The sequence below is a fragment of the Bradyrhizobium sp. Tv2a-2 genome (assembly GCF_000472425.1).
Taxonomy (GTDB): Bacteria; Pseudomonadota; Alphaproteobacteria; order Rhizobiales; family Xanthobacteraceae; genus Bradyrhizobium.
Genome location: NZ_AXAI01000018.1, coordinates 1 through 111,768, shown reverse-complemented (window position 1 = coordinate 111,768; position 111,768 = coordinate 1). Strand labels below are relative to the sequence as shown.

112 protein-coding genes, 1 tRNA gene and 2 pseudogenes (1 of these 115 only partly in view) are annotated in these 111,768 nt (G+C 63.6%); 53 read left to right on the top strand and 62 right to left on the bottom strand.

Annotated elements, in window-relative coordinates:
• On the top strand, positions 1–1,033 hold the 3' portion of the coding sequence (locus A3AI_RS0131090) for an FAD-dependent monooxygenase (RefSeq protein ID WP_024519328.1). The gene continues 170 nt to the left of window position 1, outside the view; only the last 1,033 of its 1,203 coding nucleotides appear in the window; its start codon lies off the left edge, out of view; the stop codon is at positions 1,031–1,033.
• 13 nt (positions 1,034–1,046) lie between these two features.
• Here the strand turns inward: A3AI_RS0131090 and A3AI_RS0131085 are convergent, their stop codons facing one another.
• Complete coding sequence (locus tag A3AI_RS0131085; RefSeq protein WP_024519327.1) at positions 1,047–1,481, bottom strand: hypothetical protein; 435 nt, start codon at positions 1,479–1,481, stop codon at positions 1,047–1,049.
• A 302-nt stretch (positions 1,482–1,783) separates the two neighbouring features.
• On the opposite strand from A3AI_RS0131085, the gene A3AI_RS0131080 reads away from it, so the two are divergent.
• A tRNA-Leu gene (locus A3AI_RS0131080) sits at positions 1,784–1,870 on the top strand.
• Positions 1,871–2,011: 141 nt separating this feature from the next.
• Here the strand turns inward: A3AI_RS0131080 and A3AI_RS0131075 are convergent.
• On the bottom strand, positions 2,012–3,991 hold the full coding sequence (locus A3AI_RS0131075; RefSeq protein ID WP_024519326.1) for a phospholipase D-like domain-containing protein: 1,980 nt from the start codon (positions 3,989–3,991) through the stop codon (positions 2,012–2,014).
• A gap of 206 nt (positions 3,992–4,197) precedes the next feature.
• On the opposite strand from A3AI_RS0131075, the pseudogene A3AI_RS0131070 reads away from it, so the two are divergent.
• The 3 genes and pseudogenes from A3AI_RS0131070 to A3AI_RS0131060 all read left to right on the top strand — a co-directional run.
• Positions 4,198–4,728 (top strand): annotated as a pseudogene (locus A3AI_RS0131070) (tetratricopeptide repeat protein); the annotation flags it as partial.
• A gap of 50 nt (positions 4,729–4,778) precedes the next feature.
• Positions 4,779–5,192: pseudogene (locus A3AI_RS50330) on the top strand (glycosyltransferase family 9 protein); the annotation flags it as partial.
• A 59-nt stretch (positions 5,193–5,251) separates the two neighbouring features.
• Positions 5,252–6,112 carry an alpha/beta fold hydrolase gene (locus A3AI_RS0131060; RefSeq protein ID WP_024519323.1) on the top strand — a complete coding sequence of 287 codons (861 nt, stop codon included), beginning with the start codon at positions 5,252–5,254 and terminating at the stop codon, positions 6,110–6,112.
• 13 nt (positions 6,113–6,125) lie between these two features.
• Here A3AI_RS0131060 and A3AI_RS0131055 read toward each other — a convergent pair whose 3' ends face one another.
• The 5 genes from A3AI_RS0131055 to A3AI_RS0131035 all read right to left on the bottom strand — a co-directional run bounded on the left by A3AI_RS0131055 (position 6,126) and on the right by A3AI_RS0131035 (position 11,152).
• Entirely contained in the window at positions 6,126–6,776 is a 651-nt protein-coding gene (locus A3AI_RS0131055) for a glutathione S-transferase family protein (RefSeq protein ID WP_024519322.1), read from the bottom strand.
• A gap of 31 nt (positions 6,777–6,807) precedes the next feature.
• Positions 6,808–7,284, bottom strand: coding sequence for an SRPBCC family protein (locus tag A3AI_RS0131050; RefSeq protein WP_024519321.1), 477 nt, complete (start codon positions 7,282–7,284; stop codon positions 6,808–6,810).
• Entirely contained in the window at positions 7,281–7,604 is a 324-nt protein-coding gene (locus tag A3AI_RS0131045) for an ArsR/SmtB family transcription factor (protein WP_024519320.1), read from the bottom strand. The genes A3AI_RS0131050 and A3AI_RS0131045 overlap by 4 nt, the downstream gene beginning before the upstream one ends.
• 80 nt (positions 7,605–7,684) lie before the next feature.
• On the bottom strand, positions 7,685–9,292 hold the full coding sequence (locus A3AI_RS0131040) for an ABC transporter substrate-binding protein (protein WP_024519319.1): 1,608 nt from the start codon (positions 9,290–9,292) through the stop codon (positions 7,685–7,687).
• A 246-nt stretch (positions 9,293–9,538) separates the two neighbouring features.
• Complete coding sequence (locus A3AI_RS0131035) at positions 9,539–11,152, bottom strand: ABC transporter substrate-binding protein (RefSeq protein WP_024519318.1); 1,614 nt, start codon at positions 11,150–11,152, stop codon at positions 9,539–9,541.
• Between the two features lie 254 nt (positions 11,153–11,406).
• Between A3AI_RS0131035 and A3AI_RS0131030 the strand changes: the two genes are divergently transcribed.
• The 8 genes from A3AI_RS0131030 (at position 11,407) to A3AI_RS0130995 (ending at position 20,818) form a co-directional block, all read left to right on the top strand.
• Positions 11,407–12,537: a M20/M25/M40 family metallo-hydrolase gene (locus tag A3AI_RS0131030; protein WP_024519317.1), complete on the top strand. Its 1,131-nt coding sequence runs from the start codon at positions 11,407–11,409 to the stop codon at positions 12,535–12,537.
• A gap of 44 nt (positions 12,538–12,581) precedes the next feature.
• Positions 12,582–13,280: a DNA-3-methyladenine glycosylase I gene (locus tag A3AI_RS0131025; RefSeq protein WP_024519316.1), complete on the top strand. Its 699-nt coding sequence runs from the start codon at positions 12,582–12,584 to the stop codon at positions 13,278–13,280.
• Between the two features lie 197 nt (positions 13,281–13,477).
• Entirely contained in the window at positions 13,478–14,419 is a 942-nt protein-coding gene (locus A3AI_RS0131020) for an ABC transporter permease (RefSeq protein WP_024519315.1), read from the top strand.
• A gap of 24 nt (positions 14,420–14,443) precedes the next feature.
• On the top strand, positions 14,444–15,334 hold the full coding sequence (locus tag A3AI_RS0131015; protein WP_024519314.1) for an ABC transporter permease: 891 nt from the start codon (positions 14,444–14,446) through the stop codon (positions 15,332–15,334).
• Positions 15,335–15,336: 2 nt separating this feature from the next.
• Complete coding sequence (locus A3AI_RS0131010) at positions 15,337–16,980, top strand: ABC transporter ATP-binding protein (protein WP_024519313.1); 1,644 nt, start codon at positions 15,337–15,339, stop codon at positions 16,978–16,980.
• A gap of 192 nt (positions 16,981–17,172) precedes the next feature.
• Positions 17,173–18,345: a M20 aminoacylase family protein gene (locus A3AI_RS0131005; RefSeq protein ID WP_024519312.1), complete on the top strand. Its 1,173-nt coding sequence runs from the start codon at positions 17,173–17,175 to the stop codon at positions 18,343–18,345.
• Complete coding sequence (locus A3AI_RS0131000; protein WP_024519311.1) at positions 18,338–19,759, top strand: amidase; 1,422 nt, start codon at positions 18,338–18,340, stop codon at positions 19,757–19,759. The genes A3AI_RS0131005 and A3AI_RS0131000 overlap by 8 nt, the downstream gene beginning before the upstream one ends.
• Before the next feature lie 168 nt (positions 19,760–19,927).
• Positions 19,928–20,818 (top strand): crotonase/enoyl-CoA hydratase family protein, encoded by an 891-nt coding sequence (locus A3AI_RS0130995; RefSeq protein ID WP_024519310.1) that lies wholly within the window; start codon positions 19,928–19,930, stop codon positions 20,816–20,818.
• 229 nt (positions 20,819–21,047) lie between these two features.
• Here A3AI_RS0130995 and A3AI_RS0130990 read toward each other — a convergent pair whose 3' ends face one another.
• The 3 genes from A3AI_RS0130990 to A3AI_RS0130980 form a co-directional block, all read right to left on the bottom strand.
• Entirely contained in the window at positions 21,048–22,022 is a 975-nt protein-coding gene (locus tag A3AI_RS0130990) for an NADPH:quinone oxidoreductase family protein (protein ID WP_024519309.1), read from the bottom strand.
• The gene (locus tag A3AI_RS0130985) at positions 22,022–22,630 is read right to left on the bottom strand and encodes a 2-hydroxychromene-2-carboxylate isomerase (protein WP_024519308.1); all 609 of its coding nucleotides are present in this window, start codon (positions 22,628–22,630) and stop codon (positions 22,022–22,024) included. The genes A3AI_RS0130990 and A3AI_RS0130985 overlap by 1 nt, the downstream gene beginning before the upstream one ends.
• Before the next feature lie 131 nt (positions 22,631–22,761).
• Positions 22,762–23,466: a glutathione S-transferase N-terminal domain-containing protein gene (locus A3AI_RS0130980; protein WP_024519307.1), complete on the bottom strand. Its 705-nt coding sequence runs from the start codon at positions 23,464–23,466 to the stop codon at positions 22,762–22,764.
• Between the two features lie 107 nt (positions 23,467–23,573).
• On the opposite strand from A3AI_RS0130980, the gene A3AI_RS0130975 reads away from it, so the two are divergent.
• Together A3AI_RS0130975 and A3AI_RS0130970 are read left to right on the top strand one after the other, a co-directional pair.
• Positions 23,574–24,596, top strand: coding sequence for a methionine synthase (locus tag A3AI_RS0130975; RefSeq protein ID WP_024519306.1), 1,023 nt, complete (start codon positions 23,574–23,576; stop codon positions 24,594–24,596).
• A complete protein-coding gene (locus A3AI_RS0130970; protein ID WP_036050124.1) occupies positions 24,596–24,811 on the top strand; it encodes a hypothetical protein in 216 nt (71 codons plus the stop codon). The genes A3AI_RS0130975 and A3AI_RS0130970 overlap by 1 nt, the downstream gene beginning before the upstream one ends.
• 2 nt (positions 24,812–24,813) lie before the next feature.
• Here the strand turns inward: A3AI_RS0130970 and A3AI_RS0130965 are convergent, their stop codons facing one another.
• The 3 genes from A3AI_RS0130965 to A3AI_RS0130955 form a co-directional block, all read right to left on the bottom strand.
• Positions 24,814–25,431, bottom strand: a complete 618-nt coding sequence (locus A3AI_RS0130965) for a hypothetical protein (protein WP_024519304.1) — start codon at positions 25,429–25,431, stop codon at positions 24,814–24,816.
• A 113-nt stretch (positions 25,432–25,544) separates the two neighbouring features.
• On the bottom strand, positions 25,545–26,069 hold the full coding sequence (gene gpt, locus A3AI_RS0130960) for a xanthine phosphoribosyltransferase (RefSeq protein WP_024519303.1): 525 nt from the start codon (positions 26,067–26,069) through the stop codon (positions 25,545–25,547).
• Positions 26,070–26,123: 54 nt separating this feature from the next.
• Positions 26,124–26,861, bottom strand: a complete 738-nt coding sequence (locus A3AI_RS0130955; RefSeq protein WP_024519302.1) for a competence/damage-inducible protein A — start codon at positions 26,859–26,861, stop codon at positions 26,124–26,126.
• A gap of 244 nt (positions 26,862–27,105) precedes the next feature.
• Here A3AI_RS0130955 and A3AI_RS0130950 point away from each other — a divergent pair, with 244 nt between their 5' ends.
• The 3 genes from A3AI_RS0130950 (at position 27,106) to A3AI_RS0130940 (ending at position 30,519) form a co-directional block, all read left to right on the top strand.
• Positions 27,106–28,524: a circularly permuted type 2 ATP-grasp protein gene (locus A3AI_RS0130950; RefSeq protein ID WP_024519301.1), complete on the top strand. Its 1,419-nt coding sequence runs from the start codon at positions 27,106–27,108 to the stop codon at positions 28,522–28,524.
• A 3-nt stretch (positions 28,525–28,527) separates the two neighbouring features.
• A complete protein-coding gene (locus tag A3AI_RS0130945; protein WP_024519300.1) occupies positions 28,528–29,472 on the top strand; it encodes an alpha-E domain-containing protein in 945 nt (314 codons plus the stop codon).
• Between the two features lie 204 nt (positions 29,473–29,676).
• Complete coding sequence (locus A3AI_RS0130940; RefSeq protein ID WP_024519299.1) at positions 29,677–30,519, top strand: transglutaminase family protein; 843 nt, start codon at positions 29,677–29,679, stop codon at positions 30,517–30,519.
• A 67-nt stretch (positions 30,520–30,586) separates the two neighbouring features.
• On the opposite strand, the gene A3AI_RS0130935 is transcribed toward A3AI_RS0130940, so the two are convergent.
• From A3AI_RS0130935 to A3AI_RS0130925, 3 genes are all read right to left on the bottom strand, one after another.
• On the bottom strand, positions 30,587–32,467 hold the full coding sequence (locus tag A3AI_RS0130935; RefSeq protein ID WP_024519298.1) for an AI-2E family transporter: 1,881 nt from the start codon (positions 32,465–32,467) through the stop codon (positions 30,587–30,589).
• Between the two features lie 350 nt (positions 32,468–32,817).
• Positions 32,818–33,264: a hypothetical protein gene (locus A3AI_RS0130930; protein WP_024519297.1), complete on the bottom strand. Its 447-nt coding sequence runs from the start codon at positions 33,262–33,264 to the stop codon at positions 32,818–32,820.
• An 8-nt stretch (positions 33,265–33,272) separates the two neighbouring features.
• Positions 33,273–33,677: an ElaB/YgaM/YqjD family protein gene (locus A3AI_RS0130925; protein WP_036050121.1), complete on the bottom strand. Its 405-nt coding sequence runs from the start codon at positions 33,675–33,677 to the stop codon at positions 33,273–33,275.
• Between the two features lie 326 nt (positions 33,678–34,003).
• Here A3AI_RS0130925 and A3AI_RS46545 point away from each other — a divergent pair, with 326 nt between their 5' ends.
• Positions 34,004–35,683: a TAXI family TRAP transporter solute-binding subunit gene (locus tag A3AI_RS46545; protein ID WP_024519295.1), complete on the top strand. Its 1,680-nt coding sequence runs from the start codon at positions 34,004–34,006 to the stop codon at positions 35,681–35,683.
• A gap of 161 nt (positions 35,684–35,844) precedes the next feature.
• Here A3AI_RS46545 and A3AI_RS0130915 read toward each other — a convergent pair whose 3' ends face one another.
• The 3 genes from A3AI_RS0130915 to A3AI_RS0130905 form a co-directional block, all read right to left on the bottom strand.
• The gene (locus tag A3AI_RS0130915) at positions 35,845–37,431 is read right to left on the bottom strand and encodes a class I adenylate-forming enzyme family protein (protein ID WP_024519294.1); all 1,587 of its coding nucleotides are present in this window, start codon (positions 37,429–37,431) and stop codon (positions 35,845–35,847) included.
• Between the two features lie 119 nt (positions 37,432–37,550).
• A complete protein-coding gene (locus tag A3AI_RS0130910; protein ID WP_024519293.1) occupies positions 37,551–38,117 on the bottom strand; it encodes a cytochrome b in 567 nt (188 codons plus the stop codon).
• Between the two features lie 86 nt (positions 38,118–38,203).
• Positions 38,204–39,268, bottom strand: coding sequence for an SDR family oxidoreductase (locus A3AI_RS0130905; RefSeq protein WP_024519292.1), 1,065 nt, complete (start codon positions 39,266–39,268; stop codon positions 38,204–38,206).
• A gap of 264 nt (positions 39,269–39,532) precedes the next feature.
• Between A3AI_RS0130905 and A3AI_RS0130900 the strand changes: the two genes are divergently transcribed.
• The gene (locus A3AI_RS0130900; protein WP_036050140.1) at positions 39,533–39,940 is read left to right on the top strand and encodes a cupin domain-containing protein; all 408 of its coding nucleotides are present in this window, start codon (positions 39,533–39,535) and stop codon (positions 39,938–39,940) included.
• A 62-nt stretch (positions 39,941–40,002) separates the two neighbouring features.
• A complete protein-coding gene (locus A3AI_RS0130895) occupies positions 40,003–41,574 on the top strand; it encodes a 4-hydroxyphenylacetate 3-hydroxylase N-terminal domain-containing protein (RefSeq protein WP_051382543.1) in 1,572 nt (523 codons plus the stop codon).
• A gap of 97 nt (positions 41,575–41,671) precedes the next feature.
• On the opposite strand, the gene A3AI_RS43705 is transcribed toward A3AI_RS0130895, so the two are convergent.
• Complete coding sequence (locus tag A3AI_RS43705; protein ID WP_024519289.1) at positions 41,672–42,961, bottom strand: complex I NDUFA9 subunit family protein; 1,290 nt, start codon at positions 42,959–42,961, stop codon at positions 41,672–41,674.
• A 218-nt stretch (positions 42,962–43,179) separates the two neighbouring features.
• Here A3AI_RS43705 and A3AI_RS0130885 point away from each other — a divergent pair, with 218 nt between their 5' ends.
• A complete protein-coding gene (locus tag A3AI_RS0130885; RefSeq protein ID WP_024519288.1) occupies positions 43,180–43,413 on the top strand; it encodes a hypothetical protein in 234 nt (77 codons plus the stop codon).
• Positions 43,414–43,433: 20 nt separating this feature from the next.
• Here A3AI_RS0130885 and A3AI_RS0130880 read toward each other — a convergent pair whose 3' ends face one another.
• Entirely contained in the window at positions 43,434–44,243 is an 810-nt protein-coding gene (locus A3AI_RS0130880; RefSeq protein ID WP_024519287.1) for an alpha/beta fold hydrolase, read from the bottom strand.
• A gap of 292 nt (positions 44,244–44,535) precedes the next feature.
• Positions 44,536–45,495 (bottom strand): alpha/beta fold hydrolase, encoded by a 960-nt coding sequence (locus A3AI_RS0130875; RefSeq protein ID WP_198030247.1) that lies wholly within the window; start codon positions 45,493–45,495, stop codon positions 44,536–44,538.
• A 492-nt stretch (positions 45,496–45,987) separates the two neighbouring features.
• Between A3AI_RS0130875 and A3AI_RS0130865 the strand changes: the two genes are divergently transcribed.
• Positions 45,988–46,746, top strand: coding sequence for a proteasome-type protease (locus A3AI_RS0130865; RefSeq protein WP_024519284.1), 759 nt, complete (start codon positions 45,988–45,990; stop codon positions 46,744–46,746).
• A 32-nt stretch (positions 46,747–46,778) separates the two neighbouring features.
• A complete protein-coding gene (locus A3AI_RS0130860; RefSeq protein ID WP_024519283.1) occupies positions 46,779–47,537 on the top strand; it encodes an SDR family oxidoreductase in 759 nt (252 codons plus the stop codon).
• 231 nt (positions 47,538–47,768) lie between these two features.
• Here the strand turns inward: A3AI_RS0130860 and A3AI_RS0130855 are convergent, their stop codons facing one another.
• Positions 47,769–48,995, bottom strand: coding sequence for an MFS transporter (locus A3AI_RS0130855; protein ID WP_024519282.1), 1,227 nt, complete (start codon positions 48,993–48,995; stop codon positions 47,769–47,771).
• A 118-nt stretch (positions 48,996–49,113) separates the two neighbouring features.
• Here A3AI_RS0130855 and A3AI_RS0130850 point away from each other — a divergent pair, with 118 nt between their 5' ends.
• The gene (locus tag A3AI_RS0130850; RefSeq protein WP_024519281.1) at positions 49,114–50,367 is read left to right on the top strand and encodes a NupC/NupG family nucleoside CNT transporter; all 1,254 of its coding nucleotides are present in this window, start codon (positions 49,114–49,116) and stop codon (positions 50,365–50,367) included.
• A gap of 10 nt (positions 50,368–50,377) precedes the next feature.
• Here the strand turns inward: A3AI_RS0130850 and A3AI_RS0130845 are convergent, their stop codons facing one another.
• The 3 genes from A3AI_RS0130845 to A3AI_RS0130835 all read right to left on the bottom strand — a co-directional run bounded on the left by A3AI_RS0130845 (position 50,378) and on the right by A3AI_RS0130835 (position 52,057).
• The gene (locus A3AI_RS0130845) at positions 50,378–50,980 is read right to left on the bottom strand and encodes a hypothetical protein (RefSeq protein WP_156928012.1); all 603 of its coding nucleotides are present in this window, start codon (positions 50,978–50,980) and stop codon (positions 50,378–50,380) included.
• 164 nt (positions 50,981–51,144) lie between these two features.
• A complete protein-coding gene (locus A3AI_RS0130840; RefSeq protein ID WP_024519279.1) occupies positions 51,145–51,702 on the bottom strand; it encodes a cupin domain-containing protein in 558 nt (185 codons plus the stop codon).
• Positions 51,703–51,769: 67 nt separating this feature from the next.
• Entirely contained in the window at positions 51,770–52,057 is a 288-nt protein-coding gene (locus A3AI_RS0130835) for an usg protein (protein WP_024519278.1), read from the bottom strand.
• 384 nt (positions 52,058–52,441) lie between these two features.
• Here A3AI_RS0130835 and groES point away from each other — a divergent pair, with 384 nt between their 5' ends.
• Positions 52,442–52,759, top strand: coding sequence for a co-chaperone GroES (gene groES, locus A3AI_RS0130830; protein WP_024519277.1), 318 nt, complete (start codon positions 52,442–52,444; stop codon positions 52,757–52,759).
• Between the two features lie 85 nt (positions 52,760–52,844).
• Positions 52,845–54,485, top strand: a complete 1,641-nt coding sequence (groL, locus tag A3AI_RS0130825) for a chaperonin GroEL (RefSeq protein ID WP_024519276.1) — start codon at positions 52,845–52,847, stop codon at positions 54,483–54,485.
• A 113-nt stretch (positions 54,486–54,598) separates the two neighbouring features.
• Here the strand turns inward: groL and A3AI_RS0130820 are convergent, their stop codons facing one another.
• A complete protein-coding gene (locus A3AI_RS0130820) occupies positions 54,599–55,441 on the bottom strand; it encodes a LysR family transcriptional regulator (RefSeq protein ID WP_024519275.1) in 843 nt (280 codons plus the stop codon).
• 128 nt (positions 55,442–55,569) lie between these two features.
• Between A3AI_RS0130820 and A3AI_RS0130815 the strand changes: the two genes are divergently transcribed.
• Both A3AI_RS0130815 and A3AI_RS0130810 read left to right on the top strand, forming a co-directional pair.
• A complete protein-coding gene (locus tag A3AI_RS0130815; protein ID WP_024519274.1) occupies positions 55,570–56,163 on the top strand; it encodes a cysteine hydrolase family protein in 594 nt (197 codons plus the stop codon).
• Between the two features lie 18 nt (positions 56,164–56,181).
• Positions 56,182–56,811: a glutathione binding-like protein gene (locus tag A3AI_RS0130810; RefSeq protein ID WP_024519273.1), complete on the top strand. Its 630-nt coding sequence runs from the start codon at positions 56,182–56,184 to the stop codon at positions 56,809–56,811.
• Positions 56,812–56,828: 17 nt separating this feature from the next.
• Here the strand turns inward: A3AI_RS0130810 and A3AI_RS0130805 are convergent, their stop codons facing one another.
• Positions 56,829–57,896 carry a DUF2778 domain-containing protein gene (locus tag A3AI_RS0130805; RefSeq protein ID WP_024519272.1) on the bottom strand — a complete coding sequence of 356 codons (1,068 nt, stop codon included), beginning with the start codon at positions 57,894–57,896 and terminating at the stop codon, positions 56,829–56,831.
• A 512-nt stretch (positions 57,897–58,408) separates the two neighbouring features.
• Between A3AI_RS0130805 and A3AI_RS0130800 the strand changes: the two genes are divergently transcribed.
• A complete protein-coding gene (locus A3AI_RS0130800) occupies positions 58,409–59,221 on the top strand; it encodes an FkbM family methyltransferase (protein WP_024519271.1) in 813 nt (270 codons plus the stop codon).
• Between the two features lie 18 nt (positions 59,222–59,239).
• Here the strand turns inward: A3AI_RS0130800 and A3AI_RS0130795 are convergent, their stop codons facing one another.
• From A3AI_RS0130795 to A3AI_RS0130780, 4 genes are all read right to left on the bottom strand, one after another.
• Entirely contained in the window at positions 59,240–60,760 is a 1,521-nt protein-coding gene (locus A3AI_RS0130795) for a glycosyltransferase family 39 protein (RefSeq protein ID WP_245286990.1), read from the bottom strand.
• Entirely contained in the window at positions 60,757–61,890 is a 1,134-nt protein-coding gene (locus tag A3AI_RS0130790; RefSeq protein WP_024519269.1) for a glycosyltransferase, read from the bottom strand. The genes A3AI_RS0130795 and A3AI_RS0130790 overlap by 4 nt, the downstream gene beginning before the upstream one ends.
• A 256-nt stretch (positions 61,891–62,146) precedes the next feature.
• Entirely contained in the window at positions 62,147–62,344 is a 198-nt protein-coding gene (locus A3AI_RS0130785) for a hypothetical protein (RefSeq protein ID WP_024519268.1), read from the bottom strand.
• A gap of 59 nt (positions 62,345–62,403) precedes the next feature.
• Positions 62,404–62,760, bottom strand: coding sequence for a hypothetical protein (locus A3AI_RS0130780; protein ID WP_024519267.1), 357 nt, complete (start codon positions 62,758–62,760; stop codon positions 62,404–62,406).
• A 135-nt stretch (positions 62,761–62,895) separates the two neighbouring features.
• Between A3AI_RS0130780 and A3AI_RS43700 the strand changes: the two genes are divergently transcribed.
• The 3 genes from A3AI_RS43700 (at position 62,896) to A3AI_RS0130770 (ending at position 64,773) form a co-directional block, all read left to right on the top strand.
• Positions 62,896–63,153: a hypothetical protein gene (locus tag A3AI_RS43700; protein ID WP_156928011.1), complete on the top strand. Its 258-nt coding sequence runs from the start codon at positions 62,896–62,898 to the stop codon at positions 63,151–63,153.
• Positions 63,154–63,452: 299 nt separating this feature from the next.
• Positions 63,453–64,244, top strand: coding sequence for a DUF72 domain-containing protein (locus A3AI_RS43695; protein WP_036050115.1), 792 nt, complete (start codon positions 63,453–63,455; stop codon positions 64,242–64,244).
• Positions 64,245–64,311: 67 nt separating this feature from the next.
• Positions 64,312–64,773, top strand: a complete 462-nt coding sequence (locus tag A3AI_RS0130770) for a DUF488 domain-containing protein (RefSeq protein ID WP_024519265.1) — start codon at positions 64,312–64,314, stop codon at positions 64,771–64,773.
• A gap of 127 nt (positions 64,774–64,900) precedes the next feature.
• On the opposite strand, the gene A3AI_RS0130765 is transcribed toward A3AI_RS0130770, so the two are convergent.
• The 19 genes from A3AI_RS0130765 to A3AI_RS0130675 all read right to left on the bottom strand — a co-directional run bounded on the left by A3AI_RS0130765 (position 64,901) and on the right by A3AI_RS0130675 (position 81,964).
• Entirely contained in the window at positions 64,901–65,818 is a 918-nt protein-coding gene (locus A3AI_RS0130765) for a PhzF family phenazine biosynthesis protein (protein ID WP_024519264.1), read from the bottom strand.
• Between the two features lie 57 nt (positions 65,819–65,875).
• Positions 65,876–66,685 (bottom strand): amidohydrolase family protein, encoded by an 810-nt coding sequence (locus tag A3AI_RS0130760; protein ID WP_024519263.1) that lies wholly within the window; start codon positions 66,683–66,685, stop codon positions 65,876–65,878.
• Positions 66,686–66,709: 24 nt separating this feature from the next.
• Complete coding sequence (locus A3AI_RS0130755; protein WP_024519262.1) at positions 66,710–67,957, bottom strand: MFS transporter; 1,248 nt, start codon at positions 67,955–67,957, stop codon at positions 66,710–66,712.
• 51 nt (positions 67,958–68,008) lie between these two features.
• Positions 68,009–68,734: a GntR family transcriptional regulator gene (locus tag A3AI_RS0130750; RefSeq protein WP_024519261.1), complete on the bottom strand. Its 726-nt coding sequence runs from the start codon at positions 68,732–68,734 to the stop codon at positions 68,009–68,011.
• 70 nt (positions 68,735–68,804) lie between these two features.
• Positions 68,805–70,121 (bottom strand): adenylate/guanylate cyclase domain-containing protein, encoded by a 1,317-nt coding sequence (locus A3AI_RS0130745; protein WP_024519260.1) that lies wholly within the window; start codon positions 70,119–70,121, stop codon positions 68,805–68,807.
• Between the two features lie 44 nt (positions 70,122–70,165).
• Positions 70,166–71,332: an ABC transporter permease gene (locus A3AI_RS0130740; protein ID WP_024519259.1), complete on the bottom strand. Its 1,167-nt coding sequence runs from the start codon at positions 71,330–71,332 to the stop codon at positions 70,166–70,168.
• Positions 71,329–72,267, bottom strand: a complete 939-nt coding sequence (locus A3AI_RS0130735; protein WP_024519258.1) for an ABC transporter ATP-binding protein — start codon at positions 72,265–72,267, stop codon at positions 71,329–71,331. The genes A3AI_RS0130740 and A3AI_RS0130735 overlap by 4 nt, the downstream gene beginning before the upstream one ends.
• A complete protein-coding gene (locus A3AI_RS0130730; RefSeq protein WP_024519257.1) occupies positions 72,264–73,049 on the bottom strand; it encodes an HlyD family secretion protein in 786 nt (261 codons plus the stop codon). The genes A3AI_RS0130735 and A3AI_RS0130730 overlap by 4 nt, the downstream gene beginning before the upstream one ends.
• On the bottom strand, positions 73,046–73,747 hold the full coding sequence (locus A3AI_RS0130725; protein WP_024519256.1) for a TetR/AcrR family transcriptional regulator: 702 nt from the start codon (positions 73,745–73,747) through the stop codon (positions 73,046–73,048). Before A3AI_RS0130725 ends, A3AI_RS0130730 begins: the two co-directional genes overlap by 4 nt.
• Before the next feature lie 215 nt (positions 73,748–73,962).
• A complete protein-coding gene (locus A3AI_RS0130720) occupies positions 73,963–74,373 on the bottom strand; it encodes a DUF2000 domain-containing protein (RefSeq protein ID WP_024519255.1) in 411 nt (136 codons plus the stop codon).
• 134 nt (positions 74,374–74,507) lie between these two features.
• Positions 74,508–74,852 (bottom strand): DUF4189 domain-containing protein, encoded by a 345-nt coding sequence (locus A3AI_RS0130715; RefSeq protein ID WP_024519254.1) that lies wholly within the window; start codon positions 74,850–74,852, stop codon positions 74,508–74,510.
• A gap of 269 nt (positions 74,853–75,121) precedes the next feature.
• The gene (locus A3AI_RS0130710; RefSeq protein WP_024519253.1) at positions 75,122–76,726 is read right to left on the bottom strand and encodes an NTP transferase domain-containing protein; all 1,605 of its coding nucleotides are present in this window, start codon (positions 76,724–76,726) and stop codon (positions 75,122–75,124) included.
• Positions 76,723–77,424 carry an XdhC family protein gene (locus A3AI_RS0130705; protein ID WP_024519252.1) on the bottom strand — a complete coding sequence of 234 codons (702 nt, stop codon included), beginning with the start codon at positions 77,422–77,424 and terminating at the stop codon, positions 76,723–76,725. Before A3AI_RS0130705 ends, A3AI_RS0130710 begins: the two co-directional genes overlap by 4 nt.
• A gap of 4 nt (positions 77,425–77,428) precedes the next feature.
• Positions 77,429–77,752 carry an XdhC family protein gene (locus A3AI_RS0130700; protein ID WP_024519251.1) on the bottom strand — a complete coding sequence of 108 codons (324 nt, stop codon included), beginning with the start codon at positions 77,750–77,752 and terminating at the stop codon, positions 77,429–77,431.
• Between the two features lie 13 nt (positions 77,753–77,765).
• Positions 77,766–78,929 carry a vWA domain-containing protein gene (locus A3AI_RS0130695; RefSeq protein ID WP_156928017.1) on the bottom strand — a complete coding sequence of 388 codons (1,164 nt, stop codon included), beginning with the start codon at positions 78,927–78,929 and terminating at the stop codon, positions 77,766–77,768.
• Between the two features lie 177 nt (positions 78,930–79,106).
• The gene (locus A3AI_RS0130690) at positions 79,107–80,015 is read right to left on the bottom strand and encodes an AAA family ATPase (RefSeq protein WP_024519249.1); all 909 of its coding nucleotides are present in this window, start codon (positions 80,013–80,015) and stop codon (positions 79,107–79,109) included.
• 31 nt (positions 80,016–80,046) lie between these two features.
• Positions 80,047–80,853, bottom strand: coding sequence for an FAD binding domain-containing protein (locus A3AI_RS0130685; RefSeq protein ID WP_024519248.1), 807 nt, complete (start codon positions 80,851–80,853; stop codon positions 80,047–80,049).
• A 34-nt stretch (positions 80,854–80,887) separates the two neighbouring features.
• The gene (locus tag A3AI_RS0130680; RefSeq protein ID WP_024519247.1) at positions 80,888–81,373 is read right to left on the bottom strand and encodes a (2Fe-2S)-binding protein; all 486 of its coding nucleotides are present in this window, start codon (positions 81,371–81,373) and stop codon (positions 80,888–80,890) included.
• Between the two features lie 144 nt (positions 81,374–81,517).
• On the bottom strand, positions 81,518–81,964 hold the full coding sequence (locus A3AI_RS0130675; RefSeq protein WP_024519246.1) for an SRPBCC family protein: 447 nt from the start codon (positions 81,962–81,964) through the stop codon (positions 81,518–81,520).
• A 171-nt stretch (positions 81,965–82,135) separates the two neighbouring features.
• Between A3AI_RS0130675 and A3AI_RS0130670 the strand changes: the two genes are divergently transcribed.
• From A3AI_RS0130670 to A3AI_RS0130660, 3 genes are all read left to right on the top strand, one after another.
• Positions 82,136–83,488, top strand: coding sequence for a 3-carboxy-cis,cis-muconate cycloisomerase (locus tag A3AI_RS0130670; RefSeq protein WP_024519245.1), 1,353 nt, complete (start codon positions 82,136–82,138; stop codon positions 83,486–83,488).
• A gap of 11 nt (positions 83,489–83,499) precedes the next feature.
• Entirely contained in the window at positions 83,500–84,282 is a 783-nt protein-coding gene (pcaD, locus tag A3AI_RS0130665; RefSeq protein WP_024519244.1) for a 3-oxoadipate enol-lactonase, read from the top strand.
• Positions 84,283–84,402: 120 nt separating this feature from the next.
• On the top strand, positions 84,403–84,795 hold the full coding sequence (locus tag A3AI_RS0130660; protein ID WP_024519243.1) for a carboxymuconolactone decarboxylase family protein: 393 nt from the start codon (positions 84,403–84,405) through the stop codon (positions 84,793–84,795).
• Here A3AI_RS0130660 and A3AI_RS0130655 read toward each other — a convergent pair.
• Positions 84,757–85,284, bottom strand: a complete 528-nt coding sequence (locus tag A3AI_RS0130655) for a hypothetical protein (RefSeq protein ID WP_024519242.1) — start codon at positions 85,282–85,284, stop codon at positions 84,757–84,759. The genes A3AI_RS0130660 and A3AI_RS0130655 overlap by 39 nt on opposite strands.
• A 230-nt stretch (positions 85,285–85,514) precedes the next feature.
• Entirely contained in the window at positions 85,515–85,649 is a 135-nt protein-coding gene (locus A3AI_RS50030) for a hypothetical protein (protein WP_283807285.1), read from the bottom strand.
• A 324-nt stretch (positions 85,650–85,973) separates the two neighbouring features.
• Here A3AI_RS50030 and A3AI_RS0130645 point away from each other — a divergent pair, with 324 nt between their 5' ends.
• The 5 genes from A3AI_RS0130645 to A3AI_RS0130625 all read left to right on the top strand — a co-directional run bounded on the left by A3AI_RS0130645 (position 85,974) and on the right by A3AI_RS0130625 (position 91,065).
• The gene (locus tag A3AI_RS0130645; protein WP_024519241.1) at positions 85,974–86,891 is read left to right on the top strand and encodes an ABC transporter permease subunit; all 918 of its coding nucleotides are present in this window, start codon (positions 85,974–85,976) and stop codon (positions 86,889–86,891) included.
• Entirely contained in the window at positions 86,891–88,219 is a 1,329-nt protein-coding gene (gene livM, locus A3AI_RS0130640; protein WP_036050110.1) for a high-affinity branched-chain amino acid ABC transporter permease LivM, read from the top strand. The genes A3AI_RS0130645 and livM overlap by 1 nt, the downstream gene beginning before the upstream one ends.
• Entirely contained in the window at positions 88,216–89,049 is an 834-nt protein-coding gene (locus tag A3AI_RS0130635) for an ABC transporter ATP-binding protein (protein ID WP_024519239.1), read from the top strand. Before livM ends, A3AI_RS0130635 begins: the two co-directional genes overlap by 4 nt.
• The gene (locus A3AI_RS0130630; protein WP_024519238.1) at positions 89,046–89,780 is read left to right on the top strand and encodes an ABC transporter ATP-binding protein; all 735 of its coding nucleotides are present in this window, start codon (positions 89,046–89,048) and stop codon (positions 89,778–89,780) included. Before A3AI_RS0130635 ends, A3AI_RS0130630 begins: the two co-directional genes overlap by 4 nt.
• A gap of 166 nt (positions 89,781–89,946) precedes the next feature.
• Positions 89,947–91,065 carry a branched-chain amino acid ABC transporter substrate-binding protein gene (locus A3AI_RS0130625; protein WP_024519237.1) on the top strand — a complete coding sequence of 373 codons (1,119 nt, stop codon included), beginning with the start codon at positions 89,947–89,949 and terminating at the stop codon, positions 91,063–91,065.
• 65 nt (positions 91,066–91,130) lie between these two features.
• Here A3AI_RS0130625 and A3AI_RS0130620 read toward each other — a convergent pair whose 3' ends face one another.
• A complete protein-coding gene (locus A3AI_RS0130620; RefSeq protein ID WP_024519236.1) occupies positions 91,131–91,325 on the bottom strand; it encodes a hypothetical protein in 195 nt (64 codons plus the stop codon).
• An 11-nt stretch (positions 91,326–91,336) separates the two neighbouring features.
• Here A3AI_RS0130620 and A3AI_RS0130615 point away from each other — a divergent pair, with 11 nt between their 5' ends.
• From A3AI_RS0130615 to A3AI_RS0130600, 4 genes are all read left to right on the top strand, one after another.
• A complete protein-coding gene (locus A3AI_RS0130615) occupies positions 91,337–92,455 on the top strand; it encodes a branched-chain amino acid ABC transporter substrate-binding protein (RefSeq protein WP_024519235.1) in 1,119 nt (372 codons plus the stop codon).
• A 308-nt stretch (positions 92,456–92,763) separates the two neighbouring features.
• The gene (locus A3AI_RS0130610; protein ID WP_024519234.1) at positions 92,764–95,541 is read left to right on the top strand and encodes a PAS domain S-box protein; all 2,778 of its coding nucleotides are present in this window, start codon (positions 92,764–92,766) and stop codon (positions 95,539–95,541) included.
• Between the two features lie 58 nt (positions 95,542–95,599).
• A complete protein-coding gene (locus A3AI_RS0130605; RefSeq protein ID WP_502685778.1) occupies positions 95,600–96,154 on the top strand; it encodes a response regulator in 555 nt (184 codons plus the stop codon).
• A gap of 75 nt (positions 96,155–96,229) precedes the next feature.
• Complete coding sequence (locus A3AI_RS0130600; RefSeq protein ID WP_024519232.1) at positions 96,230–97,225, top strand: P1 family peptidase; 996 nt, start codon at positions 96,230–96,232, stop codon at positions 97,223–97,225.
• 16 nt (positions 97,226–97,241) lie between these two features.
• Here A3AI_RS0130600 and A3AI_RS45505 read toward each other — a convergent pair whose 3' ends face one another.
• Positions 97,242–97,775, bottom strand: a complete 534-nt coding sequence (locus A3AI_RS45505) for a hypothetical protein (protein ID WP_024519231.1) — start codon at positions 97,773–97,775, stop codon at positions 97,242–97,244.
• A gap of 239 nt (positions 97,776–98,014) precedes the next feature.
• Between A3AI_RS45505 and rpe the strand changes: the two genes are divergently transcribed.
• The gene (gene rpe / locus A3AI_RS0130590) at positions 98,015–98,716 is read left to right on the top strand and encodes a ribulose-phosphate 3-epimerase (protein WP_024519230.1); all 702 of its coding nucleotides are present in this window, start codon (positions 98,015–98,017) and stop codon (positions 98,714–98,716) included.
• Between the two features lie 15 nt (positions 98,717–98,731).
• Here the strand turns inward: rpe and A3AI_RS0130585 are convergent, their stop codons facing one another.
• Genes A3AI_RS0130585 through A3AI_RS0130575 form a run of 3 tightly spaced genes read right to left on the bottom strand, consistent with a single transcriptional unit; the run spans position 98,732 to position 101,246 of the window.
• Positions 98,732–98,995 (bottom strand): hypothetical protein, encoded by a 264-nt coding sequence (locus A3AI_RS0130585; protein WP_024519229.1) that lies wholly within the window; start codon positions 98,993–98,995, stop codon positions 98,732–98,734.
• A 55-nt stretch (positions 98,996–99,050) separates the two neighbouring features.
• On the bottom strand, positions 99,051–100,502 hold the full coding sequence (locus A3AI_RS0130580; RefSeq protein WP_024519228.1) for a serine/threonine protein kinase: 1,452 nt from the start codon (positions 100,500–100,502) through the stop codon (positions 99,051–99,053).
• A gap of 3 nt (positions 100,503–100,505) precedes the next feature.
• A complete protein-coding gene (locus tag A3AI_RS0130575) occupies positions 100,506–101,246 on the bottom strand; it encodes a metallophosphoesterase family protein (protein WP_024519227.1) in 741 nt (246 codons plus the stop codon).
• 597 nt (positions 101,247–101,843) lie between these two features.
• Between A3AI_RS0130575 and A3AI_RS0130565 the strand changes: the two genes are divergently transcribed.
• A complete protein-coding gene (locus tag A3AI_RS0130565) occupies positions 101,844–102,077 on the top strand; it encodes a hypothetical protein (protein ID WP_024519225.1) in 234 nt (77 codons plus the stop codon).
• A 425-nt stretch (positions 102,078–102,502) separates the two neighbouring features.
• On the top strand, positions 102,503–103,333 hold the full coding sequence (locus A3AI_RS0130560; protein ID WP_024519224.1) for an LssY C-terminal domain-containing protein: 831 nt from the start codon (positions 102,503–102,505) through the stop codon (positions 103,331–103,333).
• A gap of 54 nt (positions 103,334–103,387) precedes the next feature.
• Here A3AI_RS0130560 and A3AI_RS0130555 read toward each other — a convergent pair whose 3' ends face one another.
• Entirely contained in the window at positions 103,388–104,242 is an 855-nt protein-coding gene (locus A3AI_RS0130555) for a transglutaminase family protein (protein ID WP_024519223.1), read from the bottom strand.
• A gap of 217 nt (positions 104,243–104,459) precedes the next feature.
• Between A3AI_RS0130555 and gltS the strand changes: the two genes are divergently transcribed.
• Positions 104,460–105,671, top strand: a complete 1,212-nt coding sequence (gene gltS, locus A3AI_RS0130550; protein WP_024519222.1) for a sodium/glutamate symporter — start codon at positions 104,460–104,462, stop codon at positions 105,669–105,671.
• Between the two features lie 80 nt (positions 105,672–105,751).
• Here the strand turns inward: gltS and A3AI_RS0130545 are convergent, their stop codons facing one another.
• From A3AI_RS0130545 to A3AI_RS0130535, 3 genes are read right to left on the bottom strand one after another with little or no spacing between them, the layout of a single operon-like run.
• Positions 105,752–106,381, bottom strand: coding sequence for a hypothetical protein (locus A3AI_RS0130545; RefSeq protein ID WP_024519221.1), 630 nt, complete (start codon positions 106,379–106,381; stop codon positions 105,752–105,754).
• Complete coding sequence (locus tag A3AI_RS0130540; protein ID WP_024519220.1) at positions 106,378–107,049, bottom strand: DUF2135 domain-containing protein; 672 nt, start codon at positions 107,047–107,049, stop codon at positions 106,378–106,380. The genes A3AI_RS0130545 and A3AI_RS0130540 overlap by 4 nt, the downstream gene beginning before the upstream one ends.
• Positions 107,039–107,800 (bottom strand): MotA/TolQ/ExbB proton channel family protein, encoded by a 762-nt coding sequence (locus tag A3AI_RS0130535; RefSeq protein ID WP_024519219.1) that lies wholly within the window; start codon positions 107,798–107,800, stop codon positions 107,039–107,041. Before A3AI_RS0130535 ends, A3AI_RS0130540 begins: the two co-directional genes overlap by 11 nt.
• A gap of 191 nt (positions 107,801–107,991) precedes the next feature.
• On the opposite strand from A3AI_RS0130535, the gene A3AI_RS0130530 reads away from it, so the two are divergent.
• The 4 genes from A3AI_RS0130530 to A3AI_RS46535 all read left to right on the top strand — a co-directional run.
• Complete coding sequence (locus A3AI_RS0130530) at positions 107,992–109,359, top strand: histidine kinase (RefSeq protein ID WP_024519218.1); 1,368 nt, start codon at positions 107,992–107,994, stop codon at positions 109,357–109,359.
• A 3-nt stretch (positions 109,360–109,362) separates the two neighbouring features.
• Positions 109,363–110,016: a response regulator gene (locus A3AI_RS0130525; RefSeq protein ID WP_024519217.1), complete on the top strand. Its 654-nt coding sequence runs from the start codon at positions 109,363–109,365 to the stop codon at positions 110,014–110,016.
• A gap of 152 nt (positions 110,017–110,168) precedes the next feature.
• A complete protein-coding gene (purB, locus tag A3AI_RS0130520; RefSeq protein ID WP_024519216.1) occupies positions 110,169–111,476 on the top strand; it encodes an adenylosuccinate lyase in 1,308 nt (435 codons plus the stop codon).
• Positions 111,477–111,602: 126 nt separating this feature from the next.
• Positions 111,603–111,768 (top strand): helix-turn-helix domain-containing protein (locus A3AI_RS46535; protein WP_156927678.1); only part of this gene is annotated, 166 nt, incomplete at its 3' end.

Below are 111,768 nucleotides of genomic sequence, written 5' to 3'. Positions count from 1 at the left end.
CGACCTCGGGTTGAAGGAACGCTTGGGGCGCCGTGCAGTCACACCTGAAGCGGTCACGATCGTGAGCGCGCGCGCCGGTGGCGAGCTGGTCCGCCTGCCGCTCGGCGAAGCCGCGAGCGCCCGTGCTGGTGCCCCCTATTGGGTGATGCATCGCGCCGACTTGCAGGCCGCACTTGCGGACGCCGTCCGTGAGCATCCCGATATCGAGCTGAAGCTCGGCTGCCAGTTCGAGGATCTCGCGCCCCATGCCAAGGGCCTGACGATTGTCTACCGCTCCGGCAATGAGCGGCGCCAGGACATTGCCCTTGCCCTGATCGGCGCCGACGGCATTTGGTCGACGGTACGTAACCACCTGTTTCCGGAAACGCAGCCGCAATTTTCCGGTCGGATCGCCTGGCGGGGCACGCTCGATGCAAGACAGCTGCCGCGCGAATATACCGCGCCGCGGGTACAGCTCTGGATGGGACCGAAGGCCCATCTGGTTGTCTACCCCATCTCGGCGGGCAAGCAGATCAACCTGGTAGCGGTGGTGCCGGGCACCTGGAACCGTCCGGGGTGGAGCGCGCCGGGCAACCCCAATGAACTCAAGGAGGCATTCGGCGGCGCGCGCTGGGCGGGCGCGGCACGAATGCTGATCGGCGCGGTCGATGACTGGCGCAAATGGGCCCTGTTCAGCCTGGCCGAGGGTTGCAAGTGGCATGAGGGCTCGGTCGCGCTGCTCGGCGATGCCGTGCATGGCATGCTGCCCTTCGCAGGCCAGGGCGCGGGCATGGCGATCGAGGACGCCGCGGTGCTGGCGAAGGTGCTCGGTGAAACGCCACTCGAGCCGGGCGCGCAGGTCGCCGCCGCATTACAGCGCTACGGGCGGGCGCGGCGCGCGCGCGTCACACATGTGCAGCAGCTCGCGCGAAGGCAGGGCCGCATCTATCACATGAGCGGTGCGATGGCGCTTGCGCGCGATCTCACCATCCGTGCATTGGGACCGGAGCGCGTGCTGGCCCGGCAGGCGTGGATCTACGACTGGCGGCTGTGAGGAACGCGCTCGTTCACCGCGCCGCCTGTGGCGGTGCGGGCTTTGCCGGCGCGCCGGGCACGGAGGCTGTGGCGGCGCCAGGCGGCGACGGATGGCACTTGTTCTTGCGCCAGGCCTCATCGGCAAAGTGAGCCTGGCCGCGGGTCGTCAGATAGTCGTTGCGGTAGGCCATTTCGGCGACCACCGGTCCCGCGGTGCCGGTCTGTGCTTTCGCCATCAATCCCTGCAGCTCGGCCTCGCGACTGGCGAGAGTTTTCCGCTCGGTCTCGAGTTGCCGGCAATCATACAGATCGTATTTGGCGGGATCACCGAAGGCAGCCATCATGTCCTCGCCCACCCCGCCGCTGCTGACGCCGGCGCAGCCGGACAGCGCGAGGCCGAGCGCAAGCAGCGCCGAGGCGGTGACGGCGAAGGCGGAAATTCGCGGAGCTGGTGCGCTGGCAGTCATAAGCCGTTCGTAAGTCGAATAAGGTTAGGATTGGCTAAAGCAGCCGCTCTTGTCCGGATTGAGGCTGACAGGGCGTATTCCGGTCGACCCCGTTTTCATCGGACGAAGACGGCGGTTTGTAACCTCGCGAGCATCATCGACATTCGCCGAAAGTCAGGCTAAGCGGTTGATCTATCAGGCATGAAGCGCCGCAAGGCCTCCGGGCCTCTCGGTCAACGCAGAGATCGGGCGCGCAAAATCGCCGAGAATGAGGGTAGAGCGAGCCGACGATTCAGCTTAAGAGCTATCGCGCCTGATGAGAAGCGGACGTGGCGGAACTGGTAGACGCAAGGGACTTAAAATCCCTCGATGGCAACGTCGTGTGGGTTCGACTCCCACCGCCCGCACCAGGGCTTCGCCTCCGACAAAGCGATCTGGCCGTTGCGATCTTCCCTCTCATGGCAACCGAAATGATGTCTCGGCCGGGGTCGCCCCATCAGGCGGACGATCCGTCCGGGAGACATGGCGATAGGACGGATCGCCGATAGGCGTTACCGTTTCGACTTCTTCGCCTTCGACGCCTTTGCCTTGGTTTTCTTTGCTCTGGCCGCCTTCGCCTCGGCTTTCTTCGGTTTGGCTTTCTTCGCTTTGGCGTTCACGGTCTTCTTGGTCGCCTTAGACTTGGCCTTCGACTTGGCGACCTTCGCGGTCTTGCGGCCGGTCGAATCGCTCTTGGTCGCTGTCTTGGCTGCTGTCTTGGCGGCTGTCTTGGCCGATTTGCCGCCCGGGCTCGCGGTGACGGCCTTGCCCTTGCCGCCGCCTGATGATGATCCGGATGACGGCCCCGGCCGGTCCTTCTGCGGCCGCACCGGTTCCTGCATCCAGAAATCCAGCTCCTGTTCGCGCCCCCCGCCGGGCTTCCAGCCGTCCAGCGGCTTGTAGATCTGGTCGGGGTCGCCGCCGCTGCCGAGATAAGCGCGCCAGGAATAGTGGTCGTAGACGCCGTTGATGTGCAGCGCGTAGGCCTGGGCAAGCTGCCTGTTGCCCTTGATGATCACAAGGTTCTCGTCGTTCTTCGCGGACGCCGCGTCAGAGAAATTGTGCGATCCGGTGATGACGGCGCAATTGTCGGAGAATGGATCGATCACGATGCACTTGGAATGCACGATGGCCATGAGATGTGCGGCGTGCATTTCGCCGACGTTGAACTCCTGCTCGGCCCAGGATGGCTTGTCCTTCTCGCTGATGCCGGCAGGCAGCGGCACATCGTCGTGGAACGCCTGCGCAGGCGCGCCCGACTTCACGACCTCGCCGCCAACCGAATAGATTGTGTTGCTCTTGGAGCTTACGCTGGAGACGACGCCGCGGACATAGATGTCGTTGTCCTTGGCGCGATCGAGCAACGCGCCGAGAAGCGGAGACTGCCCCGGCATGAACATCAGGAACAGCGCGCCATCCTTGGCGCCGCTGATGAGGTCGAGCACGGGCTTGAACTCGGCCTCGTGATTGGTGGCGGCGAAATAGAGCGTCATGTTCTTGTCGATCGTCGGCGTGGTGTTCGAACCCTTCAGGTCGGCTGTCATGTTGTCGCCGGCCGCCACCAGCTTGCCCCATTGATCGAGATAGCGCTGGGCGATCACCGCATCATCGATGATGAGGACGTTGTTCAACTGGGTGCAGAGACCAGTGGTGGTCCAGTTGGTGCTGCCGGTCAGAACCCTTGCTGCGTTGCCGTGGACATCGCTTTCGACCACGAATTTGTTGTGGACGCTGGGCGAGGATGCGCCACGATGCGAGAGATCGCGGTGTTTCACCGTGAGGCCGGCGGTGGTCAACTCGCTCGCAACGTTCGGCGTGGTGGCACCGCCATTGCCCAACAACAGGCTACCGCGACTGCCGAAGGGTTTCAGGGCGTCCACCAGCTCCTGGTCATTGAATTCGTAGATTGCCGCATGGATGGAGCTGCCGCGGCGATCCGCATCGTGCAGGAACAGCAGGATCTGATGCAGCACATCGCCGGAGAGATAAAGCCGCGGCTGGTAGCCCGGCGTCTGCAGATGCTTGAGGAAGTTCTTCAGCGAGGTCTCGCTGACATCGCCGCCGACGAAGCGGCTGACGATCTGCGACATCAGCGTGCCGCGGTTGAAATAGGCCTGCAGCCCGCCGCCGACGTCGCCCGAGGCGACCACGGGAGCTGTCCAGTCCGATACCGCGGCCGTATCCAGCGCAAAGCCGCCATCCGCGGTCGCTGTCATCGCGGTGACGCGATACGACACGTTGTCGGTCTCGACCACATTATGGTCGGTCCAGATGCAGCGCCTGATCGGCGATTGCGTCGACGACACACCGGTCGGCTGCACCGGCCCCTGCCCCGGCTTGGGCGGAATGCGGTTGACCAGCACCGTCACCTGCTGGGTCGAATCGTTGCGACGTTCCAGCTGAAAGCCCACCCAGCCGTCCGACCATTTGTCCGGTTGCCACGCAATCAACACGTCGTCGGCGTTGGCGTAAGCCCTGATGCTGATCGTCATCGACGAATCCTCCGCAAATTGATCCGACTGAAAATGACTCGCATAAATGACGTCAGATTGTAACAACCAAAGCGTGCTTTTTAGCACAAATTCCCTTGACCCTGATCTTGACAACCATTCTGCGCTTCGCCGTTGCGGCGCGCAGGCAGGATCACGACGCGGCAGAATCATCTATCCTACGTCCGTCCCCGTTGAAGATATCTGCCATGAACCATAGTGATCGCCAGGCTGCGGCCGGAACATCTCCCTCGGCATCCGGCGACGGCAGGGGTGCTGCGGCGCTCTGCGTGGCCGGTTTCCGCCATTTCGAGGCCGGGCGCGCGCTGGATGCACAGCTTTGCTGCCAGCAGGCGCTCGCGATCGATCCCGATCATGCCGACACGATGCATCTGCTGGGGCTTTTGTCGGCTCAAGCCACGCACGATGACCTCGCGCTGGAATGGCTGTCCCGCGCCATCCGGCAACGGCCGAAACCGCAATATCTGGCGAGCCTCGGCAACCTGCTGCGCCGTCAGGGCCGGCACGACGAGGCGCTGAAGGCGTTCGACAAGGCGGTGCAGCTCGATCCTACGGCGCCGCAGTCATGGCGGGATCTCGCCTCCCTTCTGATCGAGCTGAAGCGGCTCGATGAAGCGCTGCTGGTGCTGGGCGAGCTCAAGCGGCTCGCGCCCGAGGACTGGGACGCCGCCATGAAGCGAGCCTCGGCGCTGCTGCAGCTTGGCCGCACCGAGGACGGAATTGCCTGCCTCGATCAATGCGAGCGGCTTCGCCCGAACCATGCGCCAACTCGCTGTCCCTGCGCGCGCTCGCGCCGCTATTCGACTGCGATGCCACCTTTGTCAGCGTGCAGAAGGACCCGCGGCCCGACGACAAGGCCTTTTTGCGCGAACGCCCCGGCATTGGCGATCTCTCGGAACATCTCACCGACTTCGGCGCAACGGCGGCGCTGATGGCCTGTCTCGATCTGGTGATCACCGTCGATACCAGCGTGGCGCACCTTGCGGGCGGCCTCGCGCGTCCAACCTGGATCCTGCTGCCCTACACGCCGGACTACCGCTGGCTGCTCGACCGCGACGACAGCCCGTGGTATCCGACGATGCGGCTGTTCAGGCAAGACGCGAGTCGCAGCTATGCAGGCGTGATCGAGCGCATCCGCGGCGAATTGCAGACGAAGATCGCAGCGAGATCGCGCGGGAAATAGCAGCCTGCTCCGCTCGCGGGCCGTAATATTCAGGTGGCACAGACTGACGAGGTCGGCGCGTGACGAAGCTTGAACAGATCACCATCTCCGCCGATCTCACCTTCGATGCGCTGGTCGCGGGCGAAGCTGGCGCGCCGCTGGTTTTCCTGCTGCACGGCTTTGCCGAATCCATGCATTGCTGGCGCGCGCAGCTCGCTACGCTTGCCGACATGGGCTATCGCGCCATCGCGCCGAGCCAGCGCGGCTATTCAAAAGGCGCGCGGCCCGATCCGCGCGATCCTTCGCGCTATCACATGGACCGGTTGATGGACGACGCGATGGCGATCGTCGCGGCGTGCGGGTATGGGGCGCAGCGCTTTCATCTCGCCGGCCATGACTGGGGCGGCAGCATCGCCTGGGCGTTCGCCGACCGCCATTCCGAGCGGCTTGCCTCGCTCACCGTGCTGTCGCGGCCGCATCCGAACGCCTTCAACCGCGCGCTACAGCTGCCCGACGGCGACCAGCTCCGCCGCTCGCGCCATCACAGCGCCTTTCTCGAGCTCGATGCCGCCGATATCGTGCTGGCCGATGACGCGAAATGGCTGCGCGAGCGGCTCGCCGCAGCCGGCGTCCCCGGCTTTGCCATTGAGGAGCATCTCTCCGTGCTCGGCAACAAGGACGCCATGGAAGCCGCCCTTGCCTGGTATCGCGCACGCGGCGCGATCCGCTCGCCCCTGGGGCCGACGCGGGTGCCGACGCTTTATATCTGGGGTAATGCCGACGACACCGTCGGCCGCGCCGCGGCAGAAGGCACCGTCGATTTCATCGCCGCCCCCTATCGCTTTATCGAACTGCCCGACGTCGGCCACTTCGCCGCCGAGCAGGTGCCGGAGCGCGTCAGCGAGCTGATGCTCAACCATCTGCGCGCGCATCCGGCATGAGCCAGCGGCGCGCTTACGCCGCCTGGGCCATCTCCGCGAGACGCTCCCAGGTCGTGGCCTGCATGCTGGGCCGCCCCTGCATGCGCGCGAGCCACGTGACAAGGTTGGCATGGGGCGCGCCGAGCTCCGACCACTCGGGCGTCTGGGTGAAGATCGCCATCGCAGGTGCGATCATGAGATCGGCCAGCGAGATCACATCGCCCGCGAAATAAGGCTGCGCCTCGAGCAGCCGCGCCAGCTCATCGAACACCGTGTGCGCCCTCGGCATCGCCGCCTTGATCGCGTCTTCGTCCGGCGTCGTGCCCATCACGCGCGGACCGACCACGCGATGGAACAGGATGACATTGCCGACGCCCTGGAAAAGATACCAGTCATTGATGTTCATCACCTGGTCCATCCGCGCAGCTCGCTTTGTATCGGCAGGTGTCAGCGCCGGATTCGGCAGCACGCGATCGAGATAGCGCAGGATGGCCTGCGTTTCGTACAGGCGAAAACCGTCATGCTCGAAGATCGGAATGCGCCCGAACGGATGCAGCGCCAGATGCTCGGGCGATTTGGGCGCGAGCCGCGCGAGGCGGAAGGGCGCGCCCTTCTCTTCCAGCGTCGCCATGACCGACCGTCCGAACGGACTGCCGGGATGCGAATGAACGATGAATTCCGACATCGCGATGTCCTCCATCTCGACTTGATCGTTGTTAGTCCTGTTTCTCCGCTTCGCGCACGAACCGCTCCATCAGGCCCGGCCAGCCGCGGTCGACATCGTTGCGCATGGAGGTGCCCGCCTCCGCGCCCATGGTCTCGAACTTTTGGTGGGTGAGCTCGACGGTTGTCGCCTCCGGCCCGTCGGCCAGAAAGCGCACGTCGACCTCGGATTTCATGCTCGCGTCGGGCTTCCACTGCGCGTTGATCTGCCAGACCAGCACCAGGCGATGCGGCGGCTCCCAAATCGTGATGGTGGCGACCGTGGTCGCGGTGCCGTCGGCGGAAATCTCGAGCCAGCGGCCGCCGAGCCGCGGCTCCATCATCACTTTCGCGATCGGCTGCTTGCCGACGCCGTGATCATGCGGCCACCAGCGTGTCAGTCCGCTGGTGAACACCTCGAAAGCATGTGCGATCGGCGCGTTGATATGGACGGTCTTGCGCACCGGCGCAATCGCAACGCGCTCGCTCATTTGGACCTCTTCTTCGCCCGGTAGGAGCGCTCCGCTTCCAGCTTGAGGGCGTCTAGCGCATCGCCCCAGAAACTGTCGAGCCAGTCGCGCAATTCGGCCAGGCCCTCCCGCCGCACCGAATAGATGCGCCGCACGCCCTCGCTACGCTCTTCGACAAGCCCCGCATCCTTCAGAACCTTCAGATGCTGTGACACTGCCGGCCGCGACACCGGCATGCCCGCCGCAATCGCATTCACCGGACGGGCGCCCGCCCGAAGCCGCTCGAACACCTCCCTCCGCGTCGGGTCTGCCAGGACGGAGAGTGCAGTTGCGTAAGCCATGACTAACGGTAAGTCATAACTTACGCATTTGTCAAGGCGAGTCTGTGAGAGCGAAGCAATGACGGAACAAAGCGTACCCGCTACTCGCTCTTGTCGACGTTCCACCAGACCGGCGTCGCCGGGCCTTCGAGCACGCCGGTCAGCGATTTCCGCCAGGCGCTCGGCGTCAGGAACTGGCCGAGCGGAAGATAGATCACCTGGTCGTAGGCTTCCCTCTGGATCTCTTCGGCGATGGTCTTCTGCTCGTCGAGCGAGGCAGCACGCACGAACCTGTCCCGCAATGCCTCCAGCTTGGCGTCCTCGGGCCAGCCGAACCAACTGGTTTTGCCCTTGGCCCCCATCATGGAGCTTGCGATCGGGTTCATCACGTCGGGGGCGGTCGAGAACGTGAAGAACATGTTCCAGCCACCCTCGCCCACCGGCTTCTGGTTGGCGCGCCGGCTGACCACGGTCTGCCAATCCATGGTCTGCAGGTCGACCTTGAAGCCGGCCTGCCGCAAGGCCTGCGCCACCACGATCGGCTGCGCCTTCAGCATCAGGACGTCGCTCGCTGCCATCACCACGATCGGTGTGCCATCATAACCGGACTCGGCCAGCGCCTTTTTCGCCGCCTCGATGTTGCCGCCCTTGGTGAGATCGCCGGCGCCGGCCTCGGTCGCAAGCGGCGTGTTGCAGACGAACATCGCGCCGCAGACCTCGTAATATTTGGGATTGCCGACCAGCGCGTCGAGCACGTCCTTCTGGTTGATCGCGAGCAGCGCGGCGCGACGAACCTTGACGTTGTCGAAGGGCGGCAACAGGAAGTTCATGCGTCCATAGGTCTGACCGCCGAACTTGTTCAGCGTCTCGACCTTCAGGTCGGCATCGGCTTCCAGCGATGACAGCAATTCGTAAGGAGGAACTTCCAGGAAATCGATGTCGCCCGCCTGCAGCGCGTTCACCGCAGTCTGCGCATCCGGCATCGTGATCCACTCGACACGATCGACCTTCACCACCTTTCCACCGGCGGCCCAGCTCGGCAGCTCCTTGCGCGGCACGTAATCCGTGAACTTCTCATAGACCGCCTTCACGCCGGGCTGGAATTCGCTAGCGACGAACTTGAACGGGCCGGAGCCGATCTGCTCCGCGATCTGCTTGCCGGGCGGTGTCTCGGCCAGCCGCCTGGGCATCATGAACGCCACCAGCGACGACGGCTTGCCAATCGTCTCCAGGACGAGGCCGTAGGGCTCCTTCAGTTTCAGCACGATGGTCTTGGCATCGGGAGCTTCGATGCCGGCGACGAACTCCATCAGCTTCTGCGCCATGACATCGTTGCGGCCCCAGCGCTTCAGCGACGCCGCACAATCTTCCGCTGTGACAGGCGCGCCGTCGTGCCATGTCAGCCCATCACGCAAGGTGAAGGTATACGTCAGCTTGTCGTCGGAGACCTTCCAGTCCGCCATCTGCGGCTGGACCTTGAAGTTGGCATCGGTCGCGACCAGCGTGTCGTAAACCATGTAGCCATGGTCGCGGGTAATGTAGGCGGTGGTGAAGCCGGGATCGATGGTACGCAAATCCGAATGCATCACCGCGGTGATCGTCTTCTTGCCGGCTGCCTTCGCCCGCGAGAGCCATGCGGCCGAGAAGGTCGCGACAAGCGGTGCGACGCCCGCGAGCTTGAGAAGTTTCCGGCGCGAGATCTGCGACATTCGTTACCTCCTGACGCGGCGTGAAAGCATTCGGCACGCGGGCAACGCCCGCGCAAGTCATCTTTACGGCTTGGGAAACAGATCGAAAGGCATCGGAAGTCGCTGGGAGAATGCTGCGAGCGAGTACGTAGAACAACAGGAGGATGGGTAGCGCGCAGCGAAACCCATCCTCTTTTTTGGCACCCGTGTCAGTGGGTTCGCTTCGCTTGACCCACCCTACGGGACATAACGGCGCGGCGCCTCGCCCTACGCCTCGCTCTTGTCGACGTTCCACCAGATCGGCGTTGCCGGTCCGTCGAGAATTCCCGTCAGCGATTTGCGCCAGGCGCTCGGAGCGAGATACTGCCCGAGCGGAACGTAGATCACCTGGTCATAGGCTTCCTTCTGGATTTCCTCGGCGATCTTCTTCTGCTCTTCGGGCGAGGAGGCCCGCACGAACTTGTCCTTGAGCTGCTCGATCTTGGGATCATCGGCCCAGCCGAACCAGCCGCCATTCTTGCCGCGGCCACCGATCGAGAAGTTGACCACCGGGTTCATCACGTCGGCCGCGACCCAGTTGGTGAAGAACATGTTCCAGCCGCCCTCGCTGGTCGGCTTCTGGCTGGCGCGGCGGCTGACCACCGTCTGCCAGTCGGTTGCCTGCAGGTCGACCTTGAAGCCGGCCTTGCGCAACGCTTCCGCGACCACGATCGGCTGCGCCTTCAGCGACACCACATCGCCCGGCGCCATGATCACTATCGGCGTGCCGTCATAGCCGGATTCCGCCAGCGCCTTCTTGGCCGCCTCGACGTTGCCGCCCTTGATCAGGTCGCCGGCGCCGGCATCGCTTGCCAGAGGCGTGTTGCAGACGAAGAACGCGCCGCAGACCTGCTGATATTTGGGATTGCCGACCAGCGCGTCGAGCACGTCCTTCTGGTTGATCGCAAGCAGCGCCGCCTTGCGGACCTTGATGTTGTCGAACGGCGGCAGCAGAAAGTTCATGCGCCCGAGCGTCTGGAAGCCGAACTTGTTCAGCACCTCGGTCTTGATATCCGGATTGCCTTCCAGCACGGGCAACAGGTCGAACGGCGGCGCTTCCAGGAAATCGATGTCGCCCGACTGCAGCGCGTTCACCGCGGTCTGCGCATCAGCCATGGTGATCCACTCGACGCGGTCGACCTTCACAACCTTGCCACCGGAAGTCCAGCTCGGCGGCTCCTTGCGCGGCACGTAGTCGGTGTTCTTCTCATACACCGACTTCACGCCGGGCTGGAATTCGCTAGCGACGAATTTGAACGGGCCGGAGCCGATCTGCTCCGCCATCTGCTTGCCGACCGGCGTTTCCGCCAGCCGCTTCGGCATCATGAACGGCACGTAGGACGAGGGCTTGGCGATCGAGTCCAGCACGAGGCCGTACGGCTCTTTGAGCTTCAGCACGATGGTCTTGGCATCGGCCGCCTCGATGGAGGCCGTGAAGTCCATCAGCTTCTGGCCCATATTGTCGTTCTTGCCCCAGCGCTTCAGCGAGGCAGCACAGTCTTCCGCCGTGACCGGCGCGCCGTCGTGCCATTTCAGACCGTCGCGCAGCGTGAAGGTATAGGTCAGCTTGTCGTCGGAGACCTTCCAGTCCGCCATCTGCGGCTGGACCTTGAAGTTCGAGTCAGTCGCAAGCAGCGTGTCGAACACCATGTAGCCGTGATCGCGCGTGATATAGGCCGTGGTGAAGAGCGGGTCGATGATGCGCAGATCCGAATGCATCACTGCGGTGATGGTCTTCTTGCCGGCGGCAGATGCTTTCGACACCCATGCGCCTGAGAACGCAGAGACGATCGGCGCAACGCCCGCGAGCTTGAGAAGTTTGCGGCGCGAGATGTTAGACATTCGTAGTCTCTCCTGAAGTGACGTGAAAGCGGTCAAAGTACGGTCATTGGCTGTGCATGCAGTCTGTTATTTAGGCGAACTAACACGCTGTTAATCCATTCGGATTCGAGACTTGCACCAAGCGTTGGACGCGTCAATCGAGATTTGGTCGGGTGCAGGCCTGCAGACGTTTTGCTTTACAAACCGGTCACGGCGCAGTCTCAGTACTGCCAGCCATCCACCCCTCCCCTCGCCAAAGCTTTCAAGAGAGTGCCATGAATCCCGCCAACCTCCCGTTTGATTCCGAAGCCATGCTGCAGGGCCTGCGCGCGTGGGTGGAGTGTGAAAGCCCGACCTGGGACGCAAGCGCGGTTGAGCGCATGCTCGACCTCGCGGCGCGCGACATGGCGATCATGGGCGCGACGATCGAGCGCATCGCCGGGCGGCAGGGATTTGGCGGCTGCGTCCGCGCGCGCTTCCCGCATCCCAGGCAAGGCGAGCCCGGCATCCTGATTGCCGGGCATCTCGATACCGTGCATCCCGTCGGCACGCTTGCGAAGCTGCCGTTCCGCCGCGACGGCAACAAATGCTACGGCCCCGGCATCTTTGACATGAAGGGCGGCAACTATTTGTCGCTGGAAGCCATCCGGCAGCTTGCGCGCGCAGGCGTCACCACGCCCCTGCCGATCACCGTCCTGTTCACGCCGGATGAGGAAGTCGGAACGCCCTCGACGCGCGATATCATCGAGGCGGAGGCCGCGCGCAACAAATATGTGCTGGTCCCCGAACCGGGCCGCGCCAACAACGGCGTCGTCACCGGCCGCTATGCGATCGCGCGCTTCAATCTCGAAGCGGTCGGCCGGCCGAGCCACGCCGGCGCGACGTTGTCCTCGGGCCGTTCCGCGATCCGGGAAATGGCGCGGCAAATTCTCGTCATCGACGGCATGACCACCGACGACTGCACCTTCTCCGTCGGCATCGTGCATGGTGGGCAATGGGTCAATTGCGTCGCCACCACCTGCGCCGGCGAAGCGCTCAGCATGGCCAAGCGCCAGGCCGATCTCGACCGCGGCGTGGAAAGCATACTGGCACTGTCCGGCACCTCCGACGGTGTGACGTTCACGGTGACCCGCGGCGTCACGCGCCCGGTCTGGGAGCCAAATCCAGGCACCATGGCGCTCTACGAGAAGGCGCGCGCCATCGCAAACGAGCTCGGCATGGAACTGCCGCATAGCAGCGCCGGCGGCGGATCGGACGGCAACTTCACCGGTGCGATGGGAATCCCAACGCTCGACGGCCTGGGCGTGCGTGGCGCCGATGCACACACGCTCAACGAGCATATTGAGGTCGAAAGCCTCGCCGAGCGCGGCCGGCTGATGGCAGGCCTGTTGGCGACGCTGACCTGAAGCATTAGGCTGCGTGCATGCCAAAGGCACAAGCAGCGCCACGCATCGTCCCGTTCAAGACCATTCGCGCCCGCGCGGAGAAGCGCAAGGGCGGGCCGAGCGCCTTGCAAAAGCTATTGCCACGCAAGCCGGATCCCAAGGCGCTTGCGAAGCTCACCGATGATCGCGCGCTGGCCGAAATGACCAGGCGCGTATTCTGCGCGGGCTTTGCCTGGAGCGTGATCGAGGCGAAATGGGACGCGTTTGAAGACGCATTCCTCGGCTTTGTGCCGGGGAAGTTGACGTTCCAGCCCGATGACTACTGGGACGAACTGCTCGCCGACGCACGCATCGTGCGCAATGGTGCGAAGATACAGTCTGTGCGTGAAAACGCGGCCTTCGTGCAGGCCATCGCCGCGGAGCACGGCTCGTTCGGAAAGTTCCTGGCAGCGTCGCCGCCCGCAAACGAAGTCGAACTGCTCGATCTTCTCGCCAAGCGCGGCAGCAGGCTCGGCGGCAATACCGGACAGATGTTCCTGCGCTTTGTCGGCTTCGATGGCTTTGTCACCTCGCAGGACGTGATCGCCTGCCTGCGGGATGCGGGGCTCGATATCGGGCCCGAGGCCAAGTCGAAAAGCGACCTTGCGAAAGTGCAAGCGCAGTTCAATGCCTGGGCCGAGGAAACGGGATTGTCCTATGTGCAGCTGTCTCGCATCTGCGCTCTTTCGATCGGCGAGAACCGCAGCGAAAATCACGCTGCTTGACCACGGGGCCGCAAGCCAGGATATCGCATTTCGCAGGTGCGATGGCATGACGCTTGCACGCGATGGGGGCGAACAAAATCGGCGGCAGTTCGGAAAGATGCGGGTTTACAAGGAAATGCAGATGCATTCACAGTCGCGTGTTGACAGCGTCGTCGATCGTCGAAATCTAGCATTGGCTTAAGACCTGAGACCTCATCATGCTCGGATATCTCGTTCGCCGCGTGCTCGCTGCCGTTCCCGTCATGGGCGTCGTGGCGCTGTTCGTGTTCCTCTTGTTGCGGATCACACCGGGCGACCCTGCCGCGATCCTCGCCGGCGACAATGCAACGCCGCAACAACTCGAGCGCATCCGCGCCTCGCTCGGTCTCAACGAGCCGCTCTACGTGCAGTTCTTCACCTGGGTCAACAAGCTCCTGCACGGCGATCTCGGCGTGTCGCTGATCTCCAACGTGCCGGTGCTCAAGATGATCGGCCAGCGCGTCGAGCCCTCGATCTCGATCGCGCTCGCAACCATCATTCTGGCGGTGCTGATCGCCGTCCCGCTCGGCGTCATCGCGGCCTGGAAGCACGGCACCTGGATCGACCGCTTCGTGATGGGGCTGTCGGTGCTCGGCTTCTCCGTGCCGGTCTTCGTCATCGGCTATGTGCTGATCCAGATCTTTGCGATCGACCTGCGCTGGCTGCCGGTGCAGGGCTTCAAGAGCATCACCGCCGGCTTCGGCCCGTTCCTCGAGCGCATCATCCTGCCGACGCTGACGCTGTCCTTCATCTACATCGCGCTGATCGCGCGCATGACGCGCGCGGCGATGCTGGACGTGATGGGCGAGGATTTCATCCGCACCGCGCGCGCCAAGGGGATCGGCGAGGCAGCGGTTCTCTTGCGCCACGGTCTGCGCAACGCTGCGGTACCCGTGATCACGGTGATCGGCACCGGCTTTGCGCTCCTGATATCGGGCGTGGTCGTCACCGAGAGCGTCTTCAACCTGCCCGGCATCGGCCGCCTCACCGTCGATGCGGTGCTGGCGCGCGACTATCCGGTCATCCAGGCGATGATCCTTCTGACGTCGCTGATCTATGTCACGGTCAACCTCTTGATCGACGTCGCCTACACGTTGCTCGATCCAAGAATCCGATACTGAGCATCAGGCGCTAAAGGATCAGAAATGGCGATCGACACCCTCCCCGAACCGTCGCTTCCGATCACGACGCCGCTGCGGCCGAAGCTCGGTTTCCTCACAGCGACTCCCATCATCGCGGCCGCGACCATCCTGCTCGTCCTCATCGTCGCGATATCGGTGCTGGCGCCCTGGCTCGCCCCGCACGATCCGCTGCAGCTTGCGCCCGCGCTGCGGCTGAAGCCGTCCAGCGCCCAATTCCTGCTCGGCACCGACGGCTATGGCCGCGACCTGCTCTCGCGCGTCATCTATGGCGGCCGCATCTCGCTTCTGATCGGCATCGGCTCCGCGGTCTTCTCCGTCGCGGTCGGGCTCGCGATCGGCCTCGTCTCCGGCTTCTTCAAATGGGTCGACGCCGTGATGATGCGCGTCATGGACGGCTTGATGGCGATCCCGAGCATCCTGCTTGCGATCGCCGTGGTCTCGCTGTCGGGCGCGAGTGTCATGACCGTGCTGATCGCGATCACCATTCCGGAAGTGCCGCGCGTGGCACGGCTGGTGCGCTCGGTCGTGCTCGCCGCGCGCGAGGAGCCCTATGTCGAAGCTGCCATCTCGCTCGGCTCGAGCCTGCCCAAGATCATGTGGCGGCATTTGATGCCCAACACGGTTGCGCCTTTGATCGTGCAAGGCACTTACGTCTGCGCCTCCGCCATTCTCACCGAGGCGATCCTGTCGTTCCTCGGCGCCGGCATCAGCCCGGAGACACCGACCTGGGGCAACATCATGGCCGAGGGCCGCGCCTACTTCCAGATCAAGCCGTCGCTGATCTTCTGGCCAGGCCTTCTGTTGTCGATCGCGATCCTCAGCATCAACCTGGTCGGCGACGCCGCGCGCGATGCGCTCGATCCCCGCATGAAGCAGCGCGAAGGCGGCAAGTAATTATGACCGATACCATCCTCGACATCCGCGACCTCGTCGTCAGCCTCGGCAAGAAGCCCGACGGCTCCCGCATCATCGACCGCATCTCGCTTCAGGTCGCAGGCCGCGAGACACTCTGCGTCGTCGGCGAGAGCGGCTCGGGCAAATCGGTCACCTCGCTCACCGTGATGGGCCTGTTGCAGAAGGGCGTGCTGGTGCCGACCGCGGGCAGCGTCAAGCTGGTCGGCGAGGAGCTGCTGACCGCCAGCGAAAGCCGGCTGCGGCAGCTGCGCGCCACCACCATGGCGATGATCTTCCAGGAACCGATGACGGCGCTCAACCCGGTCGTGCCGGTCGGCCGGCAGATCGACGAGGTGCTCCGCGCTCACACCGGGCTCGATGCGCGCGCACGGCGCAAGCGCATCCTCGACATGATGGAGCAGGTCCGCTTGCCCGAGGTCGAGCGCATCTTCGCTTCCTATCCGCACAGGCTGTCCGGCGGCCAGCGCCAGCGCATCATGATCGCGATGGCCCTCGTGCTCGAGCCGAAGCTCCTGATCGCGGACGAGCCGACCACCGCGCTCGACGTCACCACGCAAAAGCAGATCCTGACCCTGATCCGCGACCTGCAGCGCGATCACGGCACTGCCGTGCTGTTCATCACCCACGACATGGGCGTGGTCGCCGAGATCGCCGACCGCGTCGCGGTGATGCGCCAGGGTCGCCTGGTCGAGACCGGCCCGCTCGACACCATCCTGCGCAAGCCCGCGATGGACTATACCCGCAACCTGCTCTCGGCGGTGCCGAGCCTCGTGCCCCGCAGCCCCCGCCCTGAGACGGAAGAGCCCGTGGTGCTGGAGGCCAACGAGCTCGGCAAGGTCTATCGCGAGCGCTCGTTCCTTGGAAAAGCCCGCGAGGTGAAGGCCGCCGACGACGTCACGCTGACACTGCGCAAGGGCCGCACCCTCGGCATCGTCGGCGAAAGCGGCTCGGGCAAGTCGACCGTGGCGCGCTGCATCGTTCGCCTGATCGATCCGACCTCCGGCGGCATCCGGCTCGTTGGCCGCGAGATCTCCGAGCTGTCGCGACGGCTGCTGCGGCCGCACCGCCAGCGCATCCAGATGATCTTCCAGGATCCCTATCGCTCCCTCAATCCGCGCATCACGACCGGCGAAAGCATCGCGGAAGGCCCGATCAATTACGGCGTGCAGCGGGAGAAGGCGCTCGCCCGCGCCCGCGAGCTGCTCGAGCTCGTCGGGCTGCCGGGCGATGCGGTCTCACGCTATCCGCACCAGTTCTCCGGCGGCCAGCGCCAGCGTATCGCCATTGCGCGCGCGCTCGCCCTCGACCCCGCGGTGCTGGTGGCGGACGAAGCGGTCTCCGCGCTCGACGTCTCGGTGCAGGCGCAGGTGCTGGAACTGCTCGACGAGATCCAAAAGCGGCTCGGCATTGCGCTCCTCTTCATCACCCATGACCTGCGGGTCGCAGCCCAAATCTGCGACGACGTCGTGGTGATGCAGAACGGCCGCGTGGTCGAACAGGGCGCGGCGGCCGAAGTCCTGACCAACCCGCAACAACCCTACACCCGCTCCCTGCTGGAGGCCGCCCCCGGCCGCGGCTGGGATTTTGCGAATTTCCGTCCCGTGGACGAAGCGGCCGTGGCGTAAGCCATTCGCACGGTCATTCCGGGTTCGGCGCTGCGCACCGCCCCGGACGGAGTCAAATTCTTCCCGCTCATACGTCATGCAAAAGTGGAATTGCTCCGCGCCTTGCGCTTGTTGCAATGACAGGTCTAACGTCGCGTTCCGGCCCGACTTTCAAACCTCAAGCTACATCTCGTTCAACCGGATAAGAGAGACATGCCGACCATCGACCGCATCCAAGGCTATGCCGACGAACTGACCGCCATCCGGCGCGACCTCCACGCCCATCCCGAGATCGGCTTCGAGGAGGTGCGCACCTCAGGCATCGTCGCGGAGAAGCTCGCGCAATGGGGCATCGAGGTGCATCGCGGTCTCGGCGGCACCGGCGTCATCGGCGTGCTCAAGGGCAAGGGCAATGGGGCCAAGCGCATCGGCCTGCGCGCCGACATGGACGCGCTGCCGATGGAGGAAAACACCAACCTGAAATGGCGCTCCACCATTCCAGGCCGCTTCCACGGCTGCGGCCATGATGGCCACACCACCATTCTGCTCGGCACCGCGCGCTACCTCGCCGAGACCAGGAATTTCGACGGCACCGTGCACTTCATCTTCCAGCCGGCGGAAGAAGGCCTTGGCGGCGCCCGCGCCATGATCAAGGACGGGCTGTTTGCGAAATTCCCCTGTGACGAGGTTTACGGCCTGCACAACGCGCCCGACCTCAATCACGGCGAGATCGCGATCCTGCCGGGGCCGGCGATGGCCGGCGCCGATTTCTTCGACATCATCATCCAGGGCTATGGCGCGCATGGCGCGATGCCCGAGCGGTCCAAGGACGCGGTGATCATCGCGATGACGGTGGCCCAGGCGCTGCAGAGCATTGTCAGCCGCAACGTCGATCCGATGCATCCGGCGGTGCTGTCGATCACCCAGATCCACGCCGGCTCCGCCTACAACGTGATCCCCGGCGAAGCCAGGCTCTGCGGCACCGTGCGTGCCTTTTCGGACGAAGCACGCGCCTTGATCCGCGAGCGCATGCGCGCGATCTGCACCGGCATGGCGACCGCCTTCAGTTGCGAGATCACGGCCGATATTCGTGACACTTTCAGTGTTCTCGTCAATCAGGAGGAGCAGTCACGCGTGGTCGAGGAGGTTGCGCGCACCGTCGTCGATCCCGCCAAGGTGTTCACCCGCTCCAAACCCAAGATGGGCAGCGAGGATTTCGCCGACATGATGCAGACGGTCCCCGGCGCCTATTTCTGGATCGGCCACGACGGATCGGTGCCGGTGCACAATCCCGGCTATGTGCTCGACGACAAGATTCTGCCGATCGGCGCCAGCATGTTCGCCCGCATCATCGAAACCCGGCTTCCGGCAGGTTCCCATGCATAGCGAGGGAAACGACGAGACTGTCACCTCGCTGCACGACCTGTCCGCCGTCGATCTGATGGCCGGCTATCGTGCCAAGCAGTTCTCGCCCTCCGAGGTGATGGAGGAGGTGCTGGCGCATATCGAAACCTGGGAGCCGCATCTGAAGGCGCTCTACGCGTTCGATCCCGACGGCGCGCGCGCCGCCGCGAAGGCCTCGACGGACCGCTGGCAGAAAGATGAGAAGACCGGCTCCCTCGATGGCGTGCCGGTCACCATCAAGGACAATGTCGCCACGAAAGGCCAACCGATTCCGCTGGGCGCGGCGAGCATCAAACTTGTCCCCGCGGCGGTGGACGCGCCGCCCGCGGCGCGCCTGCGCGAGGCCGGCGCGATCATCTTCTCCAAGACCACCATGCCGGATTACGGCATGCTGTCGTCGGGGCTCTCAAGCTTCCATCCACTCACGCGCAACCCCTGGGATCTCTCCAAAAATCCCGGCGGATCGAGTTCGGGGGCCGGTGCCGCCGCCGCAGCAGGCTATGGCCCGCTGCATCTCGGCACCGATATCGGCGGCTCGGTGCGGCTGCCGGCCTGCTGGTGCGGGCTTGTGGCATTGAAGCCGAGCCTCGGGCGTATCCCGATCGATCCGCCCTATGTCGGCCGCGTCGCAGGTCCCATGACGCGGATCGTCGACGATGCCGCGCTGATGATGACCGTGCTGTCCAAGCCCGATCGCCGCGATGGCATGAGCCTGCCACCCAACGACATCAACTGGAAGGCCCTGGAAAAGTCGCCGCGCAAGCTCAGGCTCGGGCTGATGCTCGATGCCGGCGCCGGACAGCCGCTGGAGAAGCCAGTGCGCGAGGTGGTGGTGAAGGCCGCGAAAGCCTTCGAATCCGCGGGCGCCGTCGTCACCGAGGTCGACGGCATCGTCAACCGCGAGATGCTGGAAGGCCTCGACAATTTCTGGCGCGCGCGGATGTGGGACGATCTGAGCAAGCTCGAACCGGCCGAACGCGCCAGGACGCTGCCCTACATCCTCAAATGGGGCGAGCGGGGCGCAAAACTGACGGGCGTCGACGTGGTCCGCGGCTTCAACGCCACCATGGCGATCCGTGCGGCGGCCGCAAAGCTGTTCTTCGACCTCGACTACGTGATCTCGCCGGTGTCGCCGGTTGTGAAGTTTCCGGCGGAGTTCGCCTCTCCCCTCAACGATCCGGACAAGCCGTTCGAGCACATCTGCTTCACCGTGCCGTGGAACATGGCGGAGAATCCCGCCGTCTCCATCAATGGCGGCTATGATGCCGATGGTTTCCCGATCGGCGTGCAGATCATCGGCCGCCGCTTCGACGATCACGGCGTGCTGGCGATGGCCAAGACGTTCGAAGTCCTGCGCGGCCCGCAGCGGCCGTGGCCAAGCCCGCCGAAGAGGTAACTACACGCTCCGTCGTTCCGGGGCACGCGAAGCGGGAACCTCAGGTGCGCAATTGCGCATTGGGAAACCTCGAGATTCTCAGGTGCGCAATTGCGCACCATAGTTCGGTGCTGACGCACCGCCCCGGAATGACGGCGCAAAAACAAGAATCAAACGAAGGAAACACCCATGGCCTACGAGACCATCACATACGAGGTCGCCGAAAACATCCTCACCATCACGTTGAACCGGCCCGACAAGCTCAACGCCTTCAACGCGACCATGCAGCAGGAATTGATCGACGCCTTCGACCAGGCGGACAAGGATGACGAAGTCCGCGCGATCATCGTCACCGGCGCGGGCCGCGCCTTCTGCGCCGGCGCCGATCTGTCGTCCGGCGCCAACACCTTCGACCGCGACGCGCGGCGCGGGCCGGTGAAGCGGCTGGCTGACGGCAAGGTCGATTACAGCGACGCAAATGTGCGCGATGGCGGCGGCCAGGTCACGCTGCGGATCTTCAAGAGCCTCAAGCCCGTGATCGCCGCGGTCAACGGCGCGGCCGTCGGCATCGGCGTCACCATGCAGCTTGCGATGGATATCCGCATCGCATCGACGGAGGCGCGGTTCGGCTTCGTGTTCTCCCAGCGCGGCATCGTGCCGGAGGCGGCGTCGAGCTGGTTCCTGCCGCGCATCGTCGGCATCTCGCAGGCGCTGGAGTGGTGCTACACCGGCCGCGTCTTCCCGGCGCAGGAGGCACTCGCCGGCCGCCTCGTCAGCAAGGTGGTGCCGCCCGAAGAGCTGTTGACGACGGCGCGCGCGCTGGCACGCGAGATCGCGGCCAAGACCGCGCCGGTCTCGGTCGCCCTGATCCGCCAGATGATGTGGCGGATGCTCGGTGCGGACGATCCGATGGAAGCGCACAAAGTCGACAGCCGCGGCATCTACACCCGCGGCCGCTCCGAGGACGTCAAGGAAGGCGTGACGGCGTTCCTGGAGAAGCGCCCGGCGGTCTTCAAGAACAAAGTCTCCGCCGACATGCCCGACTATTTTCCGTGGTGGGACGAGCGAGAGTATAAGTAGGCTTTCGTCGCCCCGGCGAAAGCCGGGGACCCATAACCACAGGACTCAGTTTTGTGAAGGCTGTTTGCTCTCGTCATGGCCGGGCTTGTCCCGGCCATCCACGTCGTGCCGCGAACAAGTTCAAAGACGTGGATGCCCGGGACAAGCCCGCGCATGACGGAGGAGAGAGTTCGCGCTCCAACTGCGCCCTTGCGGTTATGGGTCCCGGGTCGCATACCCGGGACAAACACTACATCACCAGCGCCACCCGCCCGATTGCCTTGCGCTCGGTCAATAGCCGCATCGCTTTCGCAGCATCTTCCAGCGGCAGGCGATGCGAGACGTTGGGGCGGATGCGGCCCTCTTCCGCCCATCGCAAGAGCGCAGCCAGCCGCGCCTCGCCCAGCGCCGGATTTTTTCGCGCGGCCTCGCCTGCGCGAACGCCAAGCACACTCGCGCCTTTGATCAGCACCAGGTTGGTGCGGGCGAGCCCGATGCCGCCGGTGAAGCCGATCACGAGCAGCCGCGCGCCCCAGGCGATGCAGCGCAGGCTGTTCTCGAAGATCTCGCCGCCGACGGGATCGAACACGACATCGACGCCACGCCCGCCGGTGATGCGCTTCACCGCGTCGCGAAACGCTTCGCGGGCATAGAGCACGAGATGATCGGCGCCGCGCGCCTGCGCGACCGCGAGCTTCTCTTCCGACGACGCCGCCGCGATCACGGTCGCACCGAGCAGCTTTCCCATCTCGACCGCGGCCAATCCCACGCCGCCACCCGCGCCATGCACCAGCAGTAACTCGCCGGCCAGAAGCTGTCCGCGATCGACCAGCGCGTGATGAGCCGTGCCATGGGCGGCGAGAAAGGTCGCGCCTTCCGCATAGTCGAAATTGTTCGGAAGCCGCGTGAGCTGCGCGGGCGAAACCACCGCCTCGTCGGTATAGGCGCCGTGCCGCATCTTGACGATCACCCTGTCGCCGACGGCCACGCCTTGCACGGCCGCGCCAACCTCGATCACGTCGCCCGCGGCCTCTACTCCCGGCGTGAACGGCAGCTCCGGCTTGAGCTGATATTCGCCCGCCGCCATCAGGATATCAGGGAAATTGATGCCGGCCGCACGAACCGCGACGCGCACCTCGCCTTCGCGCGGAGGACGCGAGGCGAACTCTTCCAGCCGCAGCCGCTCCGGCGGGCCCAGCTCGCGACAGACGACAGCTCTCGGCATCAGGCGGCGCGCTCCTTGCGGCGCGCGAGCGCCTCGCGGACCAGCGGCAGGCGGTCGTTGCCGAAATACATGTCGGTCTTGTCGAGGAAAATGGTCGGCGAGCCGAAGCCGCCGCGCGCCATCACCTCGTCCGTATTGGCCTTGAGCTGGTCCTTGATCGCCTGCTGACCGATCCCGGCAAAGAATTTCTCAGCGTCGACACCGACGCGCCTGCAGACCTCGGCCAGCACCGCGTCCTTCGAGATGTCCTGGTCCTCGCCCCAATAGATCTCGAACACCGCGCGCGCGAACGGCACCACGTGCTTGCCGAGAAAGATGCAGCCGCGCATCGCCTTCACGCTGTTCACCGGAAATACCGTCGGCCGCATCTTGATGGCGAGGCCCGCCGAGCGCGCCCAGTCCGCCATGTCCTTTTTCTGGTAGGCGAGCTTGGCCGGCACCGGATTTTCCCGCGTGGCGTAGACGCTGGGATTGATGGTGTTGAAGATGCCGCCGACCAGGATCGGCCGCCACGAAATCTCCGCGCCGAACTCTTTCGCCAGCGGCTGGATGTTGTGGAAGGCGAGATAGGTCCAGGGACTGGAGCAGTCGAAGAAGAACTCGATCATGGGCGTTTTCCTCGTTTTGATTCGCTTTTTCTCAAATCGTCATTGCGAGCGAAGCGAAGCAATCCAGACTGTCTCCGCGCGAGCATTCTGGATTGCTTCGTCGCTTCGCGCCTCGCAATGACGGCGGAACGTCACTTCCTCTCCGCCACTTCCTTCGCGCGCTGGCCGAACATGTTGCGCCTCGCCTCCTCGTCGAACGGCTCCTTGACGAACTTACCGATCGCAAGCCCCGCCTGCACCTGCGGCCGCGCCCGCACCGCGGCGTACCAGCGCTTGACGTTGGGGTAATCATCGAGCGTAAAACCCTGTGCCTTGTGGGTCATAGTCCAGGGAAAGCAGGCGATGTCGGCGATGGAATAGTCCACGCCCGCGACATAGGCGCCGGTCTTGCCGAGCTGGACGTCGAGCACGTGATAGAGCCGCGCCGCCTCGTCGCGGTAGCGCTCGATGGCGTAAGGGATCTTCTCGGCAGCATAGAGCGCGAAATGGCCGTGCTGGCCGAGCATCGGCCCCAGGCCTGACATCTGCCACATCACCCATTGGACGACCTTGGAGCGGCCACGCAGGTCCTTCGGCAGGAAGCGGCCGGTCTTCTCGGCGAGGTAGATCAGGATCGCCCCCGTCTCGAACACCGAGAACGGCTCGCCGCCGTCGGCCGGCTCATGGTCGACGATGGCGGGAATCCGGTTGTTCGGGCTGATCGCCAGGAATTCGGGCCGGAACTGCTCGCCGGCGCGGATATTGACCGGAATGACCGTATAGGGAAGCCCGAGCTCCTCCAGCATGATCGAGATTTTCCAGCCGTTCGGCGTCGGCGCGTAGTGCAGGTCGATCATGGCTTGCCCTGGTATGGCCGTCCCTGTGGGCCGACCTTGGTCGTTCTGTACCTCGAGCATAAGACATGGCACAGAGGGGCTCAATCAGCCAAAACCGGGAGGGCTCCATGCTGTTTCCAACCACCATCGCAGGCTCCTTGCCGAAGCCGGAATGGCTTGCCGAGCCCAACATCCTCTGGGCGCCCTGGAAGGCCCAAGGCGAGGCGCTCGCCCGCGCCAAACGCGACGCGACGCTGCTCTGGCTCAAGCTGCAGGAGGACTGCGGCATCGACATCGTCACCGAGGGCGAGCAGTCGCGCCAGCACTTCGTGCATGGGTTTCTCGAAAAGATCGAGGGCATCGATTTCGCCCATAAGGTCGAGATGGGAATCCGCAAGGACCGCTACAAGGCGATGGTGCCGCAGGTGGTCGCGCCCTTGAAGCTGAGGGGTCGCGTGCATGCCGACGAGGCCCTCGTCGCCCGCACGCATACATCGCGCAAGCTGAAATTCACTTTGCCTGGCCCGATGACCATCATCGACACCATCGCCGACCGCCACTATGGCGACCGCGTCAAGATGGCCTTTGCCTTTGCCGAGCTGTTGAACGAGGAGGCAAAGGCGCTGCAAGCCGATGGGGTCGACCTGATCCAGTTCGACGAGCCCGCGTTCAACGTCTACATGTCCGAGGTCAATGAATGGGGCATCAAGGCGCTGGAGCGCGCCGCCGAGGGCCTGACCTGCGCGACCGCCGTGCATATCTGCTACGGCTACGGCATCAAGGCCAACACCGACTGGAAGCAGACGCTTGGCAGCCAGTGGCGGCAATATGAGGAGATTTTCCCGGCGATCGACAAGAGCAGCATCCAGCAGGTCGCGATCGAGTGCCGCAATTCGCATGTGCCGATGGAATTGTTGCAGCTCTTGCCGAACAAGGTGGTGCAGGCCGGTGTGATAGATGTCGCCAGCGACGAGGTCGAGACCGCGGAAGACGTGGTCAGGGTGGTTGAGGCCGTGCTGAAATTCGTGCCCGCAAGCAACGTGATCGCGACCACCAATTGCGGCATGGCGCCGATGCGGCGGGAGATCGCGGAAGCCAAGCTCGGTGCACTGGGCGCAGGCGTAAAACTCGCGCGCGAGAAGCTCGGCTGATGCGGCGCCTTGTCTTGCTCGTCGGGCTCGCTGTGGCGGCAGGCACCGCGCGTGCGGCCGACGAGCGCGCCTTGCTCAATCATTGCAGGGCGCTGGTAGCGCAGGCCTCCGCCGCCGATAACGCCGAGGTCCAGCATTGCCGGCAGGTCATCCGCGAGTGGACGCTACGCGACTCCCGCATGAGCGTCGATGAGGAGGGCCGGCCGCTGCGCTGAAGCTATGGTCTCGCGCTCGGATGCAGCACGGGCCGGTAACCCGCCATGAACGCGCGCAAGGTCGAGGGCGGCGTCAGCAGCAGCGGATCCTGCAGGGGAGCGGAGACTTCGCTGTAGCCTCCTGCCGACCAGCGCAGCGGACTGCCCTTCGACATCACAAAACTAGCGCCGCCCGCCTGCACCATCGCGCCGTCAGGCAATTTGGCCAGCGGCATCGGCAGCGAATGCGACCGCTTGCTGCGGCCATCGAGCCGCTCGCGATGCAGCACCGCATCGATGTCAGGCGCCAGCAGTTCGCGCCGGCCGTTGCCCTTCTCCCACGCCGCGCGAAACCGGTTGGCATCGTCGCGGCGGCAGTAGAAGCAGGGCCGGTGGCCGGCGGCGAAGGCGGTGGCCTCATCGAGAAAGAACAGCTCGGTCCAGCTGCGGCGCGTCATGACCTTTCGCCGGCGGCCGCGGAATTCGATGACACAGGTGAGCCATGCCGGCGACGACCAGCGCTTGGTCAGGAGCGTTTGGGTTGCGGGATCGTGGATGATGCCGCGATTGCCGGTGAACAGCCCCCGCTCGGGTGTGGCGATGATCTCACCGGTCGGGGTGACGCGGTTTTGCAGGGGCATGTGTTCGCCCCGCTATTCCGCTGCCGTCATTCCGGGGCAATGCGCAGCATCGAGCCCGGAATCTCGAGATTCCGGGTTCGCCTCTTCGAGGCGCCCCGGAACGACGACAAACATCACGCCGCGCCGTCGCGGATCGGGGGCTGGAACGACAGCGCGGTGTCCCAGGGGAAGAAGATCCAGGTGTCCTGCGACACCTCGGTGATGAAGGTATCGACCAAAGGCCGTCCCTTCGGTTTGGCGTAGACAGTGGCAAAATGTGCGTCCGGCAGCAGGCGGCGCACGAGCTGTCCGGTCTTGCCGGTATCGACGAGATCGTCGACGATCAGAAGCCCCTTGCCGGTGCCGCCGCCGAGTCTGGCGGATTCCTCCGAAATCCCCTTCAGCACCTTCAGGTCGCCCTGCTTGTCGTGGTCATAGCTTGCGATGCAGACGGTATCGATGACGCGCACGCCGAGCTCGCGCGCGACGATCGCCGCCGGCACCAGCCCGCCGCGGGTGATCGCGATCACCGCATGGAACGGCCCGACCTCGTTGAGCCGCCAGGTCAGCGCCCGGCAATCCCGGTGGAACTGGTCCCACGACACCGGAAACGCCTTGCCCGCCCGCTCCTGGGCGCTCAGCGTCGTTTCCCCGTTCATCGGTTCTCTCCTGCCAATGGCGGCGATCTGCCGCTGTATAAAATCGCTTCCCTGCTAGCGGCTCACGTTCAAACCCGCCAGCATTTCCTTCACCTCGTTCATCGCCGCGGCGAGCTTGTCCGGATCGCGCGAGCGCACCACGAGATTGGTGTTCGGCTTCTTCTCATCGTCCATGAATGGATAGCTACCGATGATGGTATCGGGATGAGCGGCCGCGATCGCCCGCAATGGCCCGCCGATGTCGCCTTCCCTGGCATTGGCGCGCACGGAATCTGACAGCATCTTCACGCCCGATTTCAGCTTGGGCGAGATGATGTCCATCATCGCCTGCATGATCGAAGGCACGCCGGCCATCACGATGACATTGCCGAGCTTGAAGCCAGGCGCCAGGATCGTGGCGCTCTGGATCAGCTCGGCGCCGTCGGGAATCCGCGCCATGCGCAGCCGCGCCTCGTTGAGCTCCTGCTCGCTCCAGCGCTCGCGAAAGCGCGCCACCACCTCCGGGTGATGGTCGATGCCGACGCCGAACGCTCTCGCCACGCTGTCGGCGGTGATGTCGTCATGGGTCGGGCCGATGCCGCCGGTGGTGAAGACATAGGTGTAACGCTCCCGCAGCGCATTCAGCGCGGCGACGATGTCCGCCTCGTCATCGGCGACGATGCGGACCTCCTTCAGGTCGATCCCGATATTGGTCAGGTACTCCGCGATAAAGCCAATGTTCTTGTCCTTGGTCCGTCCGGACAGGATCTCGTCGCCGATCACCAGAATCGCGGCCGTGACGATATCGGTCATGAACTACTCCCCAACCTTACTTTTTGTCCCGTCCCTTTTAGGGGCCCGCAGTCGCCGGGCCAACACCTTGAAGTCACGGGGTTTTGCCGCCGAAATAAGCACAGGGAAGCCATTTTTTCAGGCAAGTCCCTCAGCGTCCACACCAAATGCCGCCGCCCAATGCATATCGCGCTGGCCCAGCCCTTGCTACCATCCCTTTCGGTCATGCACTGTTAGCCACGGCAGGAGGGGGTCGTCAGGATCTATGGCAGTTGCGTTCGACGAGATGAACGGTCCCGGCGGTGACGTCCGCTCGGCCTACCAGGAACTCTCCCGCTGGCTGAAGGAGACGCCGCCGGACGCCCTTCAATACCGACGGCAGGAGGCGGAGCTCTTATTCCGCCGCATCGGCATCACCTTCGCAGTTTACGGCGACTCCGACGCCCAGGAACGGCTGATCCCCTTCGACGTGATCCCGCGCATCCTGTCGGGAAAGGAATGGACCGTCCTGGAGAAGGGACTGAAGCAGCGGGTGCGTGCGCTCAACTTGTTCCTGCGCGACATCTACCATAACCGCGACATTCTCCGCGCCAACATCATCCCTGACGACCTGATCTTCCAGAACCCGGTGTTCCGGCCGGAGATGAACGGCCAGGACGTGCCGCACGACGTCTATGTCCACATCGCCGGCATCGACATCATCAGGGTCGACGACAACGACTTCATCGTGCTGGAGGACAATGCGCGCACGCCCTCGGGTGTATCGTACATGCTGGAAAACCGCGAAATCATGATGCGGCTGTTCCCGGACCTGTTCGCCCGCCATCGCGTCGCGCCCGTCGAGCGCTATCCGGACGAGCTGTTGTCCTGCCTGCGCTCGGTCGCACCCAAGAGCGCGGCCGCCGAGCCCACCGTCGCCTTGATGACGCCCGGCATCTACAACTCCGCCTATTACGAGCACTCCTTCCTGGCCGACAAGCTCGGGATCGAGCTGGTCGAGGGACGCGACCTCATCGTCAAGAACGACGAGGTGTTCATGCGCACCACCGAGGGCCTGAAGCGTGTCGACGTCATCTACCGCCGCGTCGACGATGATTTCCTCGATCCCCTCACCTTCCGCCCGGATTCGGCGCTCGGCGTGCCCGGGCTGATGTCGGCGTATGCCGCGGGTAACATCACGCTGGCCAACGCGGTCGGCACCGGGATTGCCGACGACAAGGCGATCTATTCCTACATGCCTGACGTCGTGAAGTTTTATCTCGGCGAAGAACCGATCCTGAAGAACGTGCCGACCTGGCGCTGCCGCGAGCCGAAGGACCTGTCCTACGTGCTCGACAATCTCGGAGATCTCGTGGTGAAGGAGGTGCACGGCTCCGGCGGCTACGGCATGCTGATCGGCCCGGCCGCGACGAAGGCGACCATCGAGGCGTTCCGCGACAAGCTCAAGCGCGAGCCGGAAGGTTTCATTGCCCAGCCGACACTGGCGCTGTCGACCTGCCCGACCTGCGTCGAGTCCGGTCTTGCGCCGCGCCATGTCGACCTCCGCCCCTTCGTGCTGACGGGGCGCGACCGCACCACCATCGTGCCGGGCGGCTTGACCCGCGTGGCGCTGAAGGAAGGCTCGCTCGTGGTGAATTCGAGCCAGGGCGGCGGCACCAAGGACACCTGGATATTGGACGAGTAATTCATGCTGTCACGCACGGCCGAAAACCTGTTCTGGCTCGCCCGCTACGTCGAACGGGCCGAATATATCGCGCGCACCATCGACGCGACGTTGCGCGTCACGGCGCTGCCCGCCGCCTACATCGGCAAGACCAATGAATGGGAGTCGGCGCTGCTCACCGCCGGCGTCAGCCAGAGCTTCTACGAGGCCTATGGCGAGGCCAACGAGCGCAACGTCATCGAATATCTGTCATTCAATGCCGAAAACCCGTCCTCGATCAGGAACTGCATCGAGGCTGCCCGGCTCAATTCACGCTCGGTACGCACCGCGCTGACCAGCGAGATGTGGGACACCATCAACGGCGCCTGGATCGAGCTGCAGGAGGTCTGGAGCAAAGGCACCACGAGCCGCGAGGAGCTTGCGCGCTTCCTGCGCTTTGTCCAGGAGACGTCGCTCCGCTTCGACGGCTCGGCGTACCGGACCATGCTGCGCAACGACGCCTACTGGTTCTCGCGGCTGGGCGTGCATCTGGAGCGCGCCGACAACACCGCGCGCATCCTCGACGTCAAATATCACGTGCTGTTGCCGGAAGAGGAGCATGTCGGCGGTCCGCTCGACTTCTATCAATGGACCTCGATCCTGCGCTCGGTTTCGGCGCTTACCGCCTATCACTGGGTCTATCGCGAGACGCTGAAGCCCTGGCTGATCGCGGACCTGCTCATCCTCAACGACTCGCTGCCGCGCTCGCTGGCGAGCTGCTACGGCAATCTGGTGCGCAATCTCGACCAGATCGGCGTCGCCTATGGCCGCCAGGGGCCGGCCCAGCGCCACGCCCGCGGCGTCCGCAACCGGCTCGAGCACAGCCACATGGACGATGTGTTCCAGCACGGCGTGCACGAGTTCATCCAGGAGTTCATCGCCGACAACGCGCGACTGGGCGAGATCGTCACTAAGCAGTATCTGATTTGATGGGTACGGCAGGGCTACGACCGACGTCGTCGTCGCCACCGTCATTCCGGGATGGTCCGAAGGACCAGACCCGGAATCTCGAGATTCCGGGTTCGATGCTTCGCATCGCCCCGGAATGACGGTATGACACACAAATGTCCGCGCTAACGCCGGGCATGACGACTGCGGTCTAGACCTTGCCGCCGAGCCATACGTTGGACCGCCATGCGCCTGAAAATCTTCCACTCCACCACCTACCGCTACGACCCGCCGGCCTCCAGCGTGATCCAAATCCTGCGCATGACGCCGGGCAGCCATGACGGCCAATATGTCGCGGAATGGCAGATCGACATCTCCACGGACTCCCGCCTCGACGTCCACGAGGACGCCTTCGGCAACGTCACTCATGTGATGACCCATGGCGGGCTCGCCGACCTCACCATCACGGTCGAGGGGCTGGTCGAGACCCATGACAATGGCGGCGTCCTGCGCGGCACCGACGAGCGCTTTCCGCCGCATCTGTTCCTGCGCACGACCCCGCTCACCGCCGTCAACCCGGCAATGGCGGCGTTTGCGCGCGAGCTGCGCAGCGAATCCGAGCACGACGTGCTGGGGTTCCTGCATTCGCTGATGACCCAGGTCAACGAGCACATGACCTTCGACGAGGATCCGACCCATAGCGGGACCTCGGCGGTCGAGGCCTTTGCGCTCAAGCGCGGCGTCTGCCAGGACTATGCGCATATCTTCATTGCCTGCGCGCGCAGCGCCGGCGTGCCGGCGCGCTTCGTCTCCGGCCATTTCCTGCGCTCCGACGGCATGGTCAACCAGGAGGCCGGCCACGCCTGGGCGGAAGCGTTCGTGCCCGATTTGGGCTGGATCGGGTTCGACGCCGCCAATTGCATCTGCACCACGGACGCCCATGTCCGTGTCGCGATCGGCCTCGACTATCTCGGCGCGGCACCCATACGCGGCACCCGCTATGGCGGTGGCGCCGAGACGCTGTCGGTCGAGGTCAAGGTCGAACAGGCCGGCCGTCCGGGACAGTGGCAGTCGCAAACGCAGTCGTGAGGCGACGCCCCCGCTAACCGCCGCTCCCACCCAGACTTCGGCTGGAGTTCGCGGCCTCGTTGCGTGTCTATGTATGAGCCGCAGAAGCTCTTGCGGGCGCCTTGGTTCGAGGCTCCTGATCCGCCGTGGTCGCCTCCTGCAGAATAATGGCTGCAGCCTGATGAAAGCTGCGGGCAAAGTCATCGGCACCGACCGCATTCTTGAGTTCGGCGCCCGCTTCGTCGTCCTTGGCCGACCAAAGCCCGAGCAGGAGCTTGGCGCGCGGCGCCCGGCTCTTCAGCCGGCGCGCCGCGAAGTGGATGTGGGCCGGCGTTCTCATGTCGACACTGGACACGCACATCAAGGCGACGCCTGAAAGGTCGAGGTTGCCGATGTTGCAAGCCGTCAGCATCTCTGCGCGCTCGACGCGCGCCGGTATGCCGTGCATCTCGACCAGCGTCGAAAACATGGCCGCGGCCGCCTGATCGAGTTCAGTGCGAGCTCCGATCACCAACAGCGGCTTCGGGGATTGCCAGCTCCGAGCCAGCTGGCCCGCGTCGAGCACCGGCAGCTTGGCGGCCGATGTCGTTGTCGACATATCGGCTTCCTTGCAGGCAAGCCAATGTTCATGAGCAATGTCGGCCGAAAGAGCCTCGACAGTCTCGCGCATGTGGATTTTCTTATCATCCTCCAGAACGCCGCGCTCGGCGTCCTTTTGCGCCAGCATCAGGGCGGGGCGCACGACTTCATCGCAATAGCCTGACAGCGAATGTGTCGTCATGTACGACTTGGCTTGCTCGATGGCTTCGATCGGATCGCGTGCCAGCATGCGCTGATAGAACCCCTCTGCCTCGGACAGCGCCGGCTTGTCGCCGAGCAGGACATCGAAGAATTTAAGTGCATCGACATGGCGTCCAAGCACGACCAGGATGACCGTCAGGGGCACTGCGAGCACCAGTCCGACCGGCCCCCAGAGCCAGGCCCAGAAGGTCGCCGCCACCACCACGGCCACGGGCGACAGGCCGGTCGAATGCCCCTGGATCACCGGCTCGATGATTTGGCCGGTGATGATCTCAAGTCCCAGAAATAATGCAATCGTCCACACCATCATCGACCAGCCGGGGTCGACCGACACGGACAGCGCCACCGGAAAGATCAAGCCGAGGATGGGTCCGATAAAGGGGATGAAGCGGAGAATTCCCGCAAGGACTCCCCAGACGAACGGGCTTGGAATTCCAATGACCGCCAACCCAAGACCTACGAGGATGCCAAATCCCGTGTTGATCGCGAGTTGCGCCAGGAACAGTCGGCTCAACCGACGCGCGGCGTCGTCGATGGCAGCGGTGGTGTGCGGAATATCGGTCGAGCCGGCAAGGCGGATCAGCCGATCGCGAAGGTCCTCGCGCATCATGAGAATGAAGATCACGAACACGATGATGATCGCGGTCGTGGCGAGCGGGCCAAGGAGCGGGTCGATCAGCTTGCTCAGGAGGCGAAGTGGAGCGCCCCTGGGCTCACGCACCTCGACCGGAATAGCTGCCGTCTGCTCCTCTTGAACGGCGGCTTCCTCGGAAGGCTTTTGCGGGCCGCCTCCGAGCTGCTTGCTCAGATCTACCAGAACCTGTTGCGCCCGTTCCAGGGTGCCGCCTGTCCCGACGCCTTGGAGGCGATCGATCTTTGCGCTGATCGTTGCTTCATAGCGTGGCAGATCCTTGGCAAGGCGGCTGACCTCGCGCGCCATGAAGCTGCCGAGCGCGAAGATGGCGAAGAAAGTCAGCAGCACAACGGCCGCGACAGCGAGCCCGCGCGGGACTCGTCGGTTCTGCAGCATCCGAACCGGCGGCGCCAGCATAAATCCCAGGATGCAAGCGAGCCCAATCGGGAGCAGCACTTCGCGTGCCAGATACAAGGTAGCCACGATGATAACGGTAATCAGCATGGCATTGAGCGTCGAAGACGACGAACCCATGACCGATCCTCCAACGAATGATGCGGTCAACTGCCGAGCACAAGCTGCTTCGGAACCGCATCGCAGTCCTCCGGCACGGCTCTGTGCCGTCATCACGCGTCTTGTCGGGCAGGTTCGCGGTGTCTTTTATTTTCAGTCGCGAGCGCCGCAAACGCCTCGACCTATTTCCGCGGCTTTTCCCGATGCCGCGCACCAATAACGCTTCGATGCTAACGGAACAGTCTGCTGCTGGTCAACCTGCGCCGCCATGGAATCATTGCAAATTCTTCCTCGCTGGACCGATCAGACAAAGACGCAGCCGCGACCGTTGACGCCAATGATGTCCGCAACGCGCCCACGATCGACGCGCGTTAGCTGCGGGCTCTGGAACCTGATCGAGACGACTTCGATGATTGAGAGAATTTGGACACGGCAATCAAGCCACCTGCCAACAACAGCGCGAGGGGCGCTGCTTTACGGGAACCAAGCGTTCTCAGGATCTCAAGACCAGTGGAGACAATCATCGGATCCTGCAGCAATTGCGCAGCACTTGTGGCACCTGCTCTAGCATCCTGCTCTGCTTCTTTTCGTCGCAAGAGCCGTAACCAGATCAGTGCCGCCAGCGCCACGACCAGATAGGCGCCGCCAAGAACCAGCGAGGCGACAATCGCGTTGTACCTCTCACTGATCAGCGCATATGCGGCCAAATTGAAGAAGAACAACGCTATGGCGCCCGCGACACCCGCAATCGCTTCCCACATGAAGTGTTTGAAGGTGCGATCGAGCCTTCCTGTCAATATACTCGGCATTTTGATCATTCCGACAGCTATCTGTGCAAGGCAGCGCCAACAAGGAAGCCAAGCCCAACGGCAAGCGCAAGCGTCGCAATTGGTCGCTCGCGCAGCGAATGCTCGACGGCATCGGCGATATTCTCGCTGAATTCATGGATGGCGTCATGGCTACCGCTGGCGTCAGAAACTGCGCTCTCGAATTTCGTACGAATCTGGCCGAGTCGGCTCTTCAATTCATCAGATCCGTACTGATCCGACGTTTCCATCAGCCTTGTCACCTCTGCCGTGAGCGCGCCGAACTCCTCGCGCAGGGACTGCAGGTTCTGCTTCGCTGTTGTCATGATGCCACCTACTGTTGTCAGCCAACACTTGCGTGGGCCGGGCGCCGAACGATGATTATGGTGGATGCCGCCGCCAATGCTTGAAGACACGAACGGCATCTGATCTTTCATTATGCAGAAGAAAGGCAAAGCTGACACTGCTCTCGGTGGCCGTCAAAAGGACACCAATACTGACCTGTCGTAGAGGTTGCGCCGTCACGAGAAAGCGACGCGAATGTCGCTCCCGGCATCCGACCGGCGTATGATGGACGTTGGGCCTGAGTCTGGTGGCGGTTCAGATCAAGCGCGACGGGTGCATTTCAAGCCCCAGCCCGGCGGCCGGCAGTTATCGAGCCCGCGTAGAGCGGCGACAAGCGCACGCGCCCGCGACAATGTCGCGCGAATAACCGTGAGGCCGAACCATGAGGCGATGGCTTCTCGCTTGGTTGAACAGCCTGACAGCCGCTGAGCTCGCTCTCGTCTTTTGCGGGCTCTTTTTTGTGATCACCCTTGTCGGCATTGCGCTTATTCATCCTCATATGCGCAAGGCGGTTCATGGCAAAAGGCAGGCCAACGATGTGGTGATTTTCGTCGCCGCAAACTACGGGGTCATCTACGCGGTGCTGCTTGGCCTGCTGGTCGTTGCGACCTTTCAGATCACGAAAGACCTGCAGGATCACATCTCCATGGAAGCCTCGAGTCTGGCGACAATGTACCGCAGCACCGATGCGTACCCGGAACCGCTGCGAAGCGAACTGCGCGCGCAACTGCGTGACTATACCCACTATGTCATCGAGAAGGACTGGCCGGCGCACCGCCAGGTGCGCGTCCTCGTCGGCGGCGATCATCGATTGCAGGCGATCCGACAGAAGCTGTTCGCGTTCGAACCGAAAACTGCGTCTCAAGCAGAGATTCATCGCGAGATGCTGCGCTATTTCAACACCATGAATGTTGCCCGGGAGCAGCGGGAAGGCGCGGTATTCTCATCAATTCCGGATGTCCTTTGGTATGTCCTCCTGATCGGCGCCCTGGTCACGATCGTGTTTCTGTGGATGCTTCATATGGATCTGCTGCCACAGATCCTTTTCGGCGGCATTACCGCAATTTTTCTCGGTGTCATGATGTTCCTCATCTATGCGATGGATCATCCGCTGCAGGGCGCGGTCAGCGTTGGTCCCGATGCGTTTCAATCGGTCTACGATCTGGAAATGAAATGGGAGGACGTCGCCACCAAGGCGACAACCGTGTCGCTCGGCACCGGAGAATTGAATGGCGTCTACTATCCCGTCGGCGAGGCCATCTGTGAGATTATCGACCGGGACACGAATAAATATGGCGTGCGCTGTTCGGCCGAGGGAACTCCAGGCTCTGTTTACAACCTGGAGGCAATTCGTAGCGGAGACCTTGAATTCGGCATCATCCAGTCGGACGTCGCCTATGCCGCCTACAATGGGGAGGGAGCCTACACCGACAAGCCGTTCGATCAACTGCGTTCGGTGATGGTCCTCTACCCCGAACTGGTCACCATCCTGGTGCGAGCGGATTCCGGTATTCGCGGGATCGGCGACCTCGTAGGCCGGCGCATCAATGTTGGTCGCGTCGGCGGCGGCGCATTCGCGACCTGGGGCACCATCGAAGCAGCGCTTGGTTGGACGGATAGGCAGAAGGCGCAAATCAGCGACTTGCCCGCCGATGCGGCGTCGCACGCCCTTTGTACCGGCGAGATCGACGCGAATTTATGGGTCATTGGCCATCCCTCCGCAACGGTGGGGAGGCAGTTCGCCGCATGTGCGACGAGTTTTGTTGAGGTGAGCGGGCCCGAGATCGATGCTCTCGTTTCGGGCGCTCCCTACCTCATAAAGGCATCGATACCAGGGAAACTCTATGGGCTAGCCGCCGACACGCCAACGATTGGTACCGACGCCGTCGTGATGACCTCGGCGAACGAGAATGCAAAGGCCGTCGCCGCGTTCGCTCAGGCACTCATTGCGCGGAGCAACGACTTGAAGACCAGGCATCCGGCACTCGCGGGCTTAACCGTCGAAGAGATGACCGGCAGCAATTTTCCCGTGCCGCTCCATCCGGCTGCGAGCCAAGTCTATAAAGATCTGGGTTTATTGAAGTAGCTTGCCCGCGCCACGCCGTGGTTTGGCCTCCGCCCGGCGCATTCGCGGACGGCCGGGACAGTGGCAGAGCCAGACGCAGTCGTGAGTGTCTGGCGGTCGCGGCACGAGATTTCCGGGTTCGCGCTTTCTGCGTGCCCCGGAATGACGTCTCTCCTGCGGAGTTACCGCCTCGCGACCCGGCGCGCGCGGCGTTCGCCGCCCGCGCGCGAGGGCGCGGCTTCAGACGGAGAGCCAGCGCCGTCGTCCTCGGCAATCATTCTCTCCAATGCCCTGCGATCGACCTTGCCCATCGCGTTGCGCGGCAACGCATCGATGACCCTTAGGCCTTCGGGCACCTTGAAGGCTGCAAGGCGTCCGGCGACGTTCTGAAGAATCTCGGCGACGACGCTTTTCTTCGCGCCAGCCGTCAGCTTGACAAAGGCGAACACGCGCTGGCCGAGCACCGGATCAGGCTTGCCAACCACGCCCGCCGCCTCGACCGCCGGATGGCTGGCAACCACGGCATCCTCGATTTCGGTGGGCGAGATATTGGTCCCGCCGCGAATGATGATGTCCTTCTTGCGCGACACGAACCACAGTTCATCTCCCTCCCCGCGCCGCATCAGGTCGCCGGTGCAGTACCAACCGTTCTTCAGGCTTTGCGCTGTCGCCGCCGGATCGTTCCAGTAGCCGATGAAAACATTCTCGCCGCGGATCAGGAGCTCACCCATCTCGCCATCCGCAACATCGTCACCATTCCCGTCCACCAGCCGAATTTGCGCGTCCTTGGCAACGCGAGCCACGGGTCCGGGTTGCAGTCCGAAGGCCAGCTGGCCTGCGACCTCGGTTGCCGCCCAAACGTTGCGAAGCGGCGCGCCCAAGGCCACCGTGACCCGCTTCTGCAGATCGACCGGACAGACGTCAGCTCCGGTCAGACAAAGTCGCAGCGACGACACGTCGCGCGGCCTTGCCTGCTGTGCCTCAAGCAATCCCGCGTATTGATAAGGAAAACCGACCAGCCAAGTGCAGCGGTGGCGCTCGATACCATCAAGCACAATATCGGGGTCCGCGGTCTGGAGCATGATGAAGGGGGCCCCGGTCTGCACGTAGCTCAGCGACAGATAAAGGCCACTGCCATGTGCCAACTGCAATGGCGAAGCGATGACGTCATCCGCTGAAAAGCCGAAACTCCCGCCGAGGATGCCCGACATTGCCGCAAGCGTATCCTGCGTATGCATGACGAATTTCGGCTGGCCAGTACTGCCGGAGGTATTGATCAGCACTGCGGGCTCATTTGACGCAGGGATCGGCAAATCCCCATGTGCGGACTGTTTCAGCGCTTCCCACGATCGCACACCGTACGTACCACCGTTTTCATCGAGGACGATGCGCTTCTCTCGAGGAAGGAGCGTGGTGTCGACCGCGGCAACATTGGGATAGAGCAAGGTCTCGCCAATATAGAGCGCAGGCTGGAGCCGCTGAAGCATGGGCAGGAGCTCGGCGAACTTGAACGCGGTACGGAACGGCGCCGCAATCGCACCCAGCCAGAAACAGGCATAGTAGGCCACGAGCATCTCGGGCCGGTTCATCATATGCAGCACGACGCGGTCGCCCACCTTGACGCCGCTGGCCGCAAGGCCGCGCGCGACACGTTCGGATTCCTCGGCGAGCCGCCGATATGTCCACACATCGTCTTGAAAGATGAAGGCCGTGCTTTCACCGCGGGATCGCGCGCGCTGCATCAACACTTCGACCGGAAGAGTCGTCATTGGAATCTCCTATGGACTGGTCGATTCCAACACTGATCAGGTCGCATGACTGCGCGATTTCAAATCCGGAGCAAAACGATTGCAGATGTAAGGAACACGCGATACCGCCCGACATCATCTCAGGATGTGGAATTGTGCCCAGACTCTCTTTCGCCCGGACCAGGCCACATCCTGGTGAGGATGTTGTCTCTGAGCACGTAATGATGAAGCAGAGCCGCACCGGCATGGCCGAGCGCGACCACGATCAGGATATTCGCGGCCACTTCGTGCCATGCGTTGACATGGCGCATGAACTGGTCGTCGCCGAGCCTTGGGAAGCTGACGACATTGAAGAGCGGAAACGCATGTGCGAACACGTCGAGAATGCCCAGCGCAACGATCATGATCAGCAGCGCCTCCAACATGTGATGCGTTGCGGTCGCCAGTGCTCGGAAGACCCCGCGCTCCGTTGGAGCGGTTCTACGATGCATCCTCCTCCAGAACACGCCGGCCAGCACCACCGCGGAAAGGACAAAACCCTGCACCACGTGTATGGACCAGATATCGACGCGCAACGCACCGCGAGGCAGAAGAGGCGCGGTCTTGCCAATGACAAACTGGATTGCAACCATAACTGCCGTCGCCCAATGCAATCCAATCGTCAGCCTGTCGTAGCCTTCCTGATGGAGTTTCGGGATTTCGGCCATTGTCGTCCAAGATAAGCCGCCCCCACGATTTCAGACTGCGGATATGTCGGCCGAGCGCGAGACGCTGCGAGGGCCAGCCGCCTCGCTCACGGAATGACTCGCATGCCACGCAGCGTCGTGAACAGGTCGAAGAAGCTTTCATCCGTCGCCTGGTAATCCAGGAAGCCCAGCCGACGGCTCTTGCTCATGTCGGTGACAACCTCGATCGGGCGACCGAGATCCGCGTCGGTGTGCCACATCGACGCCACCCGGCTGAGGTCCGGTTCGGCCAGATGATGTTTGCGCGCGATCTCGGCCCAAATCGGACCGGCATCGCTCATCTGCCGCTCAAGCGGAGCGCCCTCGCCCGGAAACGCGGCCGGCTGCAGCCCAAACCAATCAGCCAAGCGCCCCCACATCCACTTCCATCGAAACACGTCGCCATTGACGACGTTGAAAGGCTGGTTACGGGCAGCGTCCGTCGTGGCCGCCCATACCAGATGTCTGGCCAGCAGTCTGGCGTCCGTCATATCGGTCAGCGCATTCCACTGGGTCGCGGAGCCCGGAAACAGAAACGGGCGTCCGGTCTCGCGGCAAATGCTGGCATAGGCTGCGAGCGTGGTACCCATGTTCATGGCATTGCCGAGAGCGAAGCCTATGATCGTATGCGGCCGGTGGACGCTCCAGGAAAAGCCGTCGCGTTTCGCCCCAGCGAACAGCTCGTCCTCCTGCGCGTAATAGAAATTGTCGATATCGAGCCGGGGCTGCTCTTCCCGAAAAGGCGTAGCGATCGCTGCGCCTCGGGCATAGGCCTCGAACGGCCCGAGATAGTGCTTCAGGCCGGTGACGAGCGCGACGTGTCTGACCGAGCCGGCAGGCGACAACGCATCCAGCAGATTGCGCACCATCGCGGAGTTGACACGGATATTCTCTGCCTCGGTCTGCTGCCTCAGCCAAGTGCTGAAGAAGACATGGGTCGGACGCAGATCGCGCAGCGACGAACGGAGCAGCTCAACATCCAATAGATCAGCTGTGATCGGCAACAAGCCGGGGATATCGGTCGGCGGCCTGCGTGCCAGCCCGTACACCTTCCACCCCCGTTCGCGGAGGTATCGGCCAAGATTGCTGCCGACGATGCCGCTCGCCCCAACCACAAGCGCGGAACTTTCCATCTTCCCACCTCTTCCGACCTAGCCGAGATAGGCGCCGATTGAGCCCGGGCAATCCGAATCCCTATTTCGTGATGCCGCCGCGAGCCGGCGCATCTGGATGGTTGGCTCGCCGGCTTCACGCGTAACATTCTCCGCAGCCAATGTCGTGCAGCGCGCGTGCGCCCACGATAAGTTTATTGAGAGTTCATTGGCTTGCGCGACCGTGCCGCGCCATAGCTGCGGGCGATCATCGCCTCGGGCTGCGATACCATGGATGAGGTGGCAATGAACCAGGAAACGTTCAGGACCAAGAGCCTTGGCACGCGGCCCGACGCGAAGGCACCCGATGGATCCGACGTTCGGTTGCTGCTGCAGATGACCCGAGGCAGCATGGCCCACTTTGCATCGAGCCCACGCAAAGCTTCGCGCGCGGTCGCTCACAAGACGATCGAGGAGATCTGGTTCTTCTTGAGCGGCAAGGGTCGTATGTGGCGTCGTAATGGTCGACATGAAGAGGTCGTGGAGGTCATCCCGGGCGTGTCGATCAGGATCCCGACGGGCACCCAATTTCAGTTCAGAAATAATGGTGATGAACCGGCCGAAGCCATCGGCGTCACTATGCCACCCTGGCCCGGCGCCAACGAAGCGTTCCATGTCGAAGGATTCTGGGAATCGACCGTCGATCCGTCCTAGCACGACGCGTTGACTCCATTCTCGGCTGATTGGTCGCGGACCCGCACAAGGCACAGGAAAACGTGGCATCGTCAATTCTGCCGGAGCGCACCGGTAATTCCGAAGTCTCGCACCCGCAAACCGGGGCGGAATACCTGGATTCGTTGCGCGACGATCGCGCCGTTTACATCTATGGCGAGCGGGTCAAGGACGTCACCCGACATCCGGCCTTCCGCAACACCGCGCGCATGGTCGCCCGCCTCTACGACGCGCTGCATGATGACAAGCGCAAGGGCAAGCTCCTGCTGCCGATCGAGGCCGGCAATGGCGGCATGACTCACGCCTTCTTCAAGGCGCCAAAGACCATGGACGAGCTGATCGCGGGTCGCGACGCGATCGCCGAATGGGCGAGGATCACCTATGGCTGGATGGGCCGCGCACCGGACTATAAGGCCGCATTCCTCGCGGCGCTGGGAGCGAACGCGGACTTCTATGCACCTTACCAGGACAACGCCAGGCGCTGGTACAAGTTCAGCCAGGAGCGGGTCCCCTTCGTCGGCCACGCCATCATCCATCCGCCTGTCGATCGCGACCGTCCGCCGAACGAAGTCGCCGATATCTGCTGCCATGTCGAGAAGGAGACCGATGCCGGCCTCATCGTATCAGGTGCCAAGGTCGTCGCGACCGGATCGGTGCTGACCAACTACACTTTCGTCGCCCATCACGGCCTGCTTCCGCTCCAGGACAAGAGCTTCGCAGTCGTGTTCGTGGTGCCGACCAATGCGCCCGGCGTGAAGCTGATCTGCCGCACCTCCTACGAGATGACAGCGAGCGTGATGGGGAGTCCGTTCGACTATCCGATCTCGAGCCGGCTAGACGAAAATGATGCCGTATTCATCCTCGACAAGGTGCTGGTGCCCTGGGAGAACGTGTTCGTCTATCGCGACATCGAGAAGGCGAACAATTTCTTCCCGCGTACCGGCTTTTTGCCACGTGCCCTGCTGCACGGTTGCACGCGCCTTGCCGTCAAGCTCGACTTCATCAGCGGGCTTCTGTTGAAGGCAGTCGAGGCCGCCGGTACCAAGGACTACCGCGGCGTCCAGGCGAATGTGGGCGAGGTCATCGCCTGGCGAAACCTGTTCTGGAGCCTGTCGGATGCGATGGTGCGCAATCCCAAACCGTGGATCGGTGACTATGTGCTACCCAGCATCGATCCCGGCAATGCCTACCACATCATTGCCACGATGGCTTACACAAAGGTGAAATACCTGATCGAGCAGACGGTTGCCTCTGGCCTGATCTACCTCAACAGTCACGCCAGAGATTTCAAAAGCGGAGAGATCCGCCCCTATCTCGACCGATACTTGCGCGGCTCTAACGGCTACGGGGCCAAGGAGCGCGTCAAACTGCTCAAGCTGCTGTGGGATTGTCTCGGCAGCGAATTCGGCGGACGCCACGAGCTCTACGAGATCAACTACGGCGGCTCGAGCGAGGAGGTCCGCCGCTACTGCCTGTTCGGCGCGGAGGCGTCGGGAAATGCCGACCGCTTCAAGGGCTTCGCCGAGGCGTGCATGGCCGAATACGACCTTGACGGCTGGAAGGCGCCCGACCTCACCGATCCCGGCGAACTCAGCTATCACATGCTTGGAAAGTAACTCGCGGCCTCATCGCGATCGAGTTTGGCGTCACCAGGCAGCTACCGCCAGCCGATCTCTGCCTCGAGCAAAGCTGCAAGCGGTGGATCGCGACGCGCTATCTGCCTACCGCGCCGTCACGGGCCCCGCTCGCGTTTTGCGTTTCCTCGTTTGAGTTTTCAAGCATCGCTTGGAGTTCAGTTTCCAGCGATCGCGGCGAAATTCCGAGCAGGGCAAATCCCGGCCGGCCATCGGACGCCGTCGTGTCGATCTGCATCAGCTCGACCTGATTGCGTGTGAGCGGCGCGCGCGGCAGGAACTCGGCGAGGCCGGCGACGGCATCCCAGAAGGCGAAGGGCATCCGCACCAGCACCGGCCGCAATCCTGCGGTCCGCGCAATGCCTCGCAAAAGCTCTTCATATGAATAGATGCGCGGACCGGCCAGTTCGTAGATCGGGGACGGCTTTTGCGTTTGCCGCAGGATTTGTGCGATCGCCGCGGCGACATCGTCCACATGCACCGGCTGAAGTCTCGTCCGGCCGTCGCCGAACAGAGGATAGGCCGGCAAGGTTCGAAGCAGCCGAAGCAGTGTCGTGAGGAAGGCGTCGTCGCGCGCGAACATCACCGCCGGGCGCACAACGACTGCGCCAGGGAATGCGGCTTGCACCGCAGCCTCCCCCTCACCGCGGCTGCGAATATAGGGCGAAGGCGAAGCCGCGTCGGCGCCTATTCCCGACACGTGGACAAACCGTTTGACCCCGGCCTGCCGCGCCACTCTGGCGATCCTCGCGGCTGCTTCGAGATGCACCGAATGAAATGTGTCGCCTCCATGCTCTACGTACAGGCTGATCGCGTTGACGACGCCGTCGGCGCCCGCAACAGCGGCCGCGACAGAACTCTCGTCATGTGCATCGGCGACGATCTGTTCGGCGTTACCGCTCTCACCTCCCACGGGATGCCGTGAGGCCACGCGCACCGTAGCGCCGGCGTCGCTCAAATGGCGCACCAGCCGACGGCCAACAAAGCCGGTCCCCCCAAAGACGGTCACGCGGTTTACACCCGGCCCCGTCCCGCGGTCTTGTGCGACGCTCTTGATCGACCCGCTAAGTGCGGCGCGAACCGCCTCGGTGGCCTCTGCCGGGGAGTGCCCCTTGTCGAGGTGATGCGAGATCATATCCATCAGGATCTGCGCGGCGGGGCCAACCGTTTCCCATTCCTTGCGGACCTGATCGATCAGCGGCTCCGCTTCGATGTAGAGCGCCTGCGCATGTTCGATGATCGGATGCGCCTTATGGAGAAGATCAATCAGCGCCCTGGTCGCCGGTAACGACCGCTCGATTTGCTCAAGTTGCGCTTCGCTAAGACCGGAAATGTGGCCAATCGCATCAAAGAGCAAGTGTTTCAGCATGGCGCGACCTTGCTGGTGGCAAATCGACCTTATGGTAGCTGATATTTGACCCGCATCCAATTGTGTCTAAAGCGTTTTCGAGCGAAGTGGACACCGGTTCGCGTGAAGAAAACGCGTCAAAACAAGAATCTAGAGCTTCGGTGCTGATTCAATCAGAACCGGAAATGCTCTAGTATTTCGAGAAGCGCTCCTGTTTGTCTTGCCAAGGAGACCAGATCATGCAGCTGCAAGCGATCTTGCCGACACTTCTGTGTTCTCTGGCAATCGCCGGCGTTTTCTCGTCTGCCCGGGCCCTCACGCAGGAAGAGATTGTAGCCAGGCTGGAGTCAGCAGGCTATTCGCAAATCCGCCAGGCGCCATCCGGGAAAATCAAGTCGTTCAAAGCCGTCAAGAATGGGCAGGAGGTGTCCGTTATCGTCGACAGCACCGGCCATATACAGGAGCTCCGCTAGAGCGGCCGCACTCATCTACCTCAGGGGTTCGAGGGACGAGAGTCGAGACGATGTCGCGCAAAGAAATCACGTAGCGCCGCGTTGACCGGGTCCGGGTTTGTCATGTTAACCGCGTGCCCACCCGCAACGACGACCAATTCCGCATTGGGAATTGCTTCCTTCACGGCTTGCGCCTCGATCAGCGGAACTGTGGCATCGGCGTCGCCATGGATGACCAGTGTGGGGACCTCGATTGAAGATATCTTGTCGCGGAGATCGTCTCGGCGCACGCTGGCGTCGACGGCACTCAAAAGGTTTGAGATTGTCATGGCGCGCCACTTTTCCTTCCACGCGAGTGCACCCGGCCAGTCCGGACCGAATACGATGTGCTCCATCTTCGTGGCCACTGTGTCAGGAAGGCGCCCCCTGATCCATCGGCCAAGCAGTTCGCGGTAGCCCGCGACTGTCCCCGGATCGGGCACCCCCGCATGCGATCCAATCAAAACGAGGGCACGGACGCGCTCGGGGTGCGCCAGGGCGCACATCATGCCCAGACGGGCGCCCTTGGATGCGCCAACGAGAATAGCGCTGTCGATATTGAGAAGCGAAAGCAGACCGGAAAGATCCCTTGCGGAGTCGCTGTAGGAATAGCCTGGCTCGGTGTCCGCTGCGGTCTTCCCATGCCCACGCTCGTCCCACACGATGCAGCGGAATCTATCCCGAAACGCCGCGACTTGTGGCGCGAACATAGTGCGGTCGAGCAGCATAGCATGCGAAAAAACGATGGTTGAGCCGGACCCGCCCGTATCCTCGTAATAGAGTCGCTGGCCGCTGACGTCGGCGTAGGGCACTTCCTTCTCCTGCACCTCTGTTTTTGCCGCATCGACAATCCGACGCCGGCCTGACGAAAGCGAGAGCATTTGGGCTACACTGGCAACAGAGGGTACTCCATCGCGTGACTGCTCATTGACCGGATCGACGGGGTTCGCCTCGCCCTGGCGCATCGTCGGTCAGCTGTCGCGGTGTCACTGGCGCCGATCGTCAAGTGACCCGAAACTTCCGCTGAAATGCCTCCGCGCCGGCGACCCGATGCCGGGTTCACCGAGTATCGCGCTCAACTGCGTTACGCGCGCAACCGCCCGTTCATCGGTGCTCTTCCCGCGCGATGAGATGATGCCGCGCAAAGAAATCAGCCATGACCGCATTCACCGGGTCGGGGTTTGTCAAGCTAACCGCGTGGCCACCCGCAACGACGACCATTTCCGCATTGGGAATTGCTTCCTTCATCGCTTGCGCCTTTGCGAGCGGAATTGCGGTATCGGCATCGCCATGAATGACCAGTGTGGGAGCGTTGATTGAGGATATCTTCTCGCTGATATCGTCTTGCCGAGCGAGAGCGTCGATGGCGCTCAAAAGATTTGAGGCCGTTATAGCGCGCCACTTTTCCTTCCACGCGGTTGCGCCGGGCCAGTTCGGGCCGAGAATGATGTGCTCCATCGTCGTGGCCACTGTGTCAGGGAGGTGCCCCCTGATCCATTTGCCAACCAGCTGGCGATAGCCCGCGAGCGTCGCCGGCTCCCTCGGCGCCGCCTGCGTTCCGATCAGAACGAGGGCGCGGACACGCTGGGGGTGCGCCAGGGCGCAACTCATGCCCAGAAAGGCGCCCTTGGATGTGCCGACGAGAATCGCGCTGTCGATGTCGAGAAACGAAAGCAGACCCGAAAGATCTTTTGCTGAGTCGTTGTAGGAGTAGCCCGGCTCGGTGTCCGTCGCGCTCTTTCCATGCCCACGCTCGTCCCAGACGATGCAGCGGTAACTGTCCCGAAGCGCCGCGACCTGTGGAGCGAATATCGTGCTGTCAAGCAGTAGACCATGCGAGAAGACGATCGCCGAACCGAATCCGCCCGTGTCCTCGTAATAGAGTCGCTGGCCGTTGACATCGGCGTACGGCACTTCTTTCTCCTCCCTCGGTTTTCCCGCAGCGAAACCATCCGATGCCGGCCTCACTAAAGCGAGAGAATTTGAGCTACACCGGTAATAGATCATGCTCGAGCGCGTGACCGACCGTTGACCCTGGTCGTTGAGCGGATCGCCGCTCGCCACGTTGAGTATTGCTACGTTGATTCTGTGAAGCACGACCCGGTCAAGCGTGTCGCGAATTGGCCGCGCTCGTCATTTCACCGCGATTTGCGCGATGGCATTTTTCCCGTCGGTTAAGAGGGCGAGAATCGACATGCCGGGCGAGTTCGGAAGAGCGGTGGTGCGGCGGAAATATCTCTGTTTATTAGAAGTCCAAATCAAGTATATGGTCCCTCATCCCGCCTCGCCTGCGGAGGGGAGTATCGCGGTCGTCACGACACGTGAGGCGGGGATGCGCTCGCGCAAATTGCTTTTGCGCGGGAGCTCCGGGTGCAGCGGCCACCCGGCCTTCCCTGCGCCCTCTCTCTTCGCTGGGCGCCCTTTCGCTTCACCCCGGGGCAGAATCGGGCCTGCGGGAACGCGGAGCTGCGTCTTCCCGATTGGGGTTGGAGGTCTGGCGGAAATTGGGATAGTAATCGTCCCGCCGGTCATCACGAAAAACGGTTCGGGGACGAAATGACCTATTGTTGCGGCATATTGGTGCGAGAAGGCCTCGTGATGATCGCGGACACCCGCACCAATGCCGGGCTCGACAATGTCTCAACCTTCCGCAAGCTCCACATCTTCTCCAAGCCCGGCGACCGCATCATGGCGGTTGCCAGCGCCGGCAATCTCGCGATCAGCCAGTCGGTGCTGTCGACGCTGACCGAGGGCATGGAAGACCCCGAGACCGGCGAGGTCGAGACGTTGATGAACGCGCCGACCATGTTCCAGGCCGCGCAGCGCATCGGCCGCGCCATCCGCCAGATCCATTCGACCGAAGGCCCGGCGCTGAAATCCGAGGATGTCTCGTTCGACGTCTCCTTCCTGTTCGGCGGCCAGATCAAGGGCGCGCGCATGCGGCTGTTCATGGTCTACACCGCCGGCAATTTCATCGAATGCACCACCGATACGCCCTACTTGCAGATCGGCGAGCACAAATACGGCAAGCCGGTGCTCGACCGCGCCATGCATTACGACGTCGAGCTCTATGAGGCGCTCAAGACCGGGCTGATCTCGATGGATTCCACCATGCGCTCCAATCTCGGCGTGGGGCTGCCGATCGACGTGCTGGTGGTGCGCAACGACGTCTGCGACGCCGATCTCAACCACCGCATCGAGGCCGGCGAGCCCTATTTCCACGACCTGCGGTCACGCTGGTCGGCGGCATTGCGGGCGGCGCACCGGAACATTCCGCTGCCGCCCTACAAGACCGAATCCGAAGCCAAGACCTAGATTAGAAAAACCAGAACAGAAGAGGACAACGAATGAGCGAGGCAGCACACAAGATTGCGGTCGTGACCGGCGCAGGCACCGGCGTCGGACGCGCCGCGGCGCTGGCGCTGATGAAGACAGGCTTTACCGTCGTGCTGGCCGGGCGCCGTCTGGACAAGCTGCAGGAGACGCAGAAGCTTGGCGAAAGCGTTGGCAAGAGCTTGCCTGTTACCGCCGACATGACCGATCCCGCCTCGATCGCCGCCCTGTTCGGCAAGGTGATGGAGACCTATGGCCGGCTCGATGTGCTGTTCAACAATGCCGGCATGGGCGCACCCGCGGTGCCGTTCGAGGACCTGAGCCTCGCTCAGTGGCAGGCGGTGGTGAACACCAACCTCACCGGACCGTTTTTGTGCACCCAGCACGCCTTCCGCATCATGAAGGACCAGACCCCGCGCGGCGGGCGCATCATCAACAACGGCTCGATCTCCGCGCATGCGCCGCGGCCGTTCTCCGCAGCCTATACCTCGACCAAGCACGCCATCACGGGCCTCACCAAGGCCTCCAACCTCGACGGCCGCGCCTATGACATCGCCGTCGGACAGGTCGACATCGGCAATGCCGCGACCCCGATGACCGAGCGCATGGTCGAGGGCGTGCTGCAGCCCGACGGCCGCAAGATGCCGGAGCCGCGCATGGACTCCAAGGCGGTCGGTGATGCCGTGGCCTACATGGCGGGCCTGCCGCTGGATGCGAACGTGTTGTTCATGACGGTGATGGCCTCGAAGATGCCGTTCGTCGGACGGGGTTAGAACTGGATCAGTTCAATCCGAACGGGGCCGCGTACTCGGTTCACCTCTCCTATCGGGAGAGGTCGGATCGCATCGCAAGATGCGATCCGGGTGAGGGGTTCAGGTCCCTCGTGAGAGCTGCGCCCCTCACCCGGATTGCACTCGACGATGCCGCGCATCGCCGAATGCAATCCGACCTCTCCCCGCTGGGGAGAGGTGTCCGACCGGCAATCACCGAGCGCAGGCGGCCCCCTACTCCAGCCGGTTCACGTCGCGCAGGGTTGGAAACAGCTTCATCCAGAGCAGCGCGACTGCGACGGTTGCGATGCCACCGAGCACGGCGGCGGGGACGGTGCCGAGCAGCGCCGCGGTGACGCCGCTCTCGAACTGCCCGAGCTGGTTGGAGGCGTTGATGAACAGGAAATTCACCGCGCCCACCCGTCCCCGCATCTCGTTCGGCGTCTGCAATTGCACCAGCGAGAAGCGGATCACGACGCTGACATTGTCCGCCGCCCCAAGCAGCGCGAGCGCGAGCACCGAGAGCCACATCCAGTACGACAGCGCAAATATGATCGTCGCCACGCCGAACACGATCACCGCCTGGAACATGCGCAAGCCCACATGCCGGCGGATGGTGTGGCGGGCAAGCATCGAGGTCATGGCGAGCGCGCCGACCGCGGGCGCCGCACGCAGGATGCCCAGCCCCAGCGGGCCCGTCATCAGGATATCGCGCGCATAGATCGGCAACAGCGCGGTGACGCCGCCGAACAGGACCGCGAACAGGTCGAGCGAGATCGTCCCAAGGATGGATGGATTCTCGCGGATGAAGCGCACGCCGGCGAACAGGTCGCCCGGCGTCGCGCTGTCCTTCGGCTCGTCGGGGGGGTGCGTCATCCGGATGGCCCCGGTGAACAACGTGGCCGACAGCCAGAACAGGACCATGATGGCGTAGGGCAAGCCCGGCGAGAGGGCGTAGGCGAACCCGCCCAGTGCAGGACCTGTGATGGTCGCCAGTTGCGCAGCGCCAGTGGACAGGGCGGTAGCGCGCTGCAGCGAACCTTGAGGCGTGATCAGCGGCAACAGCGCAGCCGTGGCCGGGCTTTCGAATGCTGCCGTCGTGCCCAGCACGAGCGTGGCAATGAAGATGTGGATCACCGTGAGCCAACCGGCGAAGGCGCCCCAGGCCAGGAAGAACGTCGTCAGCGCCTGTGCAAGCTGGCAGGCCTGCATGATGCGCTTGCGGTCGTAACGATCCACCGTGTGTCCAGCGACGAAGACGAGCACCGCGGTCGGGAGGAAGCCGACCAGTCCGATCATGCCGAGCGCGAACGCACTGCTGGTCAGATCATAGATCTGCCAGCCCATCGCGACGATTCCCACCAGGCTCGACAGCCGGGACAGGCTTCGCGACAGCAGGAAGAAGATGAACGAGCCTTGCCTCAGCAGGGTGCCGGCGCCCGCGGACGTGACGGAGGACATGTGCAATCGGTGGCCGACGACGTATGCACTGTCAATGGCCGATCACGCCGGGCCCGGCATTTGCTTTGGGACGATGCCTCGGCATAATCGCGCCGGGGGCGGCGCATTCGGGGGATTCATGCTTCAACTGCAATCGGCGATCGGCGTCTTCGCGTTGCTCGCGATCGCCTGGGCGCTGGGCGAGAACCGCCGCGCGGTGTCGGTAAGGCAGGCGGCCATCGGACTGGTTGCGACGCTCGCCACCGCCCTCGTCCTGATCAAGCTGCCGTTGGTCGCCCGTGCCTTTGGCGCCATCAACGATGCGGTCGAGACCATCTCGGCCGCCTCGCGCGCCGGCACCTCCTTCGTGTTCGGCTATGTCGGCGGGGCGCCCGCCCCCTTCGACGTCAAGGCACCGGGTGCCGACTTCATCCTCGCCTTCCAGGCGCTGCCGATCGTGCTGGTCATGAGCGTGCTGACCACGCTGCTGTTCTACTGGCGCGTGCTGCCGCCGATCGTGCGCGGCATGGCCTGGCTGTTGGAGCGCACGCTCGGCGTCGGCGGTGCGGTCGGCCTCTCAACGGCCGCCAACATCTTCCTCGGGATGGTCGAGGCGCCGCTGTTCGTGCGGCCCTATCTTGCGAAGATGACGCGCAGCGAATTGTTCCTGGTCATGACTGGCGGCATGGCCGGCATCGCCGGCACCGTGCTCGTGCTCTACGCGACGCTGCTGGCGCCGCTGATTCCCGATGCGGCGGCGCATTTCGTGATCGCATCGGTGCTGGGCGCGCCGGCCGCGATCCTGATCAGCCTGATCATGGTGCCGGAGACCGGCGATCATCTGACCGGCGGCGCCCTCGGCGAGGACCCGAAAATGGAAGCGTCAAGCACCATGGATGCGATCGTCAAGGGCACCTCGGCCGGGCTCGAGCTGCTGCTCAACATCGTGGCGATGCTGATCGTGCTGGTGGCACTGGTCTATCTCGCCAACGCGATTCTCGGCCTGCTGCCGCATGTCGGGGGAGCCGCGATCTCGCTGCAGCGGATACTGGGCCTCGCAATGGCGCCGGTGTGCTGGCTGATGGGCCTGCCGTGGTCGCAGGCGGTGACTGCCGGCAGCCTGATGGGCACCAAGACGGTGCTCAACGAGTTGATTGCCTATGTCGACCTGTCGAAACTGGCGCCCGATGCGCTGGATACCCGGTCACGGCTGATCATGCTCTATGCGATGTGCGGCTTCGCCAATTTCGGCAGCCTCGGCATCATGATCGCCGGTCTCGGCACGATGGCGCCGGAGCGGCGGGCGGAGATCAACGAATTGGGCGTGAAGTCGATCATCTCGGGCACGCTGACCACGTGCCTCATGGGCGCCATCGTCGGCGTGATTACTTGAGATGAACCAGTTAGCGGTGACCGAAGGCCAGCGGCGACGCGCCGGGCGGCAGGTCGGAGTGGATATCGCTGTCGACCAGCCCGGACCCCTGCTGGTTGAAGCCCGCCCCGAACGAAAGGCTGAGATTCGAGGTGGGACGAAATTCGACGCCTACATGGGAGCTATAGCCGGCGACCGTGCTGGAGTTGGGATTATTGAACGAGCTGCTCAAAGCCGTGCCGAGGCCGGAATCATACTTCAAACTACCGGCACTGCCGAAGACGGTGACAGGCGCGTTCTGGAAGTTATAGCCGAATTGCGCGCCCTCATAATGGAGATCTCCGAACGCGCCGCCCATGGCGATGCCGCTCATGCCGAACCCCATGCTGCGTTCGGTGCCGACAAACATGCCGTTCGAGAAATTGTAGCGGGCCACCGAGCTCCCGCCGGTGTCGCTGAAGTTAAAGCCCGGAAAGTTGCCGTAAGTACTCGCACCCTGGCCGCTCGCATCCGTAAGGCCCATGGGCCAGCCTGGGGTCCAGTATGTCAGGGGCGCGGTCTGGGCGTGGGCCGCTTGGCCGCCGAGCCAAACCGACGCCAACAGGATTGCGAGAGATGCTTTGAATGAGGACATGAACATTCGTGCGACCACCAAGTGTGGGAGATTATATGCGCCAAGTCGCGAGAACGCCAGTGTGGGCCGATCCCGTCATTCCGGGGCGGCTCGAAAGAGCCGAACCCGAAAATCTCAGAGGTTCCAGGTCCGATGCTGCGCATCGCCCCGGAACGACCACATCCTCACGCTGTCAGCTCGACCGTCTTGAAATCCGCCGGCAGGATGATCTCCAGCACTTCCGCATCGTCGGAATAGTCCAGGATCATGTGCTTGATCTTCGGCGGCTGGGTCCAGGAGCTGCCTTGCTGCATCAAGGTCTCGCCCTGCCCTTCCAGGTAGGTCTTCACCCAACCCTTGAGCACGTAGACCATCTGGAAGTCGACCGCATGGAAATGCAGCTTCGACACCTCCTCCGGATTGCAGGGTCCGCTGAAGCGGATCACATGTGCCCGCGCGAGGCCGCTGGTGGCGTCTGCGATTCCCAAATCGCGGTATTTCGCGTAGGCCCGCAGCCCGTCGGCCTTGAAATCCTCCTCGCGATGATGACTTACGGCAATGCGTTGCTTCGGCTTGCTGCGACTCTTTGCAGGCACGCTGCGCGCTTTGGATTTGATGGTCTTGCGGCTTGATGACTTGCCTGATGACTTGCTTGATGACTTGGCAGCACCGTGCCGGCCGGTCCACTTCTTGGTAACGGCAGCCCGTGCAGCCGGTCGTGATGCGGCTTTCTTCTTGGCCATGCGTTCCTCCCTGTTCGTCCGAACAAGACAGGCTAACACGAATCGTGGCTTTGCCGATCGCGCAAAGTCAATGCAACCTGAACACACCGTCGACGGCGCGGAGCTCAGCCGGCTTGATCAGCCTGGAATGCGCCACGGTGACCGAGAACAACGGGCCTTCCAGCTTTTCCTGCCAGAAGGCGAGGAAATCCTGCAGCGCCGGGAATTTCGGAAACAGGTCGTAGTTCTGCCAGACATAGGTCTGCAGCAGCGACGGATGATCCGGCATCCGATAGAGGATCTGCGCCGTCGTCAGCCCGTATCCCATCACCTGCTTCCGAAAGTCGTCGGAAACACGCCCAACCCGCGAAACCATGCCAACCTCCATTGCTGGAGCGCATTGTCTTGGGATGGCGACTCACTCTTCACGAGCCACCCGGTCGAGATGCGCTCACATGAGAGAAATGTGACGCACGAATCCAACCCATCACAAGCCTAAATGTTTAACGAGTTGTTGAAATTTCCCACGTTAGCAGCAGCTTACCGCAGGTGCTAATATCGGGTTCCGCTTCCGGGCCGCCGATTAATGATGATTAAAAATTTTGGCAGAGGCCACTCCCGAGTGCCAGTTTTTTCGCTAAAAGCCCTTGCCCGCGCCAAATTTCCCGCCTATCTCCAGCCGGCCCGTGCTGGCACTCATGGTGCGGGACTGCCAATATCCGGGAACTCACTAACATCTTCAGTATCTTAGGAGGACTGCATGAAATTCCGTCCGCTTCACGACCGCGTCGTGGTCAAGCGCATCGACGCCGAAGAGAAGACCGCTGGCGGCATCATCATTCCCGACTCGGCCAAGGAAAAGCCCTCCCAGGGCGAAGTGATCGCCGTTGGCCCTGGCGGCCGCGACGAGAGCGGCAAGCTGATCCCGATCGACATCCAGGTCGGTGACCGCGTGCTGTTCGGCAAATGGTCGGGCACGGAAGTCAAGATCGATGGTCAGGAACTCCTGATCATGAAGGAAAGCGACATCATGGGCGTTCTCACCGACGCCGGCGGCGCCAAGAAGAAGGCCGCCTAACCGCTGCCTGCAACGCTCACCCTGAGGAGCGCCTGCAAGGCGCCTCCTTCAACGGGTGAAATCTCAACACTCAGGGAAACCAGAAATGTCAGCCAAAGAAGTCAAATTCGGCGTCGACGCGCGCGATCGCATGCTGCGCGGTGTCGACATTCTCGCCAACGCCGTGAAGGTCACCCTCGGCCCCAAGGGCCGCAACGTGGTGCTCGACAAGTCGTTCGGTGCGCCCCGCATCACCAAGGACGGCGTGACCGTTGCCAAGGAAATCGAGCTCGACGACAAGTTCGAGAACATGGGCGCGCAGATGGTGCGCGAAGTCGCCTCCAAGTCCGCTGATGCGGCCGGCGACGGCACCACCACGGCAACCGTGCTGGCGGCTGCGATCGTACGCGAAGGCTCCAAGGCGGTTGCCGCCGGCATGAACCCGATGGATCTCAAGCGCGGCATCGACCTCGCGGTCGAAGCCGTCGTTGCGGACCTCGGCAAGAACTCCAAGAAGGTGACCTCGAACGAGGAGATCGCCCAGGTCGGCACCATCTCGGCCAACGGCGATGCCGAGATCGGCAAGTTCCTCGCCGACGCCATGAAGAAGGTCGGCAACGAGGGCGTGATCACGGTCGAGGAAGCCAAGTCGCTCGAGACCGAGCTCGACGTCGTCGAGGGCATGCAGTTCGACCGTGGCTACATCTCGCCCTACTTCATCACCAACGCCGACAAGATGCGCGTTGAGATGGACGATCCCTACATCCTCATCAACGAGAAGAAGCTCTCCTCGCTGAACGAGCTGCTGCCGCTGCTCGAGGCCGTTGTGCAGACCGGCAAGCCGCTGCTGATCGTCGCCGAGGACGTCGAGGGCGAGGCGCTCGCCACGCTCGTCGTGAACCGTCTGCGTGGCGGCCTCAAGGTTGCTGCCGTCAAGGCGCCGGGCTTCGGCGATCGCCGCAAGGCCATGCTGCAGGACATCGCGGTCCTGACCGGCGGCCAGGCAATCTCGGAAGACCTCGGCATCAAGCTCGAGAACGTCACCCTCAACATGCTTGGCCGCGCCAAGAAGGTGATGATCGACAAGGAGAACACCACGATCGTCAACGGCGTCGGCAAGAAGGCCGACATCGAGGCGCGCGTGGCGCAGATCAAGGCGCAGATCGAGGAGACCACCTCGGACTACGACCGTGAGAAGCTGCAGGAGCGTCTGGCCAAGCTCGCGGGCGGCGTCGCGGTGATCCGCGTCGGCGGCGCGACCGAGGTCGAGGTGAAGGAGCGCAAGGACCGCGTTGATGACGCGATGCATGCGACCCGCGCGGCCGTCGAGGAAGGCATCCTGCCGGGCGGCGGCGTCGCCCTGCTCCGTGCCTCCGAGCAGCTCAAGGGCATCCGCACCAAGAACGACGACCAGAAGACGGGCGTCGAGATCGTGCGCAAGGCCTTGTCGTGGCCGGCCCGCCAGATCGCGATCAACGCCGGCGAGGACGGCTCGGTCGTGGTCGGCAAGATCCTGGAGAAGGATCAGTACGCCTTCGGCTTCGACTCGCAGACCGGCGACTACGTCAACATGGTGTCCAAGGGCATCATCGACCCGACCAAGGTGGTCCGCACCGCGATCCAGAACGCAGCCTCCGTGGCTTCGCTTCTGATCACGACCGAAGCGATGGTGGCCGAGCTGCCGAAGAAGGCAGCCGCAGGCCCCGCCATGCCTCCGGGCGGCGGCATGGGCGGCATGGACTTCTAAGTCCGTCGCTCAAGGCAAGACCAAGGAATGCAAAACCCCGGCAGCAATGCCGGGGTTTTTGTTCGCTGTTCGAGGCTACACCTGTCGCATCCCGAGCACCGCGTTGGACCATCCTACTCTCTCGCAAACTCCGCAAATGCATCCCTGATCCAGTCGATCACGACGCGCGCGGCCGGATCGCGCTTGAGATGATTTTGCACCAGGAGCCACACGTCACGTCGGCGTGGGAGCAGCGTCGCGCGCAGCCTGCGGTCGGATAGCAACTCACCGCAGAAATATTCCGGCAGCACGCCGACTGCCTGATACGATTTCAAGAGCCTCCTTATGACGCGAACATTGTCGGCCACGCAGCGTGCCTGTGCCTGCAGGCCCTTCGCTTTCAGAAATACCGACTCAGGTATTGCTCCGAGCTCATCCGGATAAGCGCAGATAACCGGCTTCACTTCGCTTTCGAATGCCGGCTCGATGAGAAACAGCCTGAACTCGCCGAGCTTCACGATGGTGAAGTCGCCCTTCTCAGGTTTTTTCAGGCGGATGGCGAAATCGGCGTGCCCCCGCGAGAATTTCACATTCTCGCTCGATGTCAGGAATTGCAGGGAAAGGCCCGGATATCGCACCAGCAGTTCGCCCGTGCGCGGCGCGATGAGTTCCTCCGCAACAGCATTGGTCGAGGCAATGCGAAAGCGACCTATCAGGCCCGGCAGGCTCTCGCCGGTCCGTTCGATGTCGGCGACATGACGCGCCATCGCCTGGATATGGCTGAGGATCGTTTCGCATTGCCGGGTCGGCCGGCGCACACCGTCGACGGAATCGAACAGCCGCAGATTGAGCGCGCGCTCGACGCGCGATAGCCTGCGTCCCACGGTGGTCTCGTCAATCCGCAATCGCGCGCCGGCGCCGGCATAAGTGCCCTCGTCTCTCACGGCGGCGATGATGCGGAGATCGTCCCAGTTCATGGGACGAACGCTAGCACCGGTCGGGGCGGCCTGCAATCTTGCAGCCATATGCTGCAATATTCCTGCATAATGGCAGCCACAAACGGCGCTATCCTGGTCAAGCCACTCCATCCGCGAAAGCTATTCTCATGACCGCTCCAAAGACCCTGCTCCAACTCGCCGGCGCCGACCTCAGTTTGCCGAGCCTTGGCCAATCCTGCCTCGTGCTAATCGACCTGCAGAACGAATACCGCACGGGCCCGCTGGCGCTGCCCGGCGCGGACGCGGCGATCGCCAGCGCATCGCGCCTGCTGGCGCGGGCGCGCCAGGAAGGTGCGGCGATCTTCCACATCGCACACAAAGGCAAGCCCGGCGGACTGTTCGACCGCACCGCCGAGCGCGGCACGATCGTCGAGCCTTTGGCGCCGCGCCGCACGGAAGCCGTGATCGAGAAGGCCCTGCCGAACGCTTTTGCTGGCACCGACCTGCAGGCTCGCCTTGCCACTACCGGCCGCAACAACGTCGTACTCGCGGGCATGATGACCCATATGTGCGTTTCGTCCACCGCACGGGCCGCACTCGATCTCGGACTTCGCGTCACCATCGACGCCGAGAGCTGCGCTACGCGCGATCTGCCCGACGGCCGCGGCGGCGCGATTGATGCTTCGGTCGTCCATGAGGTCGCGCTGGCCGAACTCGCCGATCGCTTTGCCATCATCGCACGCGACGGCGCACTCTCCTGATCAAGCGGAGACGACGATATGCTGCAGCTCTATTTCTTCCCGATGGCCTGTTCGCTGGCGAGCCGCATCGCGCTGATGGAAGCCGGCATCGAGGCGCGCTATCATCTCGTCAATATCTGGACCAAGAAGGTGATCGAGGACGGCGGTGATTTTTGCGAGATATCGTCCAAGGGCGCGGTGCCGGTGCTGCAGCTCGCGAACGGCGAGCGGCTCACCGAAAGTGCGGCCGTGCTCCAATATATCGCCGACTTGAAGCCCGAAGCAGGTCTTGCACCGCCGCCGGGTCACCTCGACCGCTGCCGCCTGCAGGAATGGCTGAGCTTTACCGGCAGCGAGATCCACAAGGCGTTTCTGTTTCCGACCTTCTGGTACAAGGACGACGCATCGAAGGCCGCAGCGCGCGAGCGGATCGGCAAAAGCGTTTCGATCGCCGCCGATCACTTGGCCAACCGGGATTACCTGGTCGGCGACCGTTTCACCGTCGCGGATGCCCACCTCGCCTGGGCACTGCTGCTGTTTCGCCGCGCCGGCGTCGAGGTCAGTAACTGGCCATCCCTGGTCGAGTATCTCGCGCGCATACAGACGAGACCGCAGGTCAAGGCCGCGATCGAGACAGAAATGGCGTTGCGCAAGACGATGGCGGTCTGAGGGTCACCCGACCGGGCTTACTCGACCCGCGCCACCACCGCGAGCTTCCTGATGCCCATGTTGCGATAGGCGTTCAGAAAAGCGTAGTAGTCGCGGAAGGAGACGCAGCCGTTGGAATCGCCGTTGGGCCCGAGCATGTAGGTGTGTGCGAGCAGGCCCTCGCGGCCGTAGATTGCGTTCTCGCCGCCGATCGGATTGAGCCGCAGCGCGGGCACGCCGTGGAACAGCGCTTCGCGCGGCTTCAGCTCATAGATGTGCGGCGGCGTCACGCCGCGCATGCGGATCGCCGCCGAGCCCGGATCGTCGAGCTTGGAGCCGAGGCCGGAATGCGCTTCGAGTTTGCTGCCGTCGGGCAGGTACACCATATGCGCCGAAATATCGTAGACCGCCGTCGAGCGATCGTAAGGCGGCGAGCCGCCATGCATCGGGTTCTGCTCGTGCCCAATGGAGTCGGTCACGCTGGCGTCGGCCGAGGCATAGGCAAGCAGCGCGCCTTGCGAGGCGCGCTTGCCCCAGAGCTTGTCGACAATGCTCGACCGCGAGGTAAGCGACATCATCGCGATCTTGGCGCGCTCGGCCATGTCATGCAGCGAGGCGCCGCTCGACCGCTCAGCGGGCTTGGTCTCGACCGGACGCGGAACTGGCGGCGGCGGCACGTTCATCGCGACCTGCGCCGGCGGCTGCCGTGAGGCGGCCTCCTTCGGCTTGGCGGCCTCGGCGAGTTTCGGCGCGTCCGCGGGCCTGGATATTGCCGCAACCTTCGGAGCCTCCGGCGGCGGCGCAGCTTCCGCCGCGCGCGAGGCAACGCCGGTCGGCTCAGATGCCGCAAAACGATCGTTGAACTGATCCGGCGTGAGTGCGGCGACCGTCCCGGTCTTCGCGCGCTCGGCAATCGCCGGCAGCGCGGCAAACGCGTCTTTCACGGCCTGCGCGGCGCTGCGTCCGGCAACTCCAGGCGCCGATTTCACCACAGGCTCGTCATAGCCCGCGCTGCCCAGCGTCGGATAGACGCTAGCGGAAATGATGTTGGTGTAGACGGTCCAGCTGCAGCCGAGCACGAGGCATGCGATCGCAGCCCCGCTCACAAAGCCAGCTTTCCCCGACGATGTCTGACGGTTGCGCACCGCCACAGCTACTCTAACCAACGCTACACTACTCTTACTGACCCACCAGGCGCCCGAAGCCGTCCAGCTCGTTTCGCTCGATACTTCGCCGATAGACTGGTCATCGGCACAGCATGTCGCAGAGGCGCAGAGCGTCATTAAGGCCACTTTTAGTTAAATGCAGATTAAGTCCGGGCGGATGTGAGGCACCCCGTAAACAGCGGCTTTTTCGGGCGAAAATGCGGCCGGAAGCCCCGTCAGAACGCGGAGACGCGCCGAGGTACCTTTTGGTACCGTTAGGGTACTTTTTGGTACCGCCACTGCGTACGCCCCGTCGTGGCCCCCATCGGCGAGGTCCCTCCAGCTCTCCGTGGGGTTGCAGAGATGGTGCTCCACATTAGGCCGCTGTAAGCTCGACGAAACGATTCGTACCCGCGTTGTTTTCGGAAAAAGTGCCGGCGGGCAAACCTGTCCGGGACCATCAGGAGAATCCCATGCAGCGCGGGGAACGCAAGCTGGCGTTCGTGTTGGCTTCGACCGATCACGGCACCATGATTGTCAACCGGCTCGACTATCGCGCTCTCGATGCGAACCGGGGCATCGGCGTCGGCCTCAACCTGCTTGAGAGAGGTCATTTCGATCCCGAAGAGGTCAAGCTGGCGGTCAACCTGCTCGCGACACGCAGGCGCCTGTACGGCGACGGTGTGGTAGCGATCGATTGCGGCGCCAACATCGGCGTTCACAGCATCGAATGGGCCAAATCCATGACCGGTTGGGGATCGGTGCTCTCGATCGACGCGCAGGAGCGCATCTACTACGCGCTGGCCGGGAATATCGCGATCAACAACTGCTTCAACGCCGTCGCAATCAACGCCGCAGTGTCATCGGAGAGCGGGACGCTTACCATCCCGATGCCCAACTATCTCGTGCCCGGCTCATTCGGCAGCCTTGAACTCCGCCAGCGCAGCGGCAACGAGTTCATTGGTCAGGCCATCGACTACACGCAGAACACGACGACCGTTCCCAAGCTCGCACTCGATCAGCTCAACCTGCCGCGGCTGGATTTCATCAAGATCGATATCGAAGGCATGGAGCTCGAGGCACTCGAAGGCGCCAGGGAGACCATCGACCGCACGCACCCGATCATGCTGATCGAGAAGATCAAGACCAATGCTGCCGACCTCAAGCAATGGCTGACGGCGCACGGCTATCAGATGTTCGACGTCGAGATCAACATGCTCGCGATCCATGCAAGCGACCGGACGCTTGCCGAGATCGCACCCAAGGTGCAGCCTTCAGCGGCGTGAGCCGACGAAGGGCCTGCCCTAAGGCGCAAGCTCCGGCGGCGGTGAGCGGTCGAGCACATCGCCCTTCGGCTCGCGCACGAGGTCGAGCCCATAGGTCTCGATGACCAGCGACCCGCGCTTGCGCTGAAGTTCGGCGACCCGTTCGATCTGCCCGAAATGCTCTTTCAGATAGGGCGATTGCCATGGACGAAGCTCATCGACATAAAGCAAGGGAGCCGCAAGCTTCGGCGCATCGGGCTCGCCCATATTGACCCAGCGGATGCGCTGGTTCGGTTGCACGACGCAGGTGCCGGGCGGTAGATAGAAGGTCAACCAACTCGTGGTGCCATAATCGGGCACCAACAGGCAGGTGGCGCCGCTGCGCGTGCGCACCGCTTCGATCTGGCCAGCAAGCTCGCGCCAACCGACGCCAACGCTGCGTACAGTCGCGTCGCGCCTGAAGCCGGTCAGCACGCCGGTATTGGCCTGCACGATCAGGCCCGCGAACATCACGACGCCGACCGGCGCCGCCCAGCGCCGGCAGAAATCGGAGAGCGCCTGAGCGCGGCGCTCCCAGGGCACGAGATGCGCCGCCACCGCCGCTGCAATGACAAAGGGCGGATAGACCGGCGCGAACCAGTTCGCCTCGACCCGCGCATGCAGCGAGTGCCAGACGAAATAGAGCGCGATGGTCCAGAACATTGAGCTGATCAGCACCCGCGTCGACAAGGCGCCGGTCTTGTAGCGGATCAGGGCATAGAGCCCCATCGTACCCAGGATGAAAACGAACGGGGTCGCAAAGACGAACTGGGTCGGGATCAGCTCCGCGATATAAGCGGGCCGGAAATCCTCAAAATGTGCCCTGCCCGTGAGCTGCTTGAGGAAGGAGACCCATTGATGGTCGGCGTTCCAGAGGATGACCGGGAGAAACAGTACGGCGGCGACCAGCCCGCCGAGATAGGGCCAGGGCGTGAGCAGCCAGCGCCGCTGCTGCGGCGTCGCCAGCAGCCAGATGAGAATTGCGGGTCCGAAGAACAACGCGGTGTATTTTGACAACAGCGCCGCGCCGACCGCGGCGCCGACCGCAAGCCACCAGGCGCCGCGCCCGCTTTCCAGGAGCTTGGCGAGACAGAACAGCACGAGGCTCGAAGCGACCAACAGCGGCGCATCGGGCGTGACGATCATGGTGCCGACCGCCGCCATCAGCGTGACATTGATCAGAAGTGCCGCGATCGCCGCAACCCGGATGCCGCCGAACAGGACGGAGGCGGTGCGAAACAGCCAATAGCTCATCGGCAGCGCCAGCAGCACCGAGACCAGCCGCACGCCGAGCTCGGTGTCGCCGGCGATCATGGTGCCGGCGCGGATGACGAGCGCGACCATCGGCGGATGGTCGTAATAGCCGCCGGCGAGATGCTTGGACCATAGCCAATAATAGGCTTCGTCGAAGGTCAGCGGTGTCCACGCCGCAGCGACAAGCCGCAGCGCGGTCAAGCCAAGTATTGTGAGAGCCGTATTGCGGACGAGCCGTCGGTCGCCCGGGCTCATCGAAAACGTCATCGCTTGCGCCAGACGAACAGCCCGGACATTGCGTAATTCCACACCACGCCCATCAAGGCCCCCGCAGCGCCGGCAAGCCACCAGATCGGCTCCTGGTCATAGACCGAGAACGCCACGCCGACATTGGCAAACAGGCCGACGCTGCAAACCAGATAAAAGGCAAACAGGCCGCCGAGGATGGCGAACCCTTTCAGCCGCTGGTCGCGATAGGTCAGAAAATTGTTCAGGATGAAATTGGTAGTCATGGCGATGAAGGCACCCAGCCCTTGCGCCTCCGCGAACGGCAGGTCGAGCACGTTCAAGCCGATAAACAGCGTGCCAAGATGCACGAACAGGCCGGTTCCGCCGACCATTGCAAACAACAGGAAGCGCAGCGACACCACGTCGTTGGTGAGCTTGGCGAGCACGAGCCCGAGGAAATCCAGCGCCACCATGGAATCGAGTTTGCTTTCGCCATGCAGCCGCGAGCCGAACGTATAGGGAACCTCGACGGTCTTCAGCTCGCCGCGGGCGGTCGCGATGACGTCGAGCAGGATCTTGAAGCCCTGCGTCGACAGCTTCGGCGCGAGCTGCTCGAAACGGTCGCGGCGGATCATGAAAAAGCCGCTCATGGGATCGGCGACCTCGACACCCAGCGCGCGCTTGGCAACTTCGGTCGCAAGGGCGCTGGCGCTGGCGCGGTGTTTGTTGAAGCTGTCGGCGCTGCCGCCCTCGATATAGCGGCTGCCGATCACGAGCTCGGCGGCGCCGCTCTGCAGCAGCGACAGCATCTTCGGCAGCTGCGTCTCGTCATGCTGGAGGTCCGCATCCATGACAGCGACGTAGGGCGCGCAGGACGCCAGGATCCCCTCGATGCAGGCGCCCGACAGGCCGCGCCGGCCGATTCGTCTGATGCAGCGCACCCGGCCGTCCTGCTGCGCGAGTTCGCGCACCACCTCCCAGGTGGTGTCGGGGGAATTGTCGTCGACATAGACGACTTCCCAGGCGATGCCTTTCAGCGCCACCTGCAGCTTGCCGTAGAGCTTGCGAACGTTTTCGCGCTCATTGAAGGTGGGGACGACAACAGACAGCACCGGCGTGGCCGCGCTGGCTTGCGAGATTTCGGCGGTGACTAGGAGGGCTTCGTTCATGCAGGCGAAGCGTATATCCGCCGCACCACGCCCTGCCAAGCCGGATCGGCCCGGGAAAAGGGCTCGAAAATGCACGAAATGGTGGAGAAATGCTTACGACCACGAATAACTGGCGCGCGTACATCCGGCGCAGCCTGGCTATTTCGTGGTCGTCCAGCGCCCAAATCCCGCGAGAACGGGTTTTCAACAGCGCCGTTGACAGAGAAATAGGTATGCCCAGGCCGTTCCGCAAGGGGCGGGTGGGCTGCGGGGCTTTCTAGTTCGGAACCTCGCGAATCACCGGGCCCCGCGGGACCGGCGCAGCAGGCGCAGCCGGCTGGGCCTCGGGCTGGGCTAAGGTGGCCGGCTTGGGCGGTTTTCCGAACTGCCCAATCGGCCCATAATAGACGGCCGCACCCAGCACGACGATCGCGACGATCGTGCCCAACAGGCCGGCGAAGGACTGCGACGTCATACCGAACTATCCCCTTTGGCTCGGCTGAATTGATACCATGGAACGACGCGCCGGCAAGGTTAGTTCGCCACCCCCTTCCGGTGGGCGAAGGCCGTCACAATGTCCTTCTGCGCAAGTTCGATGGCATGGTTTGCCGTGTTGAGGTTGGCGTCCGCCGCGTTATCCGGGAATTGCAGGCTGAAGTAATCCAGCAGCGTCACCCGAAAATTTTGCCGCTCGGACGGACAGGCGCTTGCGATATCAGCCATGAAATCCTGCGCCGACATGGCCTTTGTGTCGGGCCGGGAATACTCGCGTGCCAAGCAATTCCAGTAGGAATCGCGTCCCTGCAGCGCGAGCTTGTGTGCATCCTGGACTTCATCCGCCAATGCGCCAGAGGCGATCGAGGCAAGCGCGAGAGCCAACATGATCCGCATTCCATTCTCCTTTTCTTGAACGCAGCTTACCTTGAACTTGAGCAGGGGTTAAGCACATGAGACATGCGAATCTGCACGAGGGAATAGACGCGCAGGAGCAGTGTTCTGCCGGGAAAGAACCGCCGGAGGTGATGAGTGATCAAAACTGCAATGTTAGGCGCGGTGGTGGTGGCGACCGCGTTCTCCAGTCAAGCGCGGGCACAGGCCGCGGTCGAAAACCCCGGCTATTGCGCCCAGTACTATCCGAGCGCCAACTGCCAGAACTACGGGCCCGGCAACCCGATCTATCGCGGGCACTATCCCTTTCCCTCATATGTCGCGCCGATCGAGCGACCGGACGGTTACGCTGCTGTGCCGCGTCGACCCCATCACCGGCACCACCACCACGGCTGAAGCGAAGGCAGGCCGGTCTTCGGAGTTTCGCCGCCCGTGCTGGCCAATGCGCGTCAATTTGACTAGTCTTGATGCCGCAAGCATTCCCGCTTCCCGGACATGAGACCTGCCGCGTGGCCAAGCAAGCAAAAAAAGCCTCGACAAAAAAGTCGTCCGCCAAGGACTCCGCGAACAAGGCCCCGGCGAAGAAGGTTGCCGCAAAGAAGTCTGCCGCGAAGGCGCCTTCCACAACGGTCCCAGCGGGCCCCAAATCGCCTGCCAAATCCCCTACCCCAAGGCCCTCAGTCGCGGCGCAAGGGTTGGGTCACATTTTTATCGGTGTGGGCGGCTGGACCTTCGCGCCCTGGCGCGGGGTGTTTTATCCCGACAAGCTGCCACAGGCGAAGGAGCTGGAATATGCCGGCTCGAAGCTGACCTCGATCGAGATCAACGGCACCTATTACGGCTCGCAGAAGCCGGAGAGCTTTCGCAAATGGGCGCGCGAGGTGCCCGATGGCTTCGTGTTCTCGGTCAAGGGCTCGCGCTTCACCACCAACCGCCGCGTGCTGGCGGAGGCAGGCGACTCCATCAAGCATTTCTACAACACCGGCGTGCTGGAGCTTGGCGACCGGCTGGGACCCGTGCTCTGGCAGTTTGCGCCGACCAAGAAATTCGACGAGGTGGATTTCGGCAAGTTCCTGGAACTGTTGCCGCGCGAGATGGACGGGCACAAGCTGCGCCACGTGGTCGAGGTGCGCCACGACAGTTTCCGCACGCCCGCCTTTATCGCGCTGCTCAGGCAGTTCGAGATTCCGGTGGTGTTCGCCGAGCATGCGACCTATCCCGGCATTGCAGACGTGGTCGGCGACTTCGTCTATGCGCGGCTGCAGAAAGGCAATGACGACATTGCCACCTGCTATCCGCCCAAACAGCTGGATGAGTGGGCCAAGCGCCTGCAGATCTGGGCGAGTGGCGGCGAACCGGACGATCTGCCGCGCGTTGGTGCGACGAGCGCGCCCAAGAGACCGCGCGACGTCTATGCCTATGTGATCCACGAGGGCAAGGTGCGCGCGCCCGCAGGCGCGATGGAGTTGATCGAGCGCGCGCGCTGATGCAAAGCCTTTTCGAGCGAAGCGATAACGGTTAGCGCAACGAAACCGCCCCAAAATGAGGAATTCGATGGCCAGGGCGAAAAAGCTTTTCACCATCGGCTATGAGCAGACGCCGCAAAAAGCGGTGCTCGATGAGCTGCAAGGCGCGGGCGTCAAGCTCCTGGTCGATGTGCGCGCGGTCACCTCCTCGCGGCGGCCCGGCTTCTCCAAGAACCAGCTTGCGGCCGCACTCGATGAGCGCGGCATTGCCTATGTGCACCTGAAAGCGCTGGGCACGCCGAAGGAAGGCAGGCAGGCCGCACGCAGCGGCGACTATCCCGCGCTTGAGAAGATCTACGCGGCGCATCTGAAGAAGCCGGAGGCGCGGCAGGAAATGGACGAGCTCGCCACGTTGGTCATGAAAGCTGGCCCGGTCTGCCTGCTCTGCTACGAGCGCGACCACCGCCACTGCCACCGCCGGATGATCGCGGAGATCATCCAGCAACGGGACGGCGCGAAGACGGAAAATCTGGCGCCGCGGCAGGTTTAGGCGGCGACCACTCTGTCCGTCATTCCGGGGCGATGCGAAGCATCGAACTATGGTGCGCAATTGCGCACCTGAGAATCTCGAGATTCCGGGTTCGATGCTTCGCATCGCCCCGGAATGATGGAACGGGCTAACGTGCTTCGCCCTCCAGCCACAGCGTCCCCTGCATCATGGGCGCGCAGCGGCCGCCGACATGGGCGGAGACGGACTTGCCCGCCTGCTTGACCACGCGCGTCAAAAGCAGGCTCGGCCGTCCCATGTCAAAGCCCTGCCCGATGGCAAGCCGCAATTCGCCGTCTCGCGTGCGATCGATATCAGCCAACAGCGCCGCCGCCGCGACCGTGGCGCTCCCCGTTGCGGGGTCCTCGATGAGACCGCTCGAGCCGGGAAAGAACATGCGCGCCTGCAATTCGCAGGGCGCCTCCGCCGGCGCCACATCGCGGGTATAGAAATAGATCGCAAAGGCACCATCGCACGGAAAGATACGGGCGAAGGCGGCGGCGTCCGGCTTTGCCCGGCGCAGCGCGTCGCGCGAATGAATCTCCGCGACCAGGAAGGGCGTTCCGACCGAGACGATCTGGGGTGGATGGCGGCTGGTTGCGACATCGTCAGTTGCCAGCGAGATCAGGCTCGCCGCCTCGGCCGCTGAGACCTGCGTAAGCCTCTTGAGCGGCTGCGGTGCGGTGAGCTCCGCGCCAACCACCTTCTCACCTTCGGTCAGGATGTCGATCGGCACGAGACCCGCGTCCTCCTCGAAGCTCAGGTGCGCCGGTTGCTTTGCCGCCTGCCGGGCCAGCACAAAGGCCGTGCCGACATTGGGATGGCCTGCGAAGGGAAGCTCGCGAACCGGGGTGAAAATGCGCACATGTGCGTCATGGCCAGCCTCGCGCGCCGGGAGCACGAAAGTCGTCTCGGAATAGTTGAACTCCGTCGCGATCGCCTGCATCTGCGCCGTGGTGAGGCCTTGCGCATCCAGCACCACGGCGAGCGGATTGCCGCCGAAGGCACGATCAGTGAAGACGTCGACAGTGATGTAGCGCCGCTGCATGGCCTCGCCTCTTCCTGCGATCTAGGGTCTTTTCCGATTACACGACCCTGACGCCGGCTAGAAGCGAAACAATGATCTCGGAGCAATCAGCACCCTGGCGCGTTCGTCGGCGTCAGTGATGAGCTCGTCGAGAAAACGCCGGTTCTTCGCGTAAGTCTCGCTCCTCTCGAACTGGGTGTGCGGCCAGTCGCTGCCCCAGAACAGATGATCGAGACCGAAGGACGCGCGTAGCAAGGGATAGGCCTGCCTGGCGAAGGCGTCGCCGTTCGGGCCGTTGCGATAGGGCGCGGACATCTTCACCCAGACCCGACCCGTCGCGCCGAATTGGAGGATGGACTGGAACGCGGGATCGCCGACGCCGAGCATGGGATCGGGCAGCGTGTAGTGATCCAGCACCACGGCGACACCTGCATCGAGCAGCCGTGGCACGATGCAGACAAGGTCGGACGCACTGCGCTGGATCTCGACCTGCCAATTGGCGGACCTCAAATCGGCAAGCAGCGCCTTCCATTCCGGCGCGGTCAGATCGGGCAGCTTCTGCCCCACCAGATTGAGGCGGATGCCGACGACGCCAGCCCTGTCGAGCGTCAGCATGTCATGCGATGAAATGGTGGGATCCAGCACGGCGATACCGCGCAGGCGGCCTTTGGCCTGTTTCAAGCAGTCCACGATGTAGGAGTTGTCGGTGCCGAGAAAGCTTGGTTGCACCAGGACGCCGTTGGTCGTGCCGTTCTGGTCGAGCCGCCGCAGATAGAGCGACAGCGGCGCGTTGTAGTCGGGCGCATAGCGACGGCCGGCCGCGAGCTTGAGCTCACGATGAAAGACGTGGGCGTGCGTATCGATCGCAAATTGCGGCGCTTCATGCAAAGGCTTCGTCCCCGATCCCGTTCCTTACGCGCGCGCGGCGGCGCCTTCCTTCTCGAACACTTTTCCGCGCGTCTCCGGCAGCAGCATGACCGCAAGCAGCACCAGCGAATAGGCAAAGGCGGCGTCGATGCCGATCGCGGGCCCGAGCCCAATGCGGTCGGCGAGAAAGCCAACCAGGAACGGAAAAGCCGCGGAGACGACCCGGCCGAAATTGTAGCAGAAGCCGACGCCGGTGCCGCGCACACCGGCCGGATAAAGCTCGCTGAACAGCGCGGCCATGCTCGCCGGAATTCCTGCGGAGAAGAAGCCGAGCGGGAAGCCGAGCACGAGCATTTCGGTGTTCGACAGCGGCGCAAAAATATATGCAAGCACGGTCGCAACGCAGGCGGCCGCGAACAAGGTGACATTGGCGCGGCGGCCGAAGCGATCGCTGAAGTAGCCCGAGACCACGCAGCCGCAGAAGAAAGCGATGATGATCACTGCGAGATAAGCACTCGAGCCGAGCACCGACAGATGCCGCTCCTCGCGCAGGAAGGTCGGCAGGAACGTCGTCAGCGCTGCATAGCCACCGTGGGCGCCGACGCCGAACAGGCCGCCAACCAAAGTGGAGCGCAACACATCGGCATGAAAAATCCCCGTCACAGTCGCGAGCAAGGGTGGCCGCGCCTCGACCTTGTCAGCGCGCGCCGGTTCTTTCAACCCACGCCGGACATAGAGGATCAGCAGCGCCGGCAACAGCCCAAGCGCGAACAAGATGCGCCAGCCGATCTCGGCAGGCGCATAGGTGAACACCACCGCCGAGAGCACGACGGCCGTGCCCCAGCCGACTGCCCAGGCGCTCTGCACCGCGCCGAGCGCCGTACCGCGATGCTCGGGGCGAATGATCTCGGCCATCAGCACCGCGCCGCAGGCCCATTCCGCGCCGAAGCCCAGACCCTGGATCGCCTTCAGCGCCACGAGCTGGCCGTAGCTCATGGCAAAGGCCGAGGCGAAGGTCGCGACAGCGAAGGTCGCAATCGTGATCTGTAGCGCCCTGACCCGGCCAAAGCGGTCGCCGAGCGCGCCGCCGACCCAGCCGCCGATCGCCCCAAAGAACAGCGTGATCGAGCCGAGCAGCCCGGCTTCGGCCTTGGTGATGTGGAAGGTCGCGATGAGAGCGGGGATCGCGAGCGAGAACATCTGGACGTCGAGCGCGTCCAGCGCCCAGCCGCCAAAACTTGCCCAGAACGTCCGCCGCTCCAGCGGCGAGCTTTCGCTGTACCAATTTGCCATTCGTAGCGTCCTTGATTTCCTCTTGCGTCGTCTTTTGTGTTTTTTGGCTTCTCAGCGAATTTCGACGTGATAGCGAAACCGCGTCGCCGGCCCGCGTGAGCGGCGCCATTCGATCGGGTGCCGCTCGAGATCGAAGGCGAGCCGTTCGATCACGATCAGCGGCGCGCCCTCGTCCAGCCGCAACAGCCGCGCCTGCATGGCTGTCGCGGTCTCGACCGAGAGGTCTTCGTCGGCCGACACCACGACCTGCCCACAGCGCTGTTCGTAGAGCGGATAAAGCAGGTCGCCGAAATCTTCCGATTGCATCGTGAGCACCGGCTCGAAACGCGACTTCTGCAGCCATATCTCTTCGGCAAGCAACGGCTCGCCGTCGATCAGGCGCAGACGTGAAAGGATGATGACAGGCTCGCCGGCCGGCAGGCGTAACGCGCTAGCCACGGCGGACGGCGCTGCGACGACCTTGCGCCCGAGAATTCGGCTCTGCGGGACCCGCCGCTCGCCACTCTCGGACTGAAAACGAAAAAAGCGGAACAGCGAGGAATTGAAACGTGCGCGGCGGACGAAAGTGCCGCGCCCCTGTTGGCGCTCCAGCACGCCGTCGGCGACCAGTTGGTCGATGGCCTTGCGCACGGTGCCGATCGCAACGCCGTGCTGTGCGGCAAGCTCGGCCTCCGAGGGGATGAGATCGCCGGGGCGCAATTCCCTGCGATTGATCCTGATCGCGATGTCGTCCCGAAGCCGCTGGTAACGCGGCAGGCGCTCGTCGTACGTACTCATATGGTCATATAGATGACCATATGAGGCCACGTCAACGGTGACGTCAACGGTCCCCGGAGCCTGCCCGCGCCTAACCCAATTGCCAGACGGTCATCGGCTGCTCATAGCCCCGGATCGGAACTTCGCCGAGCGCTACCGCATCGTCGCCGTCCTCGCCGAGCGCCTCGCGCACCGCTGCCGAGATCAAGAGCTGGGAGCCGAACTCCTTGTTCAGCGCCTCCAGCCGCGAGGCAAAATTCACGGTATCCCCGATGACGGTGTACTCCTTTCGCCGAGGCGACCCGATATTGCCGGCGACCACCTCGCCGAAATGAATGCCGATGCCGATGCGCAGCTTCCAGTCGGAGACGTCGTTGATGCGCTCCATCGCGGTGAGCATGTCGCGCGCTGCAGCGACCGCGCGGTGCGCAGCGTCCGCGGCGTCGAAGGGCGCGCCGAACAAGGCGAGAAAGCCATCGCCCAAAAACTTGTTCACGATGCCGCCGTGACGGTCGAGGATGTCGACCAGCACGGCGAAGGCACCGTCCAGCCGCTCGACCACCTCCTGCGGCGAGCGCGAGCGGGCCGAAGCCGTGAAGCTGCGGAAATCGACGAACATCACCGCAACGCTGCGGATGTCGCTTTCCGTGCTTGCCCCCTCCGCCATCAGGCGTTCGACCACCTGCGGCGAGACATGCTGGCCGAACAAATTGGTGACCCGGTCACGCGCGGTTGCTGCACGTATACTCGCGGCAAAGCCGCGCCTGAGCTGCACGCCGACCGCGCCGGCCAGGATGCCGCAGGTCAAGATAACGAAGCTGCGCGACAGATGGTAATAGAGTTCCGGCGTCGCGTCCGGATTGACGGCGGGCTTGTAATGCATCGCAACCGCGTAAAGCTCGACCGCTGCGACAAAGCCGGTGAAGGTCGAGAGCCAGAAATCCAGCCGAAGCGTCGACAGAATGATGAAGATGAAATAGGCCATCGGCATGACAAAGCCGAGCGCCTGCACCGGCCCCATGCTTTCGATCTGCAACACGAGGATGACCGTTGGGACACTGGTTTCGATCAGCGCACCAAGGTATCGCCTGTAAACACTGACGTCGCGGTCGAGCTTCAGGTGATTACTGATCACCGCGTGGACCCAGACCTCGAACAGGATAAGGCCGAATAGGATCCTGAACACGGCATTGGGGTCGACGCCGTGCCAGACGCGCTCCACGAGTTCGGGGTAAAGAATGTGAACGGTGCCGGCGACGACGATGATCCCGATTGCCACCGCGATCACGGCTCTGACCCGCACCAACTCGGTGCGCATCACCTCCCGCATCAGCATGTGCTCGAATTCTTTCGACGCCGCTTCATGCGGCCCGAAGATATCACGCCAGAATTGTGCGATCGCCCTCATTCAAAGCATCCCGGATTCGCGCATTCCGCGCCTGCGATACTGCCTCAATCGAGCGTACGGCGGAAGCGCGTAACCGCAACCGTCATGGCGAACAGTGTCAGGCCGACCAGCGCGAGCGCATCGTATTGCAGGTTCTGCAGGGTCGAACCCTTCAGCATGATGGCACGCACGATGCGCAAATAGTGCGTCAGCGGCAGGCACTCCCCGACATATTGCGCCCAGACCGGCATGCCCAAAAAGGGAAACATGAAGCCGGAAAGGAGAATGCTCGGCAGAAAGAACATGATGGACAGCTGCATGGCCTGCAGCTGGTTTTGCGCGAGCGTCGAGAAAGTGTAGCCGATTGCGAGGTTGGCGGTGATGAACAAGGTCGAGAGCAGCGCCAGCAGCCAAAGGCTGCCGAACACCGGGACACCAAAGAGGAAGATGCCGATGCCGAGAATCATCGCCGCCTGCAGGAACCCGACCATCACATAGGGGATGATCTTGCCGAACATCACCTCGACCGGCTTGATCGGCATGGACAACAGGCTTTCCATGGTGCCGCGCTCGATCTCGCGCGTCACAGACAGAGCGGTGAAGATCAGCATCGTCATGGTCAGGATGGTGCCGACCAGGCCCGGCACAATGTTGAGCCGGCTTGATGCCGCCGGATTGTAGCGCGCGTGCGCCCGGATCTCGAAGGGCAGTGAGGGCGGATCGCCGGCGAACAGATCGTGCTGGAGCGCGGTCTGCACCACCACGCTGAGCGAGGAGAGCGCCGAGCTCGCCGCGATCGGATCGGTGGCATCGGCCGCAACCAGCAGCGCGGGATGGTCGCCGCGCCGCACCGCGCGCTCGAAACCGCGCGGGATCTCGACGCCGAACAATACCTTGCCAGAGAGCAGCAGATTGTCGAATTCCTCGACCGTGTGCACCTCGCGGACGAAGCGGAAATAGGCGGTGTTCTGCAGCGCCTTCAGGATCGAGCGGCCGAGATCGGTGTCCTCCTGCAACAGCACCGCGGCAGGCAGATTGTGCGGCGTGGTGTTGATGGCATAGCCGAACAGCAAAAGCTGCATCACCGGGATCATCACGATCATCGCAAATGACACCCGATCGCGGCGAAGCTGGATGAACTCCTTCACCACCATCGCATAGGAGCGACGCCAGAAGCCGAACGAGGGCCGGCGTGTGTGGGTGACTGAGGCGGATGCGTCAAGGGCGCTCATTGGAAATTGTCCTTCGAGCGGTTCATCAGTTCAATGAAGACATCCTCCAGCGACGGTGCGGAGACCTGCCATTTCAGGCCGTCCCTGTCGCGCCAGGGCGCGATGGTGGCCTCGAGCGCAGCTTTGTCGCGACCGGAGACATGCAGCGACGTGCCGAACGGCGCGACCATGTCGACGCCGGGCTGTCCCTGCAGCTTTTCACCGAGATGCTGCAGATCGTCGCCGGTCACGGTGAACGTCGTCAGCGCCGAATGCGCAATCACCTGCTCCACCGTGCCGTGTGCCAGCAGATGGCCGTAGGCGATGTAAGCAATCTCGTGGCAGCGCTCGGCCTCGTCCATGTAATGGGTGGAGACCAGTACGGTCAGCCCGTCGGCGGCCAGCGCATGGATCTCGTTCCAGAAATCGCGCCGCGCCTTGGGATCGACGCCCGCGGTCGGCTCGTCCAGCAGCAGCAGCTCCGGATTGGGCAGCGTGCAGGCGCCGAGCGCGAGCCGCTGCTTCCAGCCGCCGGAAAGTTCGCCGGCGAGTTGCTCCTCGCGGCCGCTCAAGCCGAGCCGCTTGATCATGTCGCGCGCGGCGGTGCGCGCATTCGGCACGCCATAGAGCCGGGCGACGAATTCGAGGTTCTCCCGCACCGAGAGGTCCTGGTACAGCGAAAAGCGCTGGGTCATGTAGCCGACCTTGAGCTTGATCTTCTCGGCGTCGCGGCGGATGTCGTATCCGAGGCAAGTGCCCTCGCCGCTGTCAGGCGTCAGCAAGCCGCAGAGCATGCGGATGGTCGTGGTCTTGCCGGAGCCGTTGGGGCCGAGGAAGCCGTAGATCGAGCCGCGCTTCACCTGCATCGACAGGTCATGCACGACCTCGCGGCCGCCGAAGGTTTTTGTCAGGCCCTTGACGTCGATCGCGATTGCGTTGGATGGCGCGCCATTCATTGCCTGATCGCGACGGGTGTCTTGGGATTGAGATAGACGCTGATCGGCTGCCCGACGCGCAGCGCATCCGGCCGCGAGGGCCGAGCCTGGATCAGATAGACCAGCTTGTTGCGCTCATCGAGGCTGTAGATCACCGGCGGGGTATATTCGGCTTGCGTCGCGATGAAATAGATCCGCGCGGTGAGATCCGCCGCGCAATTGTCGCAGGTGACCTTCACCTCGTCGCCGAGCGCAAGCTTCGGCAGCTCGGTCTCGGAGACGAAGAAGCGGATCTTCATGTTGCCTGGCGGCATGATCGAGAGCACCGGACGCTGCGCCGGCACCATCTCGCCTTCGCGGAAATAGATCTGCTGGATGGTACCCGCGACCGGTGCAAAGCCCTTGCGGCGCGCGAGCCGCGTCTGCGAGGTCACGACATGCGCCTCGGCCACCCGCAGCCCGGAGACCGCAGCATCGAGCGTGGCCTGCGTGCCGGCGCCGGTCTTGGAGAGCGCGGCGGCGCGGTCGTAGCTCTGCTTGGCGTTGGCGAGCGTCGCATTGTTCTGGTTGAGATCGGCCTGCTGCAGATCGTCGTCGACGGAATAGAGCTGGTCGCCGACCTTGACCTCGTCGCCCTCGCGGACATCGAGCTTTGTGACGCGCCCGGTCTCATCGGGGCTGACAAAGATCATGTCGGCCTCGACCCAGCCCTGGAAGCCGGGATCGCGCCCCTGGTTGCAGCCTCCAAGGCTTGCCGCGGCGAGCATGGCCATCACGCAAAATAAAGTCTGCGACGTCGTCATGACGCGCTCCGTTCGCCAAAAATCAAATCAAGATGCACGCGCAGCATGGCCATCGCATCGAGCGGCGCATGGCGCTCGAACAGGCTCTTCCAGATCACGGCGATCATGGCGGGCGCCACCACGATCTGCGGATAATCCTTGAGCGCCGGCAGACGGATTTCGCCCCTGGCAATGCCTGTTTCGATCAGGCCGCGCATGACGGCCAGCCCGCGCGACACGACCTCGCGATAGTAGAAATCGGCAATCGCCGGAAAGCGCGGCCCCTCCGCCACGATCAGCCGTACGAGGTCGCCACGCCGCGTGGTCGCGACCTCCTGGATGAAGGTGAAAGCAAAGCGCTCCAGCGCCGCGCGCACCGATCCGACAGGCTGCTCCGGAGGCGCAAGGCGCGCGATCAGCGGCACGATCGCGGTGCGCACCAGCTCCTCGAACAGCGCCTCCTTGTCCTTGAAGTGCAGATAGATCGTTCCCTTGGCGACGCCGGCGCGCCTGGCCACGTCGTCGAGCCGCGCCGCCGCAAAGCCGCGCGCGATGAACTCGTCCAGCGCCGCCGCAACGATCGCCGTCCGCCGCTCTGCGGCGCGCGCGGCGCGGTTGGAGACGGGGCTCGCCGCCCCCAACGGCTTGCGGTCTTGTGGTCGGCCCTGGGGTGGGTCCCGGCGCGGCCGGGCAGCAGGTTTTGCGGGCGTCTTGCTCATGCTCAAATTATGACTGACTAGTCAGTCATTGTCAAATACCGTGTCGCCCGACATCCGCCGCCGCCCCCCGCCCCCGCGGTGGGCATTGCGGGGGCAAGACTAGCCACGACGGCAGGCTGCATGTTGAGCAACGTCAAGCCTCGCCGATCACCGAAGCGGCGCGCAGGTCTATTGCGGATTTCTGCTGGCGCGCGTGCGAAGCGCAGCGAACGGCATCAACCGTGAAACTTCAAACCGTCGACGATCTTGTCGACCGTCTTGCGCTCGGCTCGCACGGCGAGCCCGACGAGATTGAGATCGGGCCGTGCCACGGCCTTGACCGCGGCGCGGTTGGCCTCGTCATGCGTGGTCTTGAACATGTCCTCGGTGTAGACCGCGGGCGTCACGTTGCGCGCCAGCGCCCGCTCCAGCGCGCGCGACAGCGCGGCGCGGTCGGCACCATAGATCAGGATCGGCTGGCCGATCAGCGCGAGATATTTTGTCGCCGAGCCGTCCTCGTAGGACGCACCGACGCATTCGGGAAAGGCGGCGGCAACGCCTCCGGCGAGAAAGGAGGCGACGTTCAGCTTCTGCCAGGCTTCAAGCTCGGTCCGGATCACGATCGCGATCTTGGTGTCGAATTGCATTTGACTGTCCCACTGTCATTCCGGGGCAAGCTCGCTCATCGCCGTCACTACGAGGGGCAAAGCGACGAAGCAACCCGGAGCCACCCCTGTGGCTCTGGATTGCTTCGCTTACGCTCGCAATGACGGTGCGGAAATCAACCTCTTCCGTCGCAAGCCCAGCCGCGGATCACGCATTCCTTGCCACCGAACTTGTAGCATTCGCGCGTCGCCTCGTTGAGCGAGTTCGAGATCTGCGGTCGCACCGCATAGCCGTGGGGACCGCAAGGGTTGGTCATGTCGATGGAGAAGGCGGCGCAGGCACGGCGCATGGTGACGGCCTCGCAGTCGCCCTTGCACTGCTTGAGCGCTGCAGCGCGCGCGGCGTCCTCGGCCGGATAGTCAAAGGCCTGGCCAAAGGCGCCGCATTTGCCCATGGCAAAGGCGCCGGCCGCCGAAGCCGGCACGGGAGCCGCCATCGCGAGCACCGTCAAGGCGGCCATAGCGTGTCCGCGCGCTGTCCTGAACGAAAGCACAATCCCCCTCCCCAACCCGTCAGCGCAGCCAATCTACGCGCGCGGTCGTTTCAACTTGGTGAATGCGGGGTTGAAATTGGCGTGGCCGTCGACGCTATAACGACCGGGGTCGTCCCGGCGAAGGCCGGGACCCAAACCGCGGAATCTATCTTTGGACCTCAGAGCGCAGACCACCTTCGCAATAACAAAAGGCCTGTGGTTATGGGCCCCGGCCTTCGCCGGGGCGACGGAAATAGTCATCCCCGCCGGGCGGTTTCCAGCGCTTGCGGCGTGTCGATATCGAGGAAGGCGCTTTCACCGTCGACCGGCACTTCGGCGACCGCTTCGGCGTGCTTGGCAATCAGGTGCCGAGCGCCGATATCGCCGTCGAGCGTCAACAGCTCGCTGAAGAAACGGCGTGACCACAGCACGGGATTGCCGCGGCGTCCTTCGGCGACCGGCACCACGATCAGACTGCCGCGATCGGGATCGAACGCCTCGACGAGGCGGTCGATCAGATGGGCGTCTATCAGCGGCATGTCGCCGAGACAGACCACCGCGCCGTCCGCTTGCTTGGACACCGCGGCAATGCCCGCCTTGACCGAGCTTGCGAGCCCGCCGGCGAAATCGGGGTTGCGGACGAATTTCACCTTCAATCCCGCCAGCGCCTGCTCGACCAGTTCGGCCTGATGCCCCGTCACCACGATCACTTCGGACGCTTTGGAGGCCAGCGCCTGTTCGGTCGCGATCCGCACCAGCTTTTTGCCGGAGAGCTCGGCGAGCATCTTGTTCGGACCGCCCATCCGGGTCGAACGCCCGGCCGCGAGCACGATCGCCGCCACGTTGCGATTGCCTTCGGTGTCGGTTTTGGCGCGCGGCTGCGGCCGTGTGACGATTTCCATCAAGAGCCCGCCGACACCGAGGCCCATCAGATCGGCGCGCGTGACCTTCAGCCCCGCGAGCAGGCGCATCAACACCCAGTCAAAGCCGTTCTCGACCGGCGAGCGCGCGCAGCCCGGCGCGCCCAGCACCGGCACACCCGCGGCGCTGCCGACCAGCAAGAGATTGCCGGGATCGACCGGCATGCCGAAATGCTCGATCGCGCCGCCGATGCCTGTGATCGCCGCCGGAATCACGTCGCGACGGTCGGCGATGGCGGAGGCGCCGAAGACGATCACGAGCTCGGAGCCCTGCGCCAGCATGTCCTTGACCGCGGCGGCGAGCGCCTTCTCCTCATGCGGAACGCGCTGCTCGGCGATAACGGTCGCACCCGCCGGGGCCAGCCGCTCGGCGGTAACGCGCAGCGTCTTCTCGATCACCTTCGGCGCAAGCCCCGGCAAGAGTGTCGAGACCACGCCGACGCGCTTGATTACGTAGGGCGCGATGCGTAACGCGTCGGAGCCTGCGGCCTTCACGGCGGCGTCGCGCAAGCTTCCCTCGACCCCGAACGGAATGATCTTCACGGTCGCGATCATCTCGCCTTCGACCACCGGCTTGAACGCCGGCAGCGTCGCAAAGGTGATGGCCTCGTCGATGCCGTTGATGCGATCGACAATGTCACGGTCGATCACCAGAACGCCGGCGCGCCCGGCAAACAGATTGGCGCGGCCGGTAAAGGCGCGCTCGACATGGATGCCCGCGCCTGTGACGGCGTTGGCGATCGAGGATGCCGCCTCGTCCTCGGAGACGTCGCCCGGCTCCAGCCGCACAACGACGACCTCCTTCACGCCCGCCTTCTCCAGCAGCTCGACCTCGGCGGCGCCGATGGTCGTGCCCTTCTTGAGCAGCAGCGGACCGTGGCGCAGGGTGTGCACGGTCACCCCGCCGGCGGCCTCGCGCGGACTGGCAGGACCGAATTTCATGCGGCCTGTTCTTTTTCTTTTGGCGGCAACCTGAGCTGCGCGGTGATCTCGGCCATGATGGAGACCGCGATCTCCGACGGCGATACCGCGCCGATCGCAAGCCCGATGGGCGCGTGGATGCGCGCGACGTCCGCTTCACTCGCGCCCATCGACCGCAGCCGCTCCGCGCGCTTTCCATGGGTTTTACGCGAGCCGAGCGCGCCGATATAGAAGCAGTTGCACTTGAAGGCGTGCAGCAGCGCCGGATCGTCGATCTTGGGATCGTGCGTCACCGCGACAAAGGCGGTGTAGTGATCGATGTTGAGCGGCGGCAGCGCGACATCGGGCCATTCCGCGATCAGGGGCACATCGGGAAAGCGCTCAGGGCTGGCAAAGGCCGTGCGCGGATCGACCACGGTCACGTCATAGTCGAGCGAACGGGCCAGCGGCGCCAGCGCCTGGCTGATATGGACTGCGCCGATGATCACGAGCTTGGCGGTCGGCGCGTAGACATTGAGGAACAGCTTCTTGCCGCTGGCTTCGACCATGGCGCTCTTGCCCGTGCGAAGCTGCTTTGACAGCTCGGGACCAAGCGGATCGGCGGCAAAATCCCCGGCCTTGACCAGCCGCTGTTCGCCGCTGGCGACATCGGTGACGATGATCGCCGGGCGCCGCGCGGCGCGCTCGGCATTGAGCTCATGCAGGGTCTGAAGCTTCACCTGACTACCCCACCTTCTCGACAAAGACCCGGATGGTGCCGCCGCAGGACAATCCCACGTTCCACGCGGTCTCATCGGCCACGCCGAATTCCAGCATCTTGGGTCGCCCCGATGCGATCACATCGAGCGCCTCGGTGACAACCGCACCCTCGACGCAGCCGCCGGAAACCGAGCCCAGGAACGTGCCATCGTCATTGATCACGAGGCTCGAGCCCGCGGGCCGCGGCGCCGAGCCCCAGGTCTCCACCACCGTGGCCAGCGCAACGCCATGGCCGGCCTTCTGCCAGTCCTCGGCAGCTCTCAGGATATCTTCGTCACGGTTGAGCATTCTAAGCCTCCCATCAGGCTGCGGAGCGAATCAGGCTGCGGTGATGCGGCGGGATCGGGGACGACAGGGCTTTGATCAGGGCCTGCATCGAGCTCAAATTATGCACCGGGCGGAATTCGTCAACGTGCGGCAGCATCATTTTGATGCCTTGCGCCTTCGGCTCGAAGCCACCGAACCGCAAAAGCGGATTCAGCCAGATCAGCCGGCGGCAGGAGCGGTGCAGCCGGTCCATCTCGAAGGCGAGCTTGTCGTCGGCTTCGCGCTCGAGCCCGTCGGAGATCAGGAGCACGATGGCGCCCTGCCCGAGTACACGCCGCGCCCACAATTTGTTGAAGGTGTGCAGCGAGGTGGCGATCCGCGTGCCGCCGGCCCAATCCTCGACCGAGGCGGAGCAACTCGCCAAGGCCTCGTCCGGGTCACGCTCGCGCAACGCGCGCGTCACATTGGTGAGCCGCGTGCCGAACAGGAACACCGAGACCCGCTTGCGGGCGTCGGTGATGGCATGCAGGAAGTGCAGGAACAGGCGGGTATATTCGCTCATGGAGCCGGAGATATCCAGGAGCGCCACGATCGGCGCCGGCTTCTCGATCCGCCCGAGCCGGTAGATATCGATAATGTCGCCGCCGGTGCGGAGCGATCCGCGCAGCGTGCGGCGCATGTCGAGCTTGAGTCCGCGTCGATCGGGCTGGTAGCGGCGAGTTTCCAGCTCGGCCTGCGGCAGCCGCATCAGGTCGATGGCGCGGGTGGCTTCCGCGATTTCCGCGGCGGTCATCTGCGCAAAGTCCTTCTTCTGCAGCACCTCCTTGTCCGACACCGACAGGCGCAGGTCCTGCTCCTGCACCTGCGGCTCGTCCCGCATCGAGGGCTGCGACAGCGCTTCCTGGACGCGGCGGGACGCCGGCGGCGGCTTCTTTTTGGCCTGGTCCGGCAGCGGCACGGAATCCAGCATGTGCTTCCAGTCTTCGGCGGCGCGGAAGAACAGGTCGAAGGCCTGCGCAAAGATCAGCATATGCTCGTGGCGCTTGACGAAGACAGCTTCCAGCGTGGTGTAGACCTCGGCGCGGTTGCCGATCTCGATCAGCTGCAGCGCATTCATGGCGTCGATCACGGCACCCGGCCCGACCGGAATTCCGGTCGCGCGCAGCGCGCGCGCAAACCCGACGACATTGTCGGCCATCAGGCCGGTCGGAGGTGCGAGATGATTGATGGCTGAAGGCACCGCTCTATCCTCTTGTCATTCCGGGGCGACGCACAGCGTCGAACCCGGAATCTCGCGCCACAACCTCTGGATTCCGGGTTCGCGACTTCGTCGCGCCCCGGAATGACGAACGTTGCCGCAGCGCGACGAGCAAACTCAATTCTCGCTCGTGGCTTCCTTCAGCACCTTTTGCAGGGCATCGCCCTGCATCCGCGCGATGTCGTCCTGGTACTTCAAGAGCGCGCCCAGCGTGTCGCCCACCACCTGCGGCGTCAGCGAGCGGGCATCGAGCTCGGTCAGCGCCGTCGCCCAGTCGATGGTCTCGGCGACACCCGGCGATTTGTAGAAATCCTGGTCGCGCAGCGCCTGCACGAAGCGCACCACCTGCTGCGAGAGTTTCGCAGAGATGCCGGGGACCCGCGACTTGACGATAGCAAGCTCGCGCTCGGCCGAGGGGTAGTCCACCCAGTGATACAGACAGCGGCGCTTCAGCGCATCGTGGATCTCGCGGGTGCGGTTGGAGGTGATGATCACGATCGGCGGTTGCGGCGCCTTGACGGTGCCGAATTCGGGGATGGTCACCTGGAAGTCCGAAAGGATTTCGAGCAGGTAAGCCTCGAACGCCTCGTCCGCGCGGTCGAGCTCGTCGATCAGGAGCACCGGCGCGCCGCCGACATCCGGCTCCAGCGCCTGCAACAGCGGGCGCTTGATCATGTAGCGGTCAGCAAAGATGTCGGAAGCCAGTTGCTCGCGGTCGCTGTCGCCGGCGGCTTCCGCCAGCCGGATCGCGATCATCTGCGCCGCGCTGTTCCACTCATAGACGGCAGAGGCGACGTCGAGCCCCTCGTAGCATTGCAGGCGGATCAGCTTGCGGCCGAGCGTCGCAGACAGCACCTTGGCGATCTCGGTCTTGCCGACGCCGGCCTCGCCTTCCAAAAACAGCGGCCGGCCCATCTTCAGGGACAGATAGGTCACGGTCGCAAGCGAGCGCTCGGCGAAGTAGCCGCGCGCCTTCAAAAGGTCGAGCATTGCATCGACGGATGCAGGAAGGGCCGATGCGGTCATCAGTGAGCCAGTGTTGGGCCGAAGGCCTTTGTCATTCCTTTGCGGTCGCAGCCTCGACCGCCCGGCGGGCCAGCACCGCGATCAGATGCGCGCGGTATTCGGCGCTGCCATGTATATCGCTATTTAAGCCTTCTGCCGCCACCGTCAAACCGTCGAGCACCTTGTGCGAGAAGCGCTTCTTCAGGGCCTCCTCGAACGACTCCAGGCGGAACACGCCGTTGGAGCCGGCTCCGGTCACGGCGACCCGCACGTCGGAGGGGCGTTTGGCGACGAACACGCCCACCAGCGCATAGCGCGAAGCCTGGTTGCGGAATTTCACATAGGCCGCCTTCTTCGGGAGCGGGAACAGCACCTTGGTGATGATCTCGTCCGGCTCGAGCGCTGTCGAGAACAGACCCTGGAAATACTCTTCCGGCTTCAGGCGCCGCTTGTTGGTGACTATGGTCGCGCCGAGCGCCATGACGGCTGCCGGGTAGTCGGCGGTCGGGTCGTTGTTGGCGAGCGAACCGCCGATGGTGCCGCGATGCCGCACGGCGGGGTCGCCGATCATGCCGGCGAGCTCGGCGAGCGCCGGGATCGCCTCGCCCACGGTCGGCGAATTGGCGACCTCGAAGTGGGTGGCCGTGGCGCCGATCACGAGCGCGCGCCCCTTCATCTCGATCTCGTTGAGTCCCTCGATATGGGAGAGATCGACCAGATGCGGCGGGCTCGCCAGCCGCTGCTTCATGACCGGCACGAGCGTGTGGCCGCCCGCGATGACCTTGGCGTCCTCGTTCTTGGCCAGCAGATTGGCTGCCTGCCGCACCGTCCCGGGACGATGATATTTGAATTCGTACATGGGATGTCCTGCCCGCCGTTAGCGGTTATGAAAGTTAAGCGAGATCGGATTTCGCCATCGCCTTGGCGCCGGCCGCGATCGAGGCGACGATGTTCTGATAACCGGTGCAGCGGCAGAGGTTGCCCTCGAGCTCCTCGCGGATCACCTCGTCGGTGAGATCGTTGCCCTTGCGGTGGACGATGTCGACCGCGGTCATGATCATGCCCGGGGTGCAGAAGCCGCATTGTAAGCCGTGATGCTCGCGAAACGCCTCCTGCATCGGATGCAGCGGCGCGCCGTCGGCAGCCAACCCTTCGATGGTCTTGACCTCGTGGCCGTCAGCCATCACAGCAAGCGTGGTGCAGGATTTCACCGCCCTGCCGTCGAGATGCACGACGCAGGCACCGCATTGCGAGGTGTCGCACCCGACATGGGTACCGGTCAGCCGCAGATTTTCGCGCAGGAACTGCACCAGCAACATCCGCGGGTCGACATTGGCGGTTACGGGGTTGCCGTTCACGATCATGGAAATTTTGGCCATCAGCACTCTCTATTGTCACTGCCGCGCAGGACACGGCGACCGCTGCCGCATTGCACGGCAGCGCTGTTCTAAAATCGGTCTAAACCCCATCATATGGGCCATCATGAGGTTGGGCAACCTCACCCATTACCTAATCGGATCGGCCTAACCCTGTACGGCTTTGGCGAAATTCGCAAAAAACTCGTCCGCCAGTTTTTTTGCCGCGCCGTTGATCAGGCGCTGGCCGAGCTGGGCGAGCTTGCCGCCGATCTGGGCTTCGACGTCATAGTTGAGAAGCGTGCCGCCGTCCTTGTCCGACAGCTTCACCGTGGCGCCACCCTTGGCAAAGCCCGCGACGCCGCCCTCGCCTTCGCCCGAGATCTTGTAGCCGTTGGGCGGGTCGAGATCGCTCAAGGTGACCTTGCCCTTGAAGCGCGCCGAGACCGGCCCGACCTTCATTTTCGCGACTGCGCGAAAGCCGCCATCGTCGGTCTTCTCCAGCTCCTCGCAGCCGGGAATACAGGCCTTCAGCACTTCGGGGTCATTGAGCTTGGCCCACACCGCTTCGCGGGAAGCCGGCAGCTGGACTTCCCCGTTCATTGTCATAGCCATGCGGGCCTCCCCGGATCACCATTGTTACGCGCTCTCCCAAGTAAAGCAGCGGCAGGCCGAAGAAAAGTCCGCATAAAGGAGATTTGGGATGCATATTCGCAGTCGCGAAGGGGCTCCCATGCGCTTTTGGATTGGCAGTGTCGCCGGACAGTGGGTAGGGTCGCGGCCATCATGAGCACGTCCATATCCCCCCTGCTCGCCCCGATGTTCTCGAGCGGCCCGATGCGCGCGGCCTGCGACGATGTTGCCTATCTGCAGGCCATGCTCGATTTCGAGGCTGCGCTCGCCCGCGCGGAAGCGGCGGTGGGCGTGATCCCTGCCGGCGCCGCCGCACCCATCGGGCAAGCCTGCAAGGCCTCTGGCTTCGATCTTGCCGGCCTCGCCGAGGCCGCGACCCGCTCGGGCAATCTCGCGATTCCCCTGGTCAAGGCGCTGACCGCTCAGGTCGCCAAGGCCGATCCCGACGCTGCCCGCTTCGTCCATTGGGGCGCGACCAGCCAGGATGTGATCGACACCGCGACCATGCTGGTGCTGCGCGCAGCCATCGACGTGCTGATGGCCGATCTCGATCGCGCCATCAAAGGCTTTGCCGGGCTGGCCCGGACGCACCGTAACACCGCGATGGTGGCGCGCACCTGGCTGCAGCATGCGCTGCCGATGCCGTTTGGGCTCAAGCTTGCCGAATATGCCGCAGCCCTCGACCGCTCGCGATCGCGGCTGAAGCGGCTGGGCGAGGCGGGCCTTGCGCTGCAATTCGGCGGCGCCGCCGGCACGCTGGCTGCGCTCGGGCACAGGGGCCTCGCGGTCGGGGAGCTGCTCGGGCGGGAGCTGCGGCTGCCGATGCCGGACGCGCCCTGGCACACCCATCGCGACCGCATTGCAGAAGCAGCTTCAGTGCTTGCGATCCTCGCCGGCAGCTGCGGCAAGATTGCCCGCGACGTCTCGCTTCTGATGCAAACCGATGTCGCGGAGGCCTTCGAGCCCGCGGGCGTTGGCCGCGGCGGCTCCTCCACCATGCCGCACAAGCGCAACCCCGTCGCTGCCGCAAGCGCGCTTGGCGCGGCGACCATGGCGCCGAACTTGGCCGCGACGATTTTTGCAGCCCAGGTGCAAGAGCATGAGCGCAGCGCCGGTCCCTGGCATGCGGAGTGGCCGACATTGCCGACCTTGCTGCTGGTGACGTCGGGCGCGCTTGCCGCCACCGTCGATCTCGCCGAGGGGCTCGAGGTCGATGGGCAGCGCATGCGCCAGAATCTCGATGCGACCGACGGGCTGATCATGGCCGAAGCGGTCGCGATGGCGCTTGCGGAAAAGATCGGCAAGAGCGAGGCGCATCACGCGATCGAGGCCGCCAGCAAGAAGGCGGTGGCGGAGAAAAGACATTTGCGCGATGTTCTCGCCGCCGATTCGAGCGTCACCGCGCAGCTCGGCGCCGACCAGCTCGCCAAACTATTCGAGCCGATGGCCTATCAGGGCGCGTCCCAGACCATGATCGACCGCCTGCTCGCCTCTCTTGAAGAATAGAGGAACGCCCCATGCCGATGATCGATGCCGACGGCTGCCTGCTCAACGTCTCCGTCGACGGGCGCCACAGCGGGCCGACGCTGATGCTGTCGAACTCGCTTGGCACCACACTGCAGATGTGGGAGCCGCAGATGAAGGCGCTCACGCAGGTGTTCCGCGTGATCCGCTACGACCGCCGCGGCCACGGCAAATCCGGAGTGCCGCCGGGGCCCTACTCCATGGAGCGCTTCGGCCGCGACGTGCTGGCCATCCTCGACGATCTCAATATCAACAAGGTGCATTGGTGCGGGCTTTCGATGGGCGGCATGGTCGGGCAATGGCTGGGAGCGAACGCGCCGGAGCGCTTCGGCAAGATCATCCTCGCCAATACTGCCTGCTATTATCCCGATCCCACCAACTGGCTGAACCGCATCAAGGCGGTGAAGGAAGGCGGCCTTGCCGCGGTCGCCGACACCGTGATCGCCGGCTGGCTCACGGCCGATTTCCGCGAGCGCGAGCCGCAGGTCACCGCCAACATGAAAGCCATGCTGCTCGCTTCGCCCGCGCAAGGCTATATCGCCTGTTGCGAAGCTCTCTCGACACTCGACCAGCGCGCGCTGTTGCCGAAGATCAAGAGCCCCACGCTCGTGATCGCCGGCCGCCAGGATATGGCAACGCCAGTCGCGGCCGGCGAGTTCATCCGCAGCCAGATCCCCGGCGCAAGCATGACCCTGCTCGACGCCGCCCATATTTCCAATGTCGAGCAGTCGCACGCCTTCACCGAAGCCGTGGTGGGCTTTCTGACACAGAAGTAATTCACTCGTCATTCCGGGGCGCCTCGCAGAGGCGAACCCGGAATCTCGAGATTCTCAGGTGTGCAGAGCACAGTTCGGTCCTGTGGACCGCTCCGAAGACCGAGCCAAAGGAAACATGACATGGACGACCAAGAACGCCGCGATCAGGGCATGGGTCAGCGTCGCAAGGTGCTCGGCGATGCCTGGGTCGACAAGTCGCTTCTGAACCGCAACGCCTTCAACACCGATTTCCAGGACCTCATCACCCGCTACGCCTGGGGCGAGATCTGGACGCGGCCGCATTTCGACGAGCGGACGCGGCGAGTGCTTGTGATCGGCACCATGGTCGCGCTGGGGCAATGGGACGAGTTTCGCCTGCATGTGCGCGCAGCGCTCGCCGAAGGCGGTTTCTCGCCCGATGACATCAAGGAAATCCTGCTGCAGCAGGCGATCTATTGCGGCGTGCCCGCCGCCAATCACGCCGTGAAGGAGGCCTCAGCCATTGTTGAGGAGCTGGGGCTCCTGAAGCGGTAGCGGCTCGGCGGGAACATCCACTGCCGCCGGCGCACTTGCCGGAGGCAAGACCAACATGATGATTCCCGTCCCGAGCATCATCAGAAGCTCGGTGGCGTGCAGCCGCAGCGCCTCGGTTTCGCCTACTCTCGAGGCCATCAGCATCAGCGCAAAGCTGATCAGGCTGCCGAGGCCGAGAGCGATCGAGAGCGCCTCGTTGGCGCCGCCCGCGATGCGGATTTTTGGGCGGCACAACAGCACCAGGAACAGCGCGAAGAACGCGACCACCATCAGGCGGCCGAGCGCGATGAACCAGGCGACGCGGATCAGGCCCGCGGCGCCCCATTGCAGCTGGTCGCCGAGATAGAAGGCCGCCGACACGTTTGGCCGCTCGAACAGGCCGCGCACCGGCGCCTCGACGATCCTGAAGGCGATGATCGCCCAGGTTGGAATGAAATAGCACGCAAGCAGCGCGCCGTTGAAAGAACTGATACGCCAATTGGTGGACATGCCGCCTTCCCGCTTGTTCCGCGGACCGCCTGACAAGGGCGCCGCAGTTTACGGGACAGCTAACGCGCCTAAACTCGTAACGGCAATTTAAACCCTCTGTTTACGTTAATGACGGGGCTGGCCTGTCGATATCGCAGCAAACGACGCGAAAACGACGCAGATTTGGCTCGAAAAACAAAGGCCCCGCCGGTGCGGCGGGGCTCTCTTGCACTCACTGGACGACGTCCGAACTAGCGATTGGGGTTTTCCTGCTGCTGCTGGCCAGGCTTCTGTTGCCCGCCGCCTTGCTGCTGCTGACCCGGCTTCTGGCCGGGATTCTGGCTCTGCTGGCCGGGCTTGTTGTTCTGGTTCTGCTGGCTGTTCATTCGGGAGCTCCGTTGTTGAACCTAGCCCGCACCAACTCCCAGGCCCCCGGTTGGTTGCGGGAACTTTTGTTCCTTCGCCGCGGATGCGTGGCGACAAGAAGGCAGCGCGGCTGCAGGGTAACCCGCAACAAAAACAATCCTGTAGAAGGAGGCCTTGACCGCCTTTTGGCGTGGTTGCCGCTATCAGTTCCCGCTGTTAAGACAAGCGCTCAAGACGCGTCGTTCAAGGCTGCCCGGGGCCCTCGCCGCGTCGGTCCTGTATGAAACTTTGGGATCTTGCCGGTCCCTCACCAGAACCGTTCGAGGTCCCGCAAGCCGCAGCCCATGGATTATTTCGCTCAACAACTCATCAACGGCCTGGTGCTCGGTTCGATCTATGGCCTGATCGCCATCGGCTACACCATGGTCTACGGCATCGTCGGCATGATCAATTTCGCCCATGGCGATATTTTCATGATCGGCGGCTTCATCGCGCTGATCTCCTTCCTTGTGCTTGTCTCGTTCGGGCTGACTGCCGTCCCGGTGGTCCTCTTGATCGTGCTGCTGGTCTCGATGGCGATCACCGCGCTGTATGGCTGGACGGTCGAGCGCATCGCCTACCGGCCGCTGCGGCATTCCTTCCGCCTTGCGCCAATGCTCTCCGCCATCGGCATGTCCTTCGTGCTCTCCAACTTCTCCCAGGTCGCGCAAGGCGCTCGCGTCAAGCCGGTGCCGCCGATCATCACCGGCGGCTACACCCTGCACCAGGGCTCCAGCGGCTTCGTGGTGCAGCTCTCCAACGTGCAGATCGTCGTCGTACTCACCACCATCGTGCTGCTTGCGATCTTCACCTGGCTGGTTGCGCGCACGCGGCTCGGCCGCGACATGCGCGCCTGCGAGCAGGACCAGACCATGGCGGCACTGCTTGGGGTGGATGTCGACCGCACCATCTCGATGACCTTCGTGATCGGCGCGGCGCTCGCGGCCGTAGCCGGCATGATGTACCTGCTCTATTACGGCCTGGTCGATTTCTTCATGGGCTTTGTCGCAGGCATCAAGGCGTTCACCGCGGCCGTGCTCGGCGGCATCGGCTCGCTGCCGGGCGCGATGCTGGGCGGGCTTGCGATCGGCCTGATCGAGACGTTCTGGTCGGCCTATTTCTCGGTCGAATACAAGGACGTTGCCGCCTTCTCGATCCTGATCGTGGTCCTGATCTTCATGCCGACCGGCCTGCTGGGCCGGCCTGAAGTCGAAAAAGTCTAATGGGCTACGTGACCGCCTCCGCAACCGACCATAAGCAGCCGCGCGCCGGCATCGCCTTCATCCTGAAGAAAGCCCTGATCAGCGCCTTTGTCGCCTTGGTGCTGTTCTCGCTGATGATTGGCATCCGCACCGAGGCCGGTCCGACGGGGCAGTTGATCTACTGGACGCGCTTTGGCGAGCTTGCAACGCTGGTCGCCATCGTCTTCGTCGGCAGCATCGCCATCGAGCTCGTGCGGCAATGGCTGGGCCCCGCCGGCGCGAGCCAGCTCGTGCCGGCGCCGGTGCAGAACGGGCTTGCAGCCGCCGGGCGCTACGTCGCGCCGGCGCTGCTCATCTTCACGCTGCTGGTCCCAGTCATCTTCTACCGTCAGCGCTACATTCTCGATCTCGGCATCCTGGTGCTCACCTATGTGATGCTGGGCTGGGGCCTGAACGTGGTGGTCGGGCTCGCAGGTCTGCTCGACCTCGGCTATGTCGCCTTCTACGCGGTCGGCGCCTATTCCTATGCCCTGTTCGCCACCACCTTTGGCCTGTCGTTCTGGATCTGCCTGCCGATCGCCGGCATCCTCGCTTCCCTCTGGGGCGTCATGCTGGGCTTTCCGGTGCTGCGGCTGCGCGGCGATTATCTCGCCATCGTCACGCTCGCCTTCGGTGAGATCATCCGCCTCGTCATCGTCAACTGGCAGAGTTTGACAGGCGGGCCGAACGGCATCTCCTCGATTCCGCGCCCGACGCTGTTCGGCATTCCCCTGACACCGGGACCCAACGGGCTTGCGGCCAAGCTCGGCATCGCCTTCGACCCGACCCACCGCCTGGTCTTCCTGTTCTATGTCATCCTCGCGATGGCGCTGCTGACCAACTGGGTGACCATCCGCCTGCGGCGGCTGCCGATCGGCCGCGCCTGGGAGGCCTTGCGCGAGGACGAGGTCGCGTGCCGGGCGCTTGGCATCAACACCACGACCACAAAGCTCACGGCGTTCGCGACCGGCGCCCTGTTCGGCGGCTTTGCGGGGGCCTTCTTCGCCACCCGGCAAGGCTTCATCAGCCCGGAATCCTTCACGTTCCAGGAATCGGCGCTGGTGCTGGCGATCGTCGTGCTCGGCGGCATGGGCTCGCAGCTTGGCGTGGCGCTGGCAGCCCTAGCCATGATCGGCGGCTTCGAGCTGTTCCGCGGCCTCGAGCAATACCGCATGCTGGTGTTCGGCATCGCCATGGTGCTCCTGATGATCTGGCGCCCGCGCGGCCTGATCGGCCATCGCGCACCGACGGTTTATTTGAAGCAGGCGCAGGCGATCTCCTCCGACCTAGTCAAGGAGGGGCATGGATGAGCGATGACCATTGCATCCTCTCCGTCGACCGCTTGAGCATGCGCTTCGGCGGCATTGTCGCCGTCAACGAGCTCTCCTTCGAGGCGGGACGCAAAAAGATCACCGCGCTGATCGGCCCCAACGGCGCCGGCAAGACCACGGTCTTCAACTGCATCACCGGCTTCTACAAGCCGACCGGCGGCACCATGCGGCTCGCCTCCGACGGCGGACCGATCGCGCTGGAGCGGCTGAACGACTTCCGCATCTCCAAACAGGCCAAGGTCGCCCGCACCTTTCAGAACATCCGCCTGTTTCCCGGCATGACCGTGCTGGAGAACCTGATGGTTGCCCAGCACAACACATTGATGCGGGCCTCGGGCCTGACCTTCCTCGGACTGCTCGGCGTGCCCTCCTGGCGTACGGCGGAAAAGAGCGCCATCGAACATGCGACCTTCTGGCTGAACCGCATCGGCCTCTACGACCGTGCCGACGATGCCGCCGGCAACCTCCCCTATGGCGACCAGCGCCGGCTCGAGATCGCGCGCGCCATGTGCACCGAGCCTGTGCTGCTCTGCCTCGATGAGCCGGCTGCTGGCCTGAACGCGCGCGAGAGCGCGGCCTTGAGCGAGCTCTTGCTTTCGATCCGCGCCGAACAGGGCACCTCGATCCTTTTGATCGAGCACGACATGAGCGTGGTGATGGAAATCTCCGATCATGTCGTGGTGATGGATTATGGCGTGAAGATCGCCGAAGGCGCGCCGCACGACGTACGCGACGACCCGCGTGTGATCGCCGCCTATCTGGGCGCCGACGAAGAAGAAGCCATCGCCGTCATGGAGAGCGACAGGTGACCGCTCCCCTGCTTGCGATCCGCAGCTTGCACGCCGCCTACGGCAAGATCGAGGCCTTGAAGGGCGTCGACCTGGAGATCAAAGCCGGCGAGATCGTGGCGCTGATCGGGGCCAATGGCGCCGGCAAGTCGACGCTGATGATGACGATCTTCGGCCGGCCGCGCGCCCGTTCCGGCCACATCCTCTACGAAGGCCGCGACATCACCGACGTGCCGACCCACGAGATCGCCCGGCTCAAGATCGCGCAGTCACCGGAGGGCCGTCGGATCTTCCCTCGCATGAGCGTGGCGGAAAACCTGCAGATGGGCGCGGACGCCACCGACACCTCCGAGGCCGAGCGGGACAGCGCGCTGGAAAAGGTGTTCGCGCTGTTCCCGCGGCTGAAGGAACGTATGAGCCAGCGTGGCGGCACGCTCTCCGGCGGCGAGCAGCAGATGCTTGCGATCGGCCGCGCGCTGATGAGCCGCCCGCGCCTGTTGCTTCTGGACGAGCCGTCGCTGGGGCTGGCGCCCCTGATCGTGCGCCAGATTTTCGACGCCATCCGCACCCTGAACCGTCAGGACGGCCTGACCGTCCTGATCGTCGAGCAGAACGCCAACCACGCGCTCAAGCTCGCCCATCGCGGTTATGTCATGGTCAACGGCCTGATCACCCTCGCCGGCTCCGGCTCCGAGCTGTTGCAGCGCCCCGAAATCCGCGCCGCCTATCTCGAAGGCGGGCGGCGGGGATGACGCTGCCAGCCATCGTCACGGCTGCGCGAACTCGTCGCAAACGTAGCCATCTGCCCGAAAATTGCCGATGATTTCGTCGCAAAATCGGCCGACAATGCTGCCGATCCATCAAAGCCGGCGTACGGCCGGAACCTAACAACCAAAGCGATCACTACGAGGGACTCCTATGAAATTACTCAAGCTCGCCGGCCTGGCAGTCGGTGCGTCGTTGGCACTCTCGAGCGCCGCGTTTGCGGAAGACATCACCATCGCCGTGGCCGGACCGATGACCGGCAGTGAATCCCCCGTCGGCCGCCAGTTGAGGAACGGCGCCGAGATGGCCGTCGCCGACATCAACGCCGCGGGCGGCGTGCTCGGCAAGAAGCTCGCGCTGGATGTCGAGGACGATGCCTGCGATCCCAAGCAGGCACGCTCGGTCGCGGAAAAGATTGGCGGCATGGGGATTCCGTTCGTCGCCGGGCATTACTGCTCGTCCTCGTCGATCCCGGCCTCCGAGGCCTATGCCGAGAACAACGTGTTGCAGATCACGCCCGGCTCGACCAACCCGACCTTCACCGAGAGAGGCTTGTGGAACGTCGCCCGCGTCTGCGGCCGCGACGACCAGCAGGGCACGGTCGCCGGCGACTACATCGCCAAGAACTTCAAGGGCAAGAACATCGCGATCCTCAACGACAAGACCACCTACGGCAAGGGTCTCGCCGACGAGACCAAGAAAGCGCTCAACAAGGCCGGCATCACCGAAAAGCTCTATGAGTCCTACACCAAGGGCGACAAGGATTTTAACGCCCTCGTCTCACGGCTCAAGGCCGAGAACATCGACCTGGTCTATGTCGGCGGCTATTACCAGGAAGCCGGCCTGATCCTGCGCCAGATGCGCGACCAGGGCCTCAAGACCATCCTCATGGGGGGCGATGCGATGGCCGTCCAGGAGTTCGCCTCGATCACTGGTCCCGCTGCCGCAGGAACGCTCTTCACCTTCGGTCCCGACCCGCGCAAGAAGCCGACGGCCGCCGCGATTGTCGACAAGTTCAAGGCCAAGAACATCGATCCCGAGGGCTACACGCTCTACACCTATGCCGCCGTGCAGATCTGGACGCAGGCTGCCGCCAAGGCCGGAACGACGGATCCGAAAAAGGTGATGGACACCATCAAGGCCGGCGCCTGGGACACCGTGATCGGCAAGTTGGAGTATGACAGCAAGGGCGACATCAAGCAGCTCGATTTTGTCGTCTATAAGTGGGACGACAAGGGCGGCTATGCCGAGGTGAGCCAGAAGGGCTCCTGACGGGTTTCCGGCCCGTTACTGGCGAAACGAGACCAAGAACGCCCCGTCCGCGGGGCGTTTTTTTGTCAGGCCTGGGCGCGATGAAATTGGATCGAATCCCTGGTCCGGATCATGGTCCCGATGGCAGACAGGGCTGTTGCGGAATTGGCACTTTGCTCAAAAATTGCCGATGACTTCGCCGCAAAATCAGCCGACAATGCCGCCGATCCTTCAAGGCCGGCCGGCTTACGATCGGCGGTCAAAGACCAAGCGATCACCACGAGGGACCCTCATGACATCACTCAAGCTCATCGGCCTGGCAGTCGGCGTGTCGCTGGCGCTCTCGAGCGCCGCCTTTGCGGAAGACATCACCATCGCCGTGGCCGGACCGATGACCGGCACCGAATCCGCCTTCGGCCGCCAGATGAAGAACGGCGCCGACCTCGCGGTGGCCGACATCAACGCCGCGGGCGGCGTGCTCGGCAAGAAGCTCGCGCTCGACATCGAGGACGATGCCTGCGATCCGAAACAGGCGCGCTCGGTCGCCGAGAAGATCGGCGGCTCGCGGATCCCGTTCGTCGCGGGCCACTACTGCTCGTCCTCGTCGATCCCCGCCTCCGAGGCCTATGCCGAGAACAACGTGTTGGAGATCACGCCAGCCTCGACCAACCCGACCTTCACCGAGAGAGGCTTGTGGAACGTGGCCCGCGTCTGCGGCCGCGACGACCAGCAGGGCGCGGTCGCCGCCAACTACATCGCCCAGAACTTCAAGGGCAAGAACATCGCGATCCTCAACGACAAGACCACCTACGGCAAGGGTCTCGCCGATGAGACCAAGAAGGCGCTCAACAAGGCCGGCGTCACCGAAAAGCTCTATGAATCCTACACCAAGGGCGACAAGGACTTTAACGCCATCGTGTCGCGGCTGAAGGCCGAGAACATCGATCTGGTCTATGTCGGCGGCTATCACCAGGAGGCCGGTTTGATCCTGCGCCAGATGCGCGACCAGGGCCTCAAGACCATCCTGATGGCGGGCGACGCCATGGCCGACAAGGAATATGCCTCGATCACAGGCGCGGCCGCCGAAGGCACCCTCTTCACCTTCGGTCCCGACCCGCGCAAGAAGCCGACGGCAGCCGCGATTGTCGACAAGTTCAAGGCCAAGAACATCGATCCCGAAGGCTACACACTTTACACCTATGCCGCCGTGCAGGTGTGGACCCAGGCCGCCGCCAAGGCCGGCACGACGGATCCGAAAAAGGTGATGGACACCATCAAGGCCGGGTCCTGGGACACCGTGATCGGCAAGCTCGAATACAACTCCAAGGGCGACATCAAGCAGCTCGACTATGTCGTCTACAAGTGGGACGACAAGGGCGGTTACGCCGAGGTGAGCCAGAAAGGTTCCTGACGGAATCCCGGCACTGGGCGAAACCGGTATGGAACGCCCCGGCCTCCGGGGCGTTTGCAGGGCCGTCTGCTTGCGCCTGTTCGATACTGCCGACCAAAGTTTACAACGCGGGCAGTTGGAATTGGGGCACACCCTGTGCCAAAATCATCACCCCCCGTGAAGGAGCAGTTGCCCGCCAACTTATGCCTGCCAACTTGGCTAGTATGAAACCTTAGGTTGATTCTACCACATCCCCCGTTGGAGGTACATTCGTTGCGTCCTGACCTGTCGCGTACGGGCGTCTGAAATACGGCTGCCCCGGAGACGATATGCACAGCGGACTACAGGAACGTCACGTTTTCCTCTCGACACTGCCGGCGGCGCGCAGCGATCGCACGGCCGCGCTGTGGGTGGTCGGAGTTTCCGCGGTCCTGTTTGCGTTTGCCGTCCCCTATGCCGGGAGGCCGCTGACGCCGGTTCCGGCCTTTGTCGCGAGCTACCAGTCGGTGCTCGCGGCCAGCGATATCATCACCGCGGTGCTCCTGTTCTCGCAATTTGCGGTGCTGCGCTCCCGTGCGCTCTTGATGCTCTCGAGCGGCTATTTGTTCACGGCGGCCATGGCGCTGCTCCATGCCCTGACCTTTCCCGGCCTGTTTGCCCCGACAGGCCTTCTGGGCGCGGGGCCGCAGACCACGGTCTGGATCTACATGTTCTGGCACGGCGGATTTCCGCTGCTGGTGCTGTTCTACGCTTTGACCAGGGACAGCGGCGCGCGGGTTGCGGCCCCGCCGTCACAGGCGATCCTCCTGAGCATCGGTGCGGTGGTCGCGGCGGTGCTGTCGACCACCTATCTGGTCACCGTGCGGCATGACGTCCTGCCCATCCTGCTTGCGAATGGCCACTACACGCCGATCATGATCGGCGTCGTCTCCACCGTGTGGTGCCTCAGTCTTCTGGCGCTCGCCGTGCTGTTCTTCCGCAAGAACCACATGGTGCTCGACATCTGGCTGATGGTCGTGATGTGCGCCTGGCTGTTCGACATCGCGCTGTCGGCGATCGTCAACGTCGCCCGTTTCGATCTCGGCTTCTATGCCGGCCGCCTCTATGGGCTGGCCGCGGCGACCTTCGTGCTGGCGGTGCTGTTGTTCGAGAATGTCACGCTGCAGGCGCAGATGACTCGGCTGGTCGGCAGCCTGCGGCGGCAGGCGGCATCCGAGCGCGACTATTATGGTGAGCGCGAGCGGCTGTTCAGCGCAGTGGTGGAGTCGTCCAACGACGCCATCATCACCAAGTCACTCGATGGCACCATCACAGCCTGGAACCGCGCTGCCGAGCAGCTGTTCGGCTATGCCGCAACCGATGTGGTCGGCAAGCACATCCGCACCATCGTGCCGCCTGAGCGGCGCGACGAGATGTACGACATTCTCGAGCGTATCGGCCACGGCGACATCATCGAAAGCCACGAGACCCAGCGCCTGCACAAGAGCGGCCGCCTGATCGACGTGAGGCTCAGCATCGCTCCGCTCCGCACGGTGTCCGGCCAGATCATCGGCGCCTCGAAGATCGCCCGTGACCTCACCGAAAGCAAGCGGACGCAGAGCGAGCTCAGCCGGGAGATCGAGGAGCGGCAACGCATTTTCGAAACCTCGCACGACCTCATCCTGGTCACCGATCCGATCGGAACCTTCGTGCAGGTCTCGCCGAGCGCGACGACGATCCTGGGGTATCGGCCGGAGGAGATGATCGGCCACAGCGCGGTCGAGTTCATCCATCCCGACGATCTCGACGCGACCCGCGACGAGATGCGGGCGGCGCGCCGCGGCCAGCAGAAGCGCGGTTTCGAGGCCCGTTACGTGCACAAGGAAGGGCACGAGGTCCTGCTGAGCTGGATGGGAACCTGGTCGCCGCCGGTGCGGCGCCATTTTTTCATCGGCCGCGATGTCACCCTGCAACGCGCCGCCGAGGCGCAGCTTCGCCACGCGCAGAAGATGGACGCGGTCGGCCAGCTGACCGGCGGCGTCGCCCACGACTTCAACAACATCCTCACCGTCATCACCGGAACCATCGGCATCCTGCAGGAGGCCGTCACCGACCGTCCCGAGCTCGTCTCGATCGCCCGGCTGATCGACGATGCCGCCGAGCGCGGCGCGCAGCTGACCAGGCATCTGCTGGCGTTTGCGCGCAAGCAACCGCTGCAGCCGCGTGAAATCGACGTCAACGCCCTGGTGCTGGAAGCGGCAAAGCTGTTGCGTCCCACGCTCGGCGAGCATATCGAAATCCAGTCCGAGCTTGCGGGCGAGACTTGGCCCGCCATGGTCGACCCCAACCAGCTCACCACCGCCGTCATCAATCTTTCGCTGAACGCGCGCGACGCCATGCCCGCCGGGGGCAAGCTGACGCTCGAGACCCGCAACGTCTATCTCGACGAAACCTATGCCGGCATGCACAGCGAGGTTGCAGCCGGCAACTACACCATGATCGCGGTGAGCGACACCGGCGCGGGCATTACACCGGAAAACCTGGAGAAGGTGTTCGAGCCCTTCTTCACCACCAAGGAGATCGGAAAGGGCACTGGCCTTGGCCTCTCCATGGTGTTCGGCTTTGTCAAACAGTCGGGTGGCCATCTGAAGATCTATAGCGAGGTCGGCCACGGCACCAGCGTGAAGCTCTATCTGCCCCGCGCCACCGGGTTGGAGAACACCGGGTTCGAGGCCGCGATCACTCCCGCGCCCGAGGGCGGCCATGAGACGCTGCTTGTGGTCGAGGACGACTCCATGGTGCGCCAGTATGTGATCACCCAGCTCAAGAGCCTCGGCTATGTGACGCTCGAGGCCGCTAATGCCCCCCAGGCGCTCGCCATCATCGACGGCAATCCGGCGATCGATCTCCTGTTCACCGACGTGATCATGCCGGGCCCGATGAATGGTCGGCAACTGGCCGACGAGGCGCTCCGACGCCGACCCGGCCTGAAGACGCTGTTCACGTCGGGTTACACTGAGAATGCAATCATGCATCACGGACGGCTCGATCCCGGCGTCCACCTGCTCGCAAAACCCTATCGCAAGCCGGAGCTGGCGCGGATGATTCGTCTTGCACTCATCACCTGAGTGTCACCAGAGGCTGCCTGGCGGTTTGATGTCGATCCATGGAACCCGAACACGCTGGATGGCTTTTGCCGAAAACTTGATCCCTGTGGCAACATTCCCTGCTCAAAACGCCACGGCGTGGAGAAGAGACGCGCGTAAATTGATGGAAGATGGAGCGATGCGTCAGCTTTCGGACTATGCGCCGAGGGCAGCGAATGACATACTTTGCGCTGAGAGTTGTTTTGAAGAGATTGCCCGCGTGACGCGGCAGGGTTCCATACTCCTCGTCGAGGACGAGGCATTGATCCGCATGGCGCTGGCGGCCATGGTCGAGGAGCTCGGGCATCGCGTTGTCCTTGAGGCGGGCACCATCGCGGATGCCGGGGTCAACGCGATGACTGGCGTGTTCGACCTCGCCATCCTCGACATCAATATCGGCGGCTATGGCATCGATCCGGTCGCGGATGTCATCGAAAAGCGCGGGCTGCCCTTCTTCTTCATCACAGGCTACGGCACCGCGCATCTGCCCTCTTTATTCCGCAGGCGGACGGTGCTCGAGAAGCCGGTATCCGTGGAGAAGCTCAAGGCGACCATCGACCGGCTCCTGCCTGACGACGAACCATCCCGCACCTGACCCCGCGCTTGGCCGCGCCGGGAGAGCATGGCAAAACGGGCCTGGCTTGATCCACCTCGCAGGGAGCCGCGCGCCTTGAAGAATCTCCTCACCGACATCGCAGGCGTCCGCGTCGGCCATGCCGACGACGACGAGCTTGCCTCCGGGGTTACGGCGGTCATCTTTGACCAGCCCGCGGTCGCCGCAATCGACGTCCGCGGTGGTGGTCCCGGCACGCGCGAGGGCGCGCTGCTCGATCTCGCCAACACGGTCGAGCGGGTCGATGCGTTCGCGCTGTCCGGCGGCTCGGCCTTCGGGCTCGATGCCGGCGGCGGTGTGCAGGCCTGGCTCGCCGAGCAGGGTCGCGGCCTGGTGGTGCGCGGCGCGGTGATCCCGATCGTTCCCGGCGCGATCCTGTTCGATCTCCTGAACGGCGGCGACAAGGCGTGGGGCCGGTTCTCGCCCTATCGCGATCTCGGCTATGCCGCCGCAAGCCATGCCGGAGGCGATTTCGCGCTGGGAAGCGTCGGTGCTGGCCTTGGAGCCACCACCGCGAATTTCAAGGGCGGGCTCGGCTCGGCCTCCGCCATCACGCAGGGCGGCGTGAAGGTCGCCGCGATTGCAGCCGTCAACGCAGTCGGCAGCGTCACCGTCGGCGACGGACCGTGGTTCTGGGCGGCCCCGTTTGAGATCGGCAACGAATATGGCGGACGCGGCTTCCCCGCGAGCTTTAGCCAGGACATGTTGAGACTGCGTGCGAAAGGCGGCGCGGCGGTCAATGCGAGCGAGAACACCACCATCGCGGTGCTGGTCACCGATGCCGCGCTGACCAAGCCGCAGGCGAAACGCCTGGCGATGATCGCGCAGACCGGCTTTGCGCGCGCGATCTATCCGGTGCATGCCCCGACCGACGGCGACGTGGTGTTTGCCGCCGCGACCGGAGAAAAGCCGATCGATCCACTCGCTGGCCTCACCGAGCTCGGCATGATCGCCGCCAATGTGATGGCCCGCGCCATAGCCCGCGGCGTCTATGAAGCGGCCGCCCTGCCCTTTGCCGGGGCGTTGCCAGCGTGGAAGGACAGGTTCGGCTAGCCCTTCGCCGTTCGCCCTATGCCGCGAGCGACAGCGTGCCGCCGGCCTGCATCGACAGCGCTTGAGCCTGCTGCTGGATCATCTGCTCGATTTGATTGTAGGACGAGATAGCGGAGTTCGAGGCGGCCGAGCCTGTACGCGAACTTGTCGACGCTGCGGGCGAGGTCATGGTCGCTGTCGAGCCGTCCGCGTAAGTGATGGTCGTCGTGGTCGAGCCGTCGCTGTTGGTGACCGACGAGGAGCTCGAGGCGTCGAGCGCCTGCATCAGGGGATCTGAGCTTGATCCGTCGGCGTTGCCGGACGCACCGGTCGAATTGCCGGAACCCGGCTGTCCCTGGGCATCGAGCAGCGCGCTTATGGTCTGCGATGAAATCTGCGCACCGCGACCACCGGCGGTCGCGGAGCTTCCCGCATCAGCCGTGCCGGCCGTCGGATCGAACGGTGTCCCGCCCTGGCCGGCCGACGATGAGGTCGATGACGAAGACGACGATGATGTCAGCGACTGCAGCCCATCCAGCAGGGCCGAGGCGGCGCTCAGAGCGAACAACATCAGGGAACTCCTAATCCGGCCGCCCGATCGGGCGGCCTTACCCATTGTCGCCCCTAGCTGAGCAAGCACCGTGCCAGCGACGGAAACACCTGTAAAACAAGGGCTTCGGCCCTCAGCACGGCCGCGCAGGTCCGGCAAGAGCTGCCGGTTGGGGGAAGATTCTTCCGGCTTTGTTGCCGCCGCCTGGCGGCCATGTTAGGCGAGCAGCAGCATCGTTCTTGCGAGACGCTCGTTCGGCCATGACCCAGTCCTTCACGCCTCGTCCCCTCGTCATCGCACCGTCGATCCTGGCATCAGATTTCTCCAAGCTGGGCGACGAGGTTCGCGCAGTCGATGCGGCCGGCGCCGACTGGATCCATCTCGATGTGATGGACGGTCACTTCGTGCCGAACATCTCCTACGGCCCCGACGTCATCAAGGCGCTGCGTCCGCACACCGAAAAGATCTTCGACGCGCATCTGATGATCGCGCCCTGCGATCCCTATCTCGAAGCCTTCGCGAAGGCGGGCTGCGACCACATCACCGTCCATGCCGAAGCCGGCCCGCATTTGCACCGCTCGCTGCAGGCGATCCGCGCGCTCGGCAAGAAAGCCGGCGTGTCGCTCAACCCGTCGACGCCGCTAAGCGCGATCGAATATGTGCTCGACATGGTCGACCTGGTGCTGATCATGTCGGTCAATCCGGGCTTTGGCGGCCAGGCCTTCATCCCCTCCGCACTCGGCAAGATCCGCGACCTGCGCGCCATGACGGTAGGCCGCGAGATCGACATCGAGGTCGATGGCGGCGTCGGCCCCAATGTCGCAGGCGAGCTTGCGGCTGCCGGGGCGAACGCCTTCGTCGCGGGCTCGGCCGTGTTCAAGGGCGGCACGCAGGAGGCCTACAGGGCCAATATGGACGCCATCCGCCTCAAAGCCGCCGCCGCGCGCGGCGAGGCGATTTAGAACCGTTGCGCCCCTCTACTCCGGATTGGCCGGCTGCACCGGCTTTGGCGCCGCGGGTGTCGGCTCGACGCTAAGTTTCGGGTCGGTCGGCAGCACCTTGGCACCGGCCGAATGCGCAGCCTGCCCCGTCGTCGTCGTGCTCGCAACCTCGGCTGGCTTCACGTCCGGTCGGCTCCAGCGATCGTGGATGAGCAATATCAGGATCACCGCGCAAGCGAACGCCAGCACGCCCGCGATCAGGGCAGGATGCGATCCGCTGAAACGTCGTTGCTCGGCCATCGGCAACTCCTCGATCTCCAAGGGATCAAGTCGCGGGCGCGCCTCGAGTTCCGGCCTAATTCGCCGCCGCGCCCGCTTGCCGATTCCCCTCTTCTGCCGCCGCACCCTCAGCTACCGCGCGTGGCCGCACCACGGTCACCGTGCATGGCGCTTCGGAGGCGACCTTGGCCGAGACGTTGCCGAGCAGCGAGCGCACGAACGAGCCGCCGTGCGCACCGATGATGATGTGGTCGACGTGATTGGCGCGGGCGAAGTCGAGGATAGCCGCGGCCGGGTCGATCGCCTCAAGCACGTGGACCGTAAGCCTGCTCTCGTCGAGCCTGAGCGGTGTCGCCCAGTGTTTCAGCGCGACCAGGCGGTCGACATGCTTGTTGTGGCCCTGCTCGTCGAGCGTGCGGTCGATGGTGATGCGCCCGAGCTTTAGGACGTTGATGCAGGCGAGCCGGGCCGACGGCAGGGTGGAGAGAATCCGCGCCGCGGTGAGACGCAGCGCGTCGTTCAGCTGGTCCGTGCCCTCGACGGTGTCGATCGCAACCGCGACGATCGGGCTTGCGGCAAGCTGTGCCGCGACATCGACCTTGCGCTCCAGCCGCAGCTGGCTCGCGTTGAGCCGGCGTCGCCACACGGTGAGCCAGGAATCGCGCCTGATACGCTCGGCGCGCGCGGTGAGCTTGACCTGGTCGGGATGGGCGAGATCGAAGGCGAGCTGCGAGGCCGTCGGATAACGGTGCATGGGCTCGATCTCCAGACAGCGCAGCACCATCTCCTGCAGCCAGAGCGGATAATCCGGGCGCAATTTGCGCGGCGGATGCGGATCGCGCCACAACCGCCGCCGCATCCCGCTCAAGGTCTCGGTCTCGCCGAACGGGCGCACTCCGGTCGTGAAGAAATAGAGCAGGACGCCGAGCGCAAACAGGTCGCTGCGCGGATCGTCGCGCACGCCGACCAGCCGCTCCGGCGCCATATAGGGCGCGGTGCCATAGGGCACGCGAAACTCCTCCTGCAACAGGTCAGGCAACTGGTTGTGAAACGACAGGCCATAATCGATCAGCACGGCCTCGCCGCTGTCGCGAAACATGATGCTCGACGGCTTGACGTCGTGATGGATGACGTTCTGCCGGTGCAGCTCGGCGAGCGCGGAGGCAATCTTGACACCGAGGACGCGCGCCTCCTCGTAAGGCAGCGGCAGGTCGGGCAGGCGGCGATAGAGCGTCCGCCCAGGGATGACGTCGATCACGACATAGGCTTGGCGGGCAAAATCGCCGGCTCCGAAAAACGCCGGCACATGTACCCCCTTCAGCCGCGGCAGGATCATCTGCTCCATCTCGAAGGAGACGATCGCGGCCGGATCCTCGCCTTCCGACACCCGCGGGATCTTCATCAGAAGCGGCGCGGCAATGTCGGGATGGGTCACGTTCCACAGCGTCGCCATGCCGCCCGAATGCACGCATTCGCCGATCGTAAAGCCGTCGATGACGAGGCCCGGCTGGATCGCGGTCGCGAGCATCCCTCACCTCCCCTGGAAAAGCCGTTCGGCCAGCCACAGCGGCAAGCCGACATCGCGAATGCGTTGCGCCGCTGCCTCGACATCATAGGGAACGCGGCAAAAGGTGATCTCGCGCGTTGCAGTGTCATAGAGCGCGAAAGCGGCGGCCGGATTGCGATCGCGCGGTTGGCCGACCGAGCCGAGCACCGCGAGCCATTGCCTGCCCCTCAGCAGGTTGATCGGCACGCCCATTACAGGCACGAAGCTCGTCATCTTCGCCGTCGCCGACATCGAATAGAGCGTAGGCTTGTGAATATGGCCGCAGAAGGTGACATGGGCCTTTGTCGCGATCATGCTGCGTGCGGCATCCGGCGCCCCCTGCACATAGCGCCAGCGCGCCGGCTGCGAGGCCTCGGAATGGACGTAGAGACGGTCCTCTTCTTCCAGGGCAAACGGCAGCTCGGCGAGAAACCGCCGCTGTCCGGCGCTCAAGCGATCGCGCGTCCATTCGATCGCGGCCTGTGCCTCGGCATTCATGGTTTCGCTGGGAGTTCCGATCGCCTGATCGTGATTGCCGCGCACCGCCACCGCCCCGTCCGCGATCAGCCGGATAGCGGTCTCCACCGTCCATTCGGGATCGCCGCCATAGCCGACGAAATCGCCGAGGAAGATGAAGCGCTCGGCGCCACGCGCCCGCGCGGTCTCAAGGCAAGCGGAAAAGGCCTGCCGGTTGGCATGGATGTCGGAAAATAAAGCCAGCAGCACGCATTCCTCCCGCCCTTAAGCTAGGGCCGGGATATGGCTAACGGTTTGAGGGGCGTCAAACAACCCGCCTCCGGGACAGCCCGATGTCCAGCGCTCTCCCAGACCAGCCATCGCGGCAAGCCAACGAGCAGAATGCCCCCGTAGCGCAACCAAGGCGTGCGCTCGAACGCACGCTTATGTCTGATTTTGAGGCTAAGCAGTCTTCAGCTTTCATTCACGGTTTTGAGTACCTAAAGGAAGTTCTTAACCTCTGCAAAAATCGCAGAGGCAGGCGGCTCAACAAGCTGATGCGGGCGCTGCTGGCCGGGCGACGCTGTGACCGAGACCAAGCTCGACCGCCTTGCGCCTGTGTCGGCAGGAAGCTGACGTTAAGCCCGTTCCAGATCAAAGAAGCCAGCGCAGGCTACAAAGTGGCGAAAGCCAGTCAGAGATAGCTCACCTGTTCGGCGTGAGCTATCAAACCGTCGGTCGCTTATAGGGCCGGCCCCTCTACCTAGAATGCGCAGAACAACGGGAATGGAACCTGTGTAAAATCCAACGAGCCGGGGACAAGACAAGCCTGGTCCTTTTGCTTGGTCATGTTGCAGAGCTTGAGCCATGGTGGATTGGGTTACGTTGTATCAGGACAAGCCAGATATCTTGCATTTCCGGCCAAACAGCCGCTGGGCAGAGATGTACGACGGCCCCGAACAAAGAATGGTTTATCATTCGGGTTACGGGCTTCTGAAGATCTTCGACCATGAGCACGGGCAAGACGTGACCATTCAAGTTTCGCGCTGGAAGCTCGTTGGGATTGGGCTAGGCTGCATCCTTGCGGCGCTTAAGCGGTGATATCAGGCTCTACCCCCAAAAGTATGCGTCAGTATTGGCAGATCGTATTCGGCGGGGTTCTCGAATATATTTTCCTTGCCCGCCGGACTTGCGCACCAGCATGCCCCCCTCTACCGGCGGAAAGCGGCCCCGACGCGCCCCCATCGCTCGGGGCCGTAAGGCGTTCAAGCTCTATATCGAATGATATAATCCTTTAGATCCGCTTCAACGCGGGCCTAAATGGCTATGCTGTTCTGCCCGCCGGGCCAGTGACCCCACGGTCAGGCGAGCACGGCCCCGGAATGCCGCCCGCATTCCGGGGCCGTCTGCATTTGCGCGGAAGATCGATTTGCCAGAGCCTTCCGACTTGTGCGGTGTAGAACGAGCAGTCATCAATCGCTTGAGGAAAGATTGATCATTGTTGCCTGCTTCATGGTGCCAAGATCATGAGATTGCTCATACGGCTTTTGCAACGCTTGCTGATTTTCGGATTGGGAATCTTTTGTGTCTGGTTGATCGTCTTTGTCGTCTTTGAAACCGCGGACCGTAGGCTACCTTGGATCCTGGCCGTAGGCGTCACCTATGGAATTGCCGCGTATATCATTCTGCCGCGCGCCATTCGCGTGGGCCTGAAGACTCTCCAACGCAAACGTGTGCCTAGTTATACAATTACCGGCGACGGATTGCCCGGAGACCCTGTGAACATCGCACTCGTAGGCACGCTCCGGCAGCTTCGCGTGGTCTTTGCTTCGCTCGGGTGGTCAGAGGCAGACCGGCTCAGTCTAGCCAGCTCGTGGGGCATGATCCGAGCCTTCGTATTCAACTCTCCATACCCCACCGCGCCGTTTAGCACCCTCTATCTCTTTGGACGTGGCCAAGACATCGGCTTTCAGAAGGCAATCGACAATAGTCCGCGAAAGCGCCATCACATACGATTCTGGGCTTTGAGCCAAAGGCGTGCGCGGGACACCTGGGGAGCCGCCGACTTCTGGCTGAACAACGAACGCCCGTCGGACAGTGAACGCGCGTTATGGGTAGGGGCTGGCACCAGGGACACCGGCTTATCCCTGACGCGCCTTTCGTTTCAGATCACCCATGCTACGGATTCGGACACGAATGAAGAGCGCGACTATATCATCGCTGAGTTGAGGAAAAACCGATCCATCGAAGCGGAGCAAGTGTATCAAGCCGGGCAAGGTCTGCCCTCCGAACGCATCAACCACTACATTACCGATGGAGAGATCACGTTGGCGAGCCTGGTGGTCCATGGTGATTGACGTCAACAAAATTCAACGACATGACGCCGATCGAACAGGCGCGCGTACATTCCATCAGGGTGCTTCCACAACCTGTACGGAGACGGTCATCCGGTCGAAGGCGTCTGCCGGTCCCTCCCATGAGCCGGACAGCGGCGAAGCCTTCTCCTGCTCGCGCGACACGCCGACGGGGATATGCTCGCTGCTGACCAGCTTGTTGTTTGTGGGATCGAAGCCGCGCCATCCTGCACCGGGAATGTAAATCTCCGTCCACGCGTGGGTAGCGCCGTGCTGCCCCTCGGCCATCTGGATATAGCCGGTGACAAATCGCGCGCCGAATCCCCAATATCGGGCGGCTTCCATCATAAACACCGCGAAGTCACGGCACGTCCCACTGCCGCGCGCGAGTGTCTCCTGCGGCAACTGAACGCCATACGCATCACGGGATTCGTATTCGAACGAGCGATAGATGTGGGTGTTCAGACTGCTCAGGAGGTCGATGGTCTCGATGACTTGACCAGGCCGATAAAGATCCCGCAACCATTTGTGGAGTATCGGCCCATCATAGGGATAGCTCGGCAGGCGATACGCCATCAGATCGATGTGTTCCTCCGGAGGATATTGGAATGGGAAAGAAATGGCATCCGGTGAGATAGGCCACTCGTTGAGAGCATCGTAGTAGAGATCGACGTCCACTTCGCTTTCAAGGCTTAGCTTGTCGGAACTTTCTTCGAAGGTCAGAACAGCGATGGAATTGTCGTTGGCATCGCGCAGCCAAATCACTTCAGCCTTCGGTTCGACATGAACGCGCGCTCTGGCGATGTGAGCATCGTGCCCCTCGCGGGGCCGCATCATCGCGCGATGGGGGCCGAAAATAACGGGCTGTTTGTAAAAGTACTCCGTCTTATGGATGATGCGGATGCGTTTCATGAGACGATTCTTTCTCGCGAACGGAATACGACGGTGCCTGGTGGCGGCACATTGTCAGGTCTCGCACCAGCGCAGCATAGTTGCCCGTTGATCAAACAGCGATAGATATGTCTGTGGCCGAAGTGCTCTCGCCGCATTGCCTCTACCGGCGAGCCCGCTGATGAAATAAGCTTTCAGGTGCCCTCGACCAAAGCCCGCTCGACTGCAGCGAGACATCATGACACCAGCCGCAAATTCGTTTGAAGTACCGGATTTCCTGACGCTTACCCTCGGTCTGCTTGTCTATTTCGTCGGCGTGATCGTAACGCGGAACGTCGCGTTTCTGCGCAATTACAACATCCCGGAGCCGGTCACCGGCGGATTTCTCGCGGCGGTTGCGCTGTGGGTTTTCTATGCCGCGACCGGCCAGGCCATCGGCTTCGAGATGATCGCCCGTGACAGGTTGCTGGTCATCTTTTTCGCGGCGGTCGGTATCAACGCCCGCCTGTCGGATCTGCTCGCCGGCGGAAGAGCGCTGATCGTGCTGTGCGTACTGACAACGATTTTCGTCTTCCTGCAGAACGTGGTCGGAACGCTCGGCGCTTCGCTGTTCGGGCTACCGTCGGCGGCGGGCGTCATCATGGGCTCGATAGCGCTCGTCGGCGGGCATGGCACGACGATCGCCTGGGCGCCCGCGATTGCGGCCGAGCATGGATTTCCGGCGGCGGTCGAAACCGGCGCGGCAGTGGCGACGCTGGGCTTGATCGTGGCGAGCCTGCTCGGCGGACCGGTCGCGAAATATCTGATCGAGCGGCGAAAGCTCGCCCCCAAGGTTGCAGCTGATCACGCTGAGGCAGCGGCTCCCCAGGCGGACGCCACGACGATCGACAAGTCGAGCTTGATGTACGCGCTGCTCATGGTCAATATCGCCGTGATCCTTGGATATTTGGCGCACAAGCCGATCACCGAGCTTGGTGTGAAGCTGCCGCTCTTCGTGCCCTGCCTCATCATGGGCATCGTACTGTCCAACACGATACCCTTGATCTTTCCAAAACTGCCCTGGCCCGCGCGCAAGCCGTCATTGACGCTGATTTCCGACTATGCGCTCTCCGCGTTCCTCGCGATATCCTTGATGAGCATGCAGCTCTGGACCCTGGCCGAAATCGCCGGCCCCTTGCTGATCGTGGTCGCGGTGCAGGCGATCGTCGCTGTCGCCTTCATCGTCATGGTGCTGTTCCCGCTGCTCGGCCGCGATTACCAGGCCGCCGTCCTCAGTGCCGGCTTCACCGGCCTCACGCTCGGAGCGACGCCGACCGCGATTGCGAGCATGACCGCCGTGACCGAGCATTACGGCCCGTCACCAAACGCCTTTATCATCTTGCCGCTGGTCTCGGCCTTTTTCGTCGACATCATCAATGTGATCGCAATCAAGCTGTTTCTCGCGTTTTGATCTGACGCGTACGATTTTTTTGGGAGTCACCGAACGGCGAGCCGACGGGCTCGTCGTCAACCGGAAGAAGCCAAAGTCGCTTACCGCCCCGTGTCCTGCTGCTCCATCACGTCCTTCGGCGGCATGCGCGGCGGCAACAGCGGCGTGAAGGTCACGTCATCACCGGCCTGCGGCACCGCGGTCAGCCCGCCGCCGCTCGAGGGATCACCGCCCGAGGTCTCGATAATGGTGTTCGGGGTGATGTAGGCACGCACGGCGTCGAGCATCCCGCCCTCGCCGCTGCCAAAATCGGCTGCGCGGCCGCCTTGCGCGCGGCCCGCCGCAATCTCGCTCTGCGCCTTGTCGGTCTTGTCGGCCAGTCCGTCGCTATAGGGAATGCGATAGGCGCGCGGCACGCCGCTCGGACGGTTGCCCTCGTCCAGCGCCTCGACCCAGAGATAGATCGCGCCCGGATCGCCCTCGAGCGAATGCGGCTCGACAATGCGCGCCTGCAGCAATTTGAAGCTTGCGGGCAGATGATCGACACTGGCCCAGCCGAGCAGCCCGCGCATGCCGAGGAAGCTCGCGATGTAGAAAGCACTGGTCACGATCACCGCGACCGCCTTGAACTGCCAGGGCAGCCGCGCATAGACAATGACAACCAAGAGCAGCGCGCCGATCAGCGCATAGGCGACGGAGAGCATCAAGATGTCGGATTGCAGGCTGCTCACGGCGTCCTCATCCTGACACCCGTCTTCGGATCGATATCTGCGCCATTCCGCCATGCGCTGCGGAATGTTTCGAGCAGCGACTTCTGCCGCTGCTCGACGTCAGTTACCTTGCCTTCGGCATCGACGGTAAATCGCACGGCCGTCTTCTCCTCGCCGGTGTGGTCGAGCATCAGCTTGTCATCGAAGACGACCTGCGCCGTGGGATTGAGCTTCTGCACCTTTACGTTCACCGGCACGGGCTGGCCGGTCGTCGCCTGGAAGTGCGAGACGTTGACGGTGTACTCACCGGCCAGCATGCCGCGCACCGTGACGATCTCCTCGCGGATGGGCGACGGGATCTTCCGGCCATTGACCGTGATGAAGTCATTGACGCCGCCGCGGTCGTCGCGGTCGAGGGTGAGGAAGCCCGCCTCGCGATGCCGGTACCAGGCGATATTGCCGGCGGGGTCCTGCACGAACAGGTCGAGGTCATCCGGGTGATTGTCCGGCCAGTCCATGGTGATGATGAACTCGGCCTTGGAATCGATCTTGCCGTCCTTGGACTCCGGCGAGACTGCAAGCAGCGCCAGGAAGAACAGGAAGGCGACGACCTGCAGCGCCTTGAATAGCATGACGCCGAGCGGATCGAAGGCGTCCTCGCGCGGGTAGAGGCCGAAATCATCCATCATTGCGGCGTTCCAGCACTGGCGTCACATGCGTCTCGGTCAGCGTCACCGCGTCCGAAAACACCCGCTGGGTTGCGGCATCGAGCATGTAGTACTGGATTTTCACCAGGATCGAGCCGACCAGGCCCGCAAGCGTCGTGTACATCGCAACCGCCATGCCGTCGCTCATCAGCCCCATGGACGATTTCATCGCCACCTTGTCTGCCGCATCGAGCGTTGCGATCGGCGCCAGCATGATGATGAAGCCGATGATGGTGCCGAGCAGCCCGAGCTTCATCAGCGTGTCGGAGGCAAAGGCACCGAAACCGTTGGAGCCGCGCAGGCGGTCGGCGAGCGAACGCAACAGCAGCGTCTGGTCGATGCGGCCTTTGGCCTGCGCCTTGGCCTTTTCGATCAGGCTCTGGATGTGGTCCGAGACCAGCCCTTTCGGCAGCGACCTCGCATCGGCCTCCAGCGCCCTGACGCCCTCGGGCGATGCCAGGATCGTGCGGCAGCGTTGTTCCACCGCTCCCTCGCGAGCGATGGCGCGGGTGCGAAGAAAGCAGTGGATGCAGGTGACGACGTAGAGGACCGCGATGACGCTCGAAATATACGTGCGGTCCGACGTCAGCATCAGATGCAACAGACCATAGCGCCACAGCAGCACCGCTGCGAACACCGAGAGACCGGTGAAGATCATCCACAACAGTAGCGCGCCGCGTTCCGGCGTGCGCCTGTCAGATGCCGCGATCGCCACGCCTTGTTCGGAACTCATGCCGCTGTCGCTCCCGATTGGCCGTCTTTTTGCGGGCAGGCCTGTTAGACCAAAACCGCGGCGCGCGGTCCAAAGACGGATGCCCTCAAACGACTGGGAAATTTTCCCAATTTGTGCGGAGGCTCGCGCTTGCAATTGGCAGGGATCGGCGCTGTTGTTAGCCTTGCTCCATCAAATTGTGGGGGAAGCGCATGCGTCTGGTCCTGCAACTCGTCGCCCGCCTGCTCGTGGTCGTGGTGCTGTGTCTTGCAGCCGCCACCGTCTGGGCCACCGTCGAGGCCTATCGCAGCGTCGACCGTGCAACTGAGGCCTCCGCCGAGCGCGTCTCGCAAGCCCTGCAGGGGTTGTACTGGCACGAGCTATTGCTGCGCAGCAGCAGGACGCGCGAGCAGCTGCTCCCGGTGCCGGAATGGCGCACCATCGAAACCATGAAGCTGATCTCGCCCGGCATCTGCGTCCGCTTCGAGCCCGCCACCGCGTTCGAGAAGCCGCTGTGCGGCCAGGACAAGGGGCTGGGGGCCGCGCCGCCGGCCTGGTTCGCCAGCGCCGTCCAGCTGCTCCTCGGCACCCATGCCGCGGTGGCAAGGCCGATCAGCGCGCGCGCCGTCACGGCCGGGACGGTGTCGGCCACTCCCGATCCCGATGCAGCAATCCGGCTCGCCTGGCAGCATATCCTCGACAATATCGGGGTTGCGCTACTGATGGCGGCAGCGATCGCAATCCTGGCCTCGCTCGCGATCGCGCATACGCTGGCGCCGGCGCAGTCGATCGTCGCCGCGCTCAAGCGCATGGCGCATGGCCAATATCGCACCTCCCTGCCCCGCTTCCGCTCCATGGAGCTTGCCATGATCGGCCAGGCCGTCGGCGATCTTGGCGAGCGGCTGGCGCAGGCCATGGAGGAACGCGCAGCTCTCACGCGCCGCCTGCTCGAAATCCGGGACGACGAGCGGCGCACGCTTGCGCGCGAGCTGCATGACGAGTTCGGCCAGAACCTCACCGCCATTCTCGCTTTCGCCAATGCGATCGAGGCGACCAGCACTGAGGCCAAGGACGGCGCGATTGCGCAGGATGCGCGGATGATCTCGAAAGCCGCGCTCGCGATCATGGCCTGCCTGCGCGGCACCCTCAACCGGCTGCGCCATCCGGCAGCCGAGGAGCTCGGGCTGGAAGCGAGCCTGATCAACCTGGTCGACAGCTGGCGCTCACAGCATGAGGCACGCCCGGTGATCCAGCTCGACCTCAAGGGCGACCTCGCCGATATCAGCGGCGCAGTGGCGACAACGGCCTATCGCGTCGCACAGGAATGCCTGACAAACGCGCTCCGTCACACCACAGCACGCGAAATCCTGCTCCGGATCGAGCGGCGCAGCGGGGCGGAAAATGCGCTCCTGATCCGGGTCGAGGATGACGGCGGGGGCGACGCCATCAGCATCGCCAGGGCCTCCGGCTTTGGGCTCACCGGCTTGCGCGAACGCCTGACGGCGCTGGGCGGATCGCTCTCGATCGCGCGCGCGACGCGCGGCCTGAGCGTCGATGCCACCATTCCGCTGGCCGCCTGACGGATGACTTCCGCATCGACCAAGGGCATCTCCATCCTGCTGGTCGACGACCATCCAATCGTGCGCCAGGGTTACCGGCGCGTTCTGGAAAATCAGCGCGACTTCCAGGTGGTCGCCGAGGCCGACGACGCGGTGAGCGCCTATGGCGCGTTCAAGACCCACGTCCCTGACATCGTGGTGATGGACATCTCGATGCCCGGCGCCAGCGGGCTGGAGGCGATCAGGAACATCCGCGCCCGCGATGGACGCGCGCGTATCCTCGTCTTCAGCATGCACAGCGAGGCGCCGCTGGTGAAGGCCGCCTTCGGTGCCGGTGCCGGCGGCTACGTCACCAAGAGCAGCGAGCCCGCAGTGCTGGTCAAGGCGATCCGCAGCGTCGCCCGCGGCGAGCGGGCCATGAGCGACGACATCGCCCAGGTCCTGGCGCTGGAGAGCCTCGCGCCATCAGGGTCGGCGCTCGACCAGTTGGCCGAGCGCGAGATCGAGGTCCTCCGCCAGCTGGCGGCCGGCGCAACCCAGGAGGAGATCGCCCTAAGGCTCAATCTCAGCCTGAAGACGGTTCAGAACTACCACTACATGATCAAGGCCAAGACCGGCCTGAAAACGGACGCCCAGCTGGTGCGGCTGGCCGCAGAGTGCGGGCTGACCGGGCCGTGAGCGACCCGTTAAGCCCTCAAAACAGGGTAGTTTTCCACCTTCCCAATCCCATATCAGTGGTTTCCGCAAAAGCGATCTGCTAAAGCGCGGCGTAAAAACATTTGGCCGGGCATCCGCCTGCGATCCCCGCCCCACTGCCTCGGAGCTATCTCATGATCCCCCGCTATACCCGCCCGGAAATGGCCTCGATCTGGGAGGCGCAGACGCGCTTTTCGATCTGGTTCGAGATCGAGGCGCATGCGGCGGACGCGCTGGCCGAGATCGGCGTCATCCCCAAGGAAGCCGCCAAGACCGTTTGGGACAAGGCACGCAACGTGACCTTCGACGTCGCGCGCATCGACGAGATCGAGCGCGAGACCAAGCATGACGTCATCGCCTTCCTGACCCACCTCGCCGAGATCGTCGGCCCCGAGGCGCGCTTCGTGCATCAGGGCATGACCTCCTCCGACGTACTCGATACCTGCCTCAACGTCCAGCTCATCCGCGCCGCCGACATCCTGATCGCCGACATCGACCGCGTGCTCGCGGCGCTGAAGAAGCGCGCCTTCGAGCACAAGATGACGCCGACTATCGGCCGCTCCCACGGCATCCATGCCGAGCCCGTGACCTTCGGGCTGAAGCTCGCCTATGCCTATGCCGAATTCGACCGCGCGCGCGCCCGCCTCGTCGCCGCGCGGAAAGAGGTCGCGACCTGCGCCATCTCAGGTGCGGTCGGCACTTTCGCCCAGATCGACCCGCGGGTCGAAGAGCATGTGGCGAAGGCCATGGGACTTTCGCCCGAGCCGGTCTCGACCCAGGTGATCCCGCGCGACCGCCACGCGATGTATTTTGCCACCCTTGGCGTGATTGCCTCGTCGGTCGAGCGGCTCGCCACCGAAATCCGTCATTTGCAGCGCACCGAGGTGCTGGAGGCGGAGGAGTTCTTCTCCGAGGGCCAGAAAGGCTCCTCGGCCATGCCGCACAAGCGCAACCCCGTGCTGTCGGAAAATCTCACCGGCCTTGCCCGCATGGTGCGCGCCTATGTGACGCCGGCGCTCGAGGACGTCGTGCTCTGGCACGAGCGCGACATCTCGCACTCCTCCGTCGAACGCATGATCGGGCCCGATGCGACTGTCACCCTCGACTTTGCGCTCAATCGGCTGGCCGGCCTGATCGACAAGCTTCTGATCTATCCCGAGAACATGCAGAAGAATCTCGACCGGCTCGGCGGCCTCGTCCACTCACAGCGGCTGTTGCTCGTGCTGACGCAGAAAGGCGCAAGCCGTGAGGAGGCCTACAAGCTGGTCCAGCGCAACGCCATGCCGGTCTGGCGCGGCGAAGGCGACTTCATGACGCTGCTCAAGAAGGACGCCGACGTGAAGCGCTATCTGAGCGACAGGGAGATCGAGGAGCAGTTCGATCTCGGCTATCACTTGAAGCACGTCGATACCATCTTCAAGCGCGTGTTCGGGGCGGTTTAATCAAGGCCCTCTGAAATACCGGATCGTCCGGTCAAGTGTTCAGCCCGGGGACATGACCGACGGGTGTTCGGGGACATAGCCGACACATCATAGTGCACGGATTTGGCAGTGTGGGAGGCCAAGTCCATGCCCTGGCGAGAGGTGTCGGTTATGGATCAGCGGCGGGAGTTCGTTCGACTTGCGATGCAGGAAAAAGCGAATCGGCGGGAGCTCTGCCGGCGATTTAATATCCATCCCGATACGGGCTACAAATGGCTTGCGCGATGGCGGGCCGACCAGGACGTTGAGGACC

Excerpts from the sequence above, each read along its gene's own strand:
- A3AI_RS0131085 (WP_024519327.1), bottom strand. The coding sequence starts at position 1,481 with ATGACTGCCAGCGCACCAGCTCCGCGAATTTCCGCCTTCGCCGTCACC.
- A3AI_RS0131075 (WP_024519326.1), bottom strand. The coding sequence starts at position 3,991 with ATGACGATCAGCATCAGGGCTTACGCCAACGCCGACGACGTGTTGATT.
- A3AI_RS0131055 (WP_024519322.1), bottom strand. The coding sequence starts at position 6,776 with ATGTCGGAATTCATCGTTCATTCGCATCCCGGCAGTCCGTTCGGACGG.
- A3AI_RS0131050 (WP_024519321.1), bottom strand. The coding sequence starts at position 7,284 with ATGAGCGAGCGCGTTGCGATTGCGCCGGTGCGCAAGACCGTCCATATC.
- A3AI_RS0131045 (WP_024519320.1), bottom strand. The coding sequence starts at position 7,604 with ATGGCTTACGCAACTGCACTCTCCGTCCTGGCAGACCCGACGCGGAGG.
- A3AI_RS0131040 (WP_024519319.1), bottom strand. The coding sequence starts at position 9,292 with ATGTCGCAGATCTCGCGCCGGAAACTTCTCAAGCTCGCGGGCGTCGCA.
- A3AI_RS0131035 (WP_024519318.1), bottom strand. The coding sequence starts at position 11,152 with ATGTCTAACATCTCGCGCCGCAAACTTCTCAAGCTCGCGGGCGTTGCG.
- A3AI_RS0131030 (WP_024519317.1), top strand. The coding sequence starts at position 11,407 with ATGAATCCCGCCAACCTCCCGTTTGATTCCGAAGCCATGCTGCAGGGC.
- A3AI_RS0131020 (WP_024519315.1), top strand. The coding sequence starts at position 13,478 with ATGCTCGGATATCTCGTTCGCCGCGTGCTCGCTGCCGTTCCCGTCATG.
- A3AI_RS0131015 (WP_024519314.1), top strand. The coding sequence starts at position 14,444 with ATGGCGATCGACACCCTCCCCGAACCGTCGCTTCCGATCACGACGCCG.
- A3AI_RS0131010 (WP_024519313.1), top strand. The coding sequence starts at position 15,337 with ATGACCGATACCATCCTCGACATCCGCGACCTCGTCGTCAGCCTCGGC.
- A3AI_RS0131005 (WP_024519312.1), top strand. The coding sequence starts at position 17,173 with ATGCCGACCATCGACCGCATCCAAGGCTATGCCGACGAACTGACCGCC.
- A3AI_RS0131000 (WP_024519311.1), top strand. The coding sequence starts at position 18,338 with ATGCATAGCGAGGGAAACGACGAGACTGTCACCTCGCTGCACGACCTG.
- A3AI_RS0130995 (WP_024519310.1), top strand. The coding sequence starts at position 19,928 with ATGGCCTACGAGACCATCACATACGAGGTCGCCGAAAACATCCTCACC.
- A3AI_RS0130990 (WP_024519309.1), bottom strand. The coding sequence starts at position 22,022 with ATGCCGAGAGCTGTCGTCTGTCGCGAGCTGGGCCCGCCGGAGCGGCTG.
- A3AI_RS0130985 (WP_024519308.1), bottom strand. The coding sequence starts at position 22,630 with ATGATCGAGTTCTTCTTCGACTGCTCCAGTCCCTGGACCTATCTCGCC.
- A3AI_RS0130980 (WP_024519307.1), bottom strand. The coding sequence starts at position 23,466 with ATGATCGACCTGCACTACGCGCCGACGCCGAACGGCTGGAAAATCTCG.
- A3AI_RS0130975 (WP_024519306.1), top strand. The coding sequence starts at position 23,574 with ATGCTGTTTCCAACCACCATCGCAGGCTCCTTGCCGAAGCCGGAATGG.
- A3AI_RS0130970 (WP_036050124.1), top strand. The coding sequence starts at position 24,596 with ATGCGGCGCCTTGTCTTGCTCGTCGGGCTCGCTGTGGCGGCAGGCACC.
- A3AI_RS0130965 (WP_024519304.1), bottom strand. The coding sequence starts at position 25,431 with ATGCCCCTGCAAAACCGCGTCACCCCGACCGGTGAGATCATCGCCACA.
- gpt (WP_024519303.1), bottom strand. The coding sequence starts at position 26,069 with ATGAACGGGGAAACGACGCTGAGCGCCCAGGAGCGGGCGGGCAAGGCG.
- A3AI_RS0130955 (WP_024519302.1), bottom strand. The coding sequence starts at position 26,861 with ATGACCGATATCGTCACGGCCGCGATTCTGGTGATCGGCGACGAGATC.
- A3AI_RS0130950 (WP_024519301.1), top strand. The coding sequence starts at position 27,106 with ATGGCAGTTGCGTTCGACGAGATGAACGGTCCCGGCGGTGACGTCCGC.
- A3AI_RS0130945 (WP_024519300.1), top strand. The coding sequence starts at position 28,528 with ATGCTGTCACGCACGGCCGAAAACCTGTTCTGGCTCGCCCGCTACGTC.
- A3AI_RS0130940 (WP_024519299.1), top strand. The coding sequence starts at position 29,677 with ATGCGCCTGAAAATCTTCCACTCCACCACCTACCGCTACGACCCGCCG.
- A3AI_RS0130935 (WP_024519298.1), bottom strand. The coding sequence starts at position 32,467 with ATGGGTTCGTCGTCTTCGACGCTCAATGCCATGCTGATTACCGTTATC.
- A3AI_RS0130930 (WP_024519297.1), bottom strand. The coding sequence starts at position 33,264 with ATGATCAAAATGCCGAGTATATTGACAGGAAGGCTCGATCGCACCTTC.
- A3AI_RS0130925 (WP_036050121.1), bottom strand. The coding sequence starts at position 33,677 with ATGCCGTTCGTGTCTTCAAGCATTGGCGGCGGCATCCACCATAATCAT.
- A3AI_RS0130915 (WP_024519294.1), bottom strand. The coding sequence starts at position 37,431 with ATGACGACTCTTCCGGTCGAAGTGTTGATGCAGCGCGCGCGATCCCGC.
- A3AI_RS0130910 (WP_024519293.1), bottom strand. The coding sequence starts at position 38,117 with ATGGCCGAAATCCCGAAACTCCATCAGGAAGGCTACGACAGGCTGACG.
- A3AI_RS0130905 (WP_024519292.1), bottom strand. The coding sequence starts at position 39,268 with ATGGAAAGTTCCGCGCTTGTGGTTGGGGCGAGCGGCATCGTCGGCAGC.
- A3AI_RS0130900 (WP_036050140.1), top strand. The coding sequence starts at position 39,533 with ATGAACCAGGAAACGTTCAGGACCAAGAGCCTTGGCACGCGGCCCGAC.
- A3AI_RS43705 (WP_024519289.1), bottom strand. The coding sequence starts at position 42,961 with ATGCTGAAACACTTGCTCTTTGATGCGATTGGCCACATTTCCGGTCTT.
- A3AI_RS0130885 (WP_024519288.1), top strand. The coding sequence starts at position 43,180 with ATGCAGCTGCAAGCGATCTTGCCGACACTTCTGTGTTCTCTGGCAATC.
- A3AI_RS0130865 (WP_024519284.1), top strand. The coding sequence starts at position 45,988 with ATGACCTATTGTTGCGGCATATTGGTGCGAGAAGGCCTCGTGATGATC.
- A3AI_RS0130860 (WP_024519283.1), top strand. The coding sequence starts at position 46,779 with ATGAGCGAGGCAGCACACAAGATTGCGGTCGTGACCGGCGCAGGCACC.
- A3AI_RS0130855 (WP_024519282.1), bottom strand. The coding sequence starts at position 48,995 with ATGTCCTCCGTCACGTCCGCGGGCGCCGGCACCCTGCTGAGGCAAGGC.
- A3AI_RS0130850 (WP_024519281.1), top strand. The coding sequence starts at position 49,114 with ATGCTTCAACTGCAATCGGCGATCGGCGTCTTCGCGTTGCTCGCGATC.
- A3AI_RS0130845 (WP_156928012.1), bottom strand. The coding sequence starts at position 50,980 with ATGTCCTCATTCAAAGCATCTCTCGCAATCCTGTTGGCGTCGGTTTGG.
- A3AI_RS0130840 (WP_024519279.1), bottom strand. The coding sequence starts at position 51,702 with ATGGCCAAGAAGAAAGCCGCATCACGACCGGCTGCACGGGCTGCCGTT.
- A3AI_RS0130835 (WP_024519278.1), bottom strand. The coding sequence starts at position 52,057 with ATGGTTTCGCGGGTTGGGCGTGTTTCCGACGACTTTCGGAAGCAGGTG.
- groES (WP_024519277.1), top strand. The coding sequence starts at position 52,442 with ATGAAATTCCGTCCGCTTCACGACCGCGTCGTGGTCAAGCGCATCGAC.
- groL (WP_024519276.1), top strand. The coding sequence starts at position 52,845 with ATGTCAGCCAAAGAAGTCAAATTCGGCGTCGACGCGCGCGATCGCATG.
- A3AI_RS0130820 (WP_024519275.1), bottom strand. The coding sequence starts at position 55,441 with ATGAACTGGGACGATCTCCGCATCATCGCCGCCGTGAGAGACGAGGGC.
- A3AI_RS0130815 (WP_024519274.1), top strand. The coding sequence starts at position 55,570 with ATGACCGCTCCAAAGACCCTGCTCCAACTCGCCGGCGCCGACCTCAGT.
- A3AI_RS0130810 (WP_024519273.1), top strand. The coding sequence starts at position 56,182 with ATGCTGCAGCTCTATTTCTTCCCGATGGCCTGTTCGCTGGCGAGCCGC.
- A3AI_RS0130800 (WP_024519271.1), top strand. The coding sequence starts at position 58,409 with ATGCAGCGCGGGGAACGCAAGCTGGCGTTCGTGTTGGCTTCGACCGAT.
- A3AI_RS0130795 (WP_245286990.1), bottom strand. The coding sequence starts at position 60,760 with ATGACGTTTTCGATGAGCCCGGGCGACCGACGGCTCGTCCGCAATACG.
- A3AI_RS0130790 (WP_024519269.1), bottom strand. The coding sequence starts at position 61,890 with ATGAACGAAGCCCTCCTAGTCACCGCCGAAATCTCGCAAGCCAGCGCG.
- A3AI_RS0130785 (WP_024519268.1), bottom strand. The coding sequence starts at position 62,344 with ATGACGTCGCAGTCCTTCGCCGGCCTGTTGGGCACGATCGTCGCGATC.
- A3AI_RS0130780 (WP_024519267.1), bottom strand. The coding sequence starts at position 62,760 with ATGCGGATCATGTTGGCTCTCGCGCTTGCCTCGATCGCCTCTGGCGCA.
- A3AI_RS0130770 (WP_024519265.1), top strand. The coding sequence starts at position 64,312 with ATGGCCAGGGCGAAAAAGCTTTTCACCATCGGCTATGAGCAGACGCCG.
- A3AI_RS0130765 (WP_024519264.1), bottom strand. The coding sequence starts at position 65,818 with ATGCAGCGGCGCTACATCACTGTCGACGTCTTCACTGATCGTGCCTTC.
- A3AI_RS0130755 (WP_024519262.1), bottom strand. The coding sequence starts at position 67,957 with ATGGCAAATTGGTACAGCGAAAGCTCGCCGCTGGAGCGGCGGACGTTC.
- A3AI_RS0130750 (WP_024519261.1), bottom strand. The coding sequence starts at position 68,734 with ATGAGTACGTACGACGAGCGCCTGCCGCGTTACCAGCGGCTTCGGGAC.
- A3AI_RS0130745 (WP_024519260.1), bottom strand. The coding sequence starts at position 70,121 with ATGAGGGCGATCGCACAATTCTGGCGTGATATCTTCGGGCCGCATGAA.
- A3AI_RS0130740 (WP_024519259.1), bottom strand. The coding sequence starts at position 71,332 with ATGAGCGCCCTTGACGCATCCGCCTCAGTCACCCACACACGCCGGCCC.
- A3AI_RS0130735 (WP_024519258.1), bottom strand. The coding sequence starts at position 72,267 with ATGAATGGCGCGCCATCCAACGCAATCGCGATCGACGTCAAGGGCCTG.
- A3AI_RS0130730 (WP_024519257.1), bottom strand. The coding sequence starts at position 73,049 with ATGACGACGTCGCAGACTTTATTTTGCGTGATGGCCATGCTCGCCGCG.
- A3AI_RS0130725 (WP_024519256.1), bottom strand. The coding sequence starts at position 73,747 with ATGAGCAAGACGCCCGCAAAACCTGCTGCCCGGCCGCGCCGGGACCCA.
- A3AI_RS0130720 (WP_024519255.1), bottom strand. The coding sequence starts at position 74,373 with ATGCAATTCGACACCAAGATCGCGATCGTGATCCGGACCGAGCTTGAA.
- A3AI_RS0130715 (WP_024519254.1), bottom strand. The coding sequence starts at position 74,852 with ATGGCCGCCTTGACGGTGCTCGCGATGGCGGCTCCCGTGCCGGCTTCG.
- A3AI_RS0130710 (WP_024519253.1), bottom strand. The coding sequence starts at position 76,726 with ATGAAATTCGGTCCTGCCAGTCCGCGCGAGGCCGCCGGCGGGGTGACC.
- A3AI_RS0130700 (WP_024519251.1), bottom strand. The coding sequence starts at position 77,752 with ATGCTCAACCGTGACGAAGATATCCTGAGAGCTGCCGAGGACTGGCAG.
- A3AI_RS0130695 (WP_156928017.1), bottom strand. The coding sequence starts at position 78,929 with ATGGCCGACAATGTCGTCGGGTTTGCGCGCGCGCTGCGCGCGACCGGA.
- A3AI_RS0130690 (WP_024519249.1), bottom strand. The coding sequence starts at position 80,015 with ATGACCGCATCGGCCCTTCCTGCATCCGTCGATGCAATGCTCGACCTT.
- A3AI_RS0130685 (WP_024519248.1), bottom strand. The coding sequence starts at position 80,853 with ATGTACGAATTCAAATATCATCGTCCCGGGACGGTGCGGCAGGCAGCC.
- A3AI_RS0130680 (WP_024519247.1), bottom strand. The coding sequence starts at position 81,373 with ATGGCCAAAATTTCCATGATCGTGAACGGCAACCCCGTAACCGCCAAT.
- A3AI_RS0130675 (WP_024519246.1), bottom strand. The coding sequence starts at position 81,964 with ATGGCTATGACAATGAACGGGGAAGTCCAGCTGCCGGCTTCCCGCGAA.
- A3AI_RS0130670 (WP_024519245.1), top strand. The coding sequence starts at position 82,136 with ATGAGCACGTCCATATCCCCCCTGCTCGCCCCGATGTTCTCGAGCGGC.
- pcaD (WP_024519244.1), top strand. The coding sequence starts at position 83,500 with ATGCCGATGATCGATGCCGACGGCTGCCTGCTCAACGTCTCCGTCGAC.
- A3AI_RS0130660 (WP_024519243.1), top strand. The coding sequence starts at position 84,403 with ATGGACGACCAAGAACGCCGCGATCAGGGCATGGGTCAGCGTCGCAAG.
- A3AI_RS0130655 (WP_024519242.1), bottom strand. The coding sequence starts at position 85,284 with ATGTCCACCAATTGGCGTATCAGTTCTTTCAACGGCGCGCTGCTTGCG.
- A3AI_RS50030 (WP_283807285.1), bottom strand. The coding sequence starts at position 85,649 with ATGAACAGCCAGCAGAACCAGAACAACAAGCCCGGCCAGCAGAGCCAG.
- A3AI_RS0130645 (WP_024519241.1), top strand. The coding sequence starts at position 85,974 with ATGGATTATTTCGCTCAACAACTCATCAACGGCCTGGTGCTCGGTTCG.
- livM (WP_036050110.1), top strand. The coding sequence starts at position 86,891 with ATGGGCTACGTGACCGCCTCCGCAACCGACCATAAGCAGCCGCGCGCC.
- A3AI_RS0130635 (WP_024519239.1), top strand. The coding sequence starts at position 88,216 with ATGAGCGATGACCATTGCATCCTCTCCGTCGACCGCTTGAGCATGCGC.
- A3AI_RS0130625 (WP_024519237.1), top strand. The coding sequence starts at position 89,947 with ATGAAATTACTCAAGCTCGCCGGCCTGGCAGTCGGTGCGTCGTTGGCA.
- A3AI_RS0130615 (WP_024519235.1), top strand. The coding sequence starts at position 91,337 with ATGACATCACTCAAGCTCATCGGCCTGGCAGTCGGCGTGTCGCTGGCG.
- A3AI_RS0130610 (WP_024519234.1), top strand. The coding sequence starts at position 92,764 with ATGCACAGCGGACTACAGGAACGTCACGTTTTCCTCTCGACACTGCCG.
- A3AI_RS0130605 (WP_502685778.1), top strand. The coding sequence starts at position 95,600 with ATGGCTTTTGCCGAAAACTTGATCCCTGTGGCAACATTCCCTGCTCAA.
- A3AI_RS45505 (WP_024519231.1), bottom strand. The coding sequence starts at position 97,775 with ATGTTGTTCGCTCTGAGCGCCGCCTCGGCCCTGCTGGATGGGCTGCAG.
- rpe (WP_024519230.1), top strand. The coding sequence starts at position 98,015 with ATGACCCAGTCCTTCACGCCTCGTCCCCTCGTCATCGCACCGTCGATC.
- A3AI_RS0130585 (WP_024519229.1), bottom strand. The coding sequence starts at position 98,995 with ATGGCCGAGCAACGACGTTTCAGCGGATCGCATCCTGCCCTGATCGCG.
- A3AI_RS0130580 (WP_024519228.1), bottom strand. The coding sequence starts at position 100,502 with ATGCTCGCGACCGCGATCCAGCCGGGCCTCGTCATCGACGGCTTTACG.
- A3AI_RS0130565 (WP_024519225.1), top strand. The coding sequence starts at position 101,844 with ATGGTGGATTGGGTTACGTTGTATCAGGACAAGCCAGATATCTTGCAT.
- A3AI_RS0130560 (WP_024519224.1), top strand. The coding sequence starts at position 102,503 with ATGAGATTGCTCATACGGCTTTTGCAACGCTTGCTGATTTTCGGATTG.
- A3AI_RS0130555 (WP_024519223.1), bottom strand. The coding sequence starts at position 104,242 with ATGAAACGCATCCGCATCATCCATAAGACGGAGTACTTTTACAAACAG.
- gltS (WP_024519222.1), top strand. The coding sequence starts at position 104,460 with ATGACACCAGCCGCAAATTCGTTTGAAGTACCGGATTTCCTGACGCTT.
- A3AI_RS0130540 (WP_024519220.1), bottom strand. The coding sequence starts at position 107,049 with ATGATGGATGATTTCGGCCTCTACCCGCGCGAGGACGCCTTCGATCCG.
- A3AI_RS0130535 (WP_024519219.1), bottom strand. The coding sequence starts at position 107,800 with ATGAGTTCCGAACAAGGCGTGGCGATCGCGGCATCTGACAGGCGCACG.
- A3AI_RS0130530 (WP_024519218.1), top strand. The coding sequence starts at position 107,992 with ATGCGTCTGGTCCTGCAACTCGTCGCCCGCCTGCTCGTGGTCGTGGTG.
- A3AI_RS0130525 (WP_024519217.1), top strand. The coding sequence starts at position 109,363 with ATGACTTCCGCATCGACCAAGGGCATCTCCATCCTGCTGGTCGACGAC.
- purB (WP_024519216.1), top strand. The coding sequence starts at position 110,169 with ATGATCCCCCGCTATACCCGCCCGGAAATGGCCTCGATCTGGGAGGCG.